We start from the raw sequence: 110325 nt of genomic DNA on the forward strand, positions 1-110325 counted from the left end.
GGCCAGTGCCTCGGCAAGGGGCATCCAGTCCTTGACCTCTTCAGCGACAAAGAACAGATCAAGATCCGCCTCAAACGGCAGGTCACCCTCGGCCTGCAAATCGGAGAAGGCCGAGAATGTCTCGGCCTTCTGGGTGTCGAAATCATGCGCCACCGCGCTCACTCCTGCTCTGCGAGGAAGCGTTCGGCATCCAGCGCCGCCATGCAGCCCATGCCGGCGGAGGTCACCGCCTGACGATATTTGTGATCGGTCAGGTCACCAGCGGCAAAAATGCCGGGGATGGAGGTTTCGGTGGTGCCGGGCGTTACCTTCACATAGCCGCCATTGTGGGTTTCCAGCACGTCCTTGACCAATTCATTGGCAGGCGCATGGCCGATGGCGACAAAGACGCCCTTGCAGGAGATTTCGGTGATTTCGCCGGTCTTCACGTTCTTCACCCGCACGCCCTCGACGCCCAGCGGGTTCTCGGTGCCGATCACCTCTTCCAGCTGGTGGAACCACAGCGGCTCAATCTTCTCGTTCTTCATCAGGCGGTCTTGCAGAATTTTCTCTGCGCGCAGCTCGTCGCGGCGGTGGATCAGCGTCACCTTGGAGGCAAAATTGGTCAGGAACAGCGCCTCTTCCACAGCGGTATTGCCGCCACCGATCACCACAATCTCCTGGCCGCGATAGAAGAAACCATCGCAGGTCGCGCAGGCGGAGACGCCAAAGCCCTTGAACTTCTCCTCGGACGGCAGGCCGAGCCATTTGGCGCGCGCGCCGGTTGCCAGAATGACCGCATCGGCGGTGTAGACGGTGCCGCTGTCACCCTTGGCCACGAATGGGCGCGAGGTGGTGTCGAGATCGGTGATGATGTCCCCGATGATCTCGCAGCCCATCGTCTTGGCGTGCTCCTGCATCCGCACCATCAGATCCGGGCCCTGAACCTCGGTGTCGCCAGGCCAGTTCTCTACCTCGGTAGTCGTGGTCAGCTGGCCGCCTGGCTCAATGCCCTGAACCAGAATCGGCTCCAGCATGGCGCGGCTGGCGTAGACGCCGGCGGTGTAGCCTGCCGGGCCGGACCCGATGATCAGAACCTTGGTGTGGCGCGTGTCGCTCATCTCATTTCCCCAGTCGATGAAAGGGCGGTCTTGCCGCCGTCAGGCAATGCATATAACTGCACCCGGCGATGTCTTAAAGCCCCGGCTTCAGCGATGTCGGATGCCCCCGGTTTTGATGCCTGGGCTAAGATGCTGAGGTCTCATCTTATCAACGGCAAATATTGTTGCGCGCGCCTGAAATAATATTGCGTGCACTACGGATGCTGGTATAACAAACGGAAAATTCAACAGGAGCTTCCAGATGGTCACAACACGCCTTGATCCGATTGATCGCAAGATTTTGTCGGAGTTGCAGGCCGACGGTCGTATGACCAATGTTGAACTGGCCAAGCGTGTGGGTATTTCCGCACCGCCGTGCCTGCGCCGGGTGCGCTCGCTTGAGGAGGCCGGGCTGATCCGCGGATACCATGCCGAGGTCAACGCACGCGAATTGGGGTTCGAAGTGCAGGTCTTTGCCATGGTGGGGCTGGAGAGCCAGGCCGAGGCCGAGCTGAGCGCCTTTGAAGCGAAATGTCGCGACTGGCCGCTGGTGCGCGAGTGCCACATGCTGAACGGCGAGGTGGATTTCATCCTGAAATGCGTCGCGCCCGATCTCAGCACCTTCCAGAGCTTTCTGACCGGCGATCTGCTGACGACGCCGAATGTGGCCAGCGTCAAGACGTCGCTGGTGATCCGAGGGGCCAAGGACGAACCCGGCGTTCCCTTTGATGTGCTGGAGCAAAGGCTCGCGCGCGAAGCCTGAGGCGCAGAGCCTCGCAGAAATCGGTCAGGCCAGTCTGATCAGAAAAAGCGCCTCGCAATGCGGGCGCTTTTTTCGTTTGGGGCGACCGCCGCAGCGGTCGGCGGACCCGGCTTAATTCATATCGGGATCTTGCAGCAGGATCCGGGGATAGGCCAGCGGGCCGAAGCCTGCGATCGATTCGACATGCGAAAACAGGTTCAGATAGAGCGTGCGGATGGCATGGCTCACCAGTTTCAGGGCCTCCGGGCCGGGGTGATAGGTTTCGAACGGCAGACCGCCGACACTGATCGCCGCATGGCGCGGCAGGCACAGATGAAAGAGGTCCACGGCGGTCGGGGGCGCGGTTTCGAAAATACTCATCCCGTCATGATATTGCTGCACCGGAACCAGCGAGGCGGCATTGTCCAGCTTGATCCCCGGCAGAGGTGCCCGTTGCAACAGCCGCGCGGCGGGGCCTGCGACAACCGTCGACATCGGCTTTGCCTCGCCAAGGCTATCGGCGGTAAAGCTGGTCAGCCGGTGGCTGCGACCGTGCTGCCCGCTGCGCGATGGGACAAGGCTGGTGCTGCCTTTCCACAACAGGGGGAGGGGATCGCCATCAAAGGTGATCAGCTCATCGCCCGGCAGCAGATCCTCGATTGCAATGGGCCCCTGCGTGGTCTCGATCAGGGATCCGCGGCAAAAGGCGGTAAAGGCGTCTTCGAACAATGGCAGCGACGGTGCGACATGGCGTGTCTCGGCGATCTGGCCGTTTGGCAGCAGGCTACAGACATCGTAACGGCGCAGCTGTGGCCGGGTCCCGCCGCGCTGGGCAGCAGGGTCCTGTAGCAGAGCATTGGCTTCGACCGCATTGGCAGCTGCGCGTCGCAGCGACTGGGGTATGGTCATGGCGAACGTGCCTCTCTCATGACTGTACTTGCATCAACCCCGGCAGCGCGATGAGCAGAAGGCGCGCCGGAATCGCTTGGTCCCTGTCGGGCGCCCCGGTCGCAATACGCGCGGTCCGGGGCAATGCGCCCAATCGGGCAGGTAAATGCGGCGGCCCTGTCTTGGGCAGAGGCCGCCGCCAGAGGTGATCACCGGTGGACGGTGTCAGGCGGGTATTCCCGGCCCCGTCGTGAGAGCGGGCCGTCGAGATTGCAGGGACGCCTCTTCAATGATCTCAGGCGCTCTTGGCCTGGGCCGGGCGCCGGAGAGTCTCGCGACGCCGCTCAATCGCGATCTGCCGGGTGGCGCCACGCGTCCAGGGTAGGCGCACCTCTTCGGTCTTGGCGGCAGCTACAATGGATTTGATGAAGCGCGTTTTTGGTTTCATGAGGCGTCTCCTGTAGGAGCGGGGCAGCATTCTGCGGCCCGCGCTTTAGTCCCGTCTTTTGTCGCCTGCCAATGCGCCGGGAATGTGGCCGATCTGTGGAAATCACAGGAACGCCGCAGTGATCCGCGCGCACTCAGCCCCCGCGCGGGCGTGCTTCGGTGGTCACATTGGGCCGCGAATTGCAGGTCACGGCGCCTACAGGCGAATGCAGGAGATCAGGCGCCCGTAGTCGACCTCTTTGTGATGGGTCGCGCGGCGGAAGGAATAGAACCGTTCCGGGTCAGAGTAGGTGCAATGCCCGGTCCATGCGGCCTCGGCCACGCCGGCGCTGCGCAGTTTGTGCAGACCCAGAGAGGGCAGATCAAAGAGGTAGCGATCGCCCTCGCCATTGGCAAAAAACCGTGCGTTTTCCGGATCCTGCATCATGAAGTCGTCAAAGAACTCAGGGCCGACCTCATAGGCGCGCTGCGAGATCGACGGGCCGATAACCGCGCGGGTGGCCTGCCGCCGCGCGCCCAGCTGTTCCATCGCGTCCAATGTGGCCTCCAGCACGCCATCAAGCGTGCCGCGCCACCCGGCATGAGCTGCGCCGACCACATTGGCCTCCGGGTCGTGAAACAGAACCGGCTGGCAGTCGGCGGTCAGGATCGACAGCACCACGCCGGGCACATTGGTGACCATGGCATCAGCCTGAATATCGCCCTGAATATTGTCCTGCCGGGGATCGGAGATGGTCAGGACATTGGCGGAATGCACCTGATTCACCCGGCCAAGCGCCTCGGGCGATGCTTCCATCGCTGCGGCGACGCGCATCCGGTTGATCTGCACCGCTTCGCGCTGATCCGACGAGCCAAGCCCGCAATTCAATCCGGCAAAAATACCCGAAGAGGCCCCGCCGCGACGGGTAAAGAAGCCGTGTTTGGTGCCATTGAGCAGCTCGGAGATGAGAATTTCCAGCGTCATGCGTTCAATCCCGGTGGGGGTGCGGTCTCTTCGGGGAAAATCCCCAGTATCTTGAACAGGTTTCCCATTTCCTCAGGATGCGTCAACCGTCGATGCGCCGCAATCAGAGATTGCAGCGCGTCGCCGTTTAGCCGCGCCGCCAGCGCCTGTGCCCGATCGGTGATGCCCAGACGCTCCAGAAACACGCCTTGCGGGGTCAGCCGACTATAGGCACAGCCCGCAGATTTCGCAGCCAGTGCAAGCGCTTCGAAATCGACATGGGTGGTCAGATCGGCGCTGCCCGGATCCTTCAGCGGATCGCTTGGCGCATGGGCGCGCAGGGCCTGCAACGTATCCCCCAGCGACCGCCAATCGCCGTAATCGACAATAAGCGCGGTTCCGCCGTGGCGGGCGATCCGGGTGGCGATGGTCTGAACCATCGGTTGCGCGGCTTCGCACAGCTCGACCAGATCACCGTCGCGGGTGTCCTCGAGGCGATGCGCCAGTGCAGGCTGTGGCGCCACCGCGCCAAGGCCAAAGCTGAGCGTGCCATCCTGAAGACCCACTGATTTTTCGCGCCAGCCATCGCCATCGCGCAGAAATTGCCGCACCGGCAGCGCATCAAAGAACTCATTTGCGATTAGAAACAGCGGTTGCTCGGGCAGCTCGGCGATATTCGGGTACCAGACCGGGTCATGGCCTGCCAGTTGCCTCGCCTGACGGGCGCGCAGGGTGGGGGAGGCCTCCAGCAGGGCAATCTGCATGGCGGCGTGAAACCCGGGCACGCCTTTTGTGGCGCGCAGCAGATCAGCCATCAGCGTGCCGCGACCGGGACCCAGTTCGGCCAATGTGAACCGCTGAGGTTGGCCCTGATCCAGCCAGCATTGTGCCAGCGCCAGCCCGATCAGCTCTCCGAACATCTGGCTGATTTCCGGGGCTGTGGTGAAATCCCCCTTGGCCCCCAGCGGGTCGCGGGTGGTGTAATAGCCATAGCTTGGATGCAGCAGCGCCTCGGCCATGTAATCCGCGACCGAAATCGGCCCCTCGGCATGGATGCGGGCAGTGATATGGTCGCTCAGGCTCATGCCGGAATCACCGCCATGCGTCGGCTGCGCAGCACCAGAATGAGGCCGATGGCGATCATCGGCAGCGACAGCAGCTGTCCCATGGTCAGACCGTAGCCGCCGATATGCCAGGCCAGCCCCAGGGGGTTCTCTGCGGTTACGAATTGGGCGTCGGGCTGGCGCATGAATTCAACCGCGAAGCGCGCCGCGCCATAGCCTGCCAGAAACACGCCGGTCACCCGGCCTGGGTGGGTCAGCGCCGCGCGCCGGTAGACCAGCCACAAGAGCACCGCACCAAGGATCAGCCCTTCCAGCAGTGCCTCATAGAGCTGGGACGGGTGGCGCGCACAGATCTCCCCCAGCGCCTGCCCGCAGGACTGCGCCGCGCGCCCGGGAAAGGCGACCCCCCAGGGCAGATCGGTTGCCCGCCCCCAGAGCTCGGCGTTGTTGAAGTTGGCAAGTCGGCCCAGCAAGAGGCCCGGCGGCACCGTATGTGCCACCAGATCAGCGATCTGAAGGCGCGGGATCCGGTGGCGCAGCGCATAGATCCAGGTGGCAATGATCACCCCCAGGAGACCGCCGTGAAAGGCCATGCCCCCCTGCCAGATGCGCAGGATCTCGGCCGGGTTCTGAAGGTAGTAGCCGGGCTGATAGAACAGCACATAGCCAAGCCGTCCGCCCAGAATGACGCCGAGGATGATCCAGGTGAGCAGATCTTCGACCTGTTGCGGTTTCATCGGGGGCTGTGCGTGGGGCCAGAGCGCGGGGCGCCGCAGCGCCGCGACCGCCAGCCGCCAGGCGATGACAATCCCGACGATATAGGCCAGCGCGTACCAGCGCAGCGCGAATTGGCTGCCGAACAGCTCAATTGTGAAGATTTCCGGGGTCAGATCGGGGAATTGGAGGATGAATGCGTGCATGTGCCGTCAATGCCTTTGCGGGGGCTGCGGTGTCAACGGCTTGCCGCCGCCGGTGTTGATGACCATATAGGGGTCAAGGCAGACATGGAGAAGACAATGCAGACGCGCAACAAGATCATGGATGATATTTCCCAGCTGATGACCAACGCGATGGGTGTGGCCCATGGCGCGCGGGAAGAGGCGGAGACCGCCATGAAGGGGCTGATTGACCGTTGGCTGGCCGATCGCGATTTCGTGACCCGCGAGGAGTTCGACGCCGTGCGCGCCATGGCGCAGAAGGCGCGTGAAGAAAACGAAGCGCTGAAAGCCCGGCTCGACGCGCTGGAAGCGGATAAATCCGCGTGATCCGGTTCCAGGGCTGAGCGGCAGGCACAGCCCGCCGCCCGGCGCTGAAATATCCGATCTGCAACATTTGCTGGCGTGCGGCCCGGTCCGGGTGGCGCGCCATTTTTGCGACCAAGCCCGCGTCGCAGACTCCCACCCGGCGCAGCAGGATCCCGCAGCTGCCTCTCTTCACAGCACTGTCACGATATTTTGAGGGTCATCGCCTTTCGTCCACAACTTATTGCAGTTATCCCCAAATAAAGGGTTGCCAGACGGCCTTGGTGCCTCCACCATATCTGGTAGGAGGACGGGTAAATCCCTCTCCTTATTGAGCAGGCCGCTAGCAATTGGGGGTGCCCCGCATCTCTTTTGCTAGAGATCAGAGAGGTGGCAACATGGCTCTTTCCGAACATTTTCTGGAAGACGAAATTCACCCTATCGACATCGTCGAACACTTGGCCTCGGACCACGATTGGGACTTTGACCGCATAGGCGACGATCAGATCGCCATGGCGGTGGAAGGCCAGTGGCGCACCTATTCGCTGACATTGGCGTGGTCCGGCTATGAAGAAACCCTGCGGATGGTATGCAGCTTTGAGATGGAGCCGCCGAAGGAACAGCTGCCGCGGCTCTACGAGCTGATCAACGAGATGAATGATCAGTGCTGGGCCGGTGGCTTTACCTTCTGGCCCGATCACAAGCTGATGCTGTATCGCTATGGGCTGGTATTGACCGGCGGACAGGTGGCAAGCCCTGAGCAGATCGACACGCTGATCAACTCCGCTGTCGCCAATTGCGAGCGCTACTATCCGGCAATCCAGCTGATGGTCTGGGGCGGACAATCGCCGCGCGACGCGCTTCAGGTCGCCATTGCAGAGGCTTACGGGCGCGCGTAAACCTTTCCCCGAACCGGCGCTGCATGGTGCCGGAGATCCGATCAGGGGAGGGGAAAGATGCAGGTATCACAGATCGCAGCGCGGGGCATCGCGCTCTTGGGCTGCGGCAAGATGGGGTCGGCAATGCTGGCCGGATGGCTTGACCGGGGTGTTGACCCGGATACCGTCTGGGTGATTGATCCCAATCCTTCCGACTGGCTGCGCCAGACTGGTGTGCATCTCAATGCGCCCTTGCCAGAGGCCGGTGACCGGGCGCCGGGGATCGTGCTGATTGCTGTCAAACCCCAGATGATGGGAGAGGCGCTGCCGCAGCTGCAACAGCTGGGCAATGGCGAGACGCTGTTTATCTCGGTTGCTGCCGGAACCTCGATCGCTACCTATGAATCACTTCTGGGGGCGCAGACGCCGATCGTGCGCGCCATGCCGAATACACCTGCCGCCGTCGGGCGTGGCATTACCGCGCTCATCGGCAACATGCGCGCGACCGAGGCGGATATAAATCGCGCCGATGCGCTGTTGCAGGCCATCGGCCAGACCGTCCGATTGCAGAGCGAGGCGCAGATGGATGCGGTCACCGGCGTCAGCGGCTCCGGCCCGGCCTATGTTTTCCATCTGATCGAAACCCTTGCCGCCGCTGGCGAGGCTGAGGGGCTGCCTGCCGATCTGGCGATGCAGCTGGCCAAGGCCACCGTCGCAGGGGCCGGTGCCCTGGCAGAAGCCTCCGAGGAAACGCCAGCGCAGCTGCGGGTCAATGTCACCAGCCCCAATGGCACGACCCAGGCCGCGCTGGAGGTGCTGATGGATGAGACTGACGGCTTTCCGCCGCTGCTGCGCCGCGCCGTGGCAGCAGCCACCAACCGGTCGAGGGAGCTGTCCCGTGGCTGACATCAGTTTTGACGAATTTCTCAAGGTCGATGTGCGCGTGGGCGAGGTGGTGCGCGCCGAGGACTACCCCGAGGCTCGCAAACCCGCGATCAAGATGTGGGTGGATTTCGGCGATGACATCGGCATCAAGAAAACCTCGGCGCAGGTGACGGCCCACTACACGGCGGAAACGCTGCTGGGCAAACAGGTGATGGCCGTGGTGAATTTCCCGCCCCGCCAGATTGGCAAGTTCATGTCCGAAGTGCTGGTGCTGGGGCTGCCGGATGCCACCGGAGAGATTGTTCTGATTGGTCCGGATGGACCGGTTCCATTGGGAGGGCGGATGCATTGAGCGGCAAACTCTGGATTACCCGGCCAATGACAGCCGCGGTTGAGGCGCGTGCGCGGGCGGAATTCGATGTCGAGATCCGCCAGCAGACCAGCCCTTTGAACGCCGATGAGCGCCAGCGTGCGCTGCGTGATTTCGACATCGTCCTGCCGACCCTGGGGGACCAGTTCGACGCAGGCAGTTTTGCCGCCGTGCCGCAGCCACGGTGCAGGTTGCTGGCCAATTTCGGTGTCGGCTTCAATCATATCGACGTGGCGGCCGCGCGCCGGGCCGGGATCGCGGTCAGCAACACCCCCGGCGCCGTTACCGATGCGACGGCTGATATCGCGCTGACGTTGATGCTGATGACCGCCCGCCGTGCCGGCGAGGGCGAGCGTCTGGTCCGCTCCGGCGAATGGCAGGGCTGGCATCCCACCCAGATGCTGGGGATGCATCTGACAGGCAAACATGTGGGCATCGTCGGCTTTGGCCGTATCGGTGAGGCCATCGCGCGGCGCTGTCACTTCGGCTTTGGCATGTCGGTCAGCTATCTGGCGCGCAGCGACAAATCACCCGGCTTCCCGGTGTCGCGCGCGGAAAGCCTGACCGCTCTGGCAGCTCAGGTGGATGTGCTGGTGCTTGCAGTGCCCGGCGGTGCGGAGACGCGGCATTTGATCAGCGCAGAGGTTCTGGCGGCGATGCGCCCTCATGCCCTGCTGATCAATATCTCGCGCGGTGAGGTGGTGGATGAGGCGGCGCTGATCGCCGCCCTTCAGGCGGGCGCGCTCGGCGGGGCAGGTCTGGATGTCTATGAATTCGAGCCGGAGGTGCCGGAGGCCCTGCGGCAGATGGAGCAGGTCACGCTGCTGCCGCATCTGGGCACCGCCACCGAGGAGGTGCGCAGCGCCATGGGACATCTGGCGCTGGACAATGTCGCGGCTTTCCTTGCTGGTCGGCCGTTGATTTCGCCCGTGTAACTGCCTGTGTAACCGCCAGCGTATCGCGTCGGGGCGTCTAACGCCCCGCGCTGCGTCAGACGCGCCCGGCCTCCGCTCGGTGCAGGCCGTTTCAGATCAGCCCGCAGCAGAGGTGGGCTGATCGCCGGTGGCCTCGCGCCAGTGGCGACGGCAGAGCGATACATAGGTTTCATTGCCGCCGATCTGCACCTGCGCGCCTTCGGTGATGGTCTGACCGTTCTCATCCTGCCGGATCACCATGGTTGCCTTTTTACCGCAGTGGCAGATGGTGCGGACTTCGCGCATTTCATCGGCCAGTGCCAGCAGGGTGGCGGAGCCGGGAAACAGCTTGCCCTGAAAATCGACCCGCAGCCCGTAGCACAAAACCGGCACCCGCAGATCGTCGACCACCCGCGCCAGATCCCAGACCTGATCCGGCGACAGAAACTGCGCCTCATCGACAAAGATGCTGGCAACACTGCCCCTTGCCAGTCGCTCTGTCACTTTGTCGAACAGGTTCTCACCGGGCCGGAAGATGTCAGCCTCGGCACCGATCCCGATGCGGGAGGCGATCCGCCCCTGACCGGCGCGGTTGTCCAGCGCTGCGGTCAGCAGATAGGTGTCCATATCGTTCTCGCGGTAGTTATGCGAGGCTTGCAAGAGCACCGTCGATTTGCCGGCATTCATGGTGGAGTAGTGGAAGTAAAGCTTGGCCATGGCGCTGATTTAGCCGCAGAGCCGGTCGGAGGAAACGGTTTTCTTCACCATTTCTTCACCGATTGCCCGATGAGCTGACGGCATTTTCGGCCTGAGGATAAAACGCCCTGCGCGCGGATGCCGGTTCGCGGCGAAACAACCCGAGAAACGAACCACATGACACCTGCGGCAGGGCGCCAACTGGACGGAAATTGCCCACCAGCGAAGGCCCACGAAACACGCCTTCGCCCCCAGCGCGTTTCCCTGTCTCGCGACCCGGAACAGCGCGGTAAGTCCCTTAAAAACCTTAGGGATAGAAATAGCTTTGCATTTCCTTTAAGTGTCGTGAATGGGAAATTAACGCGTTTCTTCCCCGATGGGGTCGCGGTCATATGCAGGTAGATTTTATATGGCAGACATAGGTACTTATCTAAAAAAGCACACCGAGGCTCTGGTCAAGGATGTGGGGATCGAGGCAGCCTGCCAGATCACAGGAAAATCCAAGGCGACGTTGGGGCGGTATTACTCGGATAATGCCGAACATGTCGATCGGTTCATGCCCGTCGACGCCGTTGCCAAACTGGAAGCTGCGGCCTCCTTCCCGCATGTGACTTCCGGTCTGGCGGATCTGAAGAACATTACCTTGTCCTACTGTCAGGCCAGCCCGGCCTCAGAGGCGCGCCGCGGTGGCGTCAATGCGGATGTGATTGCGCTCAGCCAGCGCTTTGCCACATTGATGAGCGAATATCAGGAGGCCATGGCCGATGGGATCATCACCATCAATGAGGCCAAGCGGTTGCTGCGCGAAACGGTGATGCTGCAGCAGGTGCTTCTGGATATGAAACTGCATCTGGAAGAAGAAAGTGGCTGAGACACTGACGACGGGGCCTGCTGTTTCGGCTGACGGGCGCGTGGCGGAGGATCTGCCGGCGCTCATCGCCGAGGCCTTGCCGCAGATTGATATCGCCCGCCTGGCAGCGACAGGTGACCCGCAGCATCCGCCCCGGATCCTGCTGCTCTATGGCTCCCTGCGGGCCGTCAGCTACTCACGCAAGGTTGCCGAGGAGGCAGCCCGGATCCTGCGCGCGCTGGGCTGCGAGGCGCGGATTTTCGATCCGAGCGGGCTGCCATTGCCCGATGACACCGGCAGCGAAGATCACCCCAAGGTGAGCGAACTGCGCGATCTTGCGGTCTGGTGCGATGGAATGGTCTGGTCCAGCCCGGAACGGCATGGCGCTATGACGGGCATCATGAAGACACAGATCGACTGGCTGCCGCTGTCGCTGAAAGGCGGTGTTCGCACCACGCAGGGCAAGACGCTGGCGGTGATGCAGGTCTCCGGCGGATCGCAATCTTTCAACGCTGTCAACCAGATGCGTATTCTGGGCCGCTGGATGCGGATGCTGACCATCCCCAACCAATCCTCGATTCCCAAGGCGTGGCTGGAATTTGCCGAGGGGGACCGTCTGCCCGAAGGCCCGTTCTATCGCCGTATTGTCGATGTGATGGAAGAGCTGGTGAAATTCACCTGGCTGACTCGCGGTCGCAAGGACTACCTGGTCGACCGCTACTCAGAGCGGGTTGAGGACGCCGAGGCCGTGCACCAGCGGGTGTCGCAGAAATAGCGCCGGACGCGAGCTGAAGGCGAGACTGAAAAAGGGCCTGCCAGGATCGGCAGGCCCGAATTCGTTTGGTAACTGGTCCGGCAGGCTCAGGCCGCGCGGCGCAGGATCACCGATCCCACCGAATAACCGGCACCGAAAGAGCAGATCAGCCCCAGATCGCCCTCGGCCAGATCATCCGAATATTTGGAGAAGGCGATGATCGACCCTGCCGAGGATGTATTGGCGTAATCCTGCAGGATATTGGGCTGTTCACCGGCCTCTGGCGTGCGGCCAAGGACCTTTTTGCCAATGAAATCGTTCATCGTCTTATTGGCCTGATGCAGCCAGAGCCGTTTCAGCTCGGTGTTGCTGACGCCCTCGGCCTCCATGTGATCCGCAATATGCTGGCTGACCATCGGCAGCACTTCCTTGAAGACCTTGCGCCCGTTCTGCATGAACTGCATGTCCCGACGATCTGCGACCCCATCCGGGCGCGACCGGCGCAGATAGCCATTGTTGTTGCGGATATTGTTGGAAAAGCTGGTGGCGCAGCGGGTCGACAGGATTTCGAAATGCGGGCCGCTGGCGTCTTCGCTGCGCTCGATCAGGGTGGCCGTTGCCACATCGCCAAAGATGAAATGGCAATCGCGGTCGCGCCACTCAAGATGGCCGGAGCAGATCTCGGGATTGACCACCAGCGCCGACCGAATGGAGCCGGAGCGCACCATATCGGCAGCCGCCTGAATCCCAAAGGTGGCGGAGGAACAGGCGACATTCATGTCAAAGGCAAAGCCTTCGATGCCAAGAAGATCCTGAATTTCGATTGCCAGCGCCGGATAGGCACGTTCCATATTGGAGGCCGCACAGATGACGGCGTCGACATCCGCCGCAGTCTTGCCGGCCTGTTTCAGTGCTTTCTTGGCGGCATCCAGTGCCATTTCGGCCATGATGGATGGCTCGTCATCGCTGCGCTGACGCAGCAGCGGGTGCATCACCTCAGGATCAAGAATACCGCTCTTGTCCATCACGTAGCGCTGTTCGATACCGGAGGCCTTCAGGATGAAGTCTTCGGAGGAATGCGCCAGAGGATCCATCTCACCCGCTGCAATCGCCTCTGCGTTCTCGGCATTGACCTTATCGGCATAGGCATTGAAGGCTGTGACCAGCTCGGCGTTTGTGATCGTCTGTGACGGCGTAAAGACGCCCGTGCCGGTGATGGCGGGTGTATACATGAGCTGGACCTTCGGGTGGTTTTCAAAAGTGCTGCATATCTGGGCATCTTCCCCCAGTGAGGTCAAGGGCAAGGCCCTTGGCGTTACGGGCGCAGCCCCTACGTCAACCTGATCAGGGCGTCCCGGAGCATTGTTGATATGAATAAAATGCTTCCCTCCTTGAATGGTTCGAAATTTGAAGTATATGCGCGATGAAGGCGATGGTGGTATGATTCGACAAACCGGCAACGACAGCGACACCCAAACTGACGGCGTTACCGCGACGGACGGCAATCAGGCTGAGACCCGCCCGGAGGTCTGCGCCATGCTGGGTGTCTTTGCGCTCTATTGGCGCATCGACTCCTGCATCGAAGACACCGTTGACCTGCCAGACCTGAGCCGGATGGAATGCCATGTGCTGGTGCGTCTGGGCACGCCTTGCCGGATGGGAGAGCTGGCGCGGATGTTGCAGACGGTGCCTTCGTCGGTAACCACGGCCGCCGACCGGCTGGAACGGCAGGGTCTGATCCGCCGCAGCAGGGATCCGCAGGACAGGCGCGCCTGGTTGTTGTCGCTCACCCCCGACGGCGCCGCCAAACGCCAGTATCTGGTCGAGGCGATGACGGACCTGTTCCAACGTATTTCCGGTTTGGACCCGGAGGAAATCAAACAATTTGCGGCCTTGTCGGCCAAGATTCATGACACAGTCATTAAAGCGGACGCGAAGCCGCGTCGGAAGGAGTAACCCATGCAGCTGAGTTCGAGAGTCATCGCCGGGGTCGCCGCGTTGCTACTGGTGGCCACGCCAACACTGGCCCAGAACGTCCTGAAACCCGTGAAACTGATGGAAACACGCTCAGGCGCGGTGCCGATCCAGCGCGAGTTCTTCGGTCAGGTCGCGGCAAAAGAGACGGTGGATCTGGCGTTTCAGGTCGGCGGACAGGTTGTGAAATTCCCTGTCACTGAGGGGGCTTTCCTGCCAAAGGGGGCTCTGGTCGCGGAGTTGGATCTGGAGCCGTTCGAGCTGAAACTGGGACAGGCCCAGCTGCAAAAAGAGCAGGCGGACCGAACCGTCACGCGGCTGGAAAAGCTGACCGGCACGGTCAGCCAGGTCTCCATCGACGATGCCGAAACCCAGGCCGGACTGGCCCGCATTGCGCTCAGGGATGCCGATTATGCGCTGGAACATGCAACGCTGAACGCGCCATTTGATGCCCTGGTGTCCAGCCGTGAGGTCGCCCTGTTCAGCACCGTCAGCGCCGGCAGCCCGATTGTGCGCCTGCACGACATGTCGGAGCTGCATATCGAGGTCGATGTGCCCGAGGTTCTGTTTCAGCAAGGCGAGGACAACGACGCGCTGACCATCACGGCAAGCTTCCCCGGCAGCGACAAGACCTACCCGCTGGAAATCCTTGAGTTCGACGCCGAGGCCAGCAGCGTTGGCCAGACCTATCGCGTGACCTTCCGTCTTGACCCGCCCGAGGACCGCCAGATTTTCCCCGGGGCCTCGACCTCTGTACGGGTGACCGTAGATACCGGCATGTCTGCGATTGTGGTCCCGCCAACCGCCATCGTGCCCGCCGCCAACGGCGACACCGGGGTGATGCTGTTTACACCCAAGGGCGCGGATGAGGGCACCGTCACCTGGACCAGGGTCGAAACCTCGGCCACCGACGGTGGCCAGATCGAGATCGTCTCGGGGCTGAACGGTGGCGAAGAAATCGTGCTGACCGGTGGCAGCGCGCTTGCTGACGGGGCGGCCGTGCGTCGCTTCACCGGCTTCACCAACTGAGGGCGGATCAGATGGACATTGCACGCGGGTCGATCAATCGGCCGCTTTATACGTGGATCATCATGCTGGCCGCCCTGTTTGGCGGTATCTGGGGGTTCTTGAACCTCGGGCGGCTCGAAGATCCGGCCTTCACCATCAAACAGGCTGTAGTCATTACCCAATACCCCGGCGCCAGCGCCGAGCAGGTGGCGCTGGAAGTATCAGAGCCACTGGAATCAGCGATCCAGAAGATGGGGGAGGTGAAGCAGATCACCTCGATGAACCAGCCGGGCCTGTCGCGCATCGATGTCGAAATGCAGGACACCTTTGACGGCACCGAACTGCCGGGCCTCTGGACCAAGCTGCGCAAAGAGGTCGAAGACGCGGCGCGGAACCTGCCCGACGGCGTCAGCGACCCTTTTGTGAACGATGGTTTCGGTGATGTGTTCGGGGTCTTCTACGCCGTTACCGCCGAAGGCTTCACGGATGCCGAACGCCACCAGCTGGCGACATTCCTGCGCCGAGAGCTTCTTGCGGTTGATGGCGTCGCCGACGTCGAAATCGCGGGCCTGCCGGAAGAGGCGATCTTTGTCGAGCCGAAGATGGCGATCACCGTCAACCAGAATATCCCGATTGGCGCGGTTTCGAACGCATTGGCCACCGCCAATTCCGTCCGCCCTGCCGGTCAGGTCGACAACGGGCCTGCCCAGACACGCATCAGCGCGCCCGAAGGCTCGGACTCGGTGACGGAAATCGCCGGGCTGACGATTGGCTCTCAGGGGGAGGTTATCAATATCATTGATATGGCGGATGTGCATCGCGGCCGCCTCGATGATCCCTCGCAGATCATTCGTTTTGACGGCGTCGAGGCCTTTACCATGGGGGTTGCGGGCCTTGCGACTGAAAACATCGTTGAGGTCGGCCAGCGGGTTGATGCACGGCTGGCGGAGCTGAGCACACAGATCCCCTATGGTGTGGAGCTGAAGCCAATCTATCAGCAGCATGTGGTCGTAGACGAGGCCTCCAATGCCTTTCTCGTGAACCTCGCGATGTCGGTCAGTATCGTTGTCATCGTGCTGGCGGTCTTCATGGGGTGGCGCGCGGCTGTTGTTGTCGGCGCCACCCTGCTGCTGACGGTTGTTGGCACATTGATGTTCATGAATATCTTCGCCATCGAAATGGAACGGATCTCGCTCGGGGCGCTGATCATTGCGATGGGGATGCTGGTGGACAATGCCATCGTCGTGGCCGAGGGGATGCAGATCTCCATGGCCCGGGGCCGGACCTCACGCGAGGCCGCGCATGAGGCTGCATCGAAAACCCAGATCCCGCTGCTGGGCGCGACGGTGATCGGGATCATGGCCTTTGCGGGGATTGGTCTCAGCCCGGATTCAACCGGTGAATTCATGTTCTCGCTCTTTGCGGTGATCGGGATTTCGCTGTTGCTCAGCTGGCTGCTGGCGCTGACCGCGACGCCGCTGCTGGGGCATTACTTTTTCAAACAGGGTACCGGCGACGATCAGGATGCCTATTCCGGCCTCTTGTTCCGCACCTATGGCAATATCCTGCGCCTGTCCCTGCGGCTGCGCTGGCTTGTGGTGCCGGGTCTGTTTGCGATCACGGTGCTGTGCTTCATCGGTTTTGGTCAGGTGAAACAGCAGTTCTTCCCCAACTCCAACACGCCGCTGTTCTTTGTGCATTACAAGCTGCCGCAGGGTACGTCGATTGCGACAACCTCCGAGCATATGCGTGTGTTTGAGGACTGGCTGGCCGAACGGGACGATGTAGAGACGGTCGCGACCTTTGTCGGGCAGGGGGCCACGCGCTTCATGCTGACCTATGATTCCGAAGACCCGAACCCCAGCTATGGCCATCTGATCATCCGCGCAACGAGCCTTGAGGGCATCCCGGCTCTGCAGGCGGATCTGGAGGACTTCGGTCAGGGACGCTTCCCCGAAGGCGAATTCCGCACCAAGCGGCTGGTTTTTGGCCCCGGTGGGGGGGCGCCTATCGAAGTCCGTTTCGCCGGCCCTGATCCGCGCGTGCTGCGCCAGCTGGGCGACGAGGCCATGCAACGGCTGCAAGAGGCGTCGCAGGACATCCTGAGTGTGCGTCAGGACTGGCGCGAGCAGGAGATCACGCTGAAGCCGATCTATGCCACCGATCGGGCACAGACAGCCGGTGTGTCGCGCGATGCCATCGCTGATGCGCTGCAATTCTCGACCGACGGTCTGCGCACCGGCGTGTTCCGGGAGCGGGACCGCCTGATCCCCATCGTCCTGCGCCGACCTGCTGACAGCTCCTATAATCTGATGGACCAGCTGGTGTTCTCAGAGGCGGCGGGCAAATTCATCCCGCTTGAGCAGATGGTCGACGGGGTCGATGTGGTGGTGGAGAACACCCTCGTGCATCGTCGGGACCGGGTGCCGACCTTGACCGTTGGTGCCGATATCCGGGCGGATCTGACCGCAGCCACCGTCTTTGCCCAGGTGAAGGACAGCATCGAGGCGATGTCGCTGCCGACCGGCTACACCATGGAGTGGGGTGGCGAGCATGAGAACTCAGCCGATGCCAATGCCAGCCTCGGCAAGCAGCTCCCGGTGACGATCCTGATCATGGTTCTTATCTCGGTACTGCTGTTCAACGCGATCCGTCAGCCGATTATCATCTGGCTGCTGGTGCCGATGTCGGTCAACGGGGTGGTGATTGGTCTGCTTGGCACCGGTATGCCCTTTACCTTCACGGCGCTTCTGGGCCTGCTCAGCCTCTCTGGCATGCTGATCAAGAACGGCATCGTGCTGGTTGAGGAAATCGATCTGGTCCGGGCCGAGGGCAAACCCCTGCGGGAGGCCATCGTCGAGGCATCGGTGTCGCGTCTGCGCCCGGTGATGCTGGCGGCGGTGACAACCATCCTTGGCATGGTGCCGCTGCTGACCGACGCGTTTTTCGTGTCGATGGCGATCACCATCATGGGGGGGCTGGCCTTTGCCACCATCCTCACGCTGGTGGCCGCGCCGGTGTTCTACCTGATCTTCTTTGCCCGCGATGAAAAGCGCGAACAGGCTGCCGCAGCCTGATCCCGCCCCGCTGAACTCTGAAAAAGCCCCGGTTGCAGAACCGGGGCTTTTTCTATGCGAATGATCTCGCTCAGGTTGTGCGCGACCCTGTGCGGCTGACAGCGTGTCGTCCCCATGATGCGTGCAGTGGCGTCAGGCATCACGGGAGAACCCTGCCATCGCGGCCCCCGCAGCCCGTCAGGGCAGGGGCAAGGCAGAGGCGGAGGGCAGACATCTGCCTTAAGAGTTTCGCGCATTGAGCGAGTCGCCCGGTGACGCCTCAATTGGGGAAATGGCCGACCCAATTCCGCCTCAATCCCGATGATTCCTTTCCAAATTCCGATGCGACATCAGCAGACACAGGAAAAAATGCACCAAAATCCTTGCTGGAAAAGTTACAATTATTCATGTGTTTAAGTGGAATTATTCTAAAAGTGTTCAGGAAGGTTAAGGAAAATATAGAGATGTGGCGCAGTGATGGCCGCAAATATCGGCCGCGTTAACCGGACGTTAATCACGTCACATTCTGCACCTCTTTCTGACAGCTCCCTACAACTCCAAGCCGCATTCCAGCCCCAGCAGACCCTGATGATGGCGATGTGGGAAAAACTGGAGTGGACCATGAAACGCATTATCGGACTTATCGCCGCCGCCTTTATTTCGAGTACAACCTTTAGCCTCCCTGCCGAGGCGCAATCCGCAGGCGTGCGCGCCGTCGAGGGCTGGGAAGCTGTCGGACGGCTTAATATTGGCGGGCGCAATATGTGTACCGGCAGCCTCATCGCGCCAAATCTGGTGCTGACCGCCGCACATTGTCTCTATAATCCGCAGACCGGGCAGGCGGTAAACCCGCGCAATATCAAGTTCGAGGCCGGCCTCAATGGCCGCCGGGCCAAGGCGTCACGCCGTGTGGTGAAGGCTGTTGTTCATCCCGGCTATCGTCACAGCTGGTCCAGCAACAGCGCAGCGGGCAGCGATATTGCGGTGCTGCGTCTGGACCGCCCGATATCCGGCAGCGAGATCCGCCCCTTCGTGCTTGCCGCTGCGCCGACACCGGGGGAAAGCGTGGATGTACTGTCCTATACGGTGAACCAGGCCACCCGACCGGCCCGCGAAAAAGACTGCCAGATCCTGTCCACCCGCAGCGCGACGCTGGTAACCTCCTGCCGTGTCGAATATGGCGCCTCCGGCTCGCCGGTGTTGCAGATGCGTCCGGGCGGCACCCCGCGGCTGGTCTCGGTGATCTCTGCCAAGGCGCAGATGGGTCGCAAACGGGTTTCACTGGCCACCCCATTTGATGGATCGCTGCGTGCGCTGATGCGCCGCGCGGGCTGAGCACGGGCTGTCCGGCCTCCGCTCCGTTTCCCACAAAAGCGTTTGTAGGAGGCGGGCCATCCCTGATCAGCCAAAAACCCCGGAGCCTCGGCTCCGGGGTTTTCCTATGTCCGAACCTTTGCCCAGCCCTCCCAGCAGGCCGCCTGTTGCGGCGAGGGCAAAAGAAAAGGCCCCGACGCAGGTGTCCGGGGCCTTCCAATAGGTTCGATCTCTGCCTGCCTCGGCAGATCAGCCCTGCAAGCTCTTCACTTCAACGTCACCTTCTGCCTGCGCCTTGATCGCGCGGGCGGCGGCATTGGCACCGGCTGCGGTGGTGAAATAGGGGATCTTGTCATAGAGCGCGACGGACCGCATCTCCTTGCTGTCTTCAACCGCCTGCGCGCCTTCGGTGGTGTTCATCAGCAGCTGGACGTTTCCGTCCTTCAGCATATCCACCACATGAGGGCGCCCCTCATAGACCTTGTTGACCAGTTCGCAGGGCACGCCGTGCTCATCCAGCCAGGTCTGGGTGCCGCGTGTGGCAACCAGGGTAAAGCCCTGTTCCACGAGGATTTTTGCGGCGTCCAGCATCAAAGTGCCCTTGTCGGCATCCTTGATCGAGATAAAGGCCCGGCCCGAGGATGGCAGCACCATGCCAGCCCCCATCTGCGCCTTCAGGAAGGCGCGGGCAAAGCTGCGGTCCCAGCCCATGACTTCGCCGGTGGAGCGCATCTCGGGGCCGAGGATGGTGTCGACGCCGGGAAAGCGGGCAAAGGGAAGCACCGCCTCCTTGACCGAGAACCACGGCATGTCCGGGTCGGCCAGGGTCATCGGATCCGCCATCGGCACGTTGACGTCATAGCCTGCGTCCGGCTCATAGGGCGGGCGCTTAGGGAAGTTCGACAGCGGCTCACCCGCCATGACACGCGCCGCGATGGAGGCGATGGCGCTGTCGGTGGATTTCGCCACAAAGGGCACGGTGCGCGAGGCCCGCGGGTTGACCTCGATCAGGTAGATCACGTCATTGCCGTCGGCGTCAGGTTTGACCGCGAACTGGATGTTCATCAGGCCAACCACATTCAGCGCCTTGGCCAATGCGTTGGTCTGGGTCTTGACCTCGGCGATCACCTCTTTGGACAGCGAGTAAGGCGGCAGCGAGCAGGCACTGTCCCCAGAGTGAACCCCGGCCTCTTCGATATGCTGCATGATGCCTGCGACATGCACGTCGGTGCCATCACAAATCGCATCCACATCCAGCTCCACCGCGCCCGAGAGATAGCTGTCGAGCAGAACCGGGCTGTCGCCGGAGACCACGACCGCCTCGGCGATGTAGCGCTTGAGCTGGTCCATATCGCGCACGATCTCCATCGCGCGGCCACCCAGAACATAGGACGGGCGGATCACCAGCGGGAAGCCGATTTCAGCTGCGATTTCAATCGCCTGCGCGTCGGTCGAGGCAATGCCGTTATGCGGCTGCTTGAGCCCCAGCTGGTTGACCAGCGCCTGGAACCGCTCGCGGTCCTCGGCCAGGTCGATGGCGTCGGGCGAGGTGCCAAGGATCGGGATGCCTTCCTCTTCCAGCGCATTGGCCAGCTTCAGCGGGGTCTGGCCGCCGAACTGCACGATCACCCCGTGCAGGGTGCCGTTTTCCTGCTCCTTGGTGAGGATTTCCATCACATGCTCAAAGGTCAGCGGTTCAAAATACAGCCGGTCCGAGGTGTCATAGTCGGTCGACACCGTTTCCGGGTTGCAGTTGATCATGATGGTCTCGAAGCCCGCGTCGGTCAGCGCGAAACAGGCATGGCAGCAGCAGTAATCGAACTCGATCCCCTGGCCGATCCGGTTTGGGCCACCGCCCAGAATGACAACCTTCTTGCGGTCGCTCGGCCGGGCCTCGCATTCCACATCGCCAAAGGCCGGGGCCTCATAGGTGGAATACATATAAGGCGTCTGGGCCTCGAATTCGGCGGCGCAGGTGTCGATCCGCTTGAAGACGGCCTTGACGCCCAGATCACGGCGGGCGCGGCGCACGTCGGTCTCGCTCTTGTCGGTGAGTTTCGCAAGGCGGGCATCGGTAAAGCCCAGCATCTTGACCCGGCGCAACCCATGCTCATCCTGTGGCAGGCCCTCGGCGCGGATCTCGGCCTCGGCCTCCACGATTTCGCGGATCCGGGCCAGGAACCAGGGATCGAACTTGGTGACGGCCTGGATTTCATCATCCGACAACCCGTGCCGCATCGCCTGGGCAATGGTCCGCATCCGATCGGGGGTCTGCTTGCTGATGGCCTTGATCACCGCAGCCTTGCCATCGGTGCCATCCTCGGCGCCGGGAATGGCAACCTCGTCAAAGCCGGTCAGACCGGTCTCCATGGACGCCAGCGCCTTTTGCAGGCTCTCGTGGATCGTGCGGCCAATGGCCATGGTCTCACCCACGGATTTCATCGCCGTGGTCAGATAGGGCTCGGAGCCTGCGAATTTCTCAAAGGCAAAGCGCGGGATCTTGGTCACAACATAGTCGATCGTCGGCTCAAACGACGCCGGTGTCACGCCGGTGATATCATTGTCCAGTTCATCCAGCGTAAAGCCAACCGCCAGCTTGGCCGCAATCTTGGCAATCGGGAAGCCGGTTGCCTTGGACGCCAGCGCCGAGGACCGCGACACACGCGGGTTCATCTCGATCACCACCATGCGGCCATCCTCAGGGTTCACCGCCCATTGGACGTTGGAGCCGCCGGTTTCCACGCCGATTTCGCGCAGCACCGCAATCGAGGCAGAGCGCATCATCTGGTATTCTTTGTCGGTCAGCGTCAGCGCCGGGGCCACGGTGATCGAATCACCGGTGTGCACGCCCATCGGGTCGATATTCTCGATCGAGCAGACGATAATCGCGTTGTCGGCGGTGTCGCGCACCACCTCCATTTCATATTCTTTCCAGCCCAGCAGGCTCTCGTCCACGAGGATCTGATTGACCGGCGAGGCATCCATGCCGGAGCGGCAGAAATGGATGTAATCTTCGCGGTTATAGGCGACGCCACCGCCGGTGCCACCAAGGGTAAAGGCCGGGCGGATGATCGCGGGCAGGCCGATGTCTTCCAGCTCGTCCAGCGCCATCTGCACGCCTGCATCCAGGTCGGCGCTGCCGTTGGCTTTCTTCGGGGCGGTGATGATTGTGGCGCGGGGGTTTTCCAGTCCAAGCCGGTCCATCGCTTCGCGGAACAGCTTGCGGTCTTCTGCCATTTCAATGGCTTCGCGCTTGGCGCCGATCATCTCGACGTTGAATTTCGCCAGCACACCCATCTCTTCCAGCGCCAGTGCGGTGTTCAGACCGGTCTGTCCCCCCATGGTCGGCAGCAGCGCATCGGGACGTTCCTTTTCGATGATCTTGGCGACCACCTCCGGGGTGATCGGCTCGATGTAGGTGGCATCCGCCAGACCCGGATCGGTCATGATCGTTGCCGGGTTGGAGTTCACCAGAATGACCCGGTAGCCCTCTTCACGAAGCGCCTTGCAGGCCTGCGCGCCGGAGTAGTCAAACTCACAGGCTTGGCCGATGATGATCGGCCCCGCACCAATGATCATGATCGATTGGATATCGGTTCTTTTCGGCATGGCCTGAATCCCTCTGATTTGCGCGAGTCATGGGCACCCCCGTGCGCCCAAATTGTCCTGCGTTATAGGGACCGCACCGAAAGGTTCAAGGGGGATCGGAAACCGAATTGGAAATGCCGCATCCGTGGGTTTTGTTCGCATAGCGAACGGATATATGTGGAGAGGTCATAACGACGGAGCAGGCTGACGTGCGGATTCGCTTTGATCAGGGGCCGATGGGGGCCGGGACATGTTTTGAAACGCCGCTGCGCATGATCCGCGCAGAGCGGGCCGAAGATGTGCCTGCCGCGCTGGCGGCGCTGGATGCGGCGCGCGACGCCGGCCATTGGCTGGCGGGCTATGCGTCCTATGAGTTGGGCTATGCGCTGGAGCCAAAACTGGCGGGCCGGATGCCTGCGGGGCGGCGGCTGCCGCTCATTTGTTTTGGGGTCTATGCGGAACCGCGAGCGCAGAACATTGGGGGCCGGACCCGACCGCAGGCGGAAAGCGAAGCTGGTCTTGAAGGAATTACCCCCCGCTGGACTTTTGACCGCTACGCCGAAGCCTTCGCAGAGGTGAACCGCAACATTGGCCAGGGCGATATCTATCAGGCCAACCTGACCTTCCCGATTGATGCCGACGCTTATGGGACATCCGAAGACATCTATGCCGCGCTTCAGGCCAGACAGGCCGTCGGCCACGGTGCCTTGGTCCAACAGGAGGGGCTGCCGGACCTGCTGTCACGCTCGCCAGAGCTGTTCTTCCGCACGGATGCAGAAGGGGGCATCGAGACCCGCCCGATGAAGGGCACCCAGCCGCGCAGCGACGATCCGTTGGAGGATGCCCGCCGCCGCGACTTTCTGCGCCAGGATGAGAAGAACCGCGCCGAAAACCTGATGATCGTGGACCTCTTGCGCAACGATATCTCACGCGTCGCCGAGACCGGGTCTGTGCATGTGCCGGAGCTGTTTGCGGTCGAGAGCTATGCCACGGTGCATCAGATGGTCTCCACCGTCCGCGCCAGATTGCGGCCCGACGCGGGGCTTGCGGAGATCTTTGCCGCGCTGTTTCCCTGCGGTTCCATCACCGGCGCCCCCAAGATACGCGCGATGGAAATCCTCGCGGAACTGGAACCCTGGGCGCGCGACATCTATTGCGGCACTATCGGCTGGGCGGCGCCGGACGGCCGGGCAGAATTCAATGTGGCAATCCGCACGCTGATGCTGGACGCGGGCCGCGCGATGCTCAATGTGGGTGGTGGTGTGGTCTGGGACAGCACCGCAGATGCAGAATATGAGGAAGCCCTATGGAAAGCCCGCTTTGCCCGCGTGACACCCTCCAGAACGATCCCGCTTTCAGCCTGATCGAGACGCTGGGCTGGCATCCGGGGCAGGGCTTTCGTCACCTGCGGCTGCATCTGGCCCGGATGGCGCGCAGCGCGGCTCTGTTCGGGATCGCTTTCGATCCAAAGCGGGCGGAGGCGGTTCTGGCGGAAGCCACCGATGCGGCGCCGCTGCGCTGCCGCCTGACGCTGGACGCGGCTGGCCAACTGGCGCTGACCACGGCTCCGCTGGGCGGCACGCCTTCTGAATGGCGGCTGGGGGTCGCGGAGACCCGGCTGGAAGCGGACGACATGTGGCTTCAGCACAAGACAACCCGCCGCGCGCTCTACGATGCCGCGCGGGCCGCGCTGCCGGAAGGCGTGGATGAACTCCTGTTCCTGAACGAGCAGTGCGAGGTTTGCGAGGGCACTATCACCAATATCTTTGTAACCCGCCCGGACGGGCAGGTGATCACGCCGCCGCTCAGCTGCGGCCTGCTGCCGGGTATCCTGCGGCAGGTGATGCTGGAGCGGGAGGAATGCACGGAGGCGGTGCTGCGTCTTGAGGACCTTAGGTGTGCCAAGGCCATCCATATGGGCAATTCCCTGCGCGGGCTGATCCCGGCACGTCTGGTGTAACGGGGGCGCTCCCGCGGACAAGCCGCCCTTCTGGCTGACGCCAGCGGGCCCTTGCCCTTTGGGCGTGGCAGCGCACCATTGGGTGCGCTGCGGTTCCGCAGAACGCAACCAACGCCGTGCCAGAGGCACGGCGCCCGGCCCAACGTCGGAGGCCTCAGCGCGTCCGCGATGAGACCGTAGAGCGCGGGAGACCCTCGCTCGGGCGCGCAACAGGCACTATTGGTGGCTCGCGGCTGCCGAATCCGCCCAGTTTGCTTGACAACGGCGTCGCAACCTAGTGTACCACCCCGGACGAATTCCGCGCCGTTCTGGCGCATTTCCCGATTGACGGCCCTCCCGGACATGAGACCGGTATAATGAAAGGTCACCCCATGCACGACTATCGCAGCCATACCTGCGCCGAACTGAACAAATCCAACGTCGGTGAAACCGTCCGCCTGTCGGGCTGGGTCCACCGCGTCCGCGACCATGGCGGGTTGTTGTTCATCGACCTGCGCGACCATTACGGTGTGACCCAGGTCATGGCCGACCCGGACAGCCCGGTCTTTGCCGAGATCGAGAAGGTCCGCTCCGAATGGTGTATCCGCATCGACGGCAATGTCATGGCCCGTGATGAGAGCCTGGTGAACCCGAAAATCTCCACCGGCGAGATCGAAGTCTTTATCCGCGATATCGAGGTGCTGGGCAAATCCGAGGAACTGCCGCTGATGGTCTTCGGCGAACAGGAATACCCCGAGGAAACCCGCCTGCGCTATCGCTATCTGGACCTGCGCCGCGAGAAGATGCAGCGCAACATGGTGCTGCGTTCCAACATGATCCGTTCGATCCGCAACCGCATGTGGGACATCGGCTTCAACGAATACCAGACCCCGATCATCACCGCCTCCTCCCCCGAGGGCGCGCGCGACTTCCTGGTGCCCTCGCGCCTGCACCCGGGCAAGTTCTATGCGCTGCCGCAGGCGCCGCAGCAGTTCAAGCAGCTGATGATGGTGTCGGGCTTTGACAAGTACTTCCAGATCGCGCCCTGCTTCCGCGACGAGGACCCGCGCGCCGACCGCTCGCCTGCGGATTTTTACCAGCTCGACATGGAAATGTCCTTCGTCACCCAGCAGGATGTGTTCGACACCATCGCGCCGGTGATGGCGGGCGTGTTCGAGGAATTCGGCGGCGGCCGCAAGGTCGACCCGGCGCATGACTGGCCGCAGATCTCCTACAAGGATGCCGCCAAATGGTACGGCACCGACAAGCCGGACCTCAGGAACCCGATCAAGATGCAGGACTGTTCCGAGCATTTCCGCGGGTCTGGGTTCGCGATCTTTGCAAACCTCTTGGAAAACGAAGGCACAGAAGTGCGCGCCATCCCGGCACCGACCGGTGGCTCCCGCAAGTTCTGCGACCGGATGAACAAGTTTGCGCAAGGAGAAGGCCTGCCGGGCATGGGCTATATTTTCTGGCGCGACGGCGACAACGGGATGGAAGCGGCTGGCCCGCTGGCCAAGAACATCGGCCCTGAGCGCACTGAGGCGATCCGCCAGCAGCTGGGGCTGGGCGTTGGCGATGCGGCCTTCTTCCTGGGCGGCAAGCCGAAGGCGTTTGAAGGCGTCGCAGGCAAGGCCCGCACCGTCATCGGCGAGGAGCTGGGCCTGATCGACAAGGACCGCTTTGCCTTTGCCTGGATCGTCGATTTCCCGATCTACGAGAAGGACGAGGAAACCGGCAAGATCGACTTTGAGCACAACCCGTTCTCGATGCCGCAGGGCGGCATGGACGCGTTGCTGTCCGATCCGCTGGCCGTGAAGGGCTACCAGTATGACCTCGCCTGCAACGGCTACGAGCTGGTGTCCGGCGCGATCCGGAACCACAAGCCGGAGATCATGTTCAAGGCCTTTGAAATCGCGGGCTACGGCAAGGAAGAGGTCGAAAAACGCTTTGGCGGCATGGTCAACGCCTTCCAGTACGGCGCCCCGCCGCACGGTGGCTGCGCGGCCGGTATCGACCGCATGGTAATGCTCTTGGCCGATGAGGCCAACATCCGCGAGGTCATCATGTTCCCGATGAACCAGCGCGCCGAAGATCTGATGATGTCGGCCCCGTCGGAACCGCTGAGCGAGCAGCTGATGGAGCTGGGGCTGCGGGTGATTCCACAGGACCAGTAACCTCTGGAAGTCAGTCTGAAACAGGCCCGGACAGATGTCCGGGCCTGTTTTGATTCGGCGGGCACCGCAGCTCCGTCGAGTTGTGGCGCGATCTTGGCGGCCCGCAGTGCGCCTATGAGCAGAGAGTTGCGTGCCTGAAGAAATTCAGCTGGTGTCGGCGCTGCGATATCTTACTCTTGTCGGGTTGCAACAGCTCATGAGCGGGGAAAGCGATGCGCTTTGACGGGGAATTGGCGGAGATCCGTTTCGGCTGCGGCCTGTCGCCGCTGCATGCCCCTGCCGCCGGGCCGGAGCGGCTGCTTGCTGACCTTCAGGCCCCGGATCATGCGGCGCAGACCTGGCCGATCCCAGGGTTTGACGCTGCGCTGGCGGATGCTCGGGCCTATTCCGCCGCCCGCCGCGCCCGCAAGGCGGCCGCTGGCAGCCCGGATTTCGAGATGCGCGACAGGGATCTGAAACACCAGCGCGCCCTGATGCGGGACCATCAGGCGGATTGGTTCGTTCGACGGCTGCTGCGCTGCGTGACAACGCCGCATGGGTTTCGCGAACGGCTTGCCCTGTTCTGGGCGGATCACTTCACCGCGCAGGGCAAGATTGCCGCGCTGCGCTACGCTGCCACCCCCTATGTCGAGACGTCGATCCGCCCGCATATTGCCGCGCGGTTCGAGGATCTGCTGATTGCGGCTGTGACCAGCCCGCTGATGCTGCATTACCTGGACCAGCACCGGTCCACCGGCCCCAACAGCCGCCGCGCCAAACGGGTCGCGCAGCGTCAGGGGCGGGTGGTCGGGCTCAATGAGAATCTGGCGCGCGAAGTGCTGGAACTGCACACGCTCGGCGTTGGCGGGCCTTATACGCAACAGGATGTGCGCCAGCTGGCCGAGCTGTTCACCGGCATGATCTACGACACCACCGAGGGCTTCAAATTTGCGCCGGGATGGGCCGAGCCGGGGGCCGAGACCCTATTGGGAAAGCGCTACGATGCCGAGGTCACCGGTCTGGCTGCGATCAAACAGGCGCTGCGGGATCTGGCGCGCCACCCGGCCACGGCGGATCATCTGGCGCATAAACTGGCGGTGCATTTCACCCGTGACACGCCGGACCCGGCACTGGTCGCCCATCTGGCGGCCCGCTACCGGGCGACATCGGGGGATCTGACGCAGGTCTATGCGGCGCTGCTGGAGCATCCGGCGGCCTGGCAACCTGACCTTGAAAACGTCAAACCGCCCTTTGCCTATCTCGCCTCGGCCTGTCGGGCGCTGGCGTTGCCAGCTGCCGCGCTGACCGGGCTGAGTCGGGCGCAGGTCAACCGGTTCTTCCTGCGTCCGATGCAGCGCATGGGCCAGCGCTGGGAGGTCTCCAACGGTCCCGACGGCTGGCCCGAGGGCGATGCAACCTGGATCACGCCGCAGGCTCTGGCGGAGCGGCTGCGCTGGTGCATGTCGGTGCCGACACAGGTGATGGTGCAGGGCGCAGGACCATTGCCCGCGCCGCTTCAGCTGCTGCGAAGCGCCCTTGGCGGCCGGGAAACCGCGCAGCTGCGGTTCGTCGCAACAGCTGCCGAAACCGAGCGGGAGGCGATAGGACTGATCCTGGCCTCACCCGCCTTTCAGCGGCGTTGAGAGGGAGATCGAGATGACCAAGACACCGCGTCATGGGTTCACTGGCCCATCCCGCCCCTCTGGACTGACCCGGCGCGGTTTCCTCGCCCGCTCCGGTCTGATTGGCTGTTCACTGGCGGCAAGCCCGCTGCTGACCCCCGTGAGCTTTGCTGCGGCCCCCTGGAACAGCCGACTGGTGGTGATCATCCTGCGCGGCGGCATGGATGCCATCGATGTGGTCCAGCCCTATGGTGATCCGGCCTATGCCGGCCTGCGGTCGAGCCTCAGGGGAGGGCCGCAAAATGGCGGGCTCGATCTGGATGGCTATTTTTCCCTGCATCCGGGACTTGCCCCCTTGATGCCGTTGTGGCGGGCGGAGCAGCTCGGGTTTATTCACGCGGTATCAACGCCTTATCGCGACAAGCGCAGCCATTTTGACGGTCAGGATCTGCTGGAAGCCGGGACGCCGGGCCTGCACCAGCGCCGCGACGGATGGCTGAACCGGCTGTTGCAGATCACGCCCGGTGTCGAGGCGCGCACCGCCTTTGCCATCGGGCAGGGGGAAATGAAACTGTTGCAGGGCGCGGCCCCGGTGTCCGACTGGTCGCCGGATGCGGAAATGGCTCTCAGCCCGCAGGCCGAACGTCTGGCCGGTCTGATGATGGAGCAGGATCCGCTGTTTCATGCCGCTCTGGCAGAGGCGCTCGACCTTGCCGACAGCGCACCCATGGATGCGGACGGCGCCGGGAGCGCAGCGGCAACGGGAAACATGGGGCAGGCCAAGGCACGATCCCGACCACATCAGCGGATTGCCAGCTATGCGGCCCAGCAGCTGCGCGGTGACAGCCGGATTGCGGCTTTCTCTATCAACGGCTGGGATACGCACAACCGTCAGACCGGCGCGCTCACACGAGCGCTGGGGCGCCTGTCCGATACCATTCTGACACTGTACCGCGATCTTGGGCCGGGGATCTGGGACAAAACCGCAGTGGTGGCGATGACCGAATTTGGCCGCACCGTGCGCGAAAACGGGACCAGCGGCACCGATCACGGAACCGGCGGTGCGATGGTGCTGGCCGGTGGCGCGATCCGGGGTGGCCGGGTCCACGGGCTGTGGCCGGGTCTTGAGGAGGCGGCGCTGTTTGATCGCCGTGATCTGATGCCCACCGGCGATGTGCGGGCCCATATGGGCTGGATCATACGCGGTATGATCGGCACCGACGCCCAGCAGATTGCAGATGTGGTTTTTCCCGGCGTCGAGCTGGGCGCTGATTCGGGGGTGCTGCGGCGCTGACGGGGATGCGCTGACCGCTGCGGCGGCTTGCGGGTCCGCCAGTGGGCCGCCAGTCAGCGATCAATGGTAGCGGGGCCGAGAGTGTGTCGGCTCGCGCGATCTGTCGCCTTGCGCCGCTATGTGGGTGCTGCGCAGTTGCCGACCGCGATAGCGACCGTGCGATCTGTCATCCAATAGACTGACCGGGCTACCTGTCAGCAAGGATGCTCGCCCAACGATCTGTCAGCAAGGGGGCGGACGGGGTGACCTGTCAGCCAGGATCAGGTGGTCCCGTGGCACGGCAGATCAGCGGTCGCTGCGATCAAGGATGACCAGCGATCCCAATGTCCGGTCGCGGTTACGGCGGATTTCACGGGCCGAGAACCGCGCCTGAAGATATAGGACAATGCCCAAAGTGGTTGAGGCGATGAGAACGATTTCGATCATCTCAGATGGCGACTTTCTGTTTCAGACGTTCCTGAACCAGCCCGGCGACACGGGCGGCAATGGCGGCAACGGGGCGTCCGCTGCTGCGGGCATCGGCCAGATCTGCTGCGGCTCCTGCCAGATGTGAGTCGCCAACGCTGCGGGCCACACCACCAAGGAACTGCGCAACATAGTCCAATGTCTGCCCTTCCTCAGCTTCGTTCAGCACCTCTGCGGCATGGGACATGTCATCCTGAAAGGCGAGGAGATCCGGCTCGATCACCTCATCGGTCAGCTGGTTGGGGCCGGAGAGCTGGCGTTCGGCGGGCAGGCGCGACAGGATCGCGGATTGGAATGCGGCGAGCGATGTGATCGGTTTTGCCAGAAACCCATCAGCCCCGGCGTCCATCGCCATCGCCTCACCTGCTTCATCACCGGAGATCCCGAGGATCACGCCGACACGCGGCGAGGCCTCCGCCATGGAGCGGATCAGATCGGCGCCCGACCCATCAGGCAGGCCGAGATCGGCAATAACGACCGAGGGGCGGTAGACCTTCAGATGCCGGTGGGCGGATTTCAGACAATCGGCCCGGCGGATCCGCGCACCGCTGCGCAGGCACAGCAGACGCATCGCCTCGCAGGCGTATCGACTGTCTTCCACCACAAGAATGGTCAGCCCCAACAAAGGTCGTTTGGTGGTGGGCAGGCGGTGGGCAGCAGCAAACAGTTCCGAATCGTCCATGACTAAGGCTCCTGACTGGATACGACTCAACGCTAGGGAAACGGGGCTAACAGCTGGTTAACATCCAGGTCGCAGCCTAGGGTTGAATGGAATTACCGCGCAAAAATCGACGCAACGAAGCGTTATTGCAGGAAATATTCTGCCGCGCGGATTGGCGCACTTGTCCGCAGGCCATGGCTCTTTGATAAGTCTTGGCAATCAGTTCACTCAGGAGACCGCACCATGATTGGCCGCCTCAACCACGTCGCAATTGCCGTACCGGACCTTGATGCCGCCTCGGCACAGTATCGCAACACCCTCGGCGCCAAGGTCGGCGCCCCCCAGGATGAGCCCGATCACGGCGTCACCGTCGTGTTCATCGAACTGCCCAATACCAAGATCGAGCTGCTCTACCCTCTGGGCGACACTTCTCCCATTGCGGGGTTTCTGGAAAAGAACCCGGCCGGGGGCATTCACCACATCTGCTACGAGGTGGATGATATCCTGGCGGCCCGCGACCGGCTCAAGGCCGAAGGCGCGCGGGTGCTTGGATCGGGCGAACCCAAGATCGGCGCCCATGGCAAACCGGTTCTTTTCCTGCATCCGAAGGATTTCAACGGCTGCCTGGTGGAATTGGAACAGGTTTGACGCTATCTGCCCCTTAACCCTCCGCAGTGGGGCGGGGGTCTCAGAAGGACAGCTATCATGGGTGTGACATCCGGTTTGGTTCTCTATGCGGTGATCTGGTTCATGACGTTCCTGATCGTGATCCCGATCCGCATTCAGACGCAGGGCGACCTAGGCGAGATCGTGCCCGGCACCCACGCCGGTGCGCCCGAGCATCACTATCTGAAGCAGAAGGCCGTGATCACCACCATTGCCGCTGCCGTCATCTGGGCGATCGTTGCAACGATCATCCTTAGCGGCTGGATCACGGTGAATGATTTTGACTGGTTCGACCGGCTGCCGGATCCCGAATAACCCGGCGCAGCATATCTTTGGCATCACAACAGGCGGGCAGGGGTCCGCCTGTTTTATGTTTGTCCTCCGGTTTGCCGCCCCGGTTTGCTCCGCGCGGCTCAGCCTGCCGACAGTTCGTGCCGGGTCAGCCGATGGAAGAGATGGGTGAAGGTCGCCGCCCCGATGATCGGGATAAGCAGGTTCACCAGCGGAATCGACAGCGGCATGGCCATCAGCACACCGGCGATCCAGACCGCGCCCAGATGCTTGCGCCGCAGCCGTTTGGCTTCCGGCAGGCCAATGCGGCGCGCGGCGGCGAGGGTGAAATACTCCCGCCCCAGAAGGAACCCGTTCAGCCCCCAGAAGATAAACAGCGCAAAGGGGGCAAGCATCACGTAAAGCACCAGCGCCAGCACATTGGCGACGACAAGAACGCCGAGAAAATTGATGGTATCGCGCACGCCATCCCAGAACGGTGTCTTGGTCGCCGGTGGCAGACCGGGATAGTGGCGATCTTCTACCGCCTGTGCGACCTCATCCAGAAACATCGAGGTAATCGCCGAGGCCACGGGCACCATCAGGAACGCCGACAGCACCAGCATCAGCAGCAGCGAGGTGATCGAAAGAAGATCATCGACCCAGGTAACCGGGCCGATCAGCGGTAGCGTCGCATCCGGGCCGACCAGCCATTGGATCAATGCCAGAAACGCCGCATAGGCCAGCACCAGCAGCGCGACGGTCAGGCCAATGCCCAGAAACAGGACCCGGCGAAAGCGGGGGTCGCCGATCTGGCTCAGCGCCTTTGAGAAATCTGTCAGAATCATTGGTCCATCCAGGTGGTCAGCGCCGCCAGATCAGGGCGGGGGCGGTCGGGCGGCGTGTTGGTTTCGGTGGCGATATGGATCAGGCCCGCAATCCGCTCATGCGACTGCAGGCCAAAGGCTTCGGCGCAGAACTCGGGATCATGGCTGGCCCAGCCTGACAGCCAGTTGGCGCCCCAGCCGGCCGCAAGAGCCGCGTTCAACAGCGCCAGGCAGACGGCCCCGGCGGAGTAGGTCTGCTCGATGGGCGGGATCTTCGGGCTCGCCTTCTGGATCTCCACCACGGCGACCGCCAGTTGCCCCAGTTCAAACTGGCTGCGGCCCTTGGCAATATCCTCGGCCGATTTGCCCAGTCGTTCGCCTGCCTTGCCGGTCAGCTCTGCCAGCCGCGCCATCGCGGGTTTCTCGATCACGATGAAACGCCAGGGCTCCAGCTTGCCGTGATCGGGCGTGCGTGCGGCTGCGGTCAACAGCGGCATCAGCGCCTCGCGGCTTGGGGCCGGGGCCACCAGCGTCTTGGCCGGGCGGGAACGGCGCGACAACAGAAACGCCAGGGCAGCATCATTGCGAGGGGGCATATGTGAAACCTTTTTACATCTATCGCCCCATGTCGGCAGGGCGGCGCGGGATTTCAAGGGGGATCCGAGAATTTGGCAAAGCTGGCCTGCCCGGAGCGGGGACAGGCACGGACCGCAGCCGGATCCAAACATGAGGTGTGAGGCAGGAAATATCCCGGTCGTAGCGCCAAAGTCTATGGATTTTGCCCGCAATCCGCGCGATCACCCCGCTATGGGCAAGCCAAAGCAGAAAGACCTCCCCGATCTCAGCCATCTGGCCATCGCCGGTGCAGAGATTGCCGTCCGCGTCACGCCAAAAGCGTCGCGCAACGCCGTTATCCCTGCCGGGGCGGAGAGCTGCGGGCAGGCGGGTGTGCTCAAGATCACCGTGACGGCAGCGCCCGAGAACGGCAAGGCCACGGCTGCGGTGCAGGTGCTGCTGGCCCGCGCGATGGGTATTGCCCCCTCGCAGCTGACACTGCTGCGCGGCGCGACCTCTCGGGAGAAGGTCTTTGCCTACCGCCGCTGAGGTCTCCGGGTCCGGGCCTGCGCCGCCAACCATGGGGCCAGCCCTCACCAGTTCCTGATGGATCTCAGCCCTTTGCCTCGGGTTCATCATCGCGGGCAAAGCGATAGACCCCCTCAGGCAGATCCAGCGCCGCTGCAAGATCGCGGACCTGATTGTGCGACAGGGTGATTGTCTGAACCCGGTCGGTGCGCGGGTCCAGCTGTTCGACCGTGACGCATTCTGTGAAAATATTGATGGAGACATCTTCCATCAGCGGGGTGGCCTCGTCATCGACGAGCGTAACGACGGTGGCGTCGAATTCATGCTCAATGGTAAACATGTCCCCAGCTTGCCACCGGGCCGCCCCCGCTGACAAGGCTTTGTCGCATCACGTGATCTTGCAGCAGATTGCAGCCGCCGGAGCTTCATGCAATTGATCCTCGGTCCGCTGTCGCGATAAGATGGCACAGACAAAGCAAAGGAGATGTCATGCGTCGGGTGTTGCTGTTGATGGGATGTGCCATCACCATGGGTCTTGCGGCCTGTGATGTTGTGGTTGACACCGGGTCTGCGCCCACCGCGCGGCCCTCTGGCGCGCCGGTTCAGGGCCTGTCCCCGGCCGAGGGGCGCAGCGCCTTTGCGGCGGTCACCCGCGTGGTCGAGCCCGTCTCTGAACGGGAATGCCGGGCGCGTGCGCCGGGTCTGAACTGTGATTTCCTGATCCGCATCGACCCCAACCCCAATGCCCCGCCAAATGCCTATCAGAGCCAGGACCGGTCCGGGCGTCCGGTGATCACCTTCACCCAGCGGATGCTGGGGCAGATTGCCAATCGGGATGAGCTGGCCTTTGTAATGTCACATGAGGCCGCCCACCATATTCGCGGCCATCTGGCGCGCAAACGACAAAGCGCGGTGGCAGGCTCGATCCTGCTGGCGGGACTTGCCAGCGTCTCTGGCGCCAGCGCGGCGGATGTGGCCCGCGCCCAGGATCTTGGCGCGGTGGTCGGCGCGCGCACCTATTCGAAGAATTTCGAGCTGGAAGCGGATGAGCTGGGTACCATCATCACCCATAAGGCCGGGTATCGTCCCAGCATCGGGGTGCGCTTCTTCAACCGGCTGCCGGATCCGGGCGATCGCTTTCTGGGCACACATCCGGCCAACCCGGACCGGGTGCGCGTGGTCAATCAGACGATCCAGAAATATAACCTGAATTGAGCGATCTGGACCAAGCCGTCGCCTCGCTGAGGCAGCTGGGCGTCGTGCTGACCGATCGCGGCTCGCGCTATGCGGTTAGCGGTGCGCGGGTCACCAGCCGCGAGCAGATCGACGCCGTTCTGGCGGCGCTGAAATCCGACCGCTCCTATGCCAAGGCGACCCATAACACCTGGGCCGCGCAGCTGCCCACCGGCGCGCTGAAGGCCGATGACGGCGAAAGCGGCGCCGGTATGGTCATCCTGCGCATGATGGAGCGCGAGGGGCTCTGCGATCACCTGATCATCGTCACCCGCTGGTATGGCGGCAAGAAACTGGGCGGCGACCGGTTTCGCCGGGTTCAGGACGCGGTGCGCGCCTATCTCGACCCGGCGAGGAGCAGCTGACCGCCGGGTACGCGCCCTTTTGACCTGCATCAAATCGCAATACGCCGGAGATGGCTAAGCTGCCCTCAGAATGACTGATTTCCGAGGGCGCCGAGATGACCACCTACACCGATCAGAGCCGCAGGGACAACCTGAAGACCCATGCCGATCTTTTCGACAGCATGGCCACAACCGTGGGGCTGGACCTACAGGAAGAAGCCATCTCGGGCCGGTTGAGATTTGACGAGATCGCCGAGGCGGTGCTGCGCTGCACCCGCTGCGGCGGCGTCGGTGCCTGCCGAAATTGGCTGGCGAAGGGGGGCCGCCCAGGCGCCGACGCGCCGGATTTCTGCCGCAACCGCGATCTGCTGGCCTTTCTGAACGATGCGGAGACAGAGCAGGAGCGCTAGGATGCGGCCCTTGGGCGATCCGCTCCATCACCTGCGCCTTATGGCCCGGATGGGGCAGGCTGCGGGGGTTGAGCTGAGCGCTGCGCTGGCCGCAGGCCGGATCCCTCCCGAGGACTGGGCCGCGATGATCACCCGCTGCCGCAGCTGCGACGCGACCCTGCACTGCGAGGCCTTCCTTGCCACCCGCGAGCGATCACAGGCGCCGATGCCCGGCTGCCGCAATGCCGATCAGCTGATGGTGCTGCGCGACTGACGTATCGCAGCTACGACCCGCGACGCTGCCGCAGGCGGTGCCAGCGATAGAGCGTCGGCGCCAGCAGGTGATCATATGCCGCCGATGCAAGCTGGCGCAGACCGGGCAACCCGACGATCCGCGCGACCCAGCGATATCCCGGCATCTGCGCCCAAAGCACCAGAAACGCCGGGATGCCACTCAGCACCTCGCCCCGATGGCGCACATGCAGCCGTCGCGCCGCGCTATCGGCATCCACGCCCCACAGCGCCAGATCCTGCGAGTTCAGATCATCAAACCTAAGCGGCAAATCCCGCCGCTCCGCCAGATTGGCATAGTGGCGGATCTCGATACTGCACACCGGACATTCCCCGTTGTAGAGAACCTCCGTGCTGTCATCCTGAGGGGTCGGCATGGTGGGTGCCTCTTTGCTGAACACTGATACCTGACGATATAGCGGCGCCGCGCCGCCGGACGAAGGGCAGATGGTCACAGGCAGCCCAAAAGCTCCACGCGCCACAATCCATCCCGGTCCACCCCAATCGCCTCAACGCCGCAGGGGTTAGTGTTGCGGTGTGCCGTTCATGGCTGGGCGCTCTCCCGGGCTGATTGCGGTTCGGGGAGTGCGTAGCAGGGAATTGGCGCGAGGGGAGGGGGGATTGCCCTCACATTCAGTGCGTTGAGCGTGATTTGCATTGCTACGGGTAAGCACTATCTTTATATGTACACACCGTTTAACCGCTAAGTGCGTTGCTTGGGCAAGCACAGAAGCTGCAAGTGCAGAAAGTGCGCCTACCGCGAACTGCTTCTTTACGAGATGTAAAGGGAACGTGTTTCATATTGTGGTGTGAAGCGAGGAGGCTCTGCATGTCAGCTATTGGTAGACAAGTGTTCGTGGCCTACGCGATCGGTTACCTTGCATTTCTATTGGTGGTGGCGATACTGTAACCTTGGTCTTTCAAGGGAACGTCGTCCATGGCACTGGAGTTCAAACTTAAGCTTGCTGACTTTGTTGGTCTAGGAATTCTGGCTTCTGCGATCTCTGCGTCTAGCTACCTGCTGCACGAGGCAAACTTGAAGACAGCGGTCACCGAAGTCAAAAGTGAATTGAAATTAGCCTCGCAGGTGGCTTCACAAGAGCGAACCCAGATCTCAAAGGATCTTAAGGATTCTGGAGAAGAAATGAAGTCCCTGGTTCAAAGTGCTCTAGAAACCAGAAGTGAAGAGTTGGCGCTAGCCTTTGCGGAACTTAGTGGAATGTCTGAGACGATTGAGGTCCAGGTGAGCAACATCCCTGCAAAGAGTGAAGTTTATAGTGCATTGGTTGACCTCGCTAACGGGTCCAATTCACACAGTAAGATCTACCAAGCTGGAAATTCCGCAATTGGAACTTTCGTATTTGCTGGAGCCGATGAACTATGGGAATCTGAGCTACAAGACGCGCTTGCTGTAGCCTCACAGGAAGAGAGCTTGCGAATGCAGGTCCGCATTTTGTTTCCATCCGATGAATTGAGCCGCTCGCACAGACTTAGCCGAAGACTTGTAGAAAAGAAAATCTCTGAACTGAAAGACGTTCTAAACTCTCTTGATTGACTGTTTAGACGTGAGCAGCGTTTAGCGAGCCGAGCGCCCCCACAGGTCATACTCCCCGGCCTCATCAACTTCAACGGTCACCAGATCGCCAGCCTGCAACCCCTCGGTTCCCTCATCAATGAACAGGTTGCCGTCGATCTCCGGCGCGTCGGCCTTGGTGCGGCAGGTGGCAATGCCGTCCTCGTCGATGTCGTCCACGATGACCTGCATCGTCTGGCCGACCTTGGCCGCGAGCTTGGCCTCGGAAATCGCCTGGGCCTTCTCCATGAACCGCTCCCAGCGCTCCTGCTTGACCTCTTCCGGCACATGGTCCGGCAGCTCGTTGGAGCGGGCGCCGTCGACGTTTTCGTATTTGAAGCAGCCGACCCGGTCCAGCTGCGCTTCGTCCATCCAGTCCAGCAGGTGCTGGAACTCCGCCTCGGTCTCGCCGGGGAAGCCGACGATGAAGGTGGATCGCAGGGTGATGTCCGGGCAGGTGGCGCGCCAGGCGTTGATCTCGTCCAGCGTCCTGGCCGCCGCCGCGGGCCGGGCCATGCGGCGCAGCACGTCCGGGTGGGCGTGCTGGAAGGGGATGTCCAGATAGGGCAGCAGTGCGTTGTCCGGGTCCGCCATCAGCGGGATCAGCTCGCGCACATGCGGGTAGGGGTAGACATAGTGCAGCCGCACCCACAGGTCCTCTGCCGGGGCCAGCCTGCCCAGCTCGCGGGAAAGGTCGAGGATATGGCTGCGCACGTCGGCGCCCTTCCACGGATGCGCGGAATACTTGCGGTCAAGGCCATAGGCGGAAGTGTCCTGGCTGATCACCAGGAGTTCGCGCACCCCGGCCTCCACCAGCTTCTCCGCCTCGCGCAGCACCGCGTGCACCGGGCGCGAGGCCAGCTTGCCGCGCATGTCCGGGATGATGCAGAACTTGCACTTGTGATTGCAGCCCTCGGAGATCTTCAGATAGCTGAAGTGGCGCGGGGTGAGCCTGACACCGGTTGCGGGCAAGAGGTCTACATATGGGTTCGGGCTGGGCGGCACCGCGGAATGCACCGCGTCCAGCACCTGCTCGTACTGGTGCGGGCCGGTCACCGCGTGAATGCGCGGGTGATGCTCGCGGATGTAATCCGGCTCGGCGCCGAGGCAGCCGGTCACGATCACCTTGCCGTTTTCCTTCAGCGCCTCGCCGATCGCCTCCAGGCTTTCGGCCTTGGCGCTGTCGAGGAAGCCGCAGGTGTTGACGATCACCGCGTCCGCGCCCGCGTAATCGGGCGAGATGCCGTAGCCTTCGGCGCGCAGCCGGGTCAGGATCCGCTCGCTGTCGACCAGCGCCTTGGGGCAGCCAAGCGACACCATGCCGAGGGTCGGCTGGCCGTCACGGGGTTTGTCGCGGAACTGCGGTTCCGGGGCAAGGTCGGGACGGAGGCTGGGCGGGTTGGCTGAACCGGGTGTCTGTGTCATGCGCGCGCATATATCAGGACTGCGGCAGGAGGCAAGGAAAACAGGGGTATTCAGCGTCACCACCTGCGCAGCGGGGCGGTGCAATATCGCGCTTCCTGTGTTGAAGGTGGCAGGCCAGAGCCCGTAACCTGCGGAACAGCCATAGTGATCCCGAGCGCAAGTGAGACGCGAAGAGTGGGCGATTTTGTGCTGTGACCTGCGCTGTCGCCCTCGGGCGTCTGGGCCTGCGCCAGCGGTTCCGGTTGCGATAAACCTCTGATGCAAACATGCAAACCTTTGATGCTGCGCGGGGGCTTCCTGCATTGCACCCCTGCGCGCAGGCGGTAAGCTGCGCAAAACCCCGTGGGGAATACGGGGGCAAGGCAAGAGGAGTGGGGTGATGAGGCTGATAATCCGGGTCATTGCGGCGCTGGTGGTGGCGCTGGTGCTGCTGCTGGCTGGGTTGTTACTGCTGCCGGGGGAGAAGCTGGCCCAGCTGGCGGCAACCCAGATCGAAAAGCAGACCGGCCGCACGGTCACCTTTGGCGGGCGCGTGGGATATACGCTCTGGCCGACGCTGGGAGTGAAGGCAGACCGTGTGGCGCTGTCAAACGCGCCATGGGCTGGGCCTGAGCCGATGCTGACGGCGGAACGGCTGACCATTGGGGTTGCGGCGGCGGATCTCCTGCGCGGTCAGGTCAGGATCACCGAATTGTCGGCTGTCCTGCCGCAGCTGAACCTCAGCACCCGCGCGGATGGCACCGGCAACTGGGTGCTTGAGCCACTCGCATCCGGCGCGGCGGAGACCCCGGCGGCCCCCTCCGGCACGATGGAGAGCCTGCCGATCAGCATCGAGGCGCTGACCCTCACCGGCGCCAGCCTGCGCTACGCTCCCCATGGCGAAACCCCGATTGAGATGAAACAGGTCGACCTGGCGCTGCAATGGCCTGATCCCACGGGCACCGTGATTGCCGATGTGACGCTGCGCCCGGCCGGGGCGCCGGTGCAGGTCGCCGCCGAAATCGGCACGTTCGAGGCCTTCCTCGCGGGTCAGGTCGCCTCGGTCGGGGCGTCGCTTAGCGCTGACGATACGGAGCTGCGCTTTGACGGGCGGGCGGATATCAATGGCGCCGCCACCGGGCGGGTGACCGGCAAGAGCACCGATCTGGCGCGCAGCCTTGCGGTGCTTGGTGCGGCAGAGGGGATCGAGACCCCGGCGGTGGACAGCTGGCTCATCGGGTCTGATCTCACCTATACCCCCGACGGGCGGCTGGCGCTGCGGGATCTGACGCTGGAGGCGGATGCCAACAGGCTGCGCGGAGCTGCCGACGTGGTGCTGGGCGATGTGCCGATGGTGACGGCGCGGCTCAGCGGGGATCAGCTGGATCTGTCGGCGCTGCTGCCCTCGGGAGAGGCCGATCTGCCGGCCGCCGCCGCTGCGGGCAATGGTGACGATCCGGTCAGCGATGGCTGGTCGCGCACGCCGATGGACTTCAGCTGGCTCGCCGCGCTCAATGCCGCGATTTCGCTGGAGGTGCAGGGGGTGGAGACCGGATCTGTCCGCCTCGGGCCCAGCTCGCTGGACCTGACCCTTGACCGGTCGCGTGCGGTTCTGAAATTCCAGCCCGCCACGGTCTTTGACGGTCAGTTGCAGGGGCAGCTGGTGGTCAACAACCGCAACGGGCTGTCGGTCGGCGGTAAGCTGGGCTTTCAGGATATCCGGCTGGAACAGGCGCTGGGGCAGACCATGGGCTATGACCGCCTCAATGGTGAGGCGCTGGGCGAGCTGGAATATCTGGGGGTCGGCAATTCGGTGGCAGAGATTATGTCCTCGCTCAGCGGCAAAGGTTGGCTGGAGGTCGGCAAGGGGTTCTTTACCGGCTTCGATCTGGAAGAGCTGATGCGCAGCGGCAGCGGCAATGGCGGCAGCACCCTCTTTGACCGGCTGACCGCCAGCTATACGATCGAGGGCGGCAATCTGCTCAATCAGGATCTGCTGTTGAGCCTGCGCGGGTTGCGCGCCGAAGGAGAAGGCCGCATCGGGCTGGGGGCTCAGGATCTGGACTACCTGTTCACCCCGAGCCTGCAACGCGGCGACGGCAGCACCCGTCTGTCGATCCCCGTTGCGATCACCGGACCCTGGAGCGATCCCAAGATTCGGCCGGATCTGAAACGCGCGCTGGAGCCGGAAATCGACGCGGTGGAACAACAGGCCAAGGATCGCCTGCGCCAAAAGCTGGCCGAAGAGCTGGATACCGAGATCGCGCCGGAGCAGGACATCAATGAGGCCATCCGCGACCGGATCGAGAAAGAGGCCAAGGATCAGCTGTTGCGGCTTCTGGGCGGCGATTGATCCAGCCGCCAGATTCGAGTGGCCAGATCCCACAGTGCCGACAAAATAAAAACGCCCGCCAATGGCGGGCGTTTTTATCTCAGCTGCCGGAATGATCAAAAGGTCTGATCGTAGTCCCCGACCAGCGGTTCGGTGCGGATGACCGCGTCAATCTCGGCAAAGATCTGGCGCAACTCGGCCTCGCTCTCGCTGCTTTCGCAGACCACAACGAGGTTCGGCGTATTGGAGGATGCCCGCACCAGCCCCCAGGAGCCGTTATCCAGGATCACACGCGCACCGTTCACGGTGACGACTTCCTTGATGGGGCGGTCTGCCAGCGTCTCGCCCGCCTCGGCCTTGGCGACCAGTTTCTCCACCAGCCGCTCCAGCACGGTATATTTCTCGGTATCGGCACAATAGGGCGACATGGTCGGCGTCGCCCAGGTCTTGGGCAGTGCTTTCCTCAGGTCTGACATGCTCTTGTCGGGGTTGCGATCCATCAGCTTGCAGATCTCGACCGCGACCCGCATGCCGCAGTCATAGCCCCGGCCCACAGGTTCGGCGAGGAAGTAGTGGCCGGATTTTTCGAACCCTGCCAGCGCGCCGATCTCCTTCACCCGGCGTTTCATGTGGCTGTGACCGGTTTTCCAGTAGTCCGCGGTCACGCCATTGGCCTTCAGCTCGGGGTCGGAGGCAAACAGCCCGGTGGATTTCACATCCGCGACAAAGGTCGCATTCGGGTAAATCTTGCTCAGATCCCGCGCCATGATGACGCCGACCTTATCGGCAAAGATCTCCTCGCCCTCATCATCCACCACGCCGCAGCGATCGCCGTCGCCATCAAAGCCAAGCGCCATGTCAGCGCCCGAGGCTTTTACGCTGGCGGACATGTCGTGCAGCATTTCCATCGCTTCAGGATTGGGATTGTAGTTCGGAAAGCTGTAATCCAGCCTGTTATGGCTATCGACCACCTCAACGCCCATGCGCTCAAACAGCTCCGGCGCAAAGGCCGAGGCGGTGCCGTTGCCGGTGGCGCAGACCACCTTCAGCGGGCGAGACATTTTGAAATCCCCGACCAGATCGTCCAGATAGGCCTCTTTTACGCCATCCACAAACTGATAGGAGCCGCCGGGACGGGCCACGCCCTCACCATTCAGGACGATATCGCGCAGCTCACCCATTTCGTCCGGGCCGTGGGTCAGCGGGCGTTCAAAGCCCATCTTGACCCCGGTCCAGCCGTTCGGGTTGTGGCTGGCGGTGACCATGGCCACGGCAGGCACATCCAGATGGAACTGCGCGAAATACGCCATCGGCGACAGCGCCGGGCCGATATCGCGTACCTCGATGCCAGCCTGCATCAGGCCGATGATCAGCGCCTGTTTGATGGCGACGGAATAGTCGCGATAGTCATTGGCCACGGCGATCACCGGCGGGATGCCGCGCTTGTGCATCTGCGTGCCCAGTCCCAGCCCCAGCGCAGTCATGCCGGGCAGGTTGATTTCCTCGGGGTATTTCCAGCGCGCGTCATATTCGCGAAAACCGGTGGGCGTGATCATCGGATCGCGCAGAAAGCTCCAGGTGTTTGGGCGCACCTCGGGGATGGGTTTGGTCATGTCACTCGGCTCTCTTGTCAATCAGATGCGGATGGGATCGGCCTTGGCCAGGGCATCAAAACGCATCAGCGTCTCGATCAGCTTCGGCATCTGGTCGAGGTAGATCATGTTGGGCCCATCGCTGGGCGCGTTATCCGGGTCTTCGTGGGTTTCGATGAACACCGCCGCAATGCCAAGCGATACTGCCGCCCGCGCCATCAGCGGCGCAAATTCGCGCTGCCCACCGGTGGAGCCGCCCTTGCCACCGGGCTGCTGGACCGAATGGGTGGCGTCCATCACCACCGGGTAGCCGCCCTGCGCCATCTGCGGCAGCGAGCGCATGTCAGCCACCAGCGTGTTATAGCCAAAGGAGGTGCCGCGCTCGGTCAGAAGGATGTTCTCATTGCCGGTGCTTTCCACCTTGGCGACGACATTGGCCATATCCCAGGGCGCCAGAAACTGGCCCTTCTTGATGTTCACGGCCTTGCCGGTCCTGCCTGCGGCCAGCAGCATGTCGGTCTGGCGGCACAGAAACGCCGGGATTTGCAGGATATCCACGGCCTCAGCCGCCACCGCGCATTGCGCCTCGGTGTGGACATCGGTCAGCACCGGCACATCAAATTCGCGGGCGATGGTCTGAAGCACCTTCAGCCCCTCATCGACGCCCAGCCCGCGTTTGCCGGAGAGCGAGGTCCGGTTGGCCTTGTCGTAGGACGCCTTGAACACATATTGCGCGCCGTATCTGGCGCAGGCCTCTTTCATCTGGCCCGCGATCATGCGGGCATGATCGAGGCTTTCCAGCTGGCAGGGTCCTGCAATCAGGGTCAGCGGGCGGTCATTGCCGATGCTGAGATCGGCGACGGAAATATTTTTCATGGCGTTATGACGAAACCTGTTCTCGGAGGATGGACGCAGTAAGCGAGCACATCAGGTAGATACCGGAAAAGATCAGGAATGCCAAAATCGTATTTTCAAATCGGCGGGGATAGGTCGCTTCCTCGCTGGGCACGGGTTCTACCGCCGTGGTGAGATAGCGCACCTGGCGGTTTGCCTCCATGCGGGTCTGTTCAACCTGTTGCAGCGCCGATTGCAGCATCAGATCGCGGGTCGCCAGATCAGCCTGCGCCATCTGGATCTGCACCGTCAGGCTGGCAAGCGAGTTTTCGCCGGCCGAGGCGTCAATCATGCGATCGTTTAGCCGCTGGATCAGGCTGTTCAGCCGCGCGATATCGGCGCGCGCGCCATCCACCTTGGCCTGATTTGGGCGGGTATTGTCCAGCAGGGCCGCCAGCTCCAGCTCCTTTTCCTGGCGCTGAAGTTCAAAGGTGCTGATCTGCGAACGCAGCGACATGATCACGCCTTCGGGGTCCAGCACGGTGCCGCGCTGTTGCAGCCGCACCAGTGTTTCCTGGGCATTGCGGCGTTTTTCTTCGGCCATCTCCAGCGCGGTTTCGGCATCCCCCACCTGATCGGAGCGTTTTTGCACCGACAGCTGGTTCACCTTTTCCTGCGCATAGCTGATCAGCTTGCGCGAAAACTCCGCCGAGATCTGCGGATCCGCTGCGGTGACTTCCATGCGGACCACACCCTCGGTCGGGTCGTAACCGATCTTCACGTGGCGCGAATAGGTCTTATAGGCTTCCTCATTGGTGGGGTTGTCGTTCAGCCGTTGAATCGGATCAATCCACTCTTGGGTGAAATGCGACTTGAATCCGATCTCGCGGTCCAGCCGCAGCATCGCCTCCTTCGATTGCAGATAGCTCTGGACCGCGATCGAATCCTGGCTGGTGGCAAACTGGGTGCCGCTGAGCAACCCGCCAAGCCCGCCACCACTGCCTGCGCTGTCAGCCTTGAGCACGAGGAACTCGGATTTCGCGGCATACATCGGCGTTGCGACGCTGTAGAAATAATATCCCGCAAGAAGCGTGGGCAGCATGACGAAAAACGCCAGACGCGCGCCCAGCAGAAGCAACCTGCGGCGACGGCGGCGCGCAATATCGCGCTGAATTTGCTTGATTTCCCGGTTGCGCCGCTCCGCAGGGCTCAGCTCTTGGGCGGGCAGGGATATCTTGTCGACGGGGACTGTCTGCGGCAGTTGCACGCCGCCCGGGGCAGGCGGGCTGCCCGTCGGCTGGGCCTTGTTGGGCTGGACCACAAGCTCCAGCATATTGGCGCGCTGGAACGGATCGATGCCCTTTAGTCGCAGCTGGCGGACCGCGTCGAAATCAGAGGTGGCGGCCAGGTTGTTCTTCTGGGCGATGCGGCGCGCCAGTCGCAATTGACGGCCGGTCAGCCCTTCCTTGCGGATGTCATCCAGATTGGTGGACGGCTTGCCGGGCTTCGCGTTGCCGGATTGCGCGGCGGCAGGTTCCTTGATGATGACAGGCTCATCTGCGGCTGTCGGTTTGACCGTAGCGCTATCCGCTGCAGCACTCGCCGCACTCGCCGCGCTTGCTGCACTCGCAGACAGGGCGCCAGCGCCAGCCTGAGCGGCGCCCGGTGGTGGCACGGGGCGCGCGGCGGCAGGCTGCGCTGCCGTGGTGCCGCTCCGGCGGACGCGGAATTTACTCGCCTTGGGTTTGGTAGTCATAGAGCTGTTTCGCTTCTTCCAAGGTTTCAAACATATGCAACTGGCCATCAACCAGAACAGCCGCAGAGCGGACGAATTTCTCCAGCGTCTTGGGCTGGTGCGACACCATGATGATGGTGGTGGTTTCCAGCCGCTCCTGCAGGATGGCGCCGGCCTTCTTGTTGAACTCCACATCCGTGGTGCTGGGCATCCCCTCGTCGATGAGGAAGATATCAAAATCCAGCGCCAGCATCAGTGCAAAACTGAACCGCGCCCGCATCCCGGAGGAATAGGTGCCGACCGGTTGGTCGAAATATTCCCCCAGACCGCAGAGCCAGCGGCAGTAGGCCTCAACATAATCGGGATCCAGCCCATAGAGATTGGCGATATAGCGGGCATTGGCCATCGCCGAGAGGCGGTTGATAACGCCCCCCATGAAGCCAAGGGGGAAGGAAATCCGGCAGCCCCGGCGGATATCGCCCTCGTCGGGTTTTTCCAGCCCCGCCATCATATTGATCAATGTGGTCTTGCCGGTGCCATTCGGCGCCAGCACCCCCATGGATTTACCAAGTTCAACGCGAAAGGACACCCGGTCAAGGATCACCTTGCGCTGGGTGCCGGTCCAGAAGGACTTGCTCACGTTTTCAAACTCAAGCATCGCGGGTTCCGGTGCTGCTCTCGGCCCCGTTCGGGGTCTCTGATCCTCATCATGCGCCAGGCGGATCCCGGCGGCCTTATGACTGCACTAACAGATTTGTGTTAACGACATAGGCTGCTATTTGGACCATATTATGTCCAATTGTTACGGGTTTTGGCAACGCTCCCTTAACCAAGTGACGGGGCTTTGATCGGAAGATGGCGGTCGATGCCGGATGACAGAGGCCCTGGGCGCCGGTTAGGCGGGGCGAAAAACGGGGTCTGAGGCGTGGATGGCAGGGTCAGATATGACGACAATTGATCAGCTGCGACAGGAGATTCGCGCCTGCCGCCTTTGTGCTGCGCGTTTTGCCGCCACCAGCACCAGACACAGCCCGCGTCCGGTCGCCTGGTTCGACAGCGCCGCCCGCATCCTGATCGCAGGTCAGGCGCCCGGCGCGCGGGTCCATGACAGCGGCCGCCCCTTCACCGATCCTTCCGGAGATCGCCTGCGTGAGTGGCTGGGTCTGAGTGAGGCGCAATTCTACGACCAGTCGCTGGTGGCCATTGTGCCCATGGCCTTTTGTTTTCCGGGTTATTCGCCGAAGAAAGCCGACCTGCCGCCGCCTGCCATCTGTCGCAATACCTGGCACGACCGGGTGATGACCAGCCTGCCCAATATCGGCCTGCGTGTGCTGGTCGGGGCCTATGCCCACAGCTATCACCTGGGTGGCAAACAGCCGGTTCAGGCGCGGGTGGAGAGCTGGCGGGACCACGCGCCGCAGGACTTCCCCTTGCCACATCCGTCCTGGCGCAATACCGCATGGCTGAAACGCAATCCCTGGTTCGAGACCGATCTGCTGCCGGTCCTGCGCGCCCGGGTTCAGGAGCTGATAACATGACCGAAGCCACCCCTCTGGACACCAGCCATGCCGCGATGCTGGCCGCGCCGCAGGATGACGCGGCCCGCCTGCGGTTCTACGAACGGCTGGCCGATAGCGAGCTGTTCCTGATGCTGGCCCGCGAGGCAGAGGGCGACAGTATCGCGCCCGAGCTGTTCGAGACGGAGGAGGGCACCTTTGCGCTGGTTTTTGACCGTGAGGACCGGCTCGCGGAATTCGCCGGTCGCATCGTGCCCTATGCCGCGCTGTCGGGGCGGGTTGTGGTGCAGATGCTGGCAGGGCAGGGCGCAGGCGCAAACATCGGCCTTGGCGTTAACCTGGATGTGGCACCTTCGGCAATCCTGATCCCGGCCGAGGCGGTGGCCTGGCTGCATGAGACGCTCGGCCAGATGCCTGCCGAGGTTGACGCCGAAATCGAGGCGATCACCGCCCCCGGAGGCCTGCCGGAAGTGCTGATCACCGCGCTGGACACCAAACTGGCCACCGCCGTTGGGCTGGCTCAGGCCGCCTATCTGGTCGGGCTGAACTATCGCGGCGGCGGGCAGGGGCATCTGCTGGGCTTTGTCGATGCCAGGGATGCCGCGCAGCCCGCGCTGGCCAAGGCGGTCGGAGAGGCGCTGACCTTCTCCGGGGTTGAGGCGGGTGCGCTGGATGTGGGTTTTTTTGCCAGCAGTGATGCGATGGCGGCGCGGCTGGCGCAGGTGGGACTGCGGTTCGATCTGCCGCAACCGGCAGAACCGAAACTGCCCTCCGCCCCCGGACGGGATCCTGAAAATCCGCCCCGGCTCAGCTAGGGCGGCAGGTCTCAGACAGAAACATCGCGACGCCGTTAGGTATCTCGATGCCCAGTGTCTTTAGCCGTGGTGGCAGGCGGGGCCGACCCCGCCCGCGGTCAGCTGTCGGCTTCTGCCGGCTCCAGTTTGTCCTGCGTCTTGGTGTCGAAATCCGACGCATCATGGCGTTCGCGCAGCTGGGTGTGCAGCTCGCCAAAGGCACGGTTCACCATGCGGCCACGGGACACGGCCGGACGCGCATCGATCTCCTTGGCCCAGCGGAGCACATGGGTATAGCTTTTCACATCCAGGAATTCAGCTGCCTCATAAAGTCGCCCGAGCACCAGCTGACCATACCAGGCCCAGATCGCCATATCGGCGATGGTGTAATCCTCACCGGCGATGAAACGGGTCTCGGCCAGCTGGCGGTCCAGCACATCCAGCTGACGCTTGGCCTCCATCGAGAAGCGATTGATCGGGTATTCGTATTTTTCCGGTGCATAGGCGTAGAAATGGCCAAAGCCGCCGCCGAGATACGGCGCGCTGCCCATCTGCCAGAACAGCCAGTTCATCACCTCGGCGCGCGCGGCCCCGGACTTTGGCAGGAAGGCATCGAATTTTTCCGCCAGATGCACCAGGATCGAGCCGGATTCAAACACCCGCACCGGCGTGTCGCCGCTGCGATCCATCAGCGCCGGGATCTTTGAATTGGGGTTCACCTCGACAAAGCCGGTCCCGAACTGGTCGCCTTCGCCGATATTGATCAGCCAGGCGTCATATTCAGCCCCCTTGTGACCTGCGGCCAGCAGCTCCTCCAGCATCACCGTGACCTTCACCCCATTGGGCGTGGCCAGTGAATAAAGCTGATAGGGGTGTTTCCCGACCGGCAGCTCCTTGTCGTGGGTGGCACCGGCGATCGGGCGGTTGATCGAGGCAAAGCGGCCACCGCTCTCCTGGTCCCAGGTCCAGACTTTCGGTGGGGTATAGGTTGTGTCACTCATCTGTTGGCCTTGTTATGAAAGGGTTTTTGAATGGATCAGGTGATGGTGGCGCAGCGTCCCCCAGCAGGGGGGCCGCGCCGTATCCTGCAACAGATAATCAGGTCGCGCAAAATTCCAATGACTGGAAGGTCTGTGGCATACACTTTTTCTTGACCGGGGAGGGCTGCGGCCTGCCGGTTGTAACAAATCCCCGCGTCAGATCACGGCGGCTCCGCACTGGACACAGGGACGTGAGCCCCCCTTCGCATCGCCTGCGATCTCTGGCTAGTGTCTGAACAGCCCGGCCCGGATGGTCGGCGTTCCGCTTCTGTCGGGTCCGATGGCCCGCGCCTTTGAAAAGGATAGTCTATGAAACGCATTCTCTTTGCCGCCCTGGCCGCTGCCTCCTTTGGTCTGCCTGCCTTTGCCGGGGATCAATATGTCGACAACACCGGCTTTGCCGTTTCGGGCTACGATGTGGTGGCCTATCGTGATCTGGCGCAGAACCCTGTCGGCAACGCCCAGCCCGCAGCGGTGCCCGGCAATGCCGCCTTCACGGTTGAGCATAACGGCGCCACCTTCGCCTTCTCCAGCGCCGAGAACCGCGATAAATTTGCTGCCAACCCCGAGTATTACGCGCCGCAATATGATGGCCACTGTGCCTATGGCGTTTCCAAGGGCGGCAAGGTTCCGGGCAACCCGAACCTCTGGCGCATCGTGGATGACAAACTCTATCTCAACATCACCAAGAACGTCGTCGGCTTCTGGGAAGCGGATATTCCCGGCAACATCAACCTCGCCGAGGGCAACTGGCCCGATATTGAACCCGCCGATGCCTCCAAGAGCGTGATCCCCAATTTCACATCCTCGGCGCCGGAGAAAGGCTGATCTGATCTGATCGCCCGCCTGCGGGCGCGGGGGGAAGGGGCCTCGAACCGCTTCCCCCCCCAGCATGAAAACAGCGCCCCGGAGACATCCGGGGCGCTGTTTCACATCACACGACCTGCCGCTCAGACCCAAGGCCAGCTGGCAGGTGGTTTCAGGCGGTTCAGCGTTTGCGGTCGCGGCGCGCGCTCATCGGCTGGAAGGCCACGCCAACATGCGCTTCGCAATAGGGTTTGCCCTGCTGGACCGGCAGGCCACAGAACCAGAAATCTTCGGTCGCGGGGTCACCTACAGGCCATTTGCAGGTCCGCTCGGTCAGCTCCATCAGCGACAGCTTCTTGGCCTTCTTCTCGATCTCATTGACCTTGGCCAGCGCTTCTGGGCTGATCTCATTGGCCGAGGGCTGCGGCGGCAGTGGCTGTCCGGCCGGGATGATCTGACGGCGCGCAGGCGTTGCGCTCCGGGCGTCGCCGGTGGCCGCAGGCTCTGGCGTTACCGGGCGGGCCGGTTCGGTCTTGGGCTGCGGCTTGGGCTTGGCCGGAGCCGCAGCGGCGGCGGCTGGCGCTGGCTTTGGCGCGGCGGCGGGCTTTTCCTTGGGCTCGGCTGCCGGTTTGGCCGTACCGCTGTTGCGGTTGGACAGTCCCAGGCGATGCACCTTGCCAATCACGGCGTTGCGGGTCACGCCGCCGAGTTCCTTGGCGATCTGGCTTGCAGATTGCCCTTCGCCCCACATTTTCTTGAGCAGTTCGACGCGCTCGTCTGTCCAGGACATCTGTTGCCTTTCCAAGCTAAAAGCGGCCCCAGGAACCTGCGGCCGCCATCGAATTCCGTAACAAGCCCCTATTCTAATCACTGCGCCCCGAGTTACAAGAGCGTCTTGCGCTTGTCAGGGGTCTGCCGGGCCATCTGCGGCGACAAGCCTATCCATCAGGCTCGACGATCAGCCCCGGCAAAGGGCGCAGCACGGGTTGACGCGCGCCTGCGACCGGTTACGAAGGCCGTGACCACCCCCGAGGTCGCCGGACCGGTGGGGGATTGGCCCGCACAGAGTGAAAGAGGTCGGACATGGCACAGGATACACCGCAGACCCCGGCAGGGGCCGCAGCACAGGCAGAGTCACCTGTCTCACCGGGTATCGCCCTCGGAGAACGCCGGTTCGGGCGGGTGAACTGGCTTGGCCTGCGCACCCTGGCACGGCGCGAGATCACCCGGTTTCTCGTGGTCTGGTCCCAGACCCTGCTGGCGCCAATGGTCACTGCCGCGCTGTTCCTGATGATCTTCAACATTGCCATCGGGCCGGGGCGGGGCGATGTGATGGGCGTGCCCTTCATCGTATTTCTGGCCCCCGGCATCATGATGATGACGGTGATCCAAAACGCCTTTGCCAATACCTCCTCCTCCATCGTGATCACCAAGGTGCAGGGCAATATCGTCGACACGCTGATGCCGCCGCTTTCCGGGGTTGAAATCCTGCTGGGCTATCTGGCCGGCGCGGTCGCGCGGGGCGTTCTGGTGGCCCTCGGCATCGGCACCGGCCTCATGCTGGTGCTTGGCGTGGTGCCGGAACACCCTTTGGTGGCGCTGCTCTTTGTGGTGCTGGGCGCGGTATTCCTCGGTGGGCTTGGCATTGTTGCCGGTGTCTTCGCCGAGAAGTTCGACCAGATGGCAGCGATCACCAATTTCATCGTGACGCCGCTCGCCTTTCTCTCCGGCACGTTCTACTCGGTGCAGTCGCTGCCACCAGTGCTGCGGCTGCTGTCGCATCTCAATCCGGTGTTCTACCTGATCGACGGCGTGCGATTCGGCGTGATCGGCACCTCCGACAGTTCGCCGGTGCTCGGGCTTGTGGTCTGTAGCCTCGCAAGCCTCGCCATCGGCACATTGGCCTGGCTGATGCTGCGCAGCGGTTACCGGCTGAAATCCTGATCCGCCTGCGCGCCCGGATCCACGTGCAGGGTCGGGGGGCGCTGTCGTCCCTCGCGCCAGGCCAGTAGCGCCGCGCCCGCCAGAATGATCACCGCCCCCAGCACGGTGACCGCATCCGGGACCACCGCAAACACCGCAAGATCATAGAGCGTGGCAAAGATCAGCGTCGCATAGCTGAAAGGCGCCACAAATGACGCATCCGCCCGCGCGATCCCGTTGATGAAACAGCCCTGAGCGCAGGCCATCATACAGCCGAGCGCCGCCATCAGCGCCCATTGCTCTGCCGAGGGAGGCTGCCAGACCGCGACCACCGCGCTACAGGCAATCACCGTGCCCAGAAGATTGTTGACCCACAGGATCTGCAACGGCCGCTCGCGCCCGGCCAGCCGCTTGATAAAGATCAGCTCCAGCCCCATCACCGCAGCCGCCGCCAGCGCCAGCAGGCTGGCGGGCTGAAAACTCGCCGGGGTCGGGCGCAGCAGGATCATCGCGCCCACTAGCGCAATCGCCGCCGCCGCCCATCGCCAGGGACCAACCCGCTCTCCCAGCAGCGGAATCGCCAGCAGCATCGCAAAGACCGGGTTCAAAAAGGTGATCGCGGTGGCATCCGCCAGCGGGATATAGGCCACCGAGGCAAACATCAGCGTCACCCCCATCCAGCCAAAGCTGGTGCGCCCGAGATGCAGCCCCCAATGCGGGCGGGTGAACCGGGGTCGCCGCAGCGCGACCACGGTCGTGATCGCCAGAAACGCAAAGGCAAAGCGCCCGAAACTGATCTGAAGCGGATGCAGCGGCATACCCGATGCCTCGGTCCCCAAAGCCTTTGCGATCAGGGTGGTGCCTGCGATGAAAACTGTGGCCACCAGGATGAAGACGGCGGCAAGAGCGGGATTGGGCGATATGGTCCGGTGCATGGGCCAGCGATGCGCCAGCGGTGCCGCCTTGGCAAGCCAAAACGGTTTGCTCAGCGTCGAAACGGTGCCGCCTCCAGCGCATCGCGGGCCTGGCGCAGGCTGGTCAGGAACCGCTCTGCCCGCTGGATACGGGGCTCGACCTCGGCATGGGTCGGCTGGACCGCTGGCGGCGCGCATAACACCGGCAAAGCGGCCGGCCCCGAGCAAGAGCGCCGACTGTGGCACCCCGGGGTGCCGCTTTGTCGCATATGGCGGCACAAATGGTCTTTTCTTTTGTCAAAACCTCCGTTATGGACGCGGTCATGATCACCGCTGCACATATCTCCCTGCTGCGACGCCGACGCCAAAGCGCGTAACCGGCCCCGATCCCGCGTGCCTGATCAAAGCTCATCGGCATGCCTCAAGACCTCAAGAATCACGCCCAAAATCGTTGACCCTGCGGCCCGGCTGCGTCACTGCTTGGCCCATCATGCCCAAAAGGAAGATCCAGATGATCCCCTCCGTTCTGCCAACCTATAATCGCGCGCCGCTCAGCTTTGTGAAGGGCGAGGGCGCCTGGCTGATCGAGGCTGACGGGCGACGTTTTCTGGACCTCGCCGCCGGCATTGCGGTCAATGCGCTGGGCCACGCCCATCCGGCTCTGGTCAAGGCGCTGACGGAACAGGCCGAAAACCTCTGGCATGTCTCCAACCTCTACCACATCCCGCAGCAGCAGGCGCTGGCCGACCGGCTGGTGGAGCACAGCTTTGCCGACACCGTGTTCTTCACCAACTCCGGCACCGAGGCCTGCGAACTCGCCGTGAAAATGGCGCGCAAGTATTTCTATGAAAACGATCAGCCCGAGCGGGTGGAGATCATCACCTTCTCCGGTGCCTTCCATGGCCGCTCCGCCGCAGGCATCTCAGCCGCGGGCTCTGAAAAAATGACCAAGGGCTTCGGCCCGATGCTGCCCGGCTTTGTCCATCTTACCTTCGGCGATCTCGATGCGGTCACCGATGCCATCAGCGACAAGACCGCCGCGATCCTGATCGAACCGGTGCAGGGCGAGGGCGGCATCCGCCCGGTGCCGGATGCAGAGCTGAAGGCGCTGCGTCAGATCTGTGACGATCACGGCCTGCTGCTGATCCTCGACGAGGTGCAATGCGGTGTGGGTCGTACCGGCAAGCTGTTTGCCCATGAATGGGCAGGCATCACCCCCGACATCATGATGGTGGCCAAGGGCATCGGCGGCGGTTTCCCGCTGGGCGCAGTGCTTGCCACGGAGGAGGCTGCGAGCGGCATGACCGCAGGCACCCATGGCTCCACCTATGGCGGCAACCCGCTGGGCTGTGCGGTGGGCTGCGCGGTGATGGATCACGTCTCCGACCCTGCCTTTCTGGCCGAGGTCAACCGCAAGGCAGGCCTCCTGCGTCAGAAACTCGAAGGGCTGGTGGCCGCCCATCCCGAGGTCTTCGAGGAGGTGCGCGGCACCGGCCTGATGCTGGGGCTGAAATGCGTGGCGGCCAATATCGACGTGGTCAATGCCGGCTATGCGGCCGAGGTGGTCACGGTTCCGGCCGCCGACAATGTGATCCGCCTGCTGCCGCCGCTGACCCTCACCGATGAGGACATTGGAGAGGCCTTCGCCCGTCTCGATCAGGCCGCCACCGCGCTGACCGCCAGCGCCGAGGCCTAGCCGTCATCTTTCCCGAAATACTCCGGGGGTGCGGGGGCTGGCCCCCGCCTTGACCGGCCCAGGGATGCGGTGCCGCCGCCTCCAAAGACAACCGAAAGCGATATCCGACATGAACCACTTTCTCGACATTCACAAAACCGATGCCGCCGATCTGCGCGGGATCATCGACCAGGCCCGGATCACCAAGGATGCCCGCCAGGGCCGCCCGAAGGCCGCCCTTGACGATGAACTGCCGCTGAAGGACCGGATGGTTGCGCTGATCTTCGAAAAACCCTCGACCCGGACCCGCGTCTCATTTGATGTGGGCGTGCGGCAGATGGGCGGGCAGACCATGGTGCTGTCGGGCAGCGACATGCAGCTCGGCCACGGCGAAACCATCGCCGACACCGCCCGCGTGCTCAGCCGCTATGTCGATATGATCATGATCCGCACCTTTGATGAAACCGTGCTGACCGAAATGGCCGAATATGCCTCGGTGCCGGTGATCAACGGGCTGACCGACCGCACCCACCCCTGCCAGATCATGGCCGATGTGCTGACCTATGAGGAGCATCGCGGCCCCATCAAGGGCAAGAAAGTCGTCTGGTGCGGCGATGGCAACAATGTCTGCGCCTCCTTCCTGCATGCCGCCGCACAATTCGGCTTTGATTTCACCTTCACCGGTCCGGCCCAGCTCGACCCGGAGCCTGAGTTCATCGGCCTCGCCCGCAACGCAGGCTCGCAGGTCATCATCGAGCGCGACGCCCAGAAAGCGGTCGAGGGCGCCGATCTGGTGGTGGCCGACACCTGGGTCTCGATGCACGACAGCCAGTCGTCCAAGGAGCGCCGCCACAATATGCTGCGCAGCTATCAGGTGAACGATGCGCTGATGGCCCATGCCAAACCCGATGCGCTGTTCATGCACTGCCTGCCGGCCCACCGCGAAGAGGAAGTCACCTCCGCCGTGATGGATGGCCCGCAATCGGTGATTTTTGACGAGGCTGAAAACCGCCTGCACGCACAAAAGGCGATCATGCGCTATTGCCTCGGGGCCTGAACCACTCGCCTCAGCCTGCGAATAGGCCAACAAAAAACCGCCGCATCCGGCCAGGATGCGGCGGTTTTTCCATTTCAGGCTGGGGCTTCGGGCCGGGGCTTCGGGCCGCGACTTTGGCCCGAGGCCGGGATCACATGGTGATCGCGGTCAGCGCCAGGAACACGCAGCCCGACAGCAGTGCTGCGGCGGGCACGGTGATCACCCATGCGGCAGCAATGGTCATGAAATGGCTGCGGCGCACCAGTTTGCGGCGACGGCGCTCTTCCGGTGCAATCCGCTTGGTTTCGGGTTGGGTGGCGGAGCTGTTGCGCAGGCGGCGCTCCATATGCCATTCCCGGAAGAAACCGACGCCAAACACAGCCCCCACCGCAATGTGGGTGGAGGAGACCGGCAGGCCCAGCCAGCTGGCCACGATCACGGTGATCGCGGCCGACAGCGATACGCAATAGGCGCGCATCGGATTGAGCTTGGTGATCTGGCTGCCGACCATGCGGATCAGCTTGGGACCAAAGAGGAACAGGCCAAAGGAGATGCCAAAGGCCCCGATCACCATGACCCAGGTCGGAATCGCCACTTTAGAGGCGATATCGCCAAATTCCGTTGTGTGCACGATCGCCGCCAGCGGACCCACCGCATTGGCCACATCATTGGCGCCATGAGCAAACGACAGAAGTGCAGCCGAGATCACCAGCGGGATCGAAAACAGCACCTTCAGCGATTTGTTGCGGTTCTCCATCCCCTCCGACTGGCGCTTGATCAGCGGTGCGGTGATCACATAGCTCATCGCGCCGACAGCGGCCCCGATCAGCAGCGCAATCTCCAGGTCGATCTTGATGATCTTCTTCAGCCCCTTCAGCGCCAGATAAGAGGCAAAGGCCCCCGCCATGATGCCCACCAGTACCGGAACCCAGCGCCGTGCAGCGGCGATCTTGTCGTCCTGATAGATGATCTTGGCCTTGATAAAGGCGAGGAACCCGGCCGCAATCAGCCCGCCCAGCACTGGTGAGATCACCCAGCTGGCAGCGATTTTGCTCATCGTAGGCCAGTTCACGGCGCCGAACCCGGCTGCTGCGATACCAGCGCCCATGACGCCGCCCACAACCGAATGTGTGGTCGAGACAGGCGCGCCGATCCATGTCGCAAGGTTCACCCAGAGCGCCGAGGAAATCAGCGCCGCCATCATGGCCCAGATGAACACATCGGCGCTGGCAACACTTGCCGGATCAATGATGCCCTTGGAGATGGTGGAGACCACATCGCCGCCTGCCAGCAGCGCACCGGCGCTTTCGGCGAGGGCGGCAATCACGATGGCGCCGCCCATGGTCAGCGCGTTGGCGCCCACCGCCGGGCCCATGTTGTTGGCCACATCATTGGCACCGATGTTCAGCGCCATATAAGCCCCGAAGGCCGCCGCCGCGATCACCACAAAGCTGGAGGGCGTGGAGCCGAGGAACACCGCCGCGCCAACGCCGGCCAGCGCGATAAAGACCAGCGCGATGCCGGGGGCCACCAGCGGGCGCGACACATAGGATGTCGCCAGTTCAAGTTGAGAAATCCGGTTAAGATCCCGGTCCAGTGTCTTCCACTGCGGTCGCTGCGGTGCGTCGCTCATTGTATCGATCCCGATTCAAAAGTTGCGCACGCGCCTAGCGTCCCCTCTGCAGTCATGCAAGGGGTTTGTCATATTTCCATCACGGAACTGTTACAATTGACGCAGTAATTCGCTCAATTCAGGCTCGGCCACCAGATCCGCAGCGGCGGCCGGCGACATCCATTTGCGGGTCCGCTCGGATTGTTCGGGGTAATCCTTGGCCAGCTCAATGACCTCTGCCGCATAGACCAGCGTGTGCACGGTTTCCTTCGTGCCATTGTCCTGCAATTTCACATATTCGTAGGTGCCGACCGGCTCACCCTCGATCCGGGCCTCACGCACACCGGCCTCTTCCCAGGCCTCCTGCAGCGCGGATTGCGGGCCGTTCTTGCCCTTGATCGGCCAGCCTTTGGGGACGATCCAGCGACCGGTGCCCCGGCTGGTGATCATCAGCACTTCTCGGCCCTCGGCACCATCGCGATAGCACATGGCGGCGACTTGCAGCCGTTTGGGGCGGAAGAACATTGGCCGGAGGTACTCCTCCCAGGCACTGGACATCATATGCTTCATTGCTGCTCAGCTTTCTGCTGCCGGCGCTTGGATGCCCGGCACATTTTTGCTTTGGAACAATCTTGGCATGGTGGGGCCGGAATTCAAGAGGCCGAGATTGCGAAACGGCGGGTTTTTGCGCCAAAGAGGCGCAAAATTCCGTGAATTCGCGGGGAAATCACGCGTTCCGGCATCAGTTTTGGCTATTTCCGGGGTTTCGCGCGCAGGGTCGGATCCGCCTGCGTGGGGTCCTCGGGCCAGGGGTGTTTGGGGTATTGGGCGCGCATATCCTTGCGCACATCGGCATAAGTGCCGGACCAGAAACCGGGCAGATCGCGGGTGATCTGGATCGGCCGCTGCGCCGGTGACAGCAGCGAGACCTTCAGTGCCACGCCACCCACGGTAGGGTGGCGGGTGACGCCGAACATCTCTTGCAGGCGCACGGAGATCTCCGGGATCTCCTCGGCATAATCAATCGGCACCCGACGCCCCAGCGGCGTGGTGAAATGCGGCGGCGCCAGCTGGTCCAGCCTCTGCGTCTGCTCCCAGCTGAGCGCCGCGCGCAGCGCAGGCAGCAGGTCAAAGCGTTTCCAGTCCTCGGCGCTGCGCACCCCGTCCAGCATCGGCAGCAGCCAATCCTCCAGCGTCGCCAGCAAAGCCTCTTCGCTGAAATCCGGCAGATCCTCGCCATCGGCCTGCAACAATCGCACCCGCGCCACAAACCGCGCCGCCGCACCGCTGAGCCGCAGGCCCAGTTCGCGCACGCCGTCCAGCATCGCCGTCGCCACAGCCTCTGCCGGAACATCCTTCCAGATGTGATCCTCCAGCACGATGGCGCCCAGACACTGCTGACGACGCGCCACCACCCGGCGGTCGCGTTTGGACCAGGCGCAGGTCAGCTGCGGTTTGATCTGATCGGCAAATTCGGCGCGCAGCTCCGACAGGGTGATCGGTGCGGCCAGCCGCAGCCGCGCCTCACGCGGGTTGCCATCGCTGTCGAGTCCCACCAGAAACGGCGTCGCCGCCAGACTGTCCTCGGGCGGCAGCACCGCGCCCTTGCCACCGGACAGCACATAGCGCGGCGCATCGCCCTTGCGGCGCTGGCCGATCCGGTCGGGATAGGCGGTGGCGGCCATCACCGCAGCGCTTGCCGACGCAGAGGATGCCCCACCGCGCGCCTGCCGGGCCAGCCGCTTGGTCTCGCCCTTGATGCGTTCCAGCGTCGGGAGGTTCAGCTGATAGCTCCGGCGACGCTGAAACCCCTTGGCATCCCTCAGGGCCTCCAGCCGCAGCGCCAGATCCACCGGCGCGCCGCGCAACGGGTCGCGTTCCGCCAGCAGCGCCGCCAGCGGTGCCGCATCAGCGCCAAAGCGCGCCAGCATATGCCCCAGGCGCGGGTGCAGCGGCAGCCGGGCCAGCGCCTTGCCATGGGGGGTGATCCGCCGCTCGTCGTCCAGCGCCCCGAGCATCCGCAACAAGGCGCGCGCCTCCTGCAGGGCGCCATCTGGCGGTGGCGTCAGAAACGGGAGATCGCCCGGATCCGCCCCCCAGAGCGCCAGTTCCAGCGCCAGCGCGGTAAGGTCGGCGGCCTGAATCTCCGGCGGCGGAAACGCGGCCAGCGCGCCATCCTCGCCCTTGGTCCACAACCGATACCCAACACCAGCTGCAACACGGCCCGCACGGCCCTGCCGCTGGGTAGCCTCGGCACGGGTCACCCGTTCGGTCACCAGCCGCGACATGCCGGAACCGGGGTCGAACCGGCTGCGCCGCGCCAGCCCCATGTCCACCACCACGCGAATGTCCTGAATGGTGAGCGAGGTTTCCGCGATCGAGGTCGCGAGCACGATTTTGCGCACCACAGGATCCGGCTGGATCGCGGCGCGCTGCTCGGCAAAGGGGAGCGCGCCATATAGCGGACGCACCACGCAATCTCCCGGCAGCCGGGTCGCCAGCGCGGCAGCGGCCTTGCGGATCTCGCCCTCGCCGGGGAGGAACACCAGAATGCCGCCACCCTTGGCCTCGGACCCGCCTTTGCCGCCGGATCCGGGCGGGCGTGTCTCCGCCTCTGCGCGCAGCACCAGATCCACCAGCGCATCCAGCCGCCTCGGACCGCGTCCGCTGCGGCTGTCGGCGGGCAGGGGAGTGTCCAGCCAGCGGGTCTCTACCGGATAGCTGCGCCCCTCGGAGGTGATCAGCGGCGCCTCCATCAGTTCGGCGACGGGTGCGGCATCCAATGTGGCAGACATGGCCAGCAGGATCAGATCGTCGCGCAGCGCTCCGGCCACCTCCAGACAGAGCGACAGACCAAAATCGGCATTGAGCGACCGTTCGTGGAATTCGTCAAAGATCACCGCGCCGATACCGGGCAGATCAGGGTCCGATTGCAGCATCCGGGTCAGGATCCCCTCGGTCACCACTTCGATCCGGGTCTCGGCGCTGACTTTGGCCTCGCCGCGGATCCGGTAGCCGACGGTTGCGCCGACCGGCTGGCCCAGCGTGTCGGCCATACGTTCCGCCGCGGCCCGCGCTGCCAGCCTGCGCGGCTCCAGCATGATGATCCGCCCCTCGCAGAGCTGCTCTTCCAGCATCGCCAGCGGCACCCGCGTGGTCTTGCCGGCGCCCGGTGGCGCCTGCAACACGGCACGCGACTGGCGGCGCAGGGCAGCGATCAACTCGGGCAGGGCGTCATCAATGGGCAATCTGGTCATGCCGCCTTATCGCCAATGGCGCGGGCGTGGTCCAGCGCCGAGCGCAGCGGCTTTGTCCTCCTGCGACGGATGTTCACTGGACAAGCGCCGCCCGGCTGCGCCATCAATGCCCAAACCTAGGAGCGGGGAGAGGGCCACCATGGCAGCAGCAGGCAATTCCGGTGGAACAGGCGGCACAACGGCAGACCGCAGGGGTCCGCTGGATATCGACGATCTGGCCGCGCGGATCCTGAATGGCGAACGCCGCGCCCTGGCCCGAGCGATCACGCTGGTGGAAAGCGGGCGCGCCGACCACCGCGAGGCCACCACCCGCCTGCTGGACAGTCTGGCCCGCGAAAACCGTCAGGCCCTGCGCATCGGCCTGTCCGGCACGCCGGGGGTGGGGAAATCCACCTTCATCGAAAGCTTCGGCATGATGCTGATCGTGGCAGGCCTGCGGGTCGCGGTGCTGGCGGTTGATCCCAGCTCGACCCGTTCGGGCGGATCGATTCTGGGCGACAAGACCCGGATGGAACATCTCAGCCGCGAAAAAAACGCCTTTATCCGCCCCTCGCCAAGCCAGACCCATCTGGGCGGCGTTGGGCGCCGCTCGCGCGAAGCGGTGGCGCTGTGCGAGGCGGCGGGCTTTGACGTGGTGCTGATCGAAACCGTCGGGGTCGGGCAGTCAGAAACCGTGGTTTCGGAAATGTCCGATCTGTTTCTCTTGCTGCTGGCGCCGGCGGGGGGCGACGAATTGCAGGGCGTCAAACGCGGTATCATGGAAATGGCCGACATCATTCTGGTGAACAAGGCCGACGGCGATCTGAAACCGGCCGCCACCCGCACCTGCGCCGATTATGCCGGGGCGCTGCGCCTGCTGCGCAAACGTCCGCAGGATCCCGATGGCTTCCCCAAGGCGCTGATGGTCTCTGCCGCGACAAAGGACGGGCTAGAGACCGCATGGGACGACATGCAGGCGCTGGCCGACTGGCGTCGCGCCAATGGCCACTGGCAGCGCCGCCGCGCCGAACAGGCCCGCTACTGGTTTGGCGAGGATGTGCGTCAGGCGCTGCTGGCACGGCTGGAAACCCCCTGGGCGCGGAGCCGCATGGCTGAACTCTCTGAAGATGTGGCGGCAGGGCAGATCACGCCGGCGGCGGCGGCCCGGGATCTGCTGGCCGGGCTGGGCGTCGGTTGAGGTCTGCACCGGCTGCCGGGAGGGGATGCTGCGGCAGGCGCAGATGCTGTGATAAACGCTGGAGTCCGCGCCTCAGACAGGCTATGAGGGCGCAGACCTTGGGTGCTGAAACAGCCCGCTGGGAGGTTGTGCACGGGTTGTCCCATAAATCCGTTTCATATGGCTTGACCCTGCACGCGATTCCTCCTAAACGCATCCAACCAGTTTTCGGGCGCAGCCAATGGCCGCGCCCCTTGTAATTTGGTGCTCGATTCGAACAATGATCCACGGGCGCCCCAGATACGAAGGATGAACCTATGTCGCGCCGTTGCGAACTGACCGGAAAAGGCCCGATGACTGGCAACAATGTCAGCCACGCCAACAACAAAACCAAACGTCGCTTTCTGCCGAACCTGAACGACGTGACCCTCCAGTCCGAGACTCTGGGTCGTGGTATCAAGCTGCGCATCTCCGCGGCTGCTCTGCGCACCGTTGATCACCGTGGTGGTCTGGACGCATTCCTGGCCAAAGCCAAGGACGAAGAGCTGTCCACCGCAGCGCTGAAGGTCAAGAAAGAGATCGCCAAGGCACAAGCCGCCGAGGCCTGATCGCCAAACCCGGCCCGCAGCGGGCAGGGACAAGATTTCGAAACGCCGTGCATGACCCTCATGCGCGGCGTTTTCATATGTGCCACTGGCGTGCCTGCTGGCCTGTCTCGCCTGCTTTGCCTGCGTCCCTTTTTCGCCTTGCAGCGGCGCGGTCGCGGGCGCATATCTCGCGGCACAATGACCTTGCTGCGTTCATATCTGGCTCTGGCCCTGATCGCTTTGATGGCCGTCACCGGCGTCAGCGCGCAGGCGGGTATGCGCGATGCTACGGGGCAGATGGTGATCTGTACCGGCACCGGGCCGGTGATGGTCTATATCGACAGCGACGGCCAGCCGGTCTCGCCACCGATGGACTGCCCCGAATGCCTGACCTTCACCGCCGATCTTGCGCTGTCGCTGCCGCTTCCGGCGCAGAGCACCCTGCCGCGACAGCTGACGCGCGATCTGGGCGAATCCGCCGCGATCCTGCCCATGGTGCGGCTGGCGGCCTGGGCCCGTGGGCCACCGGAACTGGTGCCTCTGCGCGCGGTCTGAGCGCGCTCCACCAGACCCGAATTCCAAAGCCTACGTATCAAGGATCACGACCAATGACCTTCAAGACCACTTTTGCCGCCAGCGTCGCTGCCATCTGTTTTGCCGGTGCCGCCTTTGCCGCCGACATCACCGTGACAGACAGCTACGCCCGCGTCTCCTCCAAAGCCGCCAAGAGCGGCGCTGCCTTTATGATGATCGAAAACGCCTCCGACAGCGACGACCGCCTGATCGCAGCCAGCAGCGACGCCGCAAAGCTGGTGCAGCTGCACACCCATAAGGAAGGCGAAAACGGCGTCATGCAGATGCTCCACGTCGAGGAGGGCTTTGCCGTTGCTGCCGGTGCCACCCATATGCTGCAACGTGGCGGCGATCATGTGATGCTGATGGGGCTGACCAGACCGCTGGAGCATGGCGATACGGTCGATCTTACCCTCGTGTTCGAAAAGGCCGGTGAGGTCACCGTGACCGTGCCCGTCGATCTGGAGCGCAAGGCAGATCACGGTGCGATGAAACACTCGCATTGATCGCCCGTCTGATCTGAAACCACAGCCCTTTTTTGGCCAGCTCGCGCAGACCGCCGCTTGGGCTGGCCATTTTCTTTTTCTGCGGGCGCGTTACCATGGGCCTCTCCCCTCGCGCCAAATCGCGGCGCATCCAGCAAAGGCCGCATCCGTGACGCAGAACATTCTCTTTGTCTGTCTTGGCAATATCTGCCGCTCCCCCGCCGCCGAAGGCGTGTTTCGACTGCTCTGCCCGCAGGTCGGGACCGACAGCGCCGGCACCGCAGGCTACCATGTGGGCGCGCCGCCCTATGGCGCCATGCAGGCCGCAGCCGGGGCGCGGGGGATTGATCTGTCGGATCTGCGCGCGCGTCAGTTCACACCACAGGATTTCGCCCGCTTTGATCTGATCATCGCAATGGATGGCGACAATCTCGCCGATATCGAAGCGCTGCGCCCCGAGGGAGCCACGACGCCGGTCAGGCTGTTCACCGATTACGCCCCGGATCATGGCGCCGATCACGTGCCGGATCCCTATTACACCCGCGACTTTGACGGATGCCTCGATCTGATCGAAGCCGCCGCAGCCGGGCTGGCCAGAACATTGCGCTAAGGCGGGTTCAGTCCTCCAGCACCTTCAGCTCACCGGCCAGCCAGGGCAGGCGGTGCACCGCCGGGTCAATCATATGGCCCTGCACCAGCCGCCGCATCGTCTGCGCCACGTCGCGCGGCACCCGGTCGGCCCAATCGGCACTGGAAAACAGCGAAATTCGCCGCGAAAACGCCCCAAAGGGCAGCGGAAAGGCCTCGATCTCATCATGGAACCGGCCAGCCCGCATATAGCCCAGCGGCGTGGTGATCGCCCAGCCGATCCGCCGCGCCACCAGCGCCATCAGCGACAGATGCGAGCCGATTTCGAACCGTTCCTCAAACAGCAGCTTCTGGCGCGCCAGATGGGCCTCGATCTGTTGCGAAATCAGCTGGCTGCTCTCATAGCGCAGAAACGGCAGGGCGCTGAGGATATCCATCTCCGCCTCCGGTTTGCGCAGCATCCCGCGCGGCGCCACCAGCATGAAGGGATCGCGCACCAGCGGGTATTCGGTGATCCCCTCGCGCAGCGCGCCTGAGGTGGCCGCCACGGCAATATGCAGCTCGCGCGCATCCAGTGCGTCCAGAATGTCGTGGCTGCCTGCGGTGATCATCTTGAAACGGCAGTTGACCAGGCTCTCGGCCAGCGTGGTGGCCAGACGCGGGGTCAGATCATTGTCGAAATCATCAATCAGACCGATGGACAGCGTCGACAGGTGGTTGAGGTCAACCACGCTCAATTCGCTCTGCGCCAGACGCAGCTCGGTCAGCACCGCCTCCGTCCGCGCCAGGAAATTGCGCCCGGCCGGGGTCAGCACCATCGGACGGCGGCCGTGATTGACCAGCTCCGCCCCCAGCGCGCTTTCCAGATTGCGCAACTGCTGGCTGACCGCAGGCTGGCTCAGCCCGGTGAGCGCGGCCGTCTGTGCCACCGACCCGGTCTTGGCCAGCGCTTCGAACACCTCAAGCCCGCGCAGCGTCACCCCTTTCATCAACATATCTGCGGTCCTGCCTGATGGTGCGGGCGCCGTTCTGCGTCCCGTCGATGGGAAAGGGGAGGGGCGATGCGCATCGTCTGCTCAGCTGCGGTCCGTGATAGCCTCTGCCTGCGGGGCGTCTTATCCGATGTCACCCGGTGTCATTCGGGCGCCGGGTTGGACGTGATTAACCCACCCCGCCGCAGCGGATCAGCTACAGACCCGGGCTGCGTTTTCACCGAAGGATTTGTACCGTTTCCACAGCCGCTCGTCCGAGCTGCGGCTCGACTGGCGCACGACTTGGGCCTGATGCGGATCGCTGAACCATTTCGACACGGTCTTGCGTTCGCTGCGGTTGAGGCTGGCATTGGCCACCGACTGAATGCAGCGGCAGAGTGACGGCGAGGCTGCGGCGCGGTTGGACTGGCGGCAGGCCTTCTCGATGGCGCCGGCGTCGACGGGGGCAGGCATCGCACCGGTGATCATCACAGCGCATAGCGTGGCAGTCAGCAGTAGCTTCATCTTCATTGTCCCTAGAAATCTGCAAGTGCTCTGATCTGAACGGGTCTGATGCCCGCGTGTGCCAGGACTATGACGCAAGCGGCGGAGGCTTTCAATCTAGGTAAACAGCTGGTTAGCCCTCGGCGGAAACCCGCCAACGGGCGAGAGGGCCTCCGCCGCGGCCCGGGCACAGCCCAGCCGCCGCCGCGCCCATCGGGCGCCGGCCCCTCTGGTGATCTGCTATGGCGATGCGGCCCTGTCCGACAGTCCGGCCCCCCGTTCGGGCAGCTGTTCGACCGAGCGGCCAGCGGGCGCAGGTCAGGACTGATTTGGCCCGCGCAGGGACAGGATCATCTGGCGGACCGACTTCCAGTCCTCGGCCTCGGCGGTTTTGCCAGCCTCCTGACAACGCCGCATTTTCTGCGCCACTTCGGCCTCGGCCTTGTCCCCATGCGCTGAATAGAGCGCTCGGGCATATTCGGCAGTTCTGATGGCATCCATTTCGGTGTCCTCCTGAGCAGTGGGATCCCCCGCAGCGGGGGCGCGCGTCTCGCGGAATGGCCGCAGTATAGCGTATTTTCGACCCGCCCGCAGGAGGCCAGACGAATTTGCGGCGTTTTGGCGGTGTGGGGAGGGCAGGCGCGGTTTGGCCTTGGGACTGGGGGTGGCCTGTTCAGCCTATTGAAGCGTTTTGACGAATGCCCCAATGGCTTTGACAACCGATTGAACGCCTTCGGTTTGCGCCGTGACGGTGACGGCTGTTGCCCTTGCGGTCCATTTGGCACCTGCCTTGGCCAATTCCTTGGTTCCCTCGCGGATCATGCCGTCCGCAACGGATCCGCAGTAGGCCGCCATGCGCAGGGAAATCTCCCAGAGAGTCTTGGCGATCTTTTTCAGCAGCGAAGGGGATGGCGACGGTTTCGCGATCTCCTCCTCCAGCTCCTCAATCTGTTTCCAAATCAACGCCAGGTCCGTTTGAAAAGCACGCGCCGGAGCATCCTCCAGCGGTGGCCCGCCATTGTCGCCGATCAGAGCGGCTGCGGGTGTGTTTTGAACGGCTGTCAGTTGCTCCTTGAGGTTTGCAATTTCCTGTTCCAGCTCGAACAGGCTGCGGATGCGCTCAATCTCGGCAGCGACAGCTTCGGGGCCTGCCTCCCAGATCGCATCGCCGATCAGGGCAACCCGGCGTTGCAGGTCCCAATCAAGGGGTTTGCCGTCGAGGAAGCCTTGGTACCACTCGCGCCAGAAACCAATAGCGGAACACTCGAGCACTAACTTCACTTGTTCAGGGAATGTGTGCTGGTCTGGAAAAAGCGTTTCATCGAACAGTTCGGTTGAAAGCACGTCTATGTCGGGCGAGTTGAGCACACGCTCTCTATCAAGATTCTCCGCAGCTGCGAACAAATCGTTGAGGGCTATATTCAAGATACCGTTTGGAGATGTGTGCTGCAGCGTGTCGAGATATTTTTCGAGCGCAACCTGATTGTGGTCGTTGGCCTTACCCTCGAAATGCACAAGCCAGTGGACGATAGAGTGCTGTAATTTGGTCTGGTTGTCCTCGCCAATGATCATGCCGAACTCACCGGTAGCAGGGTCTTCAATGGTGAGGTCATGCGCGTCAATCTGCAGTTCCGAAACTCGCAGTTTTCGGACGAGCCGCAGGTCTCTTGGGAAATGTATGCAGCAACCCATCGTGAGAATAGCTCGCATCAAACGATCGAAGGTTCTCGCCTCAGGTAGATCATGCCGCAATAAGAAAATAGCCCTTAGCGTTTGCCGGAACAATTCCAACGCGTGGTCAGGTGGTTGGCTATCGTTGGCGGAAGCCTCGATTATCTCCTCAAACGTCCTGTTACCTGAGCTCATCAATCCACCTTGACCAAACCCTAAAACCAAATCATATCCCCTTGCATGACAGACCTCGCTCACATCCGCAATTTCTCCATCGTCGCCCATATCGACCATGGCAAATCCACTCTCGCTGACCGGCTCATTCAGGAGACCGGAACGGTTGAGGACCGCGATATGAAGGAGCAGCTGCTCGACTCCATGGATATCGAGCGCGAGCGCGGCATCACCATCAAGGCCAACACCGTCCGCATCGACTACAAGGCCGATGATGGCGAGACCTATGTCCTGAACCTGATCGACACCCCCGGTCACGTCGATTTCGCCTATGAGGTCTCCCGCTCCATGCGCGCGGTCGAAGGCTCGCTTCTGGTGGTCGACAGCTCGCAAGGGGTCGAGGCGCAGACGCTGGCCAATGTCTATCACGCGCTGGACGCCGACCATGAAATCGTGCCGGTCCTGAACAAGATCGACCTGCCGGCCTCTGACTGTGACCGCGTCGCCGAACAGATCGAGGATGTGATCGGCATCGACGCCTCCGAGGCGATCCGGGTTTCCGCAAAGACAGGGCAGGGCATCCGCGAGACGCTCGAAGCCATCGTGAAGAAACTCCCCGCGCCAACCGGCACCCGCGACGCGCCGCTGAAGGCGATGCTGGTGGACAGCTGGTATGACGCCTATCTCGGTGTGATCGTTCTGGTCCGCATCATGGACGGCGTCCTGAAAAAGGGCATGCGGGTCAAATTCATGTCGAACGGCACCCTGCATCACGTCGACCGCATCGGCGTGTTCCGCCCGGCCATGCAGGTGGTGGACCAGCTGGAACCGGGCGAGATCGGCTTCCTCACCGCATCCATCAAACAGGTGCGCGACACCCGCGTTGGCGACACCATCACCAATGACCGCAACGGCACCGAGGTCGCCCTGCCGGGCTTTAAACCGGCACAGCCCGTGGTGTTCTGCGGTCTCTTCCCGGTGGATTCCTCCGAGTTCGAAGACCTGCGCGACGCCATCGACAAGCTGGCGCTGAATGACGCGTCCTTCTCCTTTGAAATGGAAACCTCCGCGGCCCTCGGCTTTGGCTTCCGCTGCGGCTTCCTTGGTCTGTTGCACCTTGAGGTGATCCGCGACCGGATCGAACGCGAATATAATATCGAACTCATCACCACCGCGCCCTCCGTGGTCTACCATGTCTACATGAAGGGCAAGGAAGGCGTTGAGGGCGAGATGATCGAGCTGCACAACCCCGCCGACATGCCCGATATGTCCAAGGTCGACCACCTTGAGGAGCCGCGCATCAAGGCGACCATTCTGGTGCCCGATGAATACCTCGGCGATGTGCTGAAGCTCTGCCAGGACCGTCGCGGCATTCAGGAAGACCTGACCTACGCCGGCTCCCGCGCCATGGTGGTCTATGACCTGCCGCTCAACGAGGTGGTGTTCGACTTCTACGACCGGTTGAAATCGGTGACCAAGGGCTATGCCTCCTTCGACTACCAGATGACCGGCTACCGCGAGGACAATCTGGTCAAGATGTCGGTGCTGGTCAACGACGAGCCGGTGGATGCGCTGTCGATGATGGTGCACCGCGACCGGGCTGAATTGCGGGGCCGCGCCATGTGCGAAAAGCTCAAGGACCTGATCCCGCGCCACATGTTCAAGATCCCGATCCAGGCCGCCATCGGCGGCAAGGTGATCGCGCGCGAGACCCTCTCGGCGCTCCGCAAGGACGTGACCGCCAAATGCTACGGCGGCGACGCCACCCGGAAGCGCAAGCTCCTGGACAAGCAGAAAGCGGGCAAGAAGAAGATGCGCCAGTTCGGCAAGGTGGATATTCCCCAGGAAGCTTTCATCTCGGCGTTGAAGATGGATAGTTGACCTTTTGGCCGCCTCAAGGCGGCCTTATTTTTTGTTGATTTCAATATTGGAACTTTGTTTTGGGGAAGTATGTTATTTCGGTGCCGTATGGACGAATTGAGGCAAAGTCCTTTCGCTCTCTTATCGCTCGTTGTAGGGAGGAGCGCGACCATTGGGTAGCCTTTGATTTCGTCCAGCCAATCGACTTTTCCAGAGAGGCGGGAACGCAAACATTCGCAGGGGCGCAAGCAAACTTTTGCAAGAGGATGTCATCTGTCTGGGAGAATGTCTTCGAAAACCTAAGCCTATATGATGCTCAGTCATTTGCACAGAGCAGTGGTGAGATTATCAGTGAAATTGAGGCGATCCCAGAGCTGCCACCGTATTCACAGTCGCATTTAGGTCGAACGATCAAATCTTGGTTTGATGGGGGGAACAAAGAGGGGGCAATGGCTTTGCTCTACGCCTTTGCCACCAAAAGAAGTAACAACGCGAATTTTACCTCTGGTGGCCATCGAAACCACGAGTTCTACAACGCGTTCTCGCTTTCATTGTTTCACTCAATTATTGCCCAAGGTGATGTGCTTGTGGTGCCGACTGAGGCTGCACTTAGAGATGAAAAAATTGCTGAAGAAGTTTCGGAAGAGCTAGGGGTGCTCTCGGACAAAGTTAAATACGAGATTAGTAGACGCGAGCGTGAAACTGCTGCCTTCGAAAAGAAAGTTGCGGCAAAGGTTAAGCAGCTTCACTCAAAGTACCTGCAAGATTGCAAACGTGCCAAAGACTTAGAGAGAAGTGCATTCCATGCGCGTGAGAAAAAGGAAGAAAAGGCACTTGAAAGCCGAAAAGAAAGCTTTGAGAACTTGCGACAACTCTACGAAGCGCAACTTCGATTAAAGCACCCTGCCACAATGTGGGAGGAGCGGCGTAGAGAACATCAGAGAAATTCAGCTAACGCGTGGAAGTTGTTCATTGGGGGAGCTCTCACTTTCTTTGCGCTTGATGTATTGTTTGTCTACTATGCGGGTGATTGGGTTGCGGCGAGTTTTGTCAGGAGCGGATGTATTCTAGGTAGTGAAGCGGTGTGCAGTGGGATCTCGGCTAAAGGACCATTGGTCATAGCTGTCGTTCTAACTGTTCTGACACTAGCACTCTGGTTTCTTAGATTGCAGATGAAACTCTTTCTGAGCGAACGGCACTTAGCCCTGGATGCCCGCGAAAGAAGTGCATTTGCGGAAACGTATCTTTCGTTGGTCCAGCAAGAGGCAATTTCCGGAGAGCGAGAAGTCGTTGTCCTGCAGTCATTGTTTCGCCCTACGCAGGATGGCATCATACAAGATGATAATGGCCCTGATTTCGCTGTTGCCGGAATTTTGGCGAGGGCACTGGAGCGAGGCAAGTAGACTGGATTTCTTGGTATATGAGCGCTGTTAGCATGAATCGAGCTCAACAGAAGAAAATTATTGCTGATTTTGACTTCCAGGCGTGGCAAATGAAACGTGCCCATCCAATCTCCCGCCCGGTCGCCAGACCGGGCAGCGCCCGACCCGCCCCCCAGGGCGGGCGCTTCGCACCCACCCTCGGGCCGGGCGCCGCCCTCCGCGTGCTGATCGAACCTTTATTGATATCCGGGGTTCTGGAATGCTGGCGCTCAATTAGGGGAGGCTGATATTCCCGCATTCGGGCAGGCTCGCCCTGCGACCTTCGGCCAACCGCCGCTCCTCTCCAATCCCCATGCGCCACTCTCCGCCCATCCGCGGCGTCTGCGCACCAACCCGCTGAAAACGCACCCGTTCCGTGCTATCCTCCACCCCGTTCATCTGGGGAGGAGGACACCATGAAACAGCTGACTTTGGCCGCCGCGATCACCCTCTTGGCGTCGCCGCTTCTGGCCGGGCAGTGCCCTGCCGATATTGCCGCCATCGACGCGGCTCTGGCCGCGGGCACCGAACTGTCGGAGGCGGATCTGGCAACCGTTCAGGAACTGCGCGACGAGGGGCAGAGCCTGCATGACGCGGGCGATCATGATGCCTCGGTTCAGACCCTGGCCGAGGCCAAGGCGATGCTCGGCATCTGAGGCCCCGCAGGCCAAACAAAAACGCCCGGCGGCAAACCGGGCGTTTCCACATCTTTCGCATCCCGTCGTCAGAAGCTGTTCTGCACGTCCTGTGCGGCGCCGCTGATGGCTTGGCCGGCTTTGGAAATGTCGCGGCCGGCGCCTTTGGTGGTTTCGCAGGCGGTCAGGCCAAACAGCGCACCCGTCAGGGCGAGGGCGGTCAGGGCGGTTCGGATCATCGCATGTCTCCCGTGGTCGATCTTGCCCAACAGATAGCAAGCGCGCGGCGCGCGTTCCAGTGGTTTGCGGGGCGATATATCGGCGGCATTTTCACGACCGCCGCCGCTCCGACCGCCCGTCGCCCGCGCCGACCCCATCCCCCATATCCGGTGAGTACCACTTTCGGTCAAAACCGCATAGGTTGAGTCGGGTCGATCAATTTTCGTCAGCACAACCTGTCACCGATCCGGGGAGGATTTCTCAATGAACCACGCCGCTCAGAAAGACATACTGACACATCTTCGCAATGGCCTGCCTGCCGTTGGCGCCGCTTTCGCGGATGCCGCGGGCAACGTCGTACCGATGACGCCGCGCCGCGCCAGCCCGGCAGTCGCGCAGCCGTCGGAGGCGCTGCTCAGCCGCAAATGGCTGGAACTGCGCCGGGATATCGACTGCGCTCTGGCCCGGCTTGACGAAGGCTCCTATGGCTACTGCCAGATCTGTGGTGATCGCATCACCGACAGCCACCTGCGCGAGCATCCGACCACGCCGTTCTGCGCCTCCTGCGCAGGCTAGCCGCTCGCGCCGGCGATACAGGCCGGAGATGCAGGCCGGAAATGCAGGCCGGGTACCTCCAACCGAGCCCGCATTCCCCCGCCTCCGCAAGTTTGCGTTTACGAGTACCCCCGTTCCCCTGTGGACCCGCAGCAGGTCTCCGTGCTGCATCCCAACTCGCCCGCGCCTCCACGCGGGCGCTTTTCTTTCGCGGTTTTCTTTGTCGGTCCGCTCGCCTAAAGCAGGGGCAACCCTGTCCTGAAGGAGCTTTGCCGATGTCCTGCGCCCTATGTGCCGCCGAAACGCCGCTTGTCACCCATGAGATCGCTGGCGCCCCCGAGGGCCAGCTGGACGAGGTTGCCATCTGCCAGACCTGCGCTGCGCAGGTGACGGGCGATCCGGATCCGGCACATATGCGCTGCCTGTCCTCGGCGATGTGGTCAGAAACGCCTGCGGTTCAGGTGCTGGCGGCCCGTCTGCTGGCGCGGTTGTCGGATCAGGACTGGGCGCGGGATCTCTCCGATCAGCTCTGGCTCGACGAGGACACGCGCGCCTGGGTCGATGCGGCACCTCAGCCCGGCGCCCACCGCGACAGCAATGGCGCGCCGCTGGCCCATGGCGACAGCGTGGTGCTGATCAAGGATCTGCCGGTGAAGGGCGCAGGCTTTACCGCCAAACGTGGCACCGCCGTGCGCAATATCTCCCTTGTTGCCGACAACCCCGAACATATCGAAGGCCGGGTCGAGGGGCAGCGCATCGTCATCCTGACCAAATTCGTGAAAAAGAAATAGGCGTCTCACCCGCCACAACGCAGCAGAAATGCGCGCCCGCCCGTTGCCGCCCTGTCCCGGATGTGGCACAACCACAGCAACTGACTGAACAGATGAGTTTAGCATATGACTGACTTTGCCGAACGTCGCCGCATGATGGTCGACACGCAGATCCGCCCGTCGGATGTCACCAAGTTCCCGATCATCGAAGCCATGCTGGCCGTGCCGCGCGAAGCCTTTGTTGCCGATGCGCAGCGCGAGGCGGCTTATGCCGATGGCAATCTGGATATCGGACCCGGTCGGGTGCTGCTGGAGCCGCGCACCCTGGGCAAGATCCTGGATGCGGTTGACGTGCAGCCGGATGAGCTGGTGCTCGATGTGGCCTGCGGTCTGGGCTATTCCACCGCGGTGATCGCGCGGGTGGCGCAGATGGTGATCGGCGTCGAGGAAGACGAGACCCTGGCGAGCGAAGCGCAGGGCCAGCTGTCGGCCGTTGGCGCCGACAATGCGATCGTGCACACCGGTGCGCTGGTCGAGGGCGCCGCAGAACACGGCCCCTATGATGTCATGATCGTCGAGGGGGGGGTGGAAACCCTGCCGGAGGCGCTGCTGGATCAGCTGAAGGATGGCGGCCGGATGGCAGCAATCTTCATGTCCGGTCCGCTGGGAGAGGTCAAAGTCGGCTATAAGACCGGCGGCCAGATCTCCTGGCGTCTGGCCTTTAATGCGGGCGCCCCGGTGCTGCCCGGTTTTGCGGCTGTTGAAGAATTCGCTCTCTGATCCGTCAGAGAGTTCACAGGTGATCCGCGCTGACCTTGGTCCGGGCGGATCGTGACAGATCGGCGCCTGAGACCCCTGTGCGCCAGAGAGAGCAGAACGGCACTGCCGCGTCGGTAGGCCGGATCACAAGAGGCTTAAGATGCGCAATAAACTGACGGCAAACCTGGTTAAGGCCTTCGTCTTCGCAGGAAGCGCGGCATTGCTGCTGGGTGCTCCGAAACAGGCTGCTGCCGACAATCTCTCGGATGCGATGATCGGCGCCTACAAGACCAGCGGCCTGCTGGAACAGAACCGCGCTCTGCTGCGCGCGCAGGACGAAAACGTTGCCGCCGCAGTGGCGCGCCTGCGTCCGGTGGTCGACTGGGTTGCCCGGGCAGAGCGTCAGTATGTGCGCAATGGCAATGGCACCATTGCCAGCTCCAACCATGATTCGACCCTGTCTACCGGCATCGATGTCAGCTGGCTGCTGTTTGACAACGGGGTCTCCCGGCTCAGCCAGCTCGCCGCGCAGGAGACCGTTCTGGCGACGCGGCAGGCCTTGCTCGACGTTGAACAGCAGGTGCTTTTTGCCGCCGTCCAGGCCTATGTGAACGTGCTGCTGCAACAGGAGACCGTGGCGCTGCGCAGCAACAACCTGCGGCTGCTGCGCGAGGAACTGCGCGCCGCCAATGACCGCTTTGAAGTGGGCGAAGTCACCCGGACCGATGTGGCTCTGGCCGAAAGCCGCGTGGCCGGCGCGCAGGCCAGCCTGATCGAAAGCCAGGGCGACCTGCGCAATGCCCGTGCGACCTATGTTCAGGCTGTCGGCAATGCGCCGGGGACGATTGCAGGCCAGCCGCCGCTGCCGCAGCGCGTGGCCTCGCTGCAATCGGCAGAAGCCATCGCGATGCGCAATCACCCCAGCCTGCTGTCGCAGCAACACGCGGTAAAGGCTGCGGATTACGCCTCGCAGAGCAACACCCGCAACCTCGGGCCATCGGTCACATTGCGAGCCAATGCCACCCATGCCTCTGACGCCAGCGGGCCGGGGACGCGCGACACCTCCGGCGCCAGCGTGACGCTGTCACAGCGGCTCTATTCCGGCGGCTCTCTGGCCTCGGCGCGCCGTGCCAGCATTGCCCGTCTTCAGGCCGAACGCGGTGCCCTGATCACCACCCAGCGCGGCGTGACACAGGATGTATCGGCGGCCTTTGTGGCACTGGAAACCGCGCGCGCCAGCCTGGTGTCCTCGAATGAGCGCGTCCGCGCCGCGCGGGTCGCCTTTGACGGTGTCCGCGAGGAGGCAACGCTGGGCGCGCGAACCACGCTCGACGTGCTCGAAGCCGAGCAGGAGCTGCTGAACGCCCAGACCGACCGCGTGCAGTCCCGCGCCAATCAGGTGCTGGCGGCCTATGCGCTGTTGCAGGCGCAGGGGCTTCTGACCGCAGAACACCTTGGTTTGGCTGTCGAAATCTACGATCCGACGCTCTATTACAATCTGGTCAAGGATGCGCCGGCCCATGTCAGCCAGCGCAGCAAGGATCTGGACCGCGTGATGCGCGCTCTGGGCAAGAACTGAGGCCTCGCAGAGCGCTCGACCGGGGGTCCGCAGCGGCGGGCCTCCTTAAAAACCGTTTAATTCACACGGTTGTCTGAACCGGGACAGATCGCTACACTCAGCCTCAAGAGGCGAGAGTGATAAGCAAAAATGTCCGAACCGGTTACCCAAGCTGAAATTGAAGACGTCCTGTCATCGATCCGCCGTCTGGTGAGCGAGGACAGTCGCACGGCTGATCCCCGGCTTGGCAAGGGGGGCGAGGTGGCATTGGCCGCCCAGATCGCCCAGCCGCAGCGGATCCACCGCAACACGGGCGTGCAGCCGAAAACGGACACCGCCAACAGCAGTCAGCCGGTAACACGGCTGGTTCTGACACCGGCCCTGCGCGTCCCTGAGAGCAAGCTTGCGCCCATCGCCGATACGCCGACTGCCGATACATTCGTGGCTGACAGGCCGATCACCCAGGATGCCAAGGACGCGGACACCGCACCGGTTTCGCAGCAGGCCTCTGATGCCGCGACATCCGGCAAGGCGCGTTTCGAGGCGCTGATGGCCGTTGATGCGATTGAGTTCTGGGATGAGCCGCAGGACCGTATCGCGCAGGGGCTGGCGCTGCATGACAATGATCCCGGCCATGAGGATCTGGCGTTTTTCAACGGTATCGCCGCCGCAACCGCCGCTGATGCCGCCAAGGCTGCCGCTGATGCGGCCAAGCCCGCGCCGCAACCGGCTGCTGCTGCGCGCAGCGCCGACGCGCCCTGGACCGACCCCTCTGCCACGCTCTATCAGGCGGCGGCCACCACCGGCCACGCACCTGAGCACGGGCCCGAACACGCACCCGAACGCCGGCCCGAGACAGAGGCGCCAGCGGTTGTGGTGAAGCCTCATGCCCAGCTGAACCCGAAGGTGGGCGCCGTGGTACAGAAACTGGCCGAGATGGAGGCTGCAAACTCAGCCCGCCCCGTGCTCTGGGAGCCGGATGGCTCCCGCGATACGCCCTATGCCGGCAGCGATCTGGAGACCCTCGCCTGGGAGGATCAGGACAGTGACGCGGAGGCCGCTGAGGAGGTTCAGCTGGCTGCTTCGGCACCGCAGGCCGAGACCCCGGAGGAGAATCAGATCGCAGAACCGGAGGCGGGGATAGAGGCTGATAGCTCGCACCGCGAGGCGCAGGAGACGCCCGTCAGCGAAGACCCGGAAGAGATCACGGAGGAGGTCACGGAGGGCGCAGTTGCGGCGCAGGCCCCTGACAGTCCCCCCGTCGATCATCGCGATCTGGCCGAAACCGCTGTCACCGACACCGCGCTGGAGGCGCTGGCGGGGTTCAGCGCCGACGAGGGCATTCTGGATGAACAGGCCCTGCGCGAGCTGGTCTCTGAAATCGTCCGCGAGGAGTTGCAGGGCGCCCTGGGTGAGCGGATCACCCGCAACGTGCGCAAACTGGTGCGCCGCGAGATCCACCGCGCCCTGTCGGCCCAGAACCTGCTCTGATCAGATCCCAACCGATCCACTGGCGCGCGTCTCTGGCGACACCATAGCTGCGCTCATCGCGCCTATGCGACCCGAACCGGTTCGGCCAGCGCCAGCAGCGCGTCCAGATCCATGCAGTCCTCCAGATGGGCCGCCAGCGCATCCAGCGTGGCCTCGACCCCGTCGTCATAGCCTGCAACGCTCTCATGCCCCAGACCAGATAGGACCGACGCCCGGAACGCATCCGAGCTGAACAGACCATGCAGATATGAGCCGCGCACGCGCCCATCCGGCGATACGGCCCCTTCCAGACGGCCCTCAATGCTGAGCCAGGCGCGGGCGCAATCCGCGCCATCGGTGCGGCCCATGTGGATCTCGTAACCGCTAACCGGCAGATTGCCGTCGCGGGTCACCGCTTCGGTCAGCGTCACCCGCTTTTCGCCCGCCATCACGGTATGCACATCCAGCAGGCCCAGCCCGGCCACCTTGCCCGGTCGGCCATCGACACCATCAGGATCATCAATTGTCTGCCCCAGCATCTGGTAGCCGCCGCAGAGCCCCATCACATGGCCGCCGCGCCGGTAATGCGCCAGGATATCAATGTCCCAGCCCTGCGCCCGCAGATAGGTGAGATCGCCAATGGTGGATTTGCTGCCGGGGATCAGAACCAGATCCGCGTCGCCGGGCAGGGCGCGCCCGGCGGGCACGATCTCAACCGTGACATTGGGCTCTGCCGCCAGCGGGTCGAGGTCGTCGAAATTCGCCATCCGCTCCAGCTGCGGCACCACGATCTTGCAGGCGCCCCCCCGGTGCGAGGCGATGTCCATCATGTCCTCGGCCGGCAGTTTCCAGGCCTCCCAGAACCAGGGGATCACCCCCAGCGACGGCCAGCCGGTGCGTGCGGCGATATCATCGCGACCGGCATCAAACAGGCTGCGGTCGCCGCGGAACCGGTTGACGGCAAAGCCCTTGATCCGCGCCAGATCCTGCGGCTCCAGCACCGTATGGGTGCCGACGATCTGTGCAATCACGCCGCCCCGGTGAATGTCGCCCACCAGCACCACCGGCACATCCGCCGCGCAGGCAAATCCCATATTGGCGATATCACCCCGGCGCAGGTTGGTCTCCGCCGGGGATCCGGCGCCCTCGATCAGGACCAGATCGACATCCGCCGCCAACCTGCGAAAGCTCTCCAAGGCGGCCTCCAGCAGGCCGGTCTTGTCGCGCATGAAGGAGCCTGCCGCCTGGGTGCCGCGCCGCTTGCCCTGTACGATCACCTGCGCGCCGGTCTCCGTCTCCGGTTTCAGCAGCACGGGGTTCATATCGGTGTGAGGCGGGCGCATCGCGGCCCGTGCCTGCAACGCCTGCGCGCGGCCGATCTCACCGCCCTCGGGCGTGACCGCGGCATTGTTGGACATGTTCTGCGGTTTGAATGGCGCCACTGACAGGCCCCGGCGCACAAAGGCACGCGCCAGCCCCGCGACAATCATTGATTTGCCGACATTGCTGCCGGTGCCTTGGATCATGATGGCCCGTGCTGTCATGGCCGCCTCTTTCCCGCTGTTGCTGGTGTGATCTGTCACCTGTCAGCCATGGCGGATTTTTCGGGCCATGAAAAGCCCGGCGAGCGGCCGATTTCGCCATGAAACCGCCATCGCAAAAGAAAAAACGCGCCCCCCAGGACGCGCTTTTCTTTGACGGTTAACTGTCCGTCAGACTGGCAGGTCTGATCAGGCCGCTTCGGCCTGTGCCGCGTTGCGGCGTTCGCTCTCTTCGCGCGACAGTGCAACAGAGGTACGGACACCCCGGCCCACAAATTCCATCAGGCCGCCGACCACACGTTCGTTCGGGTCGATGCCTGCACAGCTCAGCACTTCGCGCCCGTCGCGCGACCGTGCCCACCGAGCGATCTGCTCGGGGCCGTTACCGTATTTCTTGTCATCAGCAATCGCATCGTCCAGCGCAGCCAATACCACCGCCGCAAACAGCTTGCGTGCCCGGTTGCCTTGCTCGTTGTTATATGCGGTGCCGTCAACGAAATCTCGCATCGTGCTTCCTTTTTGTTCTTGCTATTGCAATTTCGGCGTAGCGCTCCTTATGGCGGAATTGTGACGATTCGGATAGCCTTCATACGCATATCTTTTATGCGCAATTTGCATGGCTCCCCGGTCCCTCACACGACATATCGTTGTCTTGCCAGCCGACTCCCTGCCAGATATAGGGGCGGTTAACAGTTCATCAACCACCCGAGAGGGATTTTTGTCATGCCCAAAATCAACGGTAACGAGATCCGCCCCGGCAATGTTCTCGAACACAACGGCGGTCTGTGGGCCGCTGTCAAAGTCGATCACGTGAAGCCCGGCAAGGGCGGCGCCTTTGCCCAGGTCGAGATGCGCAACCTGCGCAACGGCTCCAAACTGAACGAGCGGTTCCGCTCCGCCGACAAGGTCGAAAAGGTCCGTCTGGAACAGAAGGACCAGCAGTTCCTCTATGAGAGCGACGGCATGCTGGTGTTCATGGATGCCGAAACCTATGAGCAGATCGAGCTGCCCGCCGATCTGCTGGGCGATCGCCGCCCGTTCCTTCAGGACGGCATGACCATCGTTGTGGAATTCCATGAATCCGAGGCGCTGAACGCAACGCTGCCGCAGAAAGTCACCTGCAAGATTGTCGAGACCGAGCCGGTGGTCAAAGGTCAGACCGCTGCCAACTCCTTCAAGCCTGCGATCCTGGACAATGGCGTCAAGGTCATGGTGCCGCCCTTTGTCGGTCAGGATGAGATGATCGTCGTCAATACCGAGACCATGGAATATTCTGAGCGCGCCTAAGCGGTTAGCGCCAACAGCTCCAGCAACTGAAAACCCCCGCAGGCTGTCCTGCGGGGGGGTTTCATGGTGTCACAACAGATGGCAGAGCCGATCAGTTGTAGTCGATTTCAATCTTGCGCAGTTCCAGGCTGTGGCCGCATTCGTCCATCATCTTGCCATAGGCAGCGGTGAACCCGGCCAGAGAGGCATCCAGAACCATCTCGCCCGCGCCATAGGGCACCACGGTCCGCACCTCCATCCGATCGCCGTCCTGCATCCAGAGAATGGTGTTCAGCGCATCCATCCAGCGGACCATGGCGCGCGCTTCGGCAATGCCTTCCTCGTTGATCTCGGCATCGGCGATACCGTAGAACACCGCCTTCTGGTCGATGATAAAGCCGATGGCCTGACCGTTCTGAACCTGCGTCGGATAATGGCGCGCGGCGCTCTCAAACAGCTCAAGCTGGGGGTAGGTTTCGGGCGGGCCGACATCGCCTTCGGTCACCGTGAGGCGCAGCAGCGGCAGCCCGTCGCCGCCGGTCCAGGCGGTGCAATCGCGCCAATCGTGCTCTTCGGTGACGCGCATATCGGCGGCGACGGACCAGTCCTGATATTCCCAGTAGTCACTGGAAAACGCGGGCAGGGGCAGCAGCGTCAGGGCAAGGCAGGGGAGCAATCGCATGAAATTATCCTCGTGAAATGATGTCTGAGACATAGCCGCCCGAGGCCGCGCTCCCGATGTGACGTCGCGTCACGATCTCGGGTGACGGCCACGGAATCGCCTCAGGTCTTAACCTGCCAGTGAACCCGTGCGTCCTGCGCACACATATCGTCGCCCGCACGGTCGAATCGCAGATAGGCAATCGCGTGTTCGCCCGCCTGGGTGAACAGCGTCCCGACGGCTTTGTCGGCGCGGCGGATCTCGGTGCCGATGGGCGCGCTGCCCTCGATGGCGACGGTGGAAAGACCCTTGCGCAGGGTGGTCTTGTGTTTCATCCGGGCGGTGACCTCCTGGCCGACATAGCAGCCCTTGCGGAAATCGACGCCGTTCAGCCGCTCAAACCCGGCTTCCAGAATGTAGCTCTCCGGCCCCAGCTCGATGCCGGTTTCGGGGATGCAATGGGCGACCCGGATGGCGTCCCAGTTGCTGCCGTCCTCGCCGCTTTCGGTGCCATAGGCGCGCCAGCCCAGATCCGGGTGGCGCGGATCCGCCAGCGCGCCCTCAGGCGCCGGCCCGGTGCCCCGGCGCACGGCCAGATCGGTTTCCTCGATGGTGACCTTGGCGCGCAGCCGGTACATTGTCAGCCGTTTCGCCAGCCCCGCGGCGAGGCTTTCGTCCACGTCCACCAGCAGGTCATCGCCATCAGCGGCGACAAAGAAATCCGCCAGATATTTGCCCTGCGGGGTCAGCAGGGCGGCATAGACCAGCCCCTGATCCACCTTGGTGACATCATTGGTGATCAACCCCTGAAGGAAGTCGCGGGTGTCAGCGCCGGAAAGACGCAGGATGCGGCGGTTGGTCATGGGTCAGGCTCCTGAAAGATCACGAAGGCAATGTAGGTCGCGAAGTGGGCAAGGCCTAGCCGAACATGCGCCGGGCCAGTTTCTGGAACCAGCGCGGCTGGTCGCCGCCTTCGCTGAACTGTCTGGGCGCCTGCGCGGCGACGCCTGCGCGGTCCACCAGCGTTTTGCCGTCCTGAAACTGCAACCGGTAGAGATCGGCATAGATGCCGCCACGCTCCAGCAGTTCCTCGTGGGTGCCCTGATCCATCACACGGCCACGTTCCATCACCACGATCTTATCGGCATTGCGGATGGTCGACAGCCGGTGTGCGATCACCAGCGTGGTGCGCCCGCCCGAGAGTTTCTCCAGCGCCTGTTGCACCACCTTTTCAGATTGCGCATCCAGCGCCGATGTCGCCTCATCCAGCAGCAGGATCGGCGTGTCACGCAGCAGCGCGCGGGCAATCACCACCCGCTGACGCTGGCCACCGGACAGGGCCGAGCCACGCGGACCCACCAGCGTATCCAGCCCATTGGCCAGTTTCGGCAGGAAATCGGCCACATGCGAGGCTTCCAGAACCTCCTGTAGCCGCGCATCACTCACATCAGTGCGCCCCAGCAGGATGTTTTCGCGCAGGGTCTCGTCAAACAGCAGCGCCTCTTGGGTCACCACCGAGAACAGCCCGCGCAGATCATCCAGATCCATGTCCCGCACGGCGACGCCGCCCACGGTCACTGATCCTTCCTGCGGGTCCACCAGCCGGGTGAGCAGGTTGAAGATGGTGGATTTCCCGGCCCCGGAGGCGCCAACCAGCGCGGTGGTCTTGCCGGCCTCTGCCACCAGCGACAGTTCGCGCAACACATCCGAGTCGCCATAGCGCAGGGTGACATCGCTCAGCGCCACCTCGGGCAGGCCCTTGGGGGCGGGCACCGGCGTCTCCGGCGACACCAGTTTGATCGGCGAGTCCATCAGTTCCTTGATGCGTTCCATGGCGGCCGCCGCGGCCTGCCAGGTGCCGCTGATCGAGGCCAGCCGGCGCATCGGGTCAAAGGCCAGACCGATGGCGGTGAAAAAGCTCATGAACTCGCCCACGGTCTTCTTGCCCTCGATGATTTCGGCGCCGCCATAAAGCACCACGCCCATCACGCCCAAGCCGGCCATGATGTCGATCATCCCGGTGGTTGAGGCCACACCAAAAGAGGCGCGCACTTCGGAGCGGACAAACTGGTCCATATGGCCGCCGAAACGATCGGTCTGGTAGTCTTCGAGATTGTTCAGCTTGATCGGCACGATCCCGTGAAAGATCTCGTCGAGCCGGGTCGACAGCGAGGCCCCCAGATCGCGCGCCTGCGAGGCCTTGCGGCGCACATAGCGCTGTACGGCGGCCAGCGGCAACAGCAGCATCGGCAGGCCGACCAGCATGATCGCGGTCCAGCGCCAGTCAACGCTGATCGCCACAGCCAGAACGGCCACCATCTGCGTGACATCGCGGCCGGCACCGGTGATCAGCGCCTGCCAGACCGAATTGATCGCCATCACATCGCTCTGCACCCGCTGGATCAGGAAACCGGGCGGGTTCACCTGATGAAAGGACGGATCCTGCCGGATCAGCCGCGCCAGCATGTCCTTGCGCATATGGGCAGCGGAGGTCTGGGAAATCTTGCTGAGAATGACCTTCTGGCAGACGCTGGAAATCCCGCGCATGGAGAAGATGATCAGAAACGCCAGGCTGACCCAGAACAGCGCCGTGGTATTGCCTGCCACAAATACCAGATCGAACATCGGCTGCATCATGTAGCTGAGGCCGCCGACGGTGCCGCCTTCGATCAGCATGAAGACGATCGCCAGTCCCAGAAGGCCCATGTAATGGCGCAGATAGCCGCGCCACAGCCAGCCCAGCAGCTCGCGCGAGGACATGTGCTCGGGCTTTGACTTGATGGCCGGGGCCTCTGCCGTGGCGGCTGCCACCGCCCGCCTGGGCGAGGGGGCGGCATCCACCGCAGGGGCGTCCGGCGTGTCCGGCGTTGCGGATGGGGGCGTCGTCTTGGGGTCAGTCTGGGGCAAGGATCACAACCGATGTGGTTTTTTCTGGCGCTGACATCCACGTCAGGCCTGAGCCATTTAAGCAGCTGGGGGAAAAGGTGCAAGCATGGCGCGGGTTTCGCAGCCGATGGGCCAGCTCTGGGCGGCGGTAAAAACCGCTGCGTCAAATGCGCGTGCGGCGCCGTTGCAAGGGGTTGCAGCCACCGCAGACGCGCGTCACAGTTTGCCCAGATAAACATAGGAGTGCAGCATGACAGCGGGTGTTTCCCTTGCCGCGGGACGCGGATATCTGGCCATTCCCGGCCCCTCGGTCATGCCGGATGCGGTGTTGCAGGCGATGCACCGCCCGTCGCCGAATATCTACGCCGGTGAACTGGTGGAGATGACGGCAACCCTGATCCCGGACCTGCGCCGGGTGGCGCGCACCGATCATGATGTGGCGATCTATATTTCCAACGGTCACGGCGCGTGGGAGGCGGCGTTGCTGAACACCCTTCAGCCGGGTGACACGGTGCTTGTCGCCGCCTCGGGCCGTTTTGGCATTGGCTGGTCGGAAATGGCGGAGGCGCTCGGCATCAAGGTGGAGCTTTTGTATTTCGGCACCGGCTCGGCCTGGGACATGGACCAGATCTCCAGCCATCTCGCCGCCGATACCGCCCATCGGATCAAGGCGGTTCTGACGGTGCATGTCGATACCTCCAGCGCGATCCGCAATGATGTGACGGCAATGCGCGCGGCACTGGATGCCTGCGGCCACCCGGCGCTGTTGATGGTCGACTGCATTGCCTCGCTTGGCTGTGACCGGTTCGAGATGGACGACTGGGGCGTGGATGTGATGGTCTCGGCCTGCCAGAAGGGGCTGATGGTGCCTGCGGGCATGGGGTTTGTCTTCTTCGGGCCAAAGGCGGCGGAGGCCCGCGCCCGCCTGCCACGGGTCAGCCGCTATTGGGACTGGCAGCCGCGCGCCAACCCGGAGGAATTCTACCAGTATTTCGGCGGCACCGCGCCCACGCATCACCTCTATGGTCTGCGGGCCGCACTGGATCTGATCCACGGTGAGGGGATGGAGGCCGTCTGGGCGCGCCATCACCTGTTGGCGCAGGCGATCTGGGCGGCCTGTGACCGCTGGGGCGAAGGTGGCCCGCTGCGGATGAATGTGCAGGAGGTCGCTTTGCGGTCAAACGCGGTCACATCGCTGCATATCGGCGGCGATCGCGGCACGCGCCTGCGCAATTGGGTGGAACAGACCCTTGGGCTGACGCTGGGCATCGGCCTTGGCATGGCGCCGCCGAACAGCCCGGAGTGGCACGGGTTCCTGCGGCTGGGCCATATGGGCCATGTGAACGGTCAGATGATCATGGGGCTGCTGGGCGGGGTTGATGCCGGTCTGAAGGCGCTGGAGATCCCGCATGGATCCGGCGCGCTGGAGGCGGCCTCACAGGTGATCGCCGGGGGTGGCGCGGCATCTGTTGCAGACACATCAGAGAGAGGCAGCTGCTGCGGGTGATCCGCAGCAGCCCCTGACGCAGCCTCAGCCGTTGCGCGCCCGCTCCAGCGCGAGGGGCAGCGCGCGGGCAAAGGCGTCCAGCTGATCCTCCGGCCCGCAGCTGACCCGGATGCAGCGGTTTTGCGGCGCCGCAAAGGGCATCCGCACAAACACGCCCTGATCCACCAGACTCTCCAGCACCGATTTGGCAAAGGCACCGTCACTGCCACAGTCGATGGCCACGAAATTGGTGGCCGAGGGCAGGGGCGTTAGCCCATTGTCGCGGGCAATCTTCGCAATCCGGTCGCGTGCGGTGGCAATGCGGCCCAGCACCTCGGCCAGCCACGCCTGATCCTGCAGGGCCGCCAATGCGCCGATCTGAGCGGTGCGGTTCATGCCGAAATGGTTGCGCACCTTGTTGAAGGCGCTGACCAGCCCGGCCTCTGCCAGCACGTAGCCCACCCGCGCACCGGCCATGCCATAGGCTTTGGAAAACGTCCGGGTGCGGATCACGCGGGGATCGTCGATATCTATGGGCAGGGCAGTGCCCTCGGGGGCGCAGTCGATATAGGCCTCGTCCAGCAGCAGCAGGCAGCCCTCTGGCAGGGCGCCCATCGCCGCCAGCAGATCGGCGCCGCTGTGCCAGCTGCCCATCGGATTGTCGGGATTGGCGAGGTAGACCAGCTTGGCATCCACCTCGGCGGCCTTTGCAAAGAGCGCGGCGGGGTCTTCGTGGTCGTCCTTGTAGGGGACGGTATGCAACACGCCGCCAAAGCCCGCGACATGGTAGTTGAAGGTCGGATAGGCGCCAAGCGAGGTCACCACCGCATCGCCTTCGCCAATCAGCAGCCGCACCAGATAGCCCAGCAGCCCGTCGATACCTTCGCCGATCATGATGTTCTGGGGCGCAACACCGTGATGCGCGGCCAGCGCCTCGCGCAGGTCATGGCTCTCGGCGTCGCCATATTTCCAGATTTCGCCCAGCGAGGCCTGCATGGCCGCAATCGCCTTGGGCGAGGGGCCAAAGATGTTTTCATTGGCGCCCAGCCGCGCCGTGAAGGGCGCGCCGCGCTGGCGCTCCTGGGTTTCCGGCCCGACAAAGGGGACAGAGGCGGGGAGGGAGTGGGCAAGCGGGGTGTAGCGTGGCTGTGTCATGGGCTGAGATAACGTGATCCGGTGCGTCCGGGCAAGCGCGTCGCTTTGCCCCGGCGTTACGCTGGATCACTGCCGGGATCCGGGGCAGTCTGCCGCCAACGGAAATTCCAAGAAGGAGGGCGCCGAGATGGCACGGGTATCGGTAGAGATCGAAGACCATATTGCACGGGTGACATTGACCCGCGGTGACAAGATGAACGCGCTGGACAGCCAGATGATCGAAGAGATCATTGCCGCTGGCGAAAGCCTGATGGACAGCAAGGCGCGGGTGGTTGTGCTCTCGGGCGAGGGCAAGGCGTTCTGCGCCGGCCTTGATCTGATGAGCTTTGCCCAGATGGGGATGAAAGACCCGACAGAGTGGCTGATGAGCCGCTCTCATGGCGATGCCAATCAGGTGCAGCAGGTGGCAATGGTCTGGCGTCGCCTGCCGATGCCGGTGATTGCGGCGATCAACGGCGCGGCCTTTGGCGGCGGTCTGCAACTGGCGCTGGGGGCCGATATCCGCATTGCTGCACCCGATGCGCGGTTTTCAGTGATGGAGATGAAATGGGGGATCGTGCCGGATATGGGCGGCATGGTGCTCTTGCCGCGGCTGCTGCGCTCCGATGTGCTGCGGCGGCTGACCTATACGGCGGAGAAAGTGTCGGCGCCGCAGGCGCTGGACTGGGGGCTGGTCACCGAGCTGGCCGAGGATCCCATCGCCCGCGCCCATGAACTGGCGACAGTGATCGCCGGGCAAAGCCCCGCCGCCATCCGCGCGGCAAAAACGCTGATCGAGACGGCCGAGGCCAGCGCGGATCGCGCCGAGGTGCTGCTGGAGGAATCCCGTGTTCAGGTCGGTCTGATCGGCAAGCCTGAGCAGATGGAAGTGGTCGCCGCCCAGATGCAGAACCGCGCGCCTAAATTCGACTGAGGCCGACGTCAGCCAGTCAGTGCAATGAAAGAGAGCCGCGCCGGGATCTGACCGGCGCGGCTCTTTACCTTGGTGTCTGTCCCCGTCAGGGGCGGCGTGATCGTCAGATCGAGGCGCGGTAGATCTTGTCGATGTTGGAGCCAAGCGCTGCGTTGTAGTCGCTGTCGCTCATCGCGACATTCAGACCTTCGGTCAGGGCGCGGCTGAAGGAGGCGATCATGGTGCTGTTCTTGGCCAGCTTCTCGCAGGCGTCATCGGTGGTATAGCCGCCGGACAGCGCAACAACGCGCACCACATTGGCATGGGCGGCGAGATCGTCATAGAGACCGGCCTCGGTCGGGATGGTCAGTTTCAGCGCCACTTTGGTGTCGGCGGGCAGGGCGTTCAGCTCGTCCAGAATCGCAGCCTTCAGCAGGGTTTCCGCCTCGGCTTTGGTGGCGGAGTTGATGTCCACTTCGGGTTCGATGATCGGCAGCAGACCGGCAGCGGCAATCTGGCGGCCGACGATGAACTGCTGGCCGACGACGTTCTTGATGCCGGTGGCATTGGCGCCCTTGATCACCGAGCGCATCTTGGTGCCGAAAATCCCGGCCTGTACCGCGCGCGACAGCAGCTGATCAAGATCGGGCATCGGTTTCATGGTCTGGGCGTCGTCCGCCTCATCCGCGAGGCCCTTGTCGACCTTGAGGAAAGGCACAACGCCGCAGTTGTCCCACAGGTAGGCAGGCACCGGGATGCCGTCGATTTCGGCATCCATGGTTTTTTCAAACAGGATCGCGCCGAGGATCTTTTCGCTGTTGAAATCCGGTGCGGTGATGATGCGGGCACGCATTTTCTGGATTTCGCCGAACATCTCGTCGTCATTGCTGTAGGCGTCTTCGGTCACGCCATAAAGCGCCAGCGCCTTCGGGGTTGACCCGCCGGACTGATCGAGCGCCGCAATGAAGCCCTTGCCGTTTGCGATGCGATCGAGCTGAGCAGTCTGGGTCGAGGTTTCTTGCGCCATAGGTCGGGTCTCCACGAAAAGGGATTGTCTGTCTGGCATCGTCTATACCGCGCCTGCGGTAGGAAACAACTATCTGTATCAAGTGGTTGCGCTAACGCCTCCGCTAACAGTGACGCGACCGGGCGGCGGTTCGGCGAAACATCGCAGGCAGGCATATCCGTCAGGCGTTCGCACGCAAAAAAGGCAGACCGGGGTGGTCTGCCTTTTGGTGTGTTTCAGTCAGGCCCGATGCGTCGGGCGCTGTGCCGGTCAGACCAGCCGCGAGGCTTCCTTGGCGGCGCGGACGAAATCGTCAAACAGCGGGTGCGGCTCAAACGGTTTCGACTTCAGCTCGGGGTGGAACTGTACGCCGATGAACCACGGGTGATCCGTCCATTCGACGATTTCCGGCAGGCGACCATCCGGCGACATGCCGGAGAATTTCAGGCCACAGGCTTCCAGCTGCTCGCGGTATTTGGTGTCCACCTCATAGCGGTGACGGTGGCGTTCCTCGATCCGGGTGGTGCCATAGACTTCAGCCACCTTGGAGCCTTCGGCCAGCGTGGCGTTGTAGGAGCCCAGACGCATGGTGCCGCCCTTGTCGTCATCGACCTTGCGCGCCACGGTGTGGTTGCCCTGCACCCATTCCTTCAGGTGATAGACCACCGGTTCAAAGCGTTTCTTGCCTGCCTCATGGTCGAATTCCTCGGAGCCTGCCTCCGCGATGCCCGCGACATTGCGCGCAGCCTCGATGACGGCCATCTGCATACCCAGACAGATGCCGAGATAGGGCAGCTTGTGCTCGCGCGCATATTGCGCGGCCTTGATCTTGCCCTCGGTGCCGCGCTCGCCAAAGCCGCCGGGCACCAGAATGGCGTTATAGCCTTGCAGGTAGGGGGCGGCGTCTTCCTTGTCGAACAGCTCGGCATCGACCCATTCGATCTTTACCTTCACGCGGTTGGACATGCCGCCATGGGTCAGCGCCTCGGCGATGGATTTATAGGCGTCTTCCAGCTGGGTGTATTTGCCGACGATGGCGATTTTGACCTCGCCTTCGGGGTTGTAGATGCGATCGGCCACATCTTCCCAGCGGGTCAGATTGGGTTTCGGGGCCGGCGCAATGCCAAAGGCATCCAGAACCGCCTGATCGAGACCTTCGCGGTGATAGGCCAGCGGGGCCTCGTAGATGGACTTCAGATCCTGCGCGGCAATCACGCTGTCGGCGCGCACATTGCAGAACAGCGCCAGTTTTTCGCGTTCCTTGTGCGGGATCGGCCCTTCGGAGCGGCAAACCAGGATATCCGGTGCCAGACCGATGGAGCGCAGCTCCTTCACCGAGTGCTGGGTCGGCTTGGTCTTCAGCTCGCCGGAGGCCTTGATATAGGGCAGGAGGGTCAGGTGCATGAAGATACACTGGCCACGCGCCTTGTCATTGGCGAACTGGCGGATCGCTTCAAAGAAGGGCAGCCCCTCGATGTCGCCGACGGTGCCGCCGATTTCGCAGAGCATGAAATCAACCTCATCTTCACCGATGGAGATGAAGTCTTTGATTTCATTGGTCACATGCGGAATGACCTGAATGGTCTTGCCGAGGTAGTCGCCGCGACGTTCCTTTTCCAGCACGTTGGAATAGATCCGGCCCGAGGAGACCGAGTCGGTCTTGCGGGCGGCCACGCCGGTGAAACGTTCGTAGTGACCGAGGTCGAGATCGGTTTCGGCACCGTCATCGGTGACGAAGACCTCGCCATGTTCGAAGGGGCTCATCGTGCCCGGATCGACGTTTAGATAGGGGTCCAGTTTGCGCAGTCGGACGGAATAGCCGCGCGCCTGCAAAAGTGCCCCAAGAGCGGCGGATGCCAGCCCTTTGCCCAGAGATGATACAACACCGCCAGTAATGAAAATGAAACGCGCCATGTCTGTTCGGCTGCCCCCGTGAGAAGTCAGAATTCAGCTGCCCGGCGGTTGCAGAAACCGCAGCATCACGGGGCTTTACATATAAAGGATTCGCGCAAAATGCGCAAGCAAGCCGCAAGATGCTGTTACGGCTGCTTTTGTTCATTCTAAGTGTAGTGGATCCTCGCGAATCCCGCGTCAGACGCTCTGGTCTTGCCGGATCTGCCCGAAGCGCAATTGGCTGTCGGGCTGATCCGAGGGTCCTCCGGGCCGGGTGGCCGGATTAGTCTGCGCTGGGAACCAGCGGTGCATTGTCACCCTGCACCGGCGGCAGCAGGTCGCTGCCCAGCGGGGTGTCGGGTGTGTCGGCAGCGCCTTCTGCGGCAGGCGCCGAGAGGCGATCTGCAACCGAAGAGCCTGCGGATTTCTGTGCTGCCAGAATGGTCAGCGTGATGGATGTGGCGATGAAGGCCACGGCCAGGATCCAAGTCACCTTGCTCATCGCGGTGGCTGCTGCACGGCCGGACATGGCCCCGCCGCCGCCGCCGCCCATGCCAAGGCCGCCGCCTTCGGAGCGCTGCAAGAGGACAACGGCAATCAGCCCCAGGGCCAGAAGAAGATGGATGATGAGTACGACGTTTTCCATAGGATCCTACGGCGGTTGGCTGAGTATCGGGCGGTAAATAGGGAAGATTGCTCTGAGGGGCAAGGGCTCAGTTTGCCGAAGGGCGGAGAAGGCGGACCTGCGGCGTTTCGGGCGCATCAAATCCGCAGAAAACGGCGCATGAGAGGTCCGGCTGCCGCGGCTGCGCGCGGGCATCACGGCTGGTGATCGGGATCATGACGGATTGTGACTGGACAGCTTTGCGCCGCTGCGGGCAGTCTCGCCCTATGCCTCATGATCACGCAGACGCCCCGCATAGCCTGTTGCCCCCGGACCCCGCCCTGCGCGTCAAGGCGCTGGAGACGGTGCTGACCCGAAAGGGGCTGATTGATCCGGCGGCGCTGGATGAAATTATCGATACCTATCAGAACCGTATCGGCCCGGCCAATGGCGCCCGCGTGGTGGCGCGGGCCTGGGCTGATCCTGAGTTTCGGGCGCGTCTGCTGGCTGATGCCGATCCGGTGCTGGCGGAGCTTGGGTATTATGGCCGTCAGGGTGAACATATGGTGGTGGTCGAGAACACTGCGCAGCAGCATAACATGGTCGTCTGCACCTTATGCAGCTGTTACCCCTGGCCTTTGCTGGGGATCCCGCCGGGCTGGTACAAATCCGACGCCTACCGCGCCCGAGCGGTACGCGAGCCGCGCAAGGTGTTGGCGGAATTCGGCGTGAGCCTGCCCGACGGCACCGCGGTGCGGGTCTGGGATTCCACCGCTGAGGTCCGTTATCTGGTGCTGCCGATGCGGCCTGCGGGCAGTGAGGGGCTGAGCGAGGACGCGCTGGCGGCGCTGGTCAGCCGCGACAGCATGATCGGCACCGGTCTGGCACAGCTGCCCGAGGGGGCAGCGACATGAGCAGGCTGCATGACATGGGCGGGCGATTCGGGGACGGGCCGGTGGTGCCCGAGGCTGAGGATGCCCCGGTCTTTACCGAAGAGGTCTTTGCCGAAGACTGGCACGCCCGTGCCCTGGCGGTGACGCTGGCCTGCGGCGCGCTGGGGCAGTGGAATATCGACACCTCGCGCCACGCCCGCGAGCGGCTGGCACCGAAGGATTACACGCGGTTTTCCTACTACGAGAAATGGCTGGCCGGACTGGCGACGCTGTTGGTGGAAAAGGGTGTGCTGAGCCGCGCGGATCTGGCGACAGCCGAGGCAGGGGGGCGTCAGAAAGACGGCACGGGCGCAGAGGCCGAGGCCCCGCATCCGCTCGCTGCCCGTGCGCTGAAGGCATCGGATGTGGCCGCAACCCTCGCCAAGGGCGGGCCGGCGGACCGGCCCTCTGATGTGCCGGTGGTCTTTGCCCCCGGCGATGCGGTGCGCTGTCGCCGCCCCGGTGGCAACCGGCTGGTGGCGGGCGGTCACACCCGATTGCCCGGCTATGCAGTGGGCGCCAGCGGTCGCGTGCTGCGCCTGCATGGGACGCATATTCTGCCGGACAGTGCCGCACATGGTCTGGGGGAGGCGCCGGAGCCGCTTTATGCGGTGGTGTTCCCGGCGGCCGAGCTGTGGAGCGCGCCGGAGCATCCGCGCGACGAGGTGGTTCTGGACCTGTGGCAAAGCTATCTGGAGCCGGCATGAGCACAATTGACACGCCGGTGGCAGAGCGCCCGGAACCGGCCTTTGAACAGCCGTGGCATGCGCAGGTCTTTGCGCTGACGGTGCATCTGAATGAAAGCGGGGCGTTGTCCTGGGGCGACTGGGTGACGCGGTTTTCTGCCAGCCTGCGCCGCCATGGGCTGGAGCGCGATCTGAACGGGGGCGAGGATTACTTTGCCGTCTGGCTGGAGACGCTGGAGATGTTTCTGGCAGAGACAGGCCGGGTGGCCCCTGCCGATGCCGAGGGGATGCGCGCCCGCTGGGAGGCGGCCTATCTGTCGACGCCACATGGCATGCCGGTTGAGCTGCCTGCGGATTAGTCGGGCGAGTGGCCGGAAATATCGTCTGCGGAGGGCCGGGCGCAGCTGCACCGGTTCGGGGCGCCACCGCCACGGCTGATGGCGCGGCGCGGGGAGATCCGCGCCGGGTCTGGGTCGTTCGGGTCTGTGTCGTTCGGGTCTGGGTGTCCCTTCTGTTTCTGTTTCGCGTCCCTTCTGTCTCTGTTTCGCCGCCCCAGTCTATCGGTCTGTTTGTCTGTCTCGTCTCGGTTGCGGTCTCGCGCTGTGCCAAAAACAGGGATGGCGGCGCCGCCGGTGGAGGTGGACAGGCCCGGATGGGGCCTGCGCAGGCAGGATATCCTGACACGCCCCCGATGGGATCGGGGCCGGTCTCCTGTGCGTGTGGGTGCGCCGGGCTTAAGTGACCCTGACGCGGGGGATCGATCCGCGTCCAGACTGACATATCCTGATCCCGAAGGGGTGAAGAGGGCGCGCGCTGCGGACGCAACGGCCCTGCGACGGGCGTTCCACGCGCAATAGCGCTGCGCGGCGGCCTGATCGTCCATTTTCGCCACGCAGCAGGGGGCTTTGCCGTGGATTCCCGCGCCTGCGACGAAAAACCGGTTCCCCTGTCTGCGCGGTCTCGTTATACGGAGCGTCGGTTTCAACCAGCATACATGAGGACCTGAGATGGCCAATGTCGTGGTAGTCGGCGCCCAATGGGGTGACGAAGGTAAAGGCAAGATTGTCGATTGGCTCAGCGAACGCGCTGATGTCATTGCGCGTTTTCAAGGCGGCCATAACGCCGGTCATACGCTGGTGATCGACAGCAAGGTCTACAAGCTGCACGCGCTGCCCTCGGGCGTGGTGCGCGGCGGCAAGCTCTCGGTCATTGGCAATGGCGTGGTGCTGGATCCCTGGCATCTGATGAAGGAGATCGAGACCGTGCGCGCCCAGGGCGTGGATATCTCTCCCGAGACGCTGATGATTGCGGAGAACACGCCGCTGATCCTGCCGCTGCATGGCGAGCTGGACCGGGCGCGCGAAGAGGCGGCCTCCAAGGGCACCAAGATCGGCACCACCGGTCGTGGCATCGGCCCTGCCTATGAGGACAAGGTGGGCCGTCGTGCGATCCGTGTCGCGGATCTGGCGGATGAGGCGACCCTGGTCGCGCGTGTTGATCGTGCGTTGCAGCACCATGATCCGCTACGCAAGGGTCTGGGCATCGAGGCCGTGGATCGCGACGATCTGATCGCGCAGCTGAAAGAGATCGCCAAGGATATCCTGCCCTTTGCCGCGCCGGTGTGGAAAGTGCTGAATGAAAAGCGCAAGGCGGGCAAGCGGATCCTGTTTGAAGGGGCGCAGGGTGCGCTTCTGGATATTGATTTCGGGACCTACCCGTTTGTGACCTCCTCCAACGTGATTGCCGGTCAGGCGGCAACCGGTGTGGGCATTGGTCCGGGCTCCATCGACTATGTGCTGGGCATCGTGAAGGCCTATACCACCCGTGTGGGCGAAGGCCCGTTCCCGACCGAGCTTTTGAAGGAAGACGGCACCCCGGATGCGGATGGCGAGCGTCTGGGCACCCGTGGTCATGAATTCGGCACCACCACCGGCCGTCAGCGCCGCTGTGGCTGGTTTGATGCCTGCCTTGTGCGTCAGACCTGTGCCACCTCCGGCATCACCGGCATTTCGCTGACCAAACTGGACGTATTGGACGGGTTCGAGACGCTGAAGATCTGTGTCGGCTATGAGCTGGACGGCGCGCGTCTGGACTATCTGCCGACCGCAGCCGACCAGCAGGCGCGCTGCACCCCCATCTATGAAGAGATGCCGGGCTGGAGCGAGTCGACCGAAGGCGCGCGCAGCTGGAACGACCTGCCCGCCAATGCGATCAAATACGTGAAGCGCGTGGAAGAGCTGATCGACTGCCCGGTTGCGCTTTTGTCCACCAGCCCGGAGCGGGACGACACCATTCTGGTGACCGATCCCTTTGCCGACTGATGTCGGGCGAGGGTGGTCTGAGCTATAAGGCGCGGCGGCGCTGGGCGCTGGTGATCCTGTTGATTGGCATGCCGGTCTATATCGTGCTGGCGGTCAATGTGATCAGCTGGCTGGACCGGCCGTCGCTGCTGGTTGAGCTGATTGTCTATGTGCTGCTGGGTGTCCTGTGGATTCTGCCGTTCAAATTCGTCTTTCGCGGTGTCGGCAAGGCGGATCCGGATGATGCGGATCAGGATCAGGGCTGAGGCGCCGGGATGACAGCCGGGGAGGGGCGCTGCCCCTCTTGACCTGACGGTCAATTCACCCCGGAGTATTTCGGGAAAGATGACAGGTCGGCAGTGTCACGCCGGGCTGGTCTCAATCTAAAAAGGCGGCCTTTGGGGGCCGCCTTTTTTTGTGTCATCTGGGTCGGGGATCAGCCTGCGGCGCGGTTGCCAGGCTGGAAGCCGATCTGGCCGGAGGCGGTGAAGCGGCCATTGTCGGCGCGTTCGATCTTGCCCTCGCGCAGGAGCTGGCCAAAGCTGCGCAGCCCGTCCTCGCGGTTGAAGTCGGTGCCATCGACATCGCGGACCTTGTTCATCAGCTGCGGACGCGAGAAGTGATCGCGGCCTTCGACAAAGCTCATGTAGGCGGCGGCGGCTTCGAGAAGTTCGGCCAGTTCCACGGCGCCGGATTTCGCAGCATAGGCCGCAAAGCCGCCTTCGCTGCCGCTGTTGCGCGGGGCCTCTTCGGCCAGCACGGCGGCGGAGACCCGGCGCGGGCGCACGGGGGCGGCGGCGCTGTCGTCGATGCGCTGTTCCTGCACCAGTTGCAGCGGTGCGGGGCGGCTCGCCGGTTTGGCGGGCCGCTGGTCGGCGGTCTCGCGGGATTCGGGGCGGCGCGGGCGCACCACGCTGGCCAGATCGTCACGGTAGACCTGGGCGTCGTCCTCGGCCTCCAGCGCGCCACCGGCGGAGCGCTCGGTCGAGGCCGCAGCCATGACCGCGCGCAGCTGGCTGTAGGTTTCGCGCGAGGTGGTGTTTTCGGGGTCTTCCAGGCGTTCGTCAGCGGCGGCCATCAGACGGGCGATATCGCTGTCGGCGGTGCTGGTGGCGCCGCGTCGGGAGCCGGGCGCCACGGCGGCGGCGGCCTCTGCGGCGCTGTTGAGCGGTGCGTCAGTGCGAGGCGAGGCGCGCACAGCTGCGGCCGGTGCGGCGCTGTCCTCGTCCTCGTCATCCTCGTCGTCAAAGAAGGCCTCATCATCATCGCTGCCCAGCAGATCGGCCTCGACGGCGGCGAGTTCGGCCAGCAGTTCGGCCTCGTCATCGGGTGAGAGGCTGCTGCGGGCTTCTGGGTCGGCTTTGGGCGCTGCACCCGTGCGGGTCTCTAGCCGGGTCTCTGGTCGGGCCTCGGATGTTTCGGCGGCCTCGGGCGCCGGGGCGGCGGGTGTCGCCGGAGGGGTATCGGGCACAGTCGCGGCGGCGGTGTCGTCGAGTTTTTCCAGCGTGCCATCGGCCATGGCCCCTTCGATATCGCGGCGCTTGATCCGCAGCACGCGGCCACGTTTGCGTGGCGCGGCGGTTTCGGGCGCGGCTGGGGTCTCGGCGGCGGTCTCGCTCTTTGAGGTTTCTTCCGGGGCGCGCTCGGCCTGCTGGACCTCTGCCTGCTGGACCTCTGCCTTCGCAGGCTGTGGCTGGGCAGTTTCCGACAGGGGCGCGACCCTCTCGTCGAGATCGTCCTCAAGGCTGTCGGCCTCGGTATCATCCGTGGCGCTGCTGCTGTCGGCGAAGAATTCTTCGGCGCCTTCGGGGACGTTGGGCACGCTGGGTGTGGCAGGAACTGACGGGGTGTTGCCGAGGTCGAGCCGGTTCAGCGCGGCGGCGATGGCGGCGTCATCCTCGTCGTTTTCGTCGAGCTCCTGCGCTGCGATCTGGCCATCTGCGGCGCGCGGAGCGTCGACGGCATCGTGATCGGCGGAGAGCGCGTTTGTGATTTCCTTGACCGCCTCTTCGCGGGCCTGTTCGGCGTGCTGGTCTTCGGTGAACTCATCAACCGGGGTCTTGGCCACAACAGCGCGGATGCGGCGCAGCTTGGCGGCGATGCTTTCGGCGTTGGTCTCGGCACCGGCCGTGGCGGCCGTACCGCTATCGTCTGGGGCATCCTGGGCCGCGAGGGCCGAGGCGGCAGCGGCTGCCGGGGCTGCGGCGATTTTGGCGGCGGCAGAGGTGGGTACGGTCTGCTGGACCGGCTGCAACTTCACCTCAGCCACAGGCGTCGCCGAGGGCTCCGACAGCGGCGCGCGGGCTTTGGGTGCGCTGGCCGGGGCGGTGCGGGCGAAGGGGTCTGTCGGTTCGGCAGCGCTGACAGGGGCCGGGGCAGCAGGGGCGGCGAGGGCGCCGGTGGCGCGATGCTGCGAGGTCTCTTCGCTGGCCTGCTGGGCAGCGGGGCGGGGCGGTGTTGCGCTCTGCGGCGGTGCGGTCTGTTGCGGCGGCGGCAGGGTGGCGGCGCGCAGGTGGATGCCCTCGGCGCTGGTGCGCGCCTCGACCTGGCGGGCGACCTCACGCTGGGCGATGCGCGCCAGCATTTCGGCGTCCGGCTGCGGCGGTTCGGCCCCGAAGTAGCGGTCATCGGAGGCCAGATCGCGGAAATACTCCGCAATGGCCTTCATCGTGCCGAAAGAATCGTCGAACCCCTCCAATGTGCAGGAAAAAGTCCCGTAGGAGACTGTCAAAACCTTATTGTTCTGTACCATCGGATAGGTGTCCTCGCCAAAGTCAGTGCCGTCTACGTTGACCGCCCAGGGGGTCAAATTGCGCCCGAATCCGTGCAATTGATCGTATCATTTTGTGTCCACATTGTGGTCTGTTTCCTTTTCTGCGAGTAATCCCAGCATGAAAGAGCTGATTGTTGAACGGTTTGAGCCGGTAACCCTGGTCGGGGCGGGCGCGGTGGATCCCGGGGATCTGGAGGCGGCGCTGGCGCTGGCACCGGTGCTGGTGGCGGCGGATGGCGGCGCAGCCCATGCGCTGGCGGCGGGGCATCGGCCGGTCGCCGTCATTGGCGATCTGGATTCGCTGTCGGCGGATGTGCAGGCGCAGCTCGCCCCCGGCACGCTGCACCATGTGGCCGAGCAGACCACGACGGATTTCGACAAGGCGCTGCGCGCGATCTCTGCGCCGGTGGTGCTGGGGGTCGGGTTTCTGGGCGGGCGGATTGATCATCAGCTGGCCGGGTTCAATACGCTGATGCAGCCACATCCCAGCCCCTGCGTGCTGCTGGGGCCGCAGGAGGTGGTGTTTCATCTGCGCGGCGAGATCGCCCTGCCGCTGGTGGCGGGGGAGGTGGTCTCGCTGTTTCCGATGCAGCGGGTGAGCGGCTGGTCGGAGGGGCTGGAATGGCCCATCGAGGGCTTGCAGCTGGATCCGATGGCGCGGGTCGGGACCTCCAACCGGGCGACGGGGCCGGTGCGGATCCGGGCCGATGGGCCGGGGCTGCTGGTGATCCTGCCACGGGCGCGGCTGGGCGTGGTGGTGGGTGCGCTGGCTGCTGGCTGAGGCTGGCGGGTCAGACGGCCGGCTGTTCCGGCGCGATGGGCGGGTCGCGGGTGAGCAGCGCAGCCCGCTCGGCAGCACTCTTGCGGGATTGGATCTGACGCTCGCGCAGGATCACGAAGAGACCGGCCGCAACGGTGATCACAATCCCTAGGGCGGCAATGCCATTGGGCAGGTCGGCAAAGATCCACCAGCCAAACAGCGCGGCCACCGGAATCTCCAGATATTGCATCGAGGCGAGAGTCGCGGCAGGCGCGTAACGCAGGCTCCAGGTCATCAGCAGATGGGCGGCGGTGCCGAGGCTGCCGATGGCGGCCAGCAGCCCCCATTGTTCGGCGCTCGGCGTCACCAGCGACAGGGCGGGGATGTCCGTGACCTGTCCCAGCAGCAGCACCGGCAGCAGCATGACACAGGCCATGGTGCCGGAGACCGCCTGAAGGCCAACCGGATCGGTGTCCTTGGCGATCTGGCGGGTGACCAGCATGAACAGGGCAAAGACCACGGCGACCATCAGGGGCCAGAGCGCATGCAGGCCAACGGCGGCAAAGCTGGGCTGAATGACCAGAAGCGTGCCGCCAAAACCGACGATGCAGGCCAAGAGGCGCATCATGCCGACCTCTTCGCCAAGTACGTATTTGCCCAGCAGCAGCATGATGAAGGGCATCACAAAGGCGATGGCCACCGCATCCGCAAGCGGCAGGTATTTGAGGCCGGTGAACATCGCGCCGATGCCCGCGATATGCAGCAGCGTGCGCAGGAAGGTAAGCCAGAGCACGCGGCCCCGCATCCGCCACAGGCGCCCGGTGGCCCAGATCAGCGGCACCAGCAGCAGGACCTGCGCGGCAAAGCGGACAAACAGCAGCTGCCCCAAGGGGATATGAGCGCCCAGCAGTTTGGCCACCGCGTCACCCAAGGGGGCGACGATACAGAAGCCGAGCATGAGCAGGATGCCTAGTGAGGGGCGGTCATGAGTCATAACGCCACGCTAGGCGTGGTGGCGGGGGGATGCAAGTAGGGGTTGAACCCGGCTGCGAAACCCCTGCGTGGACCGGGCCGCTATGGGCCCGATCCTGTGGGATTATGGTTCAGCAGTTCGGCACGTTCACGGCGAGGCCGCCGAGGGAGGTTTCCTTGTATTTGTCGTGCATGTCGGCGCCGGTCTGGCGCATGGTCTCGATACAGGCGTCCAGCGGCACGAAGTGCTGGCCGTCGCCGCGCAGGGCCAGCGACGCGGCGGAGACCGCCTTGATCGCCGCGAGGCCGTTGCGCTCGATGCAGGGGACCTGGACCAGGCCTTTGACCGGATCGCAGGTCATGCCGAGGTGATGCTCCAGCGCGATCTCGGCAGCGTTTTCCACCTGCTCAGGCGTGCCGCCCATCACCGCACAGAGACCTGCGGCCGACATCGCGGCGGCGGAGCCAACCTCTGCCTGGCAGCCGGCCTCGGCGCCGGAAATGGACGCGTTGTATTTGACCAGCCCGGCAATGGCGGCGGCGGTCAGCAGGAAATCCTCAACATGGGATTCGGACGCGCCCGGTACGTGGTCGAGATAGTAGCGGATCACCGCCGGCAGGGTGCCTGCGGCGCCATTGGTGGGGGCGGTCACGACCTGACCGCCGGCGGCGTTTTCCTCGTTCACCGCCATCGCATAGACGCTCATCCAGTCATTGATGGTGTGCGGCGCGTTGATGTTCATGCCGCGTTCAGCCAGCAGCGCATCGTGAATGCCCTTGGCGCGGCGGCGCACCTTGAGGCCGCCGGGCAGGATGCCGTCGCGCTCCAGTCCGCGGTTGATACAGTCGTTCATCACCTGCCAGATGCGGGCGGTGCCTTTGGTAAGGCTCTCTTCGCAGCCGCGCGCGATTTCGTTGGCGCGTTTCATCTGGGCGATGGATTTGCCGCTGGCCTTGGCCATCTCCAGCATTTCGGCTGCGGATTTGAACGGGTAGGGGACCGGATCGCCTTCGTCGGTGGCCTTGCCTGCGGCCAGCTCTTCCTCGGTGAGGACAAAGCCGCCGCCAATGGAGTAGTAGACCTGTTTCAGGATCACGTCGCCCTGGGCATCGGTGGCCATCAGGATCATGCCGTTGGCGTGGCCCGGCAGGGCGTGATCATAATCGAAGATCATGTCGGCCTTGGGGTCGAAATGCAGCGCGCCCAGACCCTCGGGGTGCATTTTATGGGTCTTGTCCAGCTCCGCCAGAAAGGCCTCGGCTTTGGCGTCGTCATAGTCATGAGCGACAAAACCGCCAAGCCCGAGGATGGTGGCGCGGTCGGTGGCATGGCCGACACCGGTGAAGGCAAGCGAGCCATGCAGCGAGGCGCGCAGCCCGTGAAAGTCGAAGGGCGAGGCGCGCATCAGGTCCAGAAACTTCGCGGCGGCCACCATCGGCCCCATCGTGTGAGAGGAGGACGGGCCAATGCCCACTTTGAACATGTCGAAGACGGAGAGAAACATTAGGTCGCTGATCCTTCTGGCGGCTGCGCGAGATGTGGCTGTGTAAACGGGGTCGGGCCAAGGCCTTCGGCGATGGCGGCAGTAACTGTGCTGGCGCGGGTCTCAAGCCGGGAGAGCAGCCGGGCGAGGTCCGGGGTGTCGCTCAGCCGGAACCAGCTGCGGTCGCTGTTGCGCGGATAGAGCGCCATCCAGCGCATCATGCAGGCCAGATAGAGCGCAAGTGCGCTGGGACCGGCGCGATCATCGCTGGCGGAGGGGCCGATGAACAAGGTCGGCGCGGTTGCGCAGGCGGCGTCCAGATTGCGCAGATGCGTCGCGATGCGGACCTTTAGCATGGCCTGAAGCCGACGCTGGTCGTCCGGCGCCGCACCGATGTATTTTTCAGGATAGAACAACATGCGCAGATCGGCATGAAGCGTGTTGGAGGCATGAAACAGCCACTTCAGGAAGGCGGCGCGCTGCGGGCTGTCGGGGGCAGGCACCAGCGCCGTCTCGGGGTGTGTGTCGCCCAGCCACAGCAGGATGGCGGCGGTTTCAAAGATCGCACCGTCGGGGGTCTCCAGCACCGGGATCAGCCCGGTGGGGTTGAGCGCACGATAGGCAGCGCCATTCTGCGCACCGGCGCGGCGGTCGACCAGCGCGGTGTCATAGCTGAGGCCCATCTCTTCCAGCGCCAGCCGGATCACCAGCGAGGCATTGTCGGGGGCGTAATGCAGGCGATACTTGTCCATCGTGGAACCATTCTAAGATCTCCGCCGCCATGGGTAACGCCCGTTTCCGACGTTTCCAATAGGAAACACGCAGTTTGCGCAGAAGCTGGCACAGGTGGCGGCGCGAATGATGCGCCGGACGGTTGAATTCCCGATATCCGTGATCCTACTGTGCGGCGCAATATGCGGAATTGGCTGCAAGGATAAACAGGTGAGAGCGGATGTCGCGCCCTTCTTTTGATGACCTGACAGAGGCCCAGAAACTGCGGTTCGGCAATGGGGTTGGCCCCTATTGGCTGCCGGATCGCCTGCGGGCGCTGATTACCGACACCGCAAGCTGGTTTTTCTGCGATGCCAGCTGGCGGCACCATGATTTCGGCTATGCGGTGGGCGGTGATCGCTGGGACCGGGCGCGCTGCGACTGGAAGTTCTTTTTCGCGATGCTGCATGACGCGGTGACACAGCGCTGGCCCCTGGCGCTGGTGACGGTGCCGACGGCCCTGCTGTTGAGTGTGCTGTTCTATCTGGCGGTGCGGATCGGCGGGCAGTTCGGATCCTTCGACTACCGGCAGGAATACGCGACGCTTGCCGAGATCCTGAGCACATCGCGCTGACCTGCCACGATTATCTGGCCAAATATCCTGCCAAGTATCATGCCCGTTTTTCTGCCCGTATTCTGGAACTGCATTTTATGCCCGTGTTGCGAAATCGTGCGCGCGGGCGCTGGCCTCTCGCGCCGGGGGCGGATTAGGCTTATACCACCAGAAGATAGCTTCAGGGAGATGCTGCCATGACAGGAGAACTATCGCCTATCGACAAGGCCAAGTTCGTTGCCGCCAAACGGGCAGCGGAGATGGTCGAGGACGGGATGCGGGTTGGTCTCGGGACCGGGTCGACGGCGGCCTGGCTGGTGCGTTGTCTGGGTGAGATGGTGCAGACCGACGGGCTGCGGATCAAGGGCGTGCCGACCTCGCGCCGTACGGCGGAGCTGGCGCTGGAAGTGGGCATCGAGGTGGTCTCGCTGGATGAGGCGAAATGGCTGGATCTGACCATTGACGGCGCTGATGAGTTCGACCGGGATCTGAACTTGATCAAGGGGGGCGGCGGTGCGCTGTTGCAGGAAAAGATCGTCGCCACCGCTTCGGACCGGATGGTGGTGATCGCCGACAAGGCCAAGGAAGTCGAGACGCTCGGCGCCTTTCCCTTGCCGGTGGAGGTGATCCCCTTTGGCTGGCAGACCACGCAGGCGCTGCTGGAGGAGACACTGGTGGCGATGGACGTGATGGGCCGCAAGACAACGCTGCGGATGAACGGCGATGCGGCGCTGGTGACCGATGAGGGCAACCATATTCTGGATCTGCATCTCAACCGGATCGGCAATGTGCGGCAGATGGCGCTGGTGCTGAACCAGATCCCCGGCGTGGTCGAGAACGGGCTGTTCGTCGATATCTGTGACACCGTGGTGGTCGGCTATGGCGATGGCAGGGTCGAGGTGCGCGACATCAATGAGGGTACGGTGGAAATCGACCGGCTGGATTTTGTCGAGACCGAGAATCTGTTCACGGATCTGATGGATTGAGGTGAAAGCAGCTTTGTTTTGTCCTGATCGGCGGTAACCATGACTCAATCCCAAGCGAAACCTTCGGCGCCCATGCTTCACCTGCTCTGCGGAAAGATCGCGGCTGGAAAATCCACGCTGGCCTCGCGTCTGGCAGCGGAACCCGCGACTGTCCTGCTGGCAGAGGATAACTGGCTGCACGGTCTGTTCGCCGATCAGATGGCGTTACCTGCGGATTACATGCGCTGCGCGGCAAAGCTGCGTGCTGTCATGGCGCCGCATGTTGCATCGCTGCTGAAGGCCGGGATCTCGGTTGTGCTGGATTTCCCTGCAAATACGATCGACACCCGCGCCTGGATGCGGGATCTGCTGGATCAGACCGGCGCCGCCCATCAGCTGCATCTGCTGGATGTCCCCGATGATATCTGTCTGGAGCGTCTGCGGCTGCGCAACGCCGGGGGAAAACACCCCTTTGCAGCAACCGAAGCGCAGTTTCACCTTTTCAGTAGCTATTTTGCCCCGCCAACTCCACCGGAGGGGTTTAATCTGGTGATACATCGCGCTGCTGAGTGATCCGGCCGGTCTCTTCACGCGCTTTTCACGGTTTCGCGACTAAACCGCCCCTGGGCATAACAATCAGGGCGCAGTGTCCCCACCTGCGAGACTGGCAATTACCTCTGCGCTATGGGATACCTCGCGCAAGATATGAGAAGGGCGACTTATATGAGCTTTGATTACGATCTCTTTGTTATCGGCGGCGGCTCCGGTGGGGTGCGTGCTGCGCGGGTGGCTGCGCAGCAGGGCGTGAAGGTGGCGCTGGCCGAGGAAGACCGTTACGGCGGCACCTGTGTGATCCGGGGCTGTGTGCCGAAGAAGCTGATGGTGTTTGCCAGCGAATACGCAGGGATGGTCGAGGACGCGCAGGCCTATGGCTGGGATCTGTCGCCCGGCAGCTTTGACTGGGATCGGTTCAAGACCAAACTGCACGCCGAGCTGGACCGGCTGGAAGGGATCTATCGGAACATCCTGAAGAACAACGAGGTCGAGACCTTTGATCAGCGTGCCAAACTGGCGGATGCCCATACGGTCGAACTGGCCGATGGCACCCGCAAGACGGCAAAACATATCCTGATTGCCACCGGTGGCTGGCCGATCACGCCGGAGTTCCCCGGCTCGGAGCTGGCGATCACCTCGAATGAGATCTTCCATCTGGAGAAACTGCCCGAAACCATGCTGATTGTCGGCGGTGGCTATATCGCCTGCGAATTCGCCGGCATCATGAACGGGCTGGGGGTCAAGACCACGCAGTATTATCGCGGTGCGCAGATCCTGCGCGGCTTTGATGATGAGGCACGCGGGCTGATCTCCGAAGAGATGTGCCAGTCCGGTATTGATCTGCATCTGGGCACCAATGTGCTGGAGATGCGCAAAGAAGGCGACAAGATCTGGGTGAAAGCGACCAATGGCGATGAGAACCTGTTCGATCAGGTGATGTTCGCCACCGGACGCAGCCCCAATGCCGACAACCTCGGCCTGGAGGATCTGGGCGTTGCCCGTGATCGCGCGGGCGCCATCGTGGTTGACCAGTACAGCCAGACTGGCGTGCCCTCGATCTATGCGGTGGGGGATGTGACCAACCGGGTGAACCTGACACCGGTCGCCATCCGCGAGGGCATGGCCTTTGTCGAGACGGTGTTCAACGGCAATCCGACCAGCCCGGACCATGACCTTATTCCGACGGCGATCTTCACCCAGCCGGAAATGGGCACCGTGGGGCTGAGCGAGGAAGCGGCGGCAGAGCAGGAGGAGATCGAGGTCTATGCGACCTCCTTCAAGCCGATGCAGCAGGCCTTTGCCGGGCGGGCGCAGCGGGTGCTGATGAAGCTGATCGTCTCCAAGGCGACGCGCAAGGTGCTGGGATGTCATATTGTCGCCCCCGGCGCGGGTGAAATGATCCAGCTGGCTGGTATCGCCGTAAAAATGGGCGCAACAAAAGAAGACTTTGATCGCACCGTGGCGGTGCATCCGACGATGTCGGAAGAGCTGGTCACGATGAAGACACCGGTGCGGACGGCTTGATTTTTCAGGCAGAACACACAGGTAGAACACCAAGCCGCGATGGGCGGCAAGATAGGGATTGGACACATATGGCGGGCAATAATGGTGGCCCCTGGGGGGGCGGCGGCTCTTCTGGCGGCTCAGGCAACAGAGGCAACAACCAGGGCGGTGACGACAACCGGGGCGGCGGACGTCGTCCTGATGAAGGTCAGATCCCCGAGATCGACGAGCTGGTCAAGAAAGGCCAGGAGCAGCTGCGCGTTCTGATGGGCGGTCGCGGTGGTGGCACCGGCGGCGGCGGTCGCGGTGGTGCTGGCGGCGGCGGTGGCCCGCAGCTGACCAAGGGCACCCTTGCGCTGGGCGCGCTGGCTGCGGTTGGCTTCTGGGCTTTTGCCAGCTTTTACACGGTGAAGCCGGAAGAACAGTCGGTTGAGCTGTTCCTTGGGGAGTATTCCGCAACCGGGCAGCCGGGCCTGAACTTCGCGCCCTGGCCGCTGGTGACCAAGGAAATCCTGCCGGTGACCCGTGAACAGACCGAAGACATTGGCGTCGGTGGCGGTATCAGCTCCGATGCAGGGCTGATGCTGACCGGCGACGAGAACATCGTCGATATCGACTTTCAGGTGGTCTGGAACATCAATGATCCGGCGAAATACCTGTTCAACCTGCGCGATGCCCGCACCACGATCCGCGCGGTGTCGGAATCGGCAATGCGCGAGATTATCGCCCAGTCCGAGCTGGCGCCGATCCTGAACCGGGACCGGGGCGCGATTGCCTCGCGTTTGCAGGACCTGATCCAGTTCACGCTGGATGACTATGACAGTGGGATCAACATCATCCGGGTGAACTTTGACAAGGCCGACCCGCCCGCATCGGTGATCGCGGCGTTCCGGGATGTTCAGGCGGCTGAACAGGAACGTGACCGGCGCCAGAACGAAGCGGATGCCTATGCCAACAACGCGCTGGCCGAGGCCCGTGGTCAGGCGGCGGAACTGCTGGAGAAAGCCGAAGGGTATCGTGCACGTGTCGTGAACGAAGCCCAGGGTGAAGCCAGCCGTTTCTCTGCGGTTCTGACCGAATATGAAAAGGCCCCGGATGTGACCCGCAAGCGTCTTTATATCGAGACCATGGAGAAGGTGCTGAGCCGCGTCGACAAGATCATCCTGGATGAGCAAACCGGCGAAGGACAGGGCGTGGTGCCATATCTGCCGCTTAATGAACTGCGCCGTGGAGGAAGCAACTGATGCGTAAATCAACTCTCTTGCTGCCCGCGCTGGTGATTGTGGCGATCACGGCACTGTCGTCGGTGTTCATCGTCGACGAGCGCGAAAAGGCGCTGGTTCTGCAGTTCGGCCGGGTTGTCTCGGTCAAGGAAGAGCCGGGGCTGGCGTTCAAGATCCCGCTGATCCAGGAAGTGGTGCGTTATGACGACCGCATTCTGAGCCGGGATATCGACCCGCTGGAAATCACCCCGTCGGATGACCGCCGTCTGGTGGTCGATGCCTTTGCCCGCTATCGGATCACCGATGTGAACCGGTTCCGTCAGGCGGTGGGTGCCGGTGGTATCGCAACGGCTGAAAACAGGCTGGACTCGATCCTGCGGGCGCAAACCCGTGAGATCCTCGGCTCTGTCAGCTCAAACGATATCCTGTCCTCGGACCGGGCGGCGCTGATGCTGCGGATCCGCAACGGGGCTATCAGCGATGCCCGTTCATTGGGGATCACCATCATCGACGTGCGGCTGAAGCGGACCGACCTGCCCACCGAAAACCTCGACGCGACCTTTGAGCGGATGCGGGCGGAGCGTGTGCGCGAAGCGACCGATGAGCGTGCCCGTGGTAACGAGGCCGCCCAGCGGATCCGGGCGCAGGCTGACCGGACCGTGGTTGAGCTGGTCTCAGATGCGCAGCGCGAAGCGGAGATCATCCGCGGTGAAGCGGACGCCGAACGCAACGCGATCTTTGCGCAGGCGTATGGCGCGGACCCGGAGTTCTTTGAATTCTACCGTTCGCTCAATGCCTATGCGACCTCGTTGCAGGCCGGGAACTCCACCATGGTGCTGTCGCCGAACAATGAGTTTTTCAACTATCTGAAATCCTCAAGCGGCAAACCGGCAGCGGCTGCGCAGCAATGATCGGCCCGCAGAAGCTTTGCGTGGATTGACGAGACATCAGACAGGGGCTGGCCGTGAGGCTGGCCCCTTTTCTGTAAAAGCTTCCCCGGCGGCAGCTCACCGGGTTTCACTTCGAATTGAATACGTGCAACATTCGTTGTGACGGTTCTTGGAAAGACTACATTAACGCCCATGACCCGCAGCGGATCCAGAGGCGCCCACCCGCCCAGGCCCGCCGCAGGATATGGAATATGGCGACAACTAAGGAGTAGTTTCGTGCAGCCACAGGCAAAGAACAACACAATCAGCGGCGCCCGCGCCCTTGCCCGCGCCCCCGCGCGGCAGGCGACGCAGTGGCGCCTGCTCTGGCTGGCCATGATCAGCACCCTGATGGTGCTGGCGCAGGTGGCCATCGCCCAGGCCCGGCCTGAAAGCCTGGCCCCGCTGGCCGACAAGGTGAGCCGGGCGGTGGTGAATATCACCACGACAACTGTTGTTGAGGGACGCACCGGTCCGCAGGGCATCGTGCCCGAGGGCTCACCTTTTGAGGATTTCTTTCGGGAGTTTCAGGACCGCAACGGCGATCAGGGCGACCGTCCGCGCCGCTCTTCGGCGCTGGGATCGGGGTTTGTGATTTCTGAAGATGGCTATATCGTCACCAACAACCACGTGATCGAAGAAGCCGATGAGATCGAGATCGAATTCTTCCCCGGTGAAGGCCAGCCGTCGCAGCCGCTGCCCGCAAAGGTGGTCGGCACTGATCCCAACACCGATATCGCGCTGTTGAAGGTCGATGCGCCGATGCCGCTGACCTTTGTCAAATTTGGCGACAGCGATCTGGCCCGCGTTGGCGACTGGGTTGTCGCGATGGGCAACCCGCTGGGGCAGGGCTTCTCGCTGTCTGCCGGGATCGTGTCGGCGCGCAACCGCGAGCTGTCGGGGTCTTATGACGACTACATCCAGACCGATGCGGCGATCAACCGGGGCAACTCCGGCGGACCGCTGTTCAACATGGATGGTCAGGTCGTCGGTGTGAACACGGCGATCCTGTCGCCCAACGGCGGCTCGATTGGGATCGGTTTCTCGATGGCTTCCAATGTGGTCAGCAAGGTGGTGAACCAGCTGAAAGAGTTCGGCGAAACCCGCCGCGGCTGGCTGGGCGTGCGCATCCAGGATGTGACCACCGATGTGGCCGAGGCAATGGGTCTGGACAGTGCCAAGGGCGCGCTGGTGACCGATGTGCCGGAAGGCCCGGCGAAAGAGGCCGGCCTGTTGGCGGGTGATGTCATCCTGTCCTTTGACGGGGTCGATGTGAAGGACACCCGCGGTCTGGTGCGTCAGGTCGGCAATACCGAAGTCGGCAAAGCCGTGCGGGTGCGGGTATTCCGCGAAGGCAAGACCGAAACCCTGCGGGTGACCCTTGGCCGTCGCGAAGATGCGCAGCGCCAGAGCACGCCTGCCGCTGGTGATGACAGCGCGCCGGATATGGCGGAGAAACAGCTGCTGGGTCTGACCGTCAGCCGTCTGAGCGATGAGCAGCGCAGCGAGCTGAACGTGCCCGATGGCATGGATGGTCTGGTGATCACCTCGGTGGATGAAAGTTCGGAAGCCTGGGAAAAAGGCATGCGTGCCGGCGATCTGATCACCGAGGCGGGCCAGCAGAAACTGACCTCGATCAGTGAGCTGGAAGCGCGTATCGACGAAGCCAAGGAAGCCGGTCGCAAGTCGCTGCTCTTGCTGGTGCGCCGTGCCGGTGAGCCGCGGTTCGTGGCGCTGAACCTGTCGGAGTGATCCGTCAAGGGCCGCCCGTCGGTGGGCGGCCCGATCTGACCGGTCACCTGCCACAGACAGGCCGCAGACAGGCACCTGACGTGCGCGTAAGGCAGATACCACAACAAGCAGATACAATAACAAAAGGGCCGGGCAGGGATGCTCGGCCCTTTTGCGTGGATCATCACAGGGTGGCGAAATTGCCCCCGGCCCACAGGTCCGGCGTGTCACGGACTCACGCCGACGGGAGGCGTCTGCACATGGGTCCAATAACCCCAGGCACCCCCCAGGCACCTTCTGTTCGATCCAACAAGCTGTTCGTAGATATCCGCCGCCCCAGATGGCGCATTGGTCCCCGGTTGCGCCCGGCGGATGTCCCTGGGTCCCGTCGAGCCATGTGCCGTGACACATGGCTCTTGATGGGACAGGATGCCGTTGGGATGGAACGGATAACGGCAACCTGTCGTGACCATGCCCTGCCCGGAGCGGTCTGGTCTGTAACCCAGTTCACAATGGATTAAGATTTATCCGATTGCCGATCTCGCGCGGTGCGCTTCCCGGCTGGCGAGGGCAGTCTTTGGGAAAAGGTGCGGCGGGAGGATCCGGGGCCTGCGGAGATCCGAGCCTGCGGCTTTGTCAGCCGATGTCGGGGTCCGACAGCAGCCGCAGCGCAGCCCGGTCGCGGATGGTAAGACCGCCACGGCTGATATCGATCACATCGCTGCGTTTCCACTGCGACAGGGTTTTGGACACCGCCTCGCGGGTGGCGCCGACAAATTCAGCCAGCTCGCTCTGCGACAGCGACAACCGCCCGTCGCCGCCTTCGGTGGTGAGATACAGCAGTTTGCGCGCCAGCCGCACCGGCATCGGCAGAAACACCTGTTCGCTGTATTGCGTGTTCATCCAGCGCATCCGCTGACCAGCGAGGCGCAGCAGATCTCCGGCGAGCGAGGGATGGTGTTGCAGCTTGGCGAGCACGTCGCCGCTGCGCAGTCGGCGCAGGCGGCTGGGCTCCAGCGCGGTTGCGGTCGCGGTGCGGGGGCCGGGGTCAAACAGGGCGATCTCACCGAAGACGGCACCGGGGCGCATGATGTCCAGCGACAGTTTGCGCCCGGCAGAGGACAGGGTGGAGAATTCAATCGCGCCACTGACGATGGCATAGAGCGCGTCGCCCTCATCCCCCTGTTCAAACAGTTCTTCGCCAGCCTGCAGGAGGACTTCACTGGCCTGGCTGTCAAGCATTTCCAGCAACCGGTCGGAGGCACCAGAGAGGAACCCGCGGTCGGGCAACAGCCATTTGCGGCGGGCCGAGGAGGCCGCGCGACCGGTGCTGTTGCCGGAGGAGCTGCCCGAACTGTGCAGGGCACCGGTGGCTGGCGATGGGCTCATGTCAGACCTTCGGTGCTAGGGGACGGGGCGGGGCGGGGATCAGTTCTCAACGGCTACCAACCCCAGTCTGCGGGCGCTGACCAGTGACAGCTGGTCATTGTCAAACCCGTCGCGTTCCTGAAATTTGCGCACGGCGGCGCGGGTGTCGCGATCCAGGATGCCGGTGATCTGGCCTTGGTAGAGGCCACGCACCGCCAGGGCGCGCTGGACCGAGCCGACGAATTGCGGCGTCATATCCACCGGGCAGGGGGTTTCAAACCAGCTTTCGCGGCGCGGGCGCACGATGTCCTGTCGGGTCTCGCGGCGAAACCGCGCCGGTTCCAGCACCTGCCCGTCGGCGGCGGTTCTGGCAGGTCGGGTCATCACCTGCACGGTCACGGTTTCGATCACGGCGGGTGTGGTATGGGTGCCCCAGCAGCTGCCGGGGGCAGCGCCGGGCGGGGCGGCGGGAGCATTGCGCGACACCTGCAGGCTGCTGCCACCGGTCTGTGGCGCGGTACAGGCCGCAATCAGCACCACCAGCCCCGCCGTGGCCGGCAGGACTGTGCCTCGGCAGATATGCCGCAAAAAGGCCTGCCCCAGCCAGGGCCCGTGCGGGCGCAAGAGGTCAGACATGAACAAAGTCCCCGTGTCGAAACACCTGTGTCGAAATACCGGCAGCCGTGATGCCGGGATGGCCCCGCGTCGGAGCGCATCCGGGGCTAGGCTACCGCAGTTCGCGCCCCAGCGCAAAGCCCCGTTATCGCCGGGCCTGTTGGTGTGCTATGCTCTGATGGCTCAGCTAAGGCGCGTGACCGGCAACCAACCCACAGGGGGAGGACGCAGGGAGGGCGGGGGCCTGGTGCAACGCGGCGCAGGAGTTTTGCCCCGCGGGTGGTTTCTGACTGGCGCGGTGGCCAGCGGTTGGCTACAACCTCGGACGCAACGCGAAAAAGGATGCAGCTGACGATGGCAAAGATCACTTATGTCGAACACAATGGTGCCGAACATGTTGTGGATGTGGCCAATGGCCTGACCGTGATGGAAGGCGCGCGCGACAACAATATTCCCGGGATCGAAGCGGATTGCGGCGGCGCCTGCGCCTGTTCGACCTGCCATGTCTACGTCGATGCCGCCTGGGTTGAGAAGCTCCCCGCCAAGGACGACATGGAAGAGGATATGCTGGATTTCGCCTATGAGCCGGATCCCGCGCGCTCGCGTCTGACCTGCCAGATCAAGGTGACGGATGATCTGAACGGTCTCGTGGTGCATATGCCCGAAAAACAGATCTGATGCGGCTGGGGCCGCAGGCGCGGCGTCATCTGTGGCGCGCCTGGCCCCTGTCTCGACGCCGCGCAGGTCAGGCGCTGCGCCCGTGGCGGGCGGGGTCCGGGGCGGGCCCTGCCATTCCTGGCGTATTGGCGCGGGCGATCTGTGCAGGCGGGCTGCTGTCCGCAATGGTTTCGGCTGCGGCGGCGCAGGATCCGCTCCGGCTGAC

The 110325-nt window shown here is 63.2% G+C and carries 111 protein-coding genes (2 of these 111 only partly in view); 63 read left to right on the forward strand and 48 right to left on the reverse strand.

Annotation, left to right across the window (positions count from 1 at the left end; all coding sequences use genetic code 11):
• Positions 1–153, reverse strand: the 5' portion of a protein-coding gene (locus tag VWZ87_RS11585; protein ID WP_416535006.1) for a ribonuclease E inhibitor RraB. 180 nt of this gene lie to the left of the window's left edge; the window shows 153 of its 333 coding nt (coding positions 1–153); its start codon is at positions 151–153; its stop codon lies beyond the left edge, outside the window.
• A 5-nt stretch (positions 154–158) separates the two neighbouring features.
• Complete coding sequence (gene trxB / locus VWZ87_RS11590; protein WP_416535007.1) at positions 159–1100, reverse strand: thioredoxin-disulfide reductase; 942 nt, start codon at positions 1098–1100, stop codon at positions 159–161.
• Between the two features lie 241 nt (positions 1101–1341).
• Between trxB and VWZ87_RS11595 the strand changes: the two genes are divergently transcribed.
• A complete protein-coding gene (locus VWZ87_RS11595; RefSeq protein WP_340546222.1) occupies positions 1342–1842 on the forward strand; it encodes an Lrp/AsnC family transcriptional regulator in 501 nt (166 codons plus the stop codon).
• Positions 1843–1953: 111 nt separating this feature from the next.
• On the opposite strand, the gene VWZ87_RS11600 is transcribed toward VWZ87_RS11595, so the two are convergent.
• The 5 genes from VWZ87_RS11600 to lgt all read right to left on the reverse strand — a co-directional run bounded on the left by VWZ87_RS11600 (position 1954) and on the right by lgt (position 6083).
• The gene (locus VWZ87_RS11600) at positions 1954–2730 is read right to left on the reverse strand and encodes a Hint domain-containing protein (protein WP_416535008.1); all 777 of its coding nucleotides are present in this window, start codon (positions 2728–2730) and stop codon (positions 1954–1956) included.
• A gap of 274 nt (positions 2731–3004) precedes the next feature.
• Positions 3005–3157, reverse strand: a complete 153-nt coding sequence (locus tag VWZ87_RS11605) for a hypothetical protein (RefSeq protein WP_416535009.1) — start codon at positions 3155–3157, stop codon at positions 3005–3007.
• Positions 3158–3352: 195 nt separating this feature from the next.
• Positions 3353–4120 (reverse strand): peptidoglycan editing factor PgeF, encoded by a 768-nt coding sequence (gene pgeF / locus VWZ87_RS11610; protein ID WP_416535010.1) that lies wholly within the window; start codon positions 4118–4120, stop codon positions 3353–3355.
• On the reverse strand, positions 4117–5184 hold the full coding sequence (locus VWZ87_RS11615; protein WP_416535011.1) for a class I SAM-dependent methyltransferase: 1068 nt from the start codon (positions 5182–5184) through the stop codon (positions 4117–4119). The genes pgeF and VWZ87_RS11615 overlap by 4 nt, the downstream gene beginning before the upstream one ends.
• Positions 5181–6083, reverse strand: a complete 903-nt coding sequence (lgt, locus tag VWZ87_RS11620) for a prolipoprotein diacylglyceryl transferase (RefSeq protein ID WP_416535012.1) — start codon at positions 6081–6083, stop codon at positions 5181–5183. The genes VWZ87_RS11615 and lgt overlap by 4 nt, the downstream gene beginning before the upstream one ends.
• A gap of 96 nt (positions 6084–6179) precedes the next feature.
• Between lgt and VWZ87_RS11625 the strand changes: the two genes are divergently transcribed.
• The 5 genes from VWZ87_RS11625 (at position 6180) to VWZ87_RS11645 (ending at position 9472) form a co-directional block, all read left to right on the forward strand.
• Positions 6180–6428, forward strand: coding sequence for an accessory factor UbiK family protein (locus VWZ87_RS11625; protein WP_340546216.1), 249 nt, complete (start codon positions 6180–6182; stop codon positions 6426–6428).
• Between the two features lie 374 nt (positions 6429–6802).
• Positions 6803–7303 (forward strand): YbjN domain-containing protein, encoded by a 501-nt coding sequence (locus tag VWZ87_RS11630; protein ID WP_340546215.1) that lies wholly within the window; start codon positions 6803–6805, stop codon positions 7301–7303.
• A 57-nt stretch (positions 7304–7360) separates the two neighbouring features.
• Positions 7361–8188, forward strand: coding sequence for a pyrroline-5-carboxylate reductase (gene proC, locus VWZ87_RS11635; RefSeq protein WP_416535013.1), 828 nt, complete (start codon positions 7361–7363; stop codon positions 8186–8188).
• On the forward strand, positions 8181–8519 hold the full coding sequence (locus tag VWZ87_RS11640) for a tRNA-binding protein (protein WP_340546213.1): 339 nt from the start codon (positions 8181–8183) through the stop codon (positions 8517–8519). The genes proC and VWZ87_RS11640 overlap by 8 nt, the downstream gene beginning before the upstream one ends.
• 26 nt (positions 8520–8545) lie before the next feature.
• Positions 8546–9472 carry a 2-hydroxyacid dehydrogenase gene (locus VWZ87_RS11645; protein ID WP_416535132.1) on the forward strand — a complete coding sequence of 309 codons (927 nt, stop codon included), beginning with the start codon at positions 8546–8548 and terminating at the stop codon, positions 9470–9472.
• A 96-nt stretch (positions 9473–9568) separates the two neighbouring features.
• Here the strand turns inward: VWZ87_RS11645 and VWZ87_RS11650 are convergent, their stop codons facing one another.
• A complete protein-coding gene (locus VWZ87_RS11650) occupies positions 9569–10168 on the reverse strand; it encodes a thymidine kinase (RefSeq protein WP_340546212.1) in 600 nt (199 codons plus the stop codon).
• A 388-nt stretch (positions 10169–10556) separates the two neighbouring features.
• On the opposite strand from VWZ87_RS11650, the gene VWZ87_RS11655 reads away from it, so the two are divergent.
• On the forward strand, positions 10557–11018 hold the full coding sequence (locus VWZ87_RS11655; protein ID WP_340546211.1) for a hypothetical protein: 462 nt from the start codon (positions 10557–10559) through the stop codon (positions 11016–11018).
• Positions 11019–11070: 52 nt separating this feature from the next.
• Positions 11071–11772, forward strand: coding sequence for an arsenical resistance protein ArsH (gene arsH, locus VWZ87_RS11660; protein WP_416535133.1), 702 nt, complete (start codon positions 11071–11073; stop codon positions 11770–11772).
• A gap of 86 nt (positions 11773–11858) precedes the next feature.
• On the opposite strand, the gene VWZ87_RS11665 is transcribed toward arsH, so the two are convergent.
• Complete coding sequence (locus VWZ87_RS11665; protein WP_416535014.1) at positions 11859–12983, reverse strand: beta-ketoacyl-ACP synthase III; 1125 nt, start codon at positions 12981–12983, stop codon at positions 11859–11861.
• 208 nt (positions 12984–13191) lie between these two features.
• Here VWZ87_RS11665 and VWZ87_RS11670 point away from each other — a divergent pair, with 208 nt between their 5' ends.
• The 4 genes from VWZ87_RS11670 (at position 13192) to VWZ87_RS11685 (ending at position 19124) form a co-directional block, all read left to right on the forward strand.
• Positions 13192–13707, forward strand: a complete 516-nt coding sequence (locus VWZ87_RS11670; RefSeq protein WP_416535015.1) for a MarR family winged helix-turn-helix transcriptional regulator — start codon at positions 13192–13194, stop codon at positions 13705–13707.
• 3 nt (positions 13708–13710) lie between these two features.
• Positions 13711–14754, forward strand: a complete 1044-nt coding sequence (locus VWZ87_RS11675; protein ID WP_340546208.1) for an efflux RND transporter periplasmic adaptor subunit — start codon at positions 13711–13713, stop codon at positions 14752–14754.
• An 11-nt stretch (positions 14755–14765) separates the two neighbouring features.
• Positions 14766–17810 carry an efflux RND transporter permease subunit gene (locus tag VWZ87_RS11680; RefSeq protein WP_340546207.1) on the forward strand — a complete coding sequence of 1015 codons (3045 nt, stop codon included), beginning with the start codon at positions 14766–14768 and terminating at the stop codon, positions 17808–17810.
• Positions 17811–18410: 600 nt separating this feature from the next.
• On the forward strand, positions 18411–19124 hold the full coding sequence (locus VWZ87_RS11685) for a trypsin-like serine peptidase (protein ID WP_340546206.1): 714 nt from the start codon (positions 18411–18413) through the stop codon (positions 19122–19124).
• Between the two features lie 228 nt (positions 19125–19352).
• Here VWZ87_RS11685 and carB read toward each other — a convergent pair whose 3' ends face one another.
• The gene (gene carB / locus VWZ87_RS11690; RefSeq protein WP_416535016.1) at positions 19353–22712 is read right to left on the reverse strand and encodes a carbamoyl-phosphate synthase large subunit; all 3360 of its coding nucleotides are present in this window, start codon (positions 22710–22712) and stop codon (positions 19353–19355) included.
• Positions 22713–22900: 188 nt separating this feature from the next.
• Here carB and VWZ87_RS11695 point away from each other — a divergent pair, with 188 nt between their 5' ends.
• The 5 genes from VWZ87_RS11695 to VWZ87_RS11715 all read left to right on the forward strand — a co-directional run bounded on the left by VWZ87_RS11695 (position 22901) and on the right by VWZ87_RS11715 (position 29702).
• Positions 22901–24055, forward strand: a complete 1155-nt coding sequence (locus tag VWZ87_RS11695; RefSeq protein ID WP_340546204.1) for an aminodeoxychorismate synthase component I — start codon at positions 22901–22903, stop codon at positions 24053–24055.
• Positions 23998–24651 (forward strand): aminotransferase class IV family protein, encoded by a 654-nt coding sequence (locus VWZ87_RS11700; RefSeq protein WP_340546203.1) that lies wholly within the window; start codon positions 23998–24000, stop codon positions 24649–24651. Before VWZ87_RS11695 ends, VWZ87_RS11700 begins: the two co-directional genes overlap by 58 nt.
• 371 nt (positions 24652–25022) lie before the next feature.
• A complete protein-coding gene (gene aspS, locus VWZ87_RS11705; protein WP_340546345.1) occupies positions 25023–26807 on the forward strand; it encodes an aspartate--tRNA ligase in 1785 nt (594 codons plus the stop codon).
• Between the two features lie 212 nt (positions 26808–27019).
• Entirely contained in the window at positions 27020–28429 is a 1410-nt protein-coding gene (locus VWZ87_RS11710) for a DUF1800 domain-containing protein (RefSeq protein WP_416535017.1), read from the forward strand.
• A 13-nt stretch (positions 28430–28442) separates the two neighbouring features.
• Positions 28443–29702: a DUF1501 domain-containing protein gene (locus tag VWZ87_RS11715; protein WP_416535018.1), complete on the forward strand. Its 1260-nt coding sequence runs from the start codon at positions 28443–28445 to the stop codon at positions 29700–29702.
• Positions 29703–29987: 285 nt separating this feature from the next.
• On the opposite strand, the gene VWZ87_RS11720 is transcribed toward VWZ87_RS11715, so the two are convergent.
• Both VWZ87_RS11720 and VWZ87_RS11725 read right to left on the reverse strand, forming a co-directional pair.
• Positions 29988–30128: a hypothetical protein gene (locus VWZ87_RS11720; RefSeq protein WP_340546200.1), complete on the reverse strand. Its 141-nt coding sequence runs from the start codon at positions 30126–30128 to the stop codon at positions 29988–29990.
• A 1-nt stretch (position 30129) separates the two neighbouring features.
• The gene (locus VWZ87_RS11725; RefSeq protein ID WP_340546199.1) at positions 30130–30849 is read right to left on the reverse strand and encodes a response regulator; all 720 of its coding nucleotides are present in this window, start codon (positions 30847–30849) and stop codon (positions 30130–30132) included.
• Positions 30850–31071: 222 nt separating this feature from the next.
• Between VWZ87_RS11725 and mce the strand changes: the two genes are divergently transcribed.
• Entirely contained in the window at positions 31072–31476 is a 405-nt protein-coding gene (gene mce, locus VWZ87_RS11730; RefSeq protein WP_340546198.1) for a methylmalonyl-CoA epimerase, read from the forward strand.
• A gap of 57 nt (positions 31477–31533) precedes the next feature.
• Entirely contained in the window at positions 31534–31809 is a 276-nt protein-coding gene (locus VWZ87_RS11735; protein WP_340546197.1) for a DUF1467 family protein, read from the forward strand.
• 98 nt (positions 31810–31907) lie between these two features.
• On the opposite strand, the gene VWZ87_RS11740 is transcribed toward VWZ87_RS11735, so the two are convergent.
• Together VWZ87_RS11740 and VWZ87_RS11745 are read right to left on the reverse strand one after the other, a co-directional pair.
• Positions 31908–32612 (reverse strand): EI24 domain-containing protein, encoded by a 705-nt coding sequence (locus VWZ87_RS11740; protein ID WP_340546196.1) that lies wholly within the window; start codon positions 32610–32612, stop codon positions 31908–31910.
• Positions 32609–33187, reverse strand: a complete 579-nt coding sequence (locus VWZ87_RS11745; protein ID WP_340546195.1) for a nitroreductase family protein — start codon at positions 33185–33187, stop codon at positions 32609–32611. Before VWZ87_RS11745 ends, VWZ87_RS11740 begins: the two co-directional genes overlap by 4 nt.
• 211 nt (positions 33188–33398) lie before the next feature.
• On the opposite strand from VWZ87_RS11745, the gene VWZ87_RS11750 reads away from it, so the two are divergent.
• Complete coding sequence (locus VWZ87_RS11750) at positions 33399–33695, forward strand: DUF167 domain-containing protein (RefSeq protein WP_416535134.1); 297 nt, start codon at positions 33399–33401, stop codon at positions 33693–33695.
• Between the two features lie 64 nt (positions 33696–33759).
• On the opposite strand, the gene VWZ87_RS11755 is transcribed toward VWZ87_RS11750, so the two are convergent.
• A complete protein-coding gene (locus VWZ87_RS11755; RefSeq protein WP_340546194.1) occupies positions 33760–34014 on the reverse strand; it encodes a hypothetical protein in 255 nt (84 codons plus the stop codon).
• Between the two features lie 149 nt (positions 34015–34163).
• Here VWZ87_RS11755 and VWZ87_RS11760 point away from each other — a divergent pair, with 149 nt between their 5' ends.
• The 4 genes from VWZ87_RS11760 (at position 34164) to VWZ87_RS11775 (ending at position 35914) form a co-directional block, all read left to right on the forward strand.
• Complete coding sequence (locus tag VWZ87_RS11760) at positions 34164–34889, forward strand: M48 family metalloprotease (RefSeq protein WP_340546193.1); 726 nt, start codon at positions 34164–34166, stop codon at positions 34887–34889.
• Complete coding sequence (locus VWZ87_RS11765; protein WP_340546192.1) at positions 34886–35272, forward strand: YigZ family protein; 387 nt, start codon at positions 34886–34888, stop codon at positions 35270–35272. The genes VWZ87_RS11760 and VWZ87_RS11765 overlap by 4 nt, the downstream gene beginning before the upstream one ends.
• Before the next feature lie 95 nt (positions 35273–35367).
• Complete coding sequence (locus tag VWZ87_RS11770) at positions 35368–35661, forward strand: DUF6455 family protein (protein WP_340546191.1); 294 nt, start codon at positions 35368–35370, stop codon at positions 35659–35661.
• Between the two features lies 1 nt (position 35662).
• Positions 35663–35914, forward strand: a complete 252-nt coding sequence (locus VWZ87_RS11775; RefSeq protein WP_416535019.1) for a DUF6455 family protein — start codon at positions 35663–35665, stop codon at positions 35912–35914.
• 10 nt (positions 35915–35924) lie between these two features.
• Here VWZ87_RS11775 and VWZ87_RS11780 read toward each other — a convergent pair whose 3' ends face one another.
• Entirely contained in the window at positions 35925–36308 is a 384-nt protein-coding gene (locus VWZ87_RS11780) for a thiol-disulfide oxidoreductase DCC family protein (protein ID WP_340546189.1), read from the reverse strand.
• 560 nt (positions 36309–36868) lie between these two features.
• On the opposite strand from VWZ87_RS11780, the gene VWZ87_RS11785 reads away from it, so the two are divergent.
• Positions 36869–37486, forward strand: a complete 618-nt coding sequence (locus VWZ87_RS11785; RefSeq protein WP_416535020.1) for a hypothetical protein — start codon at positions 36869–36871, stop codon at positions 37484–37486.
• A 21-nt stretch (positions 37487–37507) separates the two neighbouring features.
• Here VWZ87_RS11785 and rimO read toward each other — a convergent pair whose 3' ends face one another.
• Positions 37508–38929, reverse strand: coding sequence for a 30S ribosomal protein S12 methylthiotransferase RimO (rimO, locus tag VWZ87_RS11790; RefSeq protein ID WP_416535021.1), 1422 nt, complete (start codon positions 38927–38929; stop codon positions 37508–37510).
• A gap of 379 nt (positions 38930–39308) precedes the next feature.
• Between rimO and VWZ87_RS11795 the strand changes: the two genes are divergently transcribed.
• Positions 39309–41261: an AsmA family protein gene (locus VWZ87_RS11795; RefSeq protein ID WP_416535022.1), complete on the forward strand. Its 1953-nt coding sequence runs from the start codon at positions 39309–39311 to the stop codon at positions 41259–41261.
• Between the two features lie 95 nt (positions 41262–41356).
• On the opposite strand, the gene VWZ87_RS11800 is transcribed toward VWZ87_RS11795, so the two are convergent.
• Genes VWZ87_RS11800 through VWZ87_RS11815 form a run of 4 tightly spaced genes read right to left on the reverse strand, consistent with a single transcriptional unit; the run spans position 41357 to position 46059 of the window.
• Positions 41357–42853 carry a phosphomannomutase/phosphoglucomutase gene (locus VWZ87_RS11800; RefSeq protein WP_340546185.1) on the reverse strand — a complete coding sequence of 499 codons (1497 nt, stop codon included), beginning with the start codon at positions 42851–42853 and terminating at the stop codon, positions 41357–41359.
• Positions 42854–42874: 21 nt separating this feature from the next.
• The gene (gene kdsA, locus VWZ87_RS11805; protein ID WP_340546184.1) at positions 42875–43708 is read right to left on the reverse strand and encodes a 3-deoxy-8-phosphooctulonate synthase; all 834 of its coding nucleotides are present in this window, start codon (positions 43706–43708) and stop codon (positions 42875–42877) included.
• 4 nt (positions 43709–43712) lie between these two features.
• Positions 43713–45422 (reverse strand): capsule biosynthesis protein, encoded by a 1710-nt coding sequence (locus VWZ87_RS11810; protein WP_416535023.1) that lies wholly within the window; start codon positions 45420–45422, stop codon positions 43713–43715.
• Positions 45397–46059 carry an ABC transporter ATP-binding protein gene (locus VWZ87_RS11815; RefSeq protein ID WP_340546182.1) on the reverse strand — a complete coding sequence of 221 codons (663 nt, stop codon included), beginning with the start codon at positions 46057–46059 and terminating at the stop codon, positions 45397–45399. Before VWZ87_RS11815 ends, VWZ87_RS11810 begins: the two co-directional genes overlap by 26 nt.
• A gap of 286 nt (positions 46060–46345) precedes the next feature.
• On the opposite strand from VWZ87_RS11815, the gene VWZ87_RS11820 reads away from it, so the two are divergent.
• On the forward strand, positions 46346–46939 hold the full coding sequence (locus VWZ87_RS11820) for a uracil-DNA glycosylase family protein (RefSeq protein WP_340546181.1): 594 nt from the start codon (positions 46346–46348) through the stop codon (positions 46937–46939).
• Positions 46936–47733: an SseB family protein gene (locus tag VWZ87_RS11825; protein WP_416535024.1), complete on the forward strand. Its 798-nt coding sequence runs from the start codon at positions 46936–46938 to the stop codon at positions 47731–47733. Before VWZ87_RS11820 ends, VWZ87_RS11825 begins: the two co-directional genes overlap by 4 nt.
• Positions 47734–47831: 98 nt before the next feature.
• Here the strand turns inward: VWZ87_RS11825 and yghU are convergent, their stop codons facing one another.
• Entirely contained in the window at positions 47832–48713 is an 882-nt protein-coding gene (yghU, locus tag VWZ87_RS11830) for a glutathione-dependent disulfide-bond oxidoreductase (protein ID WP_416536977.1), read from the reverse strand.
• A gap of 348 nt (positions 48714–49061) precedes the next feature.
• On the opposite strand from yghU, the gene VWZ87_RS11835 reads away from it, so the two are divergent.
• Complete coding sequence (locus VWZ87_RS11835; protein WP_416535026.1) at positions 49062–49580, forward strand: YHS domain-containing (seleno)protein; 519 nt, start codon at positions 49062–49064, stop codon at positions 49578–49580.
• A 160-nt stretch (positions 49581–49740) separates the two neighbouring features.
• Here VWZ87_RS11835 and VWZ87_RS11840 read toward each other — a convergent pair whose 3' ends face one another.
• Positions 49741–50349: a GcrA family cell cycle regulator gene (locus VWZ87_RS11840; protein ID WP_340546177.1), complete on the reverse strand. Its 609-nt coding sequence runs from the start codon at positions 50347–50349 to the stop codon at positions 49741–49743.
• 293 nt (positions 50350–50642) lie between these two features.
• Here VWZ87_RS11840 and VWZ87_RS11845 point away from each other — a divergent pair, with 293 nt between their 5' ends.
• On the forward strand, positions 50643–51503 hold the full coding sequence (locus VWZ87_RS11845) for an ABC transporter permease (RefSeq protein WP_416535027.1): 861 nt from the start codon (positions 50643–50645) through the stop codon (positions 51501–51503).
• Here VWZ87_RS11845 and VWZ87_RS11850 read toward each other — a convergent pair.
• Together VWZ87_RS11850 and VWZ87_RS11855 are read right to left on the reverse strand one after the other, a co-directional pair.
• A complete protein-coding gene (locus VWZ87_RS11850) occupies positions 51485–52417 on the reverse strand; it encodes a DMT family transporter (protein WP_416535028.1) in 933 nt (310 codons plus the stop codon). The two genes, VWZ87_RS11845 and VWZ87_RS11850, sit on opposite strands and share 19 nt — an antisense overlap.
• A gap of 50 nt (positions 52418–52467) precedes the next feature.
• Entirely contained in the window at positions 52468–52605 is a 138-nt protein-coding gene (locus VWZ87_RS11855; RefSeq protein WP_416535029.1) for a hypothetical protein, read from the reverse strand.
• Positions 52606–52907: 302 nt separating this feature from the next.
• Between VWZ87_RS11855 and VWZ87_RS11860 the strand changes: the two genes are divergently transcribed.
• On the forward strand, positions 52908–54092 hold the full coding sequence (locus VWZ87_RS11860; protein WP_340546172.1) for an aspartate aminotransferase family protein: 1185 nt from the start codon (positions 52908–52910) through the stop codon (positions 54090–54092).
• A gap of 109 nt (positions 54093–54201) precedes the next feature.
• On the forward strand, positions 54202–55128 hold the full coding sequence (argF, locus tag VWZ87_RS11865; protein ID WP_340546171.1) for an ornithine carbamoyltransferase: 927 nt from the start codon (positions 54202–54204) through the stop codon (positions 55126–55128).
• A gap of 130 nt (positions 55129–55258) precedes the next feature.
• Here argF and VWZ87_RS11870 read toward each other — a convergent pair whose 3' ends face one another.
• From VWZ87_RS11870 to hrpB, 3 genes are all read right to left on the reverse strand, one after another.
• Positions 55259–56740: an inorganic phosphate transporter gene (locus tag VWZ87_RS11870; protein ID WP_416535030.1), complete on the reverse strand. Its 1482-nt coding sequence runs from the start codon at positions 56738–56740 to the stop codon at positions 55259–55261.
• 90 nt (positions 56741–56830) lie between these two features.
• Positions 56831–57289 (reverse strand): NUDIX hydrolase, encoded by a 459-nt coding sequence (locus VWZ87_RS11875; protein WP_340546169.1) that lies wholly within the window; start codon positions 57287–57289, stop codon positions 56831–56833.
• 182 nt (positions 57290–57471) lie between these two features.
• Entirely contained in the window at positions 57472–59976 is a 2505-nt protein-coding gene (hrpB, locus tag VWZ87_RS11880; RefSeq protein WP_416535031.1) for an ATP-dependent helicase HrpB, read from the reverse strand.
• A 139-nt stretch (positions 59977–60115) separates the two neighbouring features.
• Between hrpB and meaB the strand changes: the two genes are divergently transcribed.
• The 5 genes from meaB (at position 60116) to VWZ87_RS11905 (ending at position 63387) form a co-directional block, all read left to right on the forward strand.
• On the forward strand, positions 60116–61153 hold the full coding sequence (meaB, locus tag VWZ87_RS11885) for a methylmalonyl Co-A mutase-associated GTPase MeaB (protein WP_416535032.1): 1038 nt from the start codon (positions 60116–60118) through the stop codon (positions 61151–61153).
• A gap of 296 nt (positions 61154–61449) precedes the next feature.
• Positions 61450–61740, forward strand: a complete 291-nt coding sequence (gene rpmB / locus VWZ87_RS11890) for a 50S ribosomal protein L28 (protein ID WP_260088093.1) — start codon at positions 61450–61452, stop codon at positions 61738–61740.
• A gap of 177 nt (positions 61741–61917) precedes the next feature.
• Complete coding sequence (locus VWZ87_RS11895) at positions 61918–62274, forward strand: DUF2946 family protein (RefSeq protein ID WP_340546167.1); 357 nt, start codon at positions 61918–61920, stop codon at positions 62272–62274.
• 53 nt (positions 62275–62327) lie between these two features.
• Complete coding sequence (locus VWZ87_RS11900; protein ID WP_416535033.1) at positions 62328–62798, forward strand: copper chaperone PCu(A)C; 471 nt, start codon at positions 62328–62330, stop codon at positions 62796–62798.
• A 148-nt stretch (positions 62799–62946) separates the two neighbouring features.
• Positions 62947–63387: a low molecular weight protein-tyrosine-phosphatase gene (locus VWZ87_RS11905; RefSeq protein ID WP_416535034.1), complete on the forward strand. Its 441-nt coding sequence runs from the start codon at positions 62947–62949 to the stop codon at positions 63385–63387.
• 7 nt (positions 63388–63394) lie between these two features.
• On the opposite strand, the gene VWZ87_RS11910 is transcribed toward VWZ87_RS11905, so the two are convergent.
• The 4 genes from VWZ87_RS11910 to VWZ87_RS11925 form a co-directional block, all read right to left on the reverse strand.
• Positions 63395–64360, reverse strand: coding sequence for a LysR family transcriptional regulator (locus VWZ87_RS11910; RefSeq protein ID WP_416535035.1), 966 nt, complete (start codon positions 64358–64360; stop codon positions 63395–63397).
• Between the two features lie 189 nt (positions 64361–64549).
• A complete protein-coding gene (locus VWZ87_RS11915; RefSeq protein ID WP_340546163.1) occupies positions 64550–64861 on the reverse strand; it encodes a hypothetical protein in 312 nt (103 codons plus the stop codon).
• 297 nt (positions 64862–65158) lie between these two features.
• Positions 65159–65341, reverse strand: a complete 183-nt coding sequence (locus tag VWZ87_RS11920; RefSeq protein WP_027246833.1) for a hypothetical protein — start codon at positions 65339–65341, stop codon at positions 65159–65161.
• 177 nt (positions 65342–65518) lie between these two features.
• Positions 65519–66805, reverse strand: coding sequence for a hypothetical protein (locus VWZ87_RS11925; protein WP_416535036.1), 1287 nt, complete (start codon positions 66803–66805; stop codon positions 65519–65521).
• Here VWZ87_RS11925 and lepA point away from each other — a divergent pair.
• The 3 genes from lepA (at position 66752) to VWZ87_RS11940 (ending at position 70622) form a co-directional block, all read left to right on the forward strand.
• Positions 66752–68566, forward strand: a complete 1815-nt coding sequence (gene lepA, locus VWZ87_RS11930) for a translation elongation factor 4 (RefSeq protein ID WP_340546161.1) — start codon at positions 66752–66754, stop codon at positions 68564–68566. The genes VWZ87_RS11925 and lepA overlap by 54 nt on opposite strands.
• A 428-nt stretch (positions 68567–68994) precedes the next feature.
• A complete protein-coding gene (locus VWZ87_RS11935) occupies positions 68995–69948 on the forward strand; it encodes a DUF6161 domain-containing protein (RefSeq protein WP_416535037.1) in 954 nt (317 codons plus the stop codon).
• A 434-nt stretch (positions 69949–70382) separates the two neighbouring features.
• Positions 70383–70622 carry a hypothetical protein gene (locus VWZ87_RS11940; RefSeq protein ID WP_416535038.1) on the forward strand — a complete coding sequence of 80 codons (240 nt, stop codon included), beginning with the start codon at positions 70383–70385 and terminating at the stop codon, positions 70620–70622.
• Positions 70623–70690: 68 nt separating this feature from the next.
• On the opposite strand, the gene VWZ87_RS11945 is transcribed toward VWZ87_RS11940, so the two are convergent.
• Positions 70691–70840 carry an entericidin A/B family lipoprotein gene (locus VWZ87_RS11945; RefSeq protein ID WP_340546158.1) on the reverse strand — a complete coding sequence of 50 codons (150 nt, stop codon included), beginning with the start codon at positions 70838–70840 and terminating at the stop codon, positions 70691–70693.
• A gap of 244 nt (positions 70841–71084) precedes the next feature.
• Here VWZ87_RS11945 and VWZ87_RS11950 point away from each other — a divergent pair, with 244 nt between their 5' ends.
• The 5 genes from VWZ87_RS11950 to VWZ87_RS11970 all read left to right on the forward strand — a co-directional run bounded on the left by VWZ87_RS11950 (position 71085) and on the right by VWZ87_RS11970 (position 75953).
• A complete protein-coding gene (locus VWZ87_RS11950) occupies positions 71085–71396 on the forward strand; it encodes a TraR/DksA family transcriptional regulator (protein WP_416535039.1) in 312 nt (103 codons plus the stop codon).
• Positions 71397–71650: 254 nt separating this feature from the next.
• Positions 71651–72166 carry a PhnA domain-containing protein gene (locus VWZ87_RS11955; protein WP_416535040.1) on the forward strand — a complete coding sequence of 172 codons (516 nt, stop codon included), beginning with the start codon at positions 71651–71653 and terminating at the stop codon, positions 72164–72166.
• A 105-nt stretch (positions 72167–72271) separates the two neighbouring features.
• A complete protein-coding gene (locus VWZ87_RS11960; protein WP_340546155.1) occupies positions 72272–72925 on the forward strand; it encodes a protein-L-isoaspartate O-methyltransferase family protein in 654 nt (217 codons plus the stop codon).
• Between the two features lie 139 nt (positions 72926–73064).
• Complete coding sequence (locus VWZ87_RS11965; protein ID WP_340546154.1) at positions 73065–74483, forward strand: TolC family outer membrane protein; 1419 nt, start codon at positions 73065–73067, stop codon at positions 74481–74483.
• Positions 74484–74612: 129 nt separating this feature from the next.
• The gene (locus VWZ87_RS11970) at positions 74613–75953 is read left to right on the forward strand and encodes a hypothetical protein (RefSeq protein ID WP_416535041.1); all 1341 of its coding nucleotides are present in this window, start codon (positions 74613–74615) and stop codon (positions 75951–75953) included.
• A gap of 62 nt (positions 75954–76015) precedes the next feature.
• Here the strand turns inward: VWZ87_RS11970 and VWZ87_RS11975 are convergent, their stop codons facing one another.
• Both VWZ87_RS11975 and VWZ87_RS11980 read right to left on the reverse strand, forming a co-directional pair.
• Positions 76016–77476 carry a cobyric acid synthase gene (locus VWZ87_RS11975; RefSeq protein ID WP_416535042.1) on the reverse strand — a complete coding sequence of 487 codons (1461 nt, stop codon included), beginning with the start codon at positions 77474–77476 and terminating at the stop codon, positions 76016–76018.
• A gap of 186 nt (positions 77477–77662) precedes the next feature.
• A complete protein-coding gene (locus tag VWZ87_RS11980; RefSeq protein WP_008207990.1) occupies positions 77663–77980 on the reverse strand; it encodes a DUF6280 family protein in 318 nt (105 codons plus the stop codon).
• Positions 77981–78196: 216 nt separating this feature from the next.
• Here VWZ87_RS11980 and efp point away from each other — a divergent pair, with 216 nt between their 5' ends.
• On the forward strand, positions 78197–78760 hold the full coding sequence (gene efp / locus VWZ87_RS11985) for an elongation factor P (protein ID WP_340546151.1): 564 nt from the start codon (positions 78197–78199) through the stop codon (positions 78758–78760).
• 91 nt (positions 78761–78851) lie between these two features.
• Here efp and VWZ87_RS11990 read toward each other — a convergent pair whose 3' ends face one another.
• The 3 genes from VWZ87_RS11990 to VWZ87_RS12000 all read right to left on the reverse strand — a co-directional run bounded on the left by VWZ87_RS11990 (position 78852) and on the right by VWZ87_RS12000 (position 82160).
• Positions 78852–79421, reverse strand: a complete 570-nt coding sequence (locus VWZ87_RS11990) for a hypothetical protein (protein ID WP_340546150.1) — start codon at positions 79419–79421, stop codon at positions 78852–78854.
• A gap of 101 nt (positions 79422–79522) precedes the next feature.
• Positions 79523–80263: a YgfZ/GcvT domain-containing protein gene (locus VWZ87_RS11995; protein WP_416535043.1), complete on the reverse strand. Its 741-nt coding sequence runs from the start codon at positions 80261–80263 to the stop codon at positions 79523–79525.
• 55 nt (positions 80264–80318) lie between these two features.
• Positions 80319–82160 carry an ABC transporter ATP-binding protein gene (locus VWZ87_RS12000; protein ID WP_416535135.1) on the reverse strand — a complete coding sequence of 614 codons (1842 nt, stop codon included), beginning with the start codon at positions 82158–82160 and terminating at the stop codon, positions 80319–80321.
• 376 nt (positions 82161–82536) lie between these two features.
• On the opposite strand from VWZ87_RS12000, the gene VWZ87_RS12005 reads away from it, so the two are divergent.
• Complete coding sequence (locus VWZ87_RS12005) at positions 82537–83793, forward strand: pyridoxal-phosphate-dependent aminotransferase family protein (RefSeq protein ID WP_340546148.1); 1257 nt, start codon at positions 82537–82539, stop codon at positions 83791–83793.
• Positions 83794–83817: 24 nt separating this feature from the next.
• On the opposite strand, the gene VWZ87_RS12010 is transcribed toward VWZ87_RS12005, so the two are convergent.
• On the reverse strand, positions 83818–84927 hold the full coding sequence (locus tag VWZ87_RS12010) for a pyridoxal phosphate-dependent aminotransferase (protein ID WP_416535044.1): 1110 nt from the start codon (positions 84925–84927) through the stop codon (positions 83818–83820).
• Positions 84928–85054: 127 nt separating this feature from the next.
• Here VWZ87_RS12010 and VWZ87_RS12015 point away from each other — a divergent pair, with 127 nt between their 5' ends.
• Complete coding sequence (locus tag VWZ87_RS12015; protein ID WP_416535045.1) at positions 85055–85840, forward strand: crotonase/enoyl-CoA hydratase family protein; 786 nt, start codon at positions 85055–85057, stop codon at positions 85838–85840.
• 103 nt (positions 85841–85943) lie between these two features.
• Here VWZ87_RS12015 and VWZ87_RS12020 read toward each other — a convergent pair whose 3' ends face one another.
• The 3 genes from VWZ87_RS12020 to secG all read right to left on the reverse strand — a co-directional run bounded on the left by VWZ87_RS12020 (position 85944) and on the right by secG (position 89364).
• A complete protein-coding gene (locus tag VWZ87_RS12020; RefSeq protein WP_416535046.1) occupies positions 85944–86846 on the reverse strand; it encodes a fructose bisphosphate aldolase in 903 nt (300 codons plus the stop codon).
• Between the two features lie 249 nt (positions 86847–87095).
• On the reverse strand, positions 87096–88739 hold the full coding sequence (locus VWZ87_RS12025) for a CTP synthase (protein WP_340546144.1): 1644 nt from the start codon (positions 88737–88739) through the stop codon (positions 87096–87098).
• A 262-nt stretch (positions 88740–89001) separates the two neighbouring features.
• Entirely contained in the window at positions 89002–89364 is a 363-nt protein-coding gene (gene secG, locus VWZ87_RS12030; protein ID WP_340546143.1) for a preprotein translocase subunit SecG, read from the reverse strand.
• Positions 89365–89609: 245 nt separating this feature from the next.
• On the opposite strand from secG, the gene nthA reads away from it, so the two are divergent.
• From nthA to VWZ87_RS12055, 5 genes are all read left to right on the forward strand, one after another.
• The gene (gene nthA, locus VWZ87_RS12035; RefSeq protein WP_416535047.1) at positions 89610–90236 is read left to right on the forward strand and encodes a nitrile hydratase subunit alpha; all 627 of its coding nucleotides are present in this window, start codon (positions 89610–89612) and stop codon (positions 90234–90236) included.
• Positions 90233–90961 carry a nitrile hydratase subunit beta gene (nthB, locus tag VWZ87_RS12040; RefSeq protein ID WP_416535048.1) on the forward strand — a complete coding sequence of 243 codons (729 nt, stop codon included), beginning with the start codon at positions 90233–90235 and terminating at the stop codon, positions 90959–90961. The genes nthA and nthB overlap by 4 nt, the downstream gene beginning before the upstream one ends.
• Positions 90958–91299 carry a nitrile hydratase accessory protein gene (locus tag VWZ87_RS12045; protein WP_416535049.1) on the forward strand — a complete coding sequence of 114 codons (342 nt, stop codon included), beginning with the start codon at positions 90958–90960 and terminating at the stop codon, positions 91297–91299. The genes nthB and VWZ87_RS12045 overlap by 4 nt, the downstream gene beginning before the upstream one ends.
• A gap of 648 nt (positions 91300–91947) precedes the next feature.
• The gene (locus VWZ87_RS12050; RefSeq protein WP_416535050.1) at positions 91948–93261 is read left to right on the forward strand and encodes an adenylosuccinate synthase; all 1314 of its coding nucleotides are present in this window, start codon (positions 91948–91950) and stop codon (positions 93259–93261) included.
• Positions 93261–93506, forward strand: coding sequence for a DUF2842 domain-containing protein (locus VWZ87_RS12055; RefSeq protein ID WP_340546138.1), 246 nt, complete (start codon positions 93261–93263; stop codon positions 93504–93506). Before VWZ87_RS12050 ends, VWZ87_RS12055 begins: the two co-directional genes overlap by 1 nt.
• Before the next feature lie 170 nt (positions 93507–93676).
• Here the strand turns inward: VWZ87_RS12055 and VWZ87_RS12060 are convergent, their stop codons facing one another.
• The gene (locus tag VWZ87_RS12060; RefSeq protein ID WP_416535051.1) at positions 93677–95992 is read right to left on the reverse strand and encodes a chemotaxis protein CheA; all 2316 of its coding nucleotides are present in this window, start codon (positions 95990–95992) and stop codon (positions 93677–93679) included.
• Positions 95993–96131: 139 nt separating this feature from the next.
• On the opposite strand from VWZ87_RS12060, the gene VWZ87_RS12065 reads away from it, so the two are divergent.
• Positions 96132–96794, forward strand: a complete 663-nt coding sequence (locus tag VWZ87_RS12065; RefSeq protein ID WP_416535052.1) for a thiamine diphosphokinase — start codon at positions 96132–96134, stop codon at positions 96792–96794.
• 10 nt (positions 96795–96804) lie between these two features.
• Here the strand turns inward: VWZ87_RS12065 and VWZ87_RS12070 are convergent, their stop codons facing one another.
• The 3 genes from VWZ87_RS12070 to VWZ87_RS12080 all read right to left on the reverse strand — a co-directional run bounded on the left by VWZ87_RS12070 (position 96805) and on the right by VWZ87_RS12080 (position 99981).
• A complete protein-coding gene (locus VWZ87_RS12070; RefSeq protein WP_340546135.1) occupies positions 96805–97767 on the reverse strand; it encodes a DMT family transporter in 963 nt (320 codons plus the stop codon).
• 109 nt (positions 97768–97876) lie between these two features.
• Complete coding sequence (locus VWZ87_RS12075) at positions 97877–99250, reverse strand: L-serine ammonia-lyase (protein ID WP_416535053.1); 1374 nt, start codon at positions 99248–99250, stop codon at positions 97877–97879.
• Positions 99250–99981, reverse strand: a complete 732-nt coding sequence (locus tag VWZ87_RS12080; protein ID WP_416535054.1) for a glutathione S-transferase family protein — start codon at positions 99979–99981, stop codon at positions 99250–99252. Before VWZ87_RS12080 ends, VWZ87_RS12075 begins: the two co-directional genes overlap by 1 nt.
• Positions 99982–100181: 200 nt before the next feature.
• Here VWZ87_RS12080 and VWZ87_RS12085 point away from each other — a divergent pair, with 200 nt between their 5' ends.
• From VWZ87_RS12085 to VWZ87_RS12115, 7 genes are all read left to right on the forward strand, one after another.
• Positions 100182–100574 (forward strand): hypothetical protein, encoded by a 393-nt coding sequence (locus VWZ87_RS12085; RefSeq protein WP_416535055.1) that lies wholly within the window; start codon positions 100182–100184, stop codon positions 100572–100574.
• A 176-nt stretch (positions 100575–100750) separates the two neighbouring features.
• Positions 100751–101539 (forward strand): ribose-5-phosphate isomerase RpiA, encoded by a 789-nt coding sequence (gene rpiA, locus VWZ87_RS12090; RefSeq protein WP_340546131.1) that lies wholly within the window; start codon positions 100751–100753, stop codon positions 101537–101539.
• Positions 101540–101578: 39 nt separating this feature from the next.
• A complete protein-coding gene (locus VWZ87_RS12095; RefSeq protein WP_416535056.1) occupies positions 101579–102091 on the forward strand; it encodes an AAA family ATPase in 513 nt (170 codons plus the stop codon).
• A gap of 150 nt (positions 102092–102241) precedes the next feature.
• Positions 102242–103597 (forward strand): glutathione-disulfide reductase, encoded by a 1356-nt coding sequence (gene gor / locus VWZ87_RS12100; protein ID WP_340546130.1) that lies wholly within the window; start codon positions 102242–102244, stop codon positions 103595–103597.
• Positions 103598–103665: 68 nt separating this feature from the next.
• On the forward strand, positions 103666–104820 hold the full coding sequence (gene hflK / locus VWZ87_RS12105) for an FtsH protease activity modulator HflK (protein ID WP_061049028.1): 1155 nt from the start codon (positions 103666–103668) through the stop codon (positions 104818–104820).
• Positions 104820–105710 carry a protease modulator HflC gene (hflC, locus tag VWZ87_RS12110; protein ID WP_340546129.1) on the forward strand — a complete coding sequence of 297 codons (891 nt, stop codon included), beginning with the start codon at positions 104820–104822 and terminating at the stop codon, positions 105708–105710. The genes hflK and hflC overlap by 1 nt, the downstream gene beginning before the upstream one ends.
• 255 nt (positions 105711–105965) lie before the next feature.
• Positions 105966–107480 carry a Do family serine endopeptidase gene (locus VWZ87_RS12115; protein WP_340546128.1) on the forward strand — a complete coding sequence of 505 codons (1515 nt, stop codon included), beginning with the start codon at positions 105966–105968 and terminating at the stop codon, positions 107478–107480.
• Positions 107481–108095: 615 nt separating this feature from the next.
• Here the strand turns inward: VWZ87_RS12115 and VWZ87_RS12120 are convergent.
• Positions 108096–108848, reverse strand: coding sequence for a Crp/Fnr family transcriptional regulator (locus VWZ87_RS12120; RefSeq protein ID WP_340546127.1), 753 nt, complete (start codon positions 108846–108848; stop codon positions 108096–108098).
• Positions 108849–108887: 39 nt separating this feature from the next.
• A complete protein-coding gene (locus tag VWZ87_RS12125) occupies positions 108888–109463 on the reverse strand; it encodes a peptidoglycan-binding domain-containing protein (protein ID WP_340546126.1) in 576 nt (191 codons plus the stop codon).
• A gap of 333 nt (positions 109464–109796) precedes the next feature.
• Between VWZ87_RS12125 and VWZ87_RS12130 the strand changes: the two genes are divergently transcribed.
• The gene (locus VWZ87_RS12130; protein ID WP_340546125.1) at positions 109797–110120 is read left to right on the forward strand and encodes a 2Fe-2S iron-sulfur cluster-binding protein; all 324 of its coding nucleotides are present in this window, start codon (positions 109797–109799) and stop codon (positions 110118–110120) included.
• Positions 110120–110325, forward strand: the 5' portion of a protein-coding gene (locus VWZ87_RS12135; protein ID WP_340546124.1) for an FG-GAP repeat domain-containing protein. The gene runs 664 nt beyond the window's last position; only the first 206 of its 870 coding nucleotides appear in the window; its start codon is at positions 110120–110122; its stop codon lies beyond the right edge, outside the window. Before VWZ87_RS12130 ends, VWZ87_RS12135 begins: the two co-directional genes overlap by 1 nt.

Origin of the sequence: Phaeobacter sp. JH20_37 (genome assembly GCF_048056015.1) — a bacterium.
Lineage (GTDB): Bacteria > Pseudomonadota > Alphaproteobacteria > Rhodobacterales > Rhodobacteraceae > Phaeobacter > Phaeobacter bryozoorum.

Bases quoted from the DNA above. Each gene is read 5' to 3' on its own strand.
- VWZ87_RS11760 (WP_340546193.1), top strand. From the start codon at position 34,164: ATGCGTCGGGTGTTGCTGTTGATGGGATGTGCCATCACCATGGGTCTT.
- rimO (WP_416535021.1), bottom strand. From the start codon at position 38,929: ATGACACAGACACCCGGTTCAGCCAACCCGCCCAGCCTCCGTCCCGAC.
- VWZ87_RS11815 (WP_340546182.1), bottom strand. From the start codon at position 46,059: ATGCTTGAGTTTGAAAACGTGAGCAAGTCCTTCTGGACCGGCACCCAG.
- VWZ87_RS11850 (WP_416535028.1), bottom strand. From the start codon at position 52,417: ATGCACCGGACCATATCGCCCAATCCCGCTCTTGCCGCCGTCTTCATC.
- VWZ87_RS11965 (WP_340546154.1), top strand. From the start codon at position 73,065: ATGCGCAATAAACTGACGGCAAACCTGGTTAAGGCCTTCGTCTTCGCA.
- VWZ87_RS11895 (WP_340546167.1), top strand. From the start codon at position 61,918: ATGACCTTGCTGCGTTCATATCTGGCTCTGGCCCTGATCGCTTTGATG.
- VWZ87_RS12070 (WP_340546135.1), bottom strand. From the start codon at position 97,767: ATGACTCATGACCGCCCCTCACTAGGCATCCTGCTCATGCTCGGCTTC.
- meaB (WP_416535032.1), top strand. From the start codon at position 60,116: ATGGCAGCAGCAGGCAATTCCGGTGGAACAGGCGGCACAACGGCAGAC.
- yghU (WP_416536977.1), bottom strand. From the start codon at position 48,713: ATGAGTGACACAACCTATACCCCACCGAAAGTCTGGACCTGGGACCAG.
- VWZ87_RS11875 (WP_340546169.1), bottom strand. From the start codon at position 57,289: ATGAAGCATATGATGTCCAGTGCCTGGGAGGAGTACCTCCGGCCAATG.
- nthA (WP_416535047.1), top strand. From the start codon at position 89,610: ATGCCTCATGATCACGCAGACGCCCCGCATAGCCTGTTGCCCCCGGAC.
- VWZ87_RS12085 (WP_416535055.1), top strand. From the start codon at position 100,182: ATGTCGCGCCCTTCTTTTGATGACCTGACAGAGGCCCAGAAACTGCGG.
- VWZ87_RS11915 (WP_340546163.1), bottom strand. From the start codon at position 64,861: ATGAAGCTACTGCTGACTGCCACGCTATGCGCTGTGATGATCACCGGT.
- VWZ87_RS12080 (WP_416535054.1), bottom strand. From the start codon at position 99,981: ATGGACAAGTATCGCCTGCATTACGCCCCCGACAATGCCTCGCTGGTG.
- VWZ87_RS11775 (WP_416535019.1), top strand. From the start codon at position 35,663: ATGCGGCCCTTGGGCGATCCGCTCCATCACCTGCGCCTTATGGCCCGG.
- VWZ87_RS12005 (WP_340546148.1), top strand. From the start codon at position 82,537: ATGACAGCGGGTGTTTCCCTTGCCGCGGGACGCGGATATCTGGCCATT.
- proC (WP_416535013.1), top strand. From the start codon at position 7,361: ATGCAGGTATCACAGATCGCAGCGCGGGGCATCGCGCTCTTGGGCTGC.
- VWZ87_RS11745 (WP_340546195.1), bottom strand. From the start codon at position 33,187: ATGCCCCCTCGCAATGATGCTGCCCTGGCGTTTCTGTTGTCGCGCCGT.
- VWZ87_RS11700 (WP_340546203.1), top strand. From the start codon at position 23,998: ATGGAAAGCCCGCTTTGCCCGCGTGACACCCTCCAGAACGATCCCGCT.
- VWZ87_RS12075 (WP_416535053.1), bottom strand. From the start codon at position 99,250: ATGTTTCTCTCCGTCTTCGACATGTTCAAAGTGGGCATTGGCCCGTCC.
- VWZ87_RS12120 (WP_340546127.1), bottom strand. From the start codon at position 108,848: ATGAGCCCATCGCCAGCCACCGGTGCCCTGCACAGTTCGGGCAGCTCC.
- VWZ87_RS11725 (WP_340546199.1), bottom strand. From the start codon at position 30,849: ATGGACGATTCGGAACTGTTTGCTGCTGCCCACCGCCTGCCCACCACC.
- secG (WP_340546143.1), bottom strand. From the start codon at position 89,364: ATGGAAAACGTCGTACTCATCATCCATCTTCTTCTGGCCCTGGGGCTG.
- VWZ87_RS11770 (WP_340546191.1), top strand. From the start codon at position 35,368: ATGACCACCTACACCGATCAGAGCCGCAGGGACAACCTGAAGACCCAT.
- VWZ87_RS11715 (WP_416535018.1), top strand. From the start codon at position 28,443: ATGACCAAGACACCGCGTCATGGGTTCACTGGCCCATCCCGCCCCTCT.
- VWZ87_RS12015 (WP_416535045.1), top strand. From the start codon at position 85,055: ATGGCACGGGTATCGGTAGAGATCGAAGACCATATTGCACGGGTGACA.
- VWZ87_RS11960 (WP_340546155.1), top strand. From the start codon at position 72,272: ATGACTGACTTTGCCGAACGTCGCCGCATGATGGTCGACACGCAGATC.
- VWZ87_RS11750 (WP_416535134.1), top strand. From the start codon at position 33,399: ATGGGCAAGCCAAAGCAGAAAGACCTCCCCGATCTCAGCCATCTGGCC.
- VWZ87_RS12055 (WP_340546138.1), top strand. From the start codon at position 93,261: ATGTCGGGCGAGGGTGGTCTGAGCTATAAGGCGCGGCGGCGCTGGGCG.
- VWZ87_RS11920 (WP_027246833.1), bottom strand. From the start codon at position 65,341: ATGGATGCCATCAGAACTGCCGAATATGCCCGAGCGCTCTATTCAGCG.
- VWZ87_RS11860 (WP_340546172.1), top strand. From the start codon at position 52,908: ATGATCCCCTCCGTTCTGCCAACCTATAATCGCGCGCCGCTCAGCTTT.
- lepA (WP_340546161.1), top strand. From the start codon at position 66,752: ATGACAGACCTCGCTCACATCCGCAATTTCTCCATCGTCGCCCATATC.
- VWZ87_RS11810 (WP_416535023.1), bottom strand. From the start codon at position 45,422: ATGACTACCAAACCCAAGGCGAGTAAATTCCGCGTCCGCCGGAGCGGC.
- VWZ87_RS11970 (WP_416535041.1), top strand. From the start codon at position 74,613: ATGTCCGAACCGGTTACCCAAGCTGAAATTGAAGACGTCCTGTCATCG.
- aspS (WP_340546345.1), top strand. From the start codon at position 25,023: ATGCACGACTATCGCAGCCATACCTGCGCCGAACTGAACAAATCCAAC.
- VWZ87_RS12130 (WP_340546125.1), top strand. From the start codon at position 109,797: ATGGCAAAGATCACTTATGTCGAACACAATGGTGCCGAACATGTTGTG.
- VWZ87_RS11800 (WP_340546185.1), bottom strand. From the start codon at position 42,853: ATGACCAAACCCATCCCCGAGGTGCGCCCAAACACCTGGAGCTTTCTG.
- VWZ87_RS11625 (WP_340546216.1), top strand. From the start codon at position 6,180: ATGCAGACGCGCAACAAGATCATGGATGATATTTCCCAGCTGATGACC.
- VWZ87_RS11825 (WP_416535024.1), top strand. From the start codon at position 46,936: ATGACCGAAGCCACCCCTCTGGACACCAGCCATGCCGCGATGCTGGCC.
- VWZ87_RS11785 (WP_416535020.1), top strand. From the start codon at position 36,869: ATGGCACTGGAGTTCAAACTTAAGCTTGCTGACTTTGTTGGTCTAGGA.
- pgeF (WP_416535010.1), bottom strand. From the start codon at position 4,120: ATGACGCTGGAAATTCTCATCTCCGAGCTGCTCAATGGCACCAAACAC.
- nthB (WP_416535048.1), top strand. From the start codon at position 90,233: ATGAGCAGGCTGCATGACATGGGCGGGCGATTCGGGGACGGGCCGGTG.
- VWZ87_RS12000 (WP_416535135.1), bottom strand. From the start codon at position 82,160: ATGTCCTCGCGCGAGCTGCTGGGCTGGCTGTGGCGCGGCTATCTGCGC.
- VWZ87_RS11670 (WP_416535015.1), top strand. From the start codon at position 13,192: ATGATTCGACAAACCGGCAACGACAGCGACACCCAAACTGACGGCGTT.
- VWZ87_RS11910 (WP_416535035.1), bottom strand. From the start codon at position 64,360: ATGTTGATGAAAGGGGTGACGCTGCGCGGGCTTGAGGTGTTCGAAGCG.
- VWZ87_RS11955 (WP_416535040.1), top strand. From the start codon at position 71,651: ATGTCCTGCGCCCTATGTGCCGCCGAAACGCCGCTTGTCACCCATGAG.
- rpmB (WP_260088093.1), top strand. From the start codon at position 61,450: ATGTCGCGCCGTTGCGAACTGACCGGAAAAGGCCCGATGACTGGCAAC.
- VWZ87_RS11630 (WP_340546215.1), top strand. From the start codon at position 6,803: ATGGCTCTTTCCGAACATTTTCTGGAAGACGAAATTCACCCTATCGAC.
- hflK (WP_061049028.1), top strand. From the start codon at position 103,666: ATGGCGGGCAATAATGGTGGCCCCTGGGGGGGCGGCGGCTCTTCTGGC.
- trxB (WP_416535007.1), bottom strand. From the start codon at position 1,100: ATGAGCGACACGCGCCACACCAAGGTTCTGATCATCGGGTCCGGCCCG.
- VWZ87_RS12065 (WP_416535052.1), top strand. From the start codon at position 96,132: ATGAAAGAGCTGATTGTTGAACGGTTTGAGCCGGTAACCCTGGTCGGG.
- VWZ87_RS11780 (WP_340546189.1), bottom strand. From the start codon at position 36,308: ATGCCGACCCCTCAGGATGACAGCACGGAGGTTCTCTACAACGGGGAA.
- VWZ87_RS11870 (WP_416535030.1), bottom strand. From the start codon at position 56,740: ATGAGCGACGCACCGCAGCGACCGCAGTGGAAGACACTGGACCGGGAT.
- rpiA (WP_340546131.1), top strand. From the start codon at position 100,751: ATGACAGGAGAACTATCGCCTATCGACAAGGCCAAGTTCGTTGCCGCC.
- mce (WP_340546198.1), top strand. From the start codon at position 31,072: ATGATTGGCCGCCTCAACCACGTCGCAATTGCCGTACCGGACCTTGAT.
- VWZ87_RS11820 (WP_340546181.1), top strand. From the start codon at position 46,346: ATGACGACAATTGATCAGCTGCGACAGGAGATTCGCGCCTGCCGCCTT.
- VWZ87_RS11835 (WP_416535026.1), top strand. From the start codon at position 49,062: ATGAAACGCATTCTCTTTGCCGCCCTGGCCGCTGCCTCCTTTGGTCTG.
- VWZ87_RS11710 (WP_416535017.1), top strand. From the start codon at position 27,020: ATGCGCTTTGACGGGGAATTGGCGGAGATCCGTTTCGGCTGCGGCCTG.
- VWZ87_RS11740 (WP_340546196.1), bottom strand. From the start codon at position 32,612: ATGATTCTGACAGATTTCTCAAAGGCGCTGAGCCAGATCGGCGACCCC.
- VWZ87_RS11650 (WP_340546212.1), bottom strand. From the start codon at position 10,168: ATGGCCAAGCTTTACTTCCACTACTCCACCATGAATGCCGGCAAATCG.
- VWZ87_RS12020 (WP_416535046.1), bottom strand. From the start codon at position 86,846: ATGGCGCAAGAAACCTCGACCCAGACTGCTCAGCTCGATCGCATCGCA.
- VWZ87_RS11935 (WP_416535037.1), top strand. From the start codon at position 68,995: ATGGCTTTGCTCTACGCCTTTGCCACCAAAAGAAGTAACAACGCGAAT.
- efp (WP_340546151.1), top strand. From the start codon at position 78,197: ATGCCCAAAATCAACGGTAACGAGATCCGCCCCGGCAATGTTCTCGAA.
- VWZ87_RS12060 (WP_416535051.1), bottom strand. From the start codon at position 95,992: ATGGTACAGAACAATAAGGTTTTGACAGTCTCCTACGGGACTTTTTCC.
- VWZ87_RS11655 (WP_340546211.1), top strand. From the start codon at position 10,557: ATGGCAGACATAGGTACTTATCTAAAAAAGCACACCGAGGCTCTGGTC.
- VWZ87_RS12050 (WP_416535050.1), top strand. From the start codon at position 91,948: ATGGCCAATGTCGTGGTAGTCGGCGCCCAATGGGGTGACGAAGGTAAA.
- VWZ87_RS11980 (WP_008207990.1), bottom strand. From the start codon at position 77,980: ATGCGAGATTTCGTTGACGGCACCGCATATAACAACGAGCAAGGCAAC.
- VWZ87_RS11975 (WP_416535042.1), bottom strand. From the start codon at position 77,476: ATGACAGCACGGGCCATCATGATCCAAGGCACCGGCAGCAATGTCGGC.
- VWZ87_RS11600 (WP_416535008.1), bottom strand. From the start codon at position 2,730: ATGACCATACCCCAGTCGCTGCGACGCGCAGCTGCCAATGCGGTCGAA.
- VWZ87_RS12125 (WP_340546126.1), bottom strand. From the start codon at position 109,463: ATGTCTGACCTCTTGCGCCCGCACGGGCCCTGGCTGGGGCAGGCCTTT.
- hflC (WP_340546129.1), top strand. From the start codon at position 104,820: ATGCGTAAATCAACTCTCTTGCTGCCCGCGCTGGTGATTGTGGCGATC.
- VWZ87_RS11735 (WP_340546197.1), top strand. From the start codon at position 31,534: ATGGGTGTGACATCCGGTTTGGTTCTCTATGCGGTGATCTGGTTCATG.
- VWZ87_RS11605 (WP_416535009.1), bottom strand. From the start codon at position 3,157: ATGAAACCAAAAACGCGCTTCATCAAATCCATTGTAGCTGCCGCCAAG.
- hrpB (WP_416535031.1), bottom strand. From the start codon at position 59,976: ATGACCAGATTGCCCATTGATGACGCCCTGCCCGAGTTGATCGCTGCC.
- VWZ87_RS12010 (WP_416535044.1), bottom strand. From the start codon at position 84,927: ATGACACAGCCACGCTACACCCCGCTTGCCCACTCCCTCCCCGCCTCT.
- VWZ87_RS11755 (WP_340546194.1), bottom strand. From the start codon at position 34,014: ATGTTTACCATTGAGCATGAATTCGACGCCACCGTCGTTACGCTCGTC.
- carB (WP_416535016.1), bottom strand. From the start codon at position 22,712: ATGCCGAAAAGAACCGATATCCAATCGATCATGATCATTGGTGCGGGG.
- VWZ87_RS11925 (WP_416535036.1), bottom strand. From the start codon at position 66,805: ATGGTCGATATGGGCGACGATGGAGAAATTGCGGATGTGAGCGAGGTC.
- VWZ87_RS11940 (WP_416535038.1), top strand. From the start codon at position 70,383: ATGAAACAGCTGACTTTGGCCGCCGCGATCACCCTCTTGGCGTCGCCG.
- VWZ87_RS11665 (WP_416535014.1), bottom strand. From the start codon at position 12,983: ATGTATACACCCGCCATCACCGGCACGGGCGTCTTTACGCCGTCACAG.
- VWZ87_RS11680 (WP_340546207.1), top strand. From the start codon at position 14,766: ATGGACATTGCACGCGGGTCGATCAATCGGCCGCTTTATACGTGGATC.
- VWZ87_RS11795 (WP_416535022.1), top strand. From the start codon at position 39,309: ATGAGGCTGATAATCCGGGTCATTGCGGCGCTGGTGGTGGCGCTGGTG.
- VWZ87_RS11845 (WP_416535027.1), top strand. From the start codon at position 50,643: ATGGCACAGGATACACCGCAGACCCCGGCAGGGGCCGCAGCACAGGCA.
- VWZ87_RS11595 (WP_340546222.1), top strand. From the start codon at position 1,342: ATGGTCACAACACGCCTTGATCCGATTGATCGCAAGATTTTGTCGGAG.
- argF (WP_340546171.1), top strand. From the start codon at position 54,202: ATGAACCACTTTCTCGACATTCACAAAACCGATGCCGCCGATCTGCGC.
- lgt (WP_416535012.1), bottom strand. From the start codon at position 6,083: ATGCACGCATTCATCCTCCAATTCCCCGATCTGACCCCGGAAATCTTC.
- gor (WP_340546130.1), top strand. From the start codon at position 102,242: ATGAGCTTTGATTACGATCTCTTTGTTATCGGCGGCGGCTCCGGTGGG.
- VWZ87_RS12095 (WP_416535056.1), top strand. From the start codon at position 101,579: ATGACTCAATCCCAAGCGAAACCTTCGGCGCCCATGCTTCACCTGCTC.
- kdsA (WP_340546184.1), bottom strand. From the start codon at position 43,708: ATGAAAAATATTTCCGTCGCCGATCTCAGCATCGGCAATGACCGCCCG.
- VWZ87_RS11645 (WP_416535132.1), top strand. From the start codon at position 8,546: ATGACAGCCGCGGTTGAGGCGCGTGCGCGGGCGGAATTCGATGTCGAG.
- VWZ87_RS11945 (WP_340546158.1), bottom strand. From the start codon at position 70,840: ATGATCCGAACCGCCCTGACCGCCCTCGCCCTGACGGGTGCGCTGTTT.
- VWZ87_RS11675 (WP_340546208.1), top strand. From the start codon at position 13,711: ATGCAGCTGAGTTCGAGAGTCATCGCCGGGGTCGCCGCGTTGCTACTG.
- VWZ87_RS11995 (WP_416535043.1), bottom strand. From the start codon at position 80,263: ATGACCAACCGCCGCATCCTGCGTCTTTCCGGCGCTGACACCCGCGAC.
- VWZ87_RS11615 (WP_416535011.1), bottom strand. From the start codon at position 5,184: ATGAGCCTGAGCGACCATATCACTGCCCGCATCCATGCCGAGGGGCCG.
- VWZ87_RS12025 (WP_340546144.1), bottom strand. From the start codon at position 88,739: ATGGCGCGTTTCATTTTCATTACTGGCGGTGTTGTATCATCTCTGGGC.
- VWZ87_RS11840 (WP_340546177.1), bottom strand. From the start codon at position 50,349: ATGTCCTGGACAGACGAGCGCGTCGAACTGCTCAAGAAAATGTGGGGC.
- VWZ87_RS11950 (WP_416535039.1), top strand. From the start codon at position 71,085: ATGAACCACGCCGCTCAGAAAGACATACTGACACATCTTCGCAATGGC.
- VWZ87_RS11900 (WP_416535033.1), top strand. From the start codon at position 62,328: ATGACCTTCAAGACCACTTTTGCCGCCAGCGTCGCTGCCATCTGTTTT.
- VWZ87_RS12045 (WP_416535049.1), top strand. From the start codon at position 90,958: ATGAGCACAATTGACACGCCGGTGGCAGAGCGCCCGGAACCGGCCTTT.
- VWZ87_RS11720 (WP_340546200.1), bottom strand. From the start codon at position 30,128: ATGATCGAAATCGTTCTCATCGCCTCAACCACTTTGGGCATTGTCCTA.
- VWZ87_RS11990 (WP_340546150.1), bottom strand. From the start codon at position 79,421: ATGCGATTGCTCCCCTGCCTTGCCCTGACGCTGCTGCCCCTGCCCGCG.
- VWZ87_RS11685 (WP_340546206.1), top strand. From the start codon at position 18,411: ATGAAACGCATTATCGGACTTATCGCCGCCGCCTTTATTTCGAGTACA.